The organism is Nocardia donostiensis, from assembly GCF_002081715.1.
In the GTDB taxonomy this organism is placed as follows: domain Bacteria; phylum Actinomycetota; class Actinomycetes; order Mycobacteriales; family Mycobacteriaceae; genus Nocardia; species Nocardia donostiensis.
Genome location: NZ_MUKP01000001.1, coordinates 57672 through 172765, shown reverse-complemented (window position 1 = coordinate 172765; position 115094 = coordinate 57672). Strand labels below are relative to the sequence as shown.

Annotated in this window: 111 protein-coding genes, 1 tRNA gene and 3 pseudogenes (2 of these 115 cut by a window edge); 43 read left to right on the top strand and 72 right to left on the bottom strand. The window is 66.4% G+C overall.

Annotation, left to right across the window (positions count from 1 at the left end; all coding sequences use genetic code 11):
- Positions 1 to 271 carry the 3' portion of a class I SAM-dependent methyltransferase gene (locus B0T44_RS00820; RefSeq protein WP_077118427.1) on the top strand. It extends 518 nt beyond the left edge of the window, so the window shows 271 of its 789 coding nt (coding positions 519-789); its start codon lies off the left edge, out of view; it ends in the stop codon at positions 269 to 271.
- Positions 272 to 370: 99 nt separating this feature from the next.
- On the opposite strand, the gene B0T44_RS00815 is transcribed toward B0T44_RS00820, so the two are convergent.
- From B0T44_RS00815 to B0T44_RS00800, 3 genes are all read right to left on the bottom strand, one after another.
- Positions 371 to 571: a hypothetical protein gene (locus tag B0T44_RS00815; RefSeq protein ID WP_077118431.1), complete on the bottom strand. Its 201-nt coding sequence runs from the start codon at positions 569 to 571 to the stop codon at positions 371 to 373.
- Positions 572 to 1420: 849 nt separating this feature from the next.
- On the bottom strand, positions 1421 to 2014 hold the full coding sequence (locus tag B0T44_RS00805) for a hypothetical protein (RefSeq protein WP_077118436.1): 594 nt from the start codon (positions 2012 to 2014) through the stop codon (positions 1421 to 1423).
- On the bottom strand, positions 2011 to 2424 hold the full coding sequence (locus B0T44_RS00800) for a DNA-directed RNA polymerase subunit beta (protein ID WP_245839229.1): 414 nt from the start codon (positions 2422 to 2424) through the stop codon (positions 2011 to 2013). The genes B0T44_RS00805 and B0T44_RS00800 overlap by 4 nt, the downstream gene beginning before the upstream one ends.
- A gap of 263 nt (positions 2425 to 2687) precedes the next feature.
- Here B0T44_RS00800 and B0T44_RS00795 point away from each other — a divergent pair, with 263 nt between their 5' ends.
- Both B0T44_RS00795 and B0T44_RS00790 read left to right on the top strand, forming a co-directional pair.
- Positions 2688 to 3545: a DUF5753 domain-containing protein gene (locus tag B0T44_RS00795; RefSeq protein WP_081511461.1), complete on the top strand. Its 858-nt coding sequence runs from the start codon at positions 2688 to 2690 to the stop codon at positions 3543 to 3545.
- Between the two features lie 4 nt (positions 3546 to 3549).
- Positions 3550 to 3888, top strand: a complete 339-nt coding sequence (locus B0T44_RS00790; protein ID WP_077118444.1) for a DUF397 domain-containing protein — start codon at positions 3550 to 3552, stop codon at positions 3886 to 3888.
- 41 nt (positions 3889 to 3929) lie between these two features.
- Here the strand turns inward: B0T44_RS00790 and B0T44_RS28440 are convergent, their stop codons facing one another.
- The 6 genes from B0T44_RS28440 to B0T44_RS00760 form a co-directional block, all read right to left on the bottom strand.
- Entirely contained in the window at positions 3930 to 4256 is a 327-nt protein-coding gene (locus B0T44_RS28440) for a DUF4143 domain-containing protein (protein ID WP_217808814.1), read from the bottom strand.
- 194 nt (positions 4257 to 4450) lie between these two features.
- On the bottom strand, positions 4451 to 4744 hold the full coding sequence (locus tag B0T44_RS00780; protein ID WP_077118448.1) for a hypothetical protein: 294 nt from the start codon (positions 4742 to 4744) through the stop codon (positions 4451 to 4453).
- A gap of 146 nt (positions 4745 to 4890) precedes the next feature.
- Entirely contained in the window at positions 4891 to 5076 is a 186-nt protein-coding gene (locus B0T44_RS28435) for a type II toxin-antitoxin system RelE family toxin (RefSeq protein WP_368025686.1), read from the bottom strand.
- Positions 5077 to 5137: 61 nt separating this feature from the next.
- Entirely contained in the window at positions 5138 to 5410 is a 273-nt protein-coding gene (locus B0T44_RS00770) for a type II toxin-antitoxin system Phd/YefM family antitoxin (RefSeq protein ID WP_077118450.1), read from the bottom strand.
- 160 nt (positions 5411 to 5570) lie between these two features.
- A complete protein-coding gene (locus tag B0T44_RS00765; protein ID WP_077118452.1) occupies positions 5571 to 6869 on the bottom strand; it encodes an SGNH/GDSL hydrolase family protein in 1299 nt (432 codons plus the stop codon).
- On the bottom strand, positions 6866 to 7897 hold the full coding sequence (locus tag B0T44_RS00760; RefSeq protein WP_077118454.1) for a saccharopine dehydrogenase NADP-binding domain-containing protein: 1032 nt from the start codon (positions 7895 to 7897) through the stop codon (positions 6866 to 6868). The genes B0T44_RS00765 and B0T44_RS00760 overlap by 4 nt, the downstream gene beginning before the upstream one ends.
- A gap of 126 nt (positions 7898 to 8023) precedes the next feature.
- Between B0T44_RS00760 and B0T44_RS00755 the strand changes: the two genes are divergently transcribed.
- Complete coding sequence (locus tag B0T44_RS00755; RefSeq protein ID WP_077118456.1) at positions 8024 to 8941, top strand: AraC family transcriptional regulator; 918 nt, start codon at positions 8024 to 8026, stop codon at positions 8939 to 8941.
- A 249-nt stretch (positions 8942 to 9190) separates the two neighbouring features.
- Here the strand turns inward: B0T44_RS00755 and B0T44_RS00750 are convergent, their stop codons facing one another.
- The 11 genes from B0T44_RS00750 to B0T44_RS00700 all read right to left on the bottom strand — a co-directional run bounded on the left by B0T44_RS00750 (position 9191) and on the right by B0T44_RS00700 (position 21077).
- Entirely contained in the window at positions 9191 to 9625 is a 435-nt protein-coding gene (locus B0T44_RS00750; RefSeq protein ID WP_077118458.1) for a hypothetical protein, read from the bottom strand.
- Positions 9622 to 10896, bottom strand: coding sequence for a DUF58 domain-containing protein (locus tag B0T44_RS00745; protein WP_077118460.1), 1275 nt, complete (start codon positions 10894 to 10896; stop codon positions 9622 to 9624). The genes B0T44_RS00750 and B0T44_RS00745 overlap by 4 nt, the downstream gene beginning before the upstream one ends.
- The gene (locus tag B0T44_RS00740) at positions 10893 to 11855 is read right to left on the bottom strand and encodes an AAA family ATPase (RefSeq protein WP_077118462.1); all 963 of its coding nucleotides are present in this window, start codon (positions 11853 to 11855) and stop codon (positions 10893 to 10895) included. The genes B0T44_RS00745 and B0T44_RS00740 overlap by 4 nt, the downstream gene beginning before the upstream one ends.
- A gap of 27 nt (positions 11856 to 11882) precedes the next feature.
- The gene (locus tag B0T44_RS00735; protein ID WP_077118464.1) at positions 11883 to 12380 is read right to left on the bottom strand and encodes a hypothetical protein; all 498 of its coding nucleotides are present in this window, start codon (positions 12378 to 12380) and stop codon (positions 11883 to 11885) included.
- Entirely contained in the window at positions 12377 to 13303 is a 927-nt protein-coding gene (locus B0T44_RS00730; protein WP_139347887.1) for a DUF4129 domain-containing protein, read from the bottom strand. Before B0T44_RS00730 ends, B0T44_RS00735 begins: the two co-directional genes overlap by 4 nt.
- A 694-nt stretch (positions 13304 to 13997) precedes the next feature.
- Positions 13998 to 15185 (bottom strand): 17-hydroxy-3-oxo-4-pregnene-20-carboxyl-CoA lyase, encoded by a 1188-nt coding sequence (ltp2, locus tag B0T44_RS00725; protein ID WP_077118466.1) that lies wholly within the window; start codon positions 15183 to 15185, stop codon positions 13998 to 14000.
- Positions 15186 to 15192: 7 nt separating this feature from the next.
- Entirely contained in the window at positions 15193 to 15609 is a 417-nt protein-coding gene (locus B0T44_RS00720; RefSeq protein ID WP_077118468.1) for a MaoC family dehydratase, read from the bottom strand.
- On the bottom strand, positions 15606 to 16559 hold the full coding sequence (locus tag B0T44_RS00715) for a bifunctional MaoC family dehydratase N-terminal/OB-fold nucleic acid binding domain-containing protein (protein ID WP_077118567.1): 954 nt from the start codon (positions 16557 to 16559) through the stop codon (positions 15606 to 15608). The genes B0T44_RS00720 and B0T44_RS00715 overlap by 4 nt, the downstream gene beginning before the upstream one ends.
- Before the next feature lie 47 nt (positions 16560 to 16606).
- Positions 16607 to 17776 carry an acyl-CoA dehydrogenase family protein gene (locus B0T44_RS00710; RefSeq protein WP_077118471.1) on the bottom strand — a complete coding sequence of 390 codons (1170 nt, stop codon included), beginning with the start codon at positions 17774 to 17776 and terminating at the stop codon, positions 16607 to 16609.
- The gene (locus tag B0T44_RS00705) at positions 17761 to 18825 is read right to left on the bottom strand and encodes an acyl-CoA dehydrogenase family protein (protein ID WP_077118473.1); all 1065 of its coding nucleotides are present in this window, start codon (positions 18823 to 18825) and stop codon (positions 17761 to 17763) included. Before B0T44_RS00705 ends, B0T44_RS00710 begins: the two co-directional genes overlap by 16 nt.
- A 26-nt stretch (positions 18826 to 18851) precedes the next feature.
- A complete protein-coding gene (locus B0T44_RS00700) occupies positions 18852 to 21077 on the bottom strand; it encodes an acyl-CoA dehydrogenase family protein (RefSeq protein ID WP_077118475.1) in 2226 nt (741 codons plus the stop codon).
- Between the two features lie 135 nt (positions 21078 to 21212).
- On the opposite strand from B0T44_RS00700, the gene kstR reads away from it, so the two are divergent.
- The 7 genes and pseudogenes from kstR (at position 21213) to B0T44_RS00665 (ending at position 29651) form a co-directional block, all read left to right on the top strand.
- Entirely contained in the window at positions 21213 to 21857 is a 645-nt protein-coding gene (gene kstR, locus B0T44_RS00695; protein WP_077118477.1) for a cholesterol catabolism transcriptional regulator KstR, read from the top strand.
- Positions 21858 to 21963: 106 nt separating this feature from the next.
- Positions 21964 to 24537, top strand: coding sequence for a trehalose-phosphatase (gene otsB / locus B0T44_RS00690; protein WP_077118480.1), 2574 nt, complete (start codon positions 21964 to 21966; stop codon positions 24535 to 24537).
- A 148-nt stretch (positions 24538 to 24685) separates the two neighbouring features.
- Positions 24686 to 25528 (top strand): metal ABC transporter solute-binding protein, Zn/Mn family, encoded by an 843-nt coding sequence (locus tag B0T44_RS00685; RefSeq protein ID WP_077118482.1) that lies wholly within the window; start codon positions 24686 to 24688, stop codon positions 25526 to 25528.
- Positions 25529 to 25571: 43 nt separating this feature from the next.
- A pseudogene (locus B0T44_RS00680) lies at positions 25572 to 26483 on the top strand (metal ABC transporter ATP-binding protein); the annotation flags it as partial.
- Between the two features lie 175 nt (positions 26484 to 26658).
- Positions 26659 to 27525, top strand: a complete 867-nt coding sequence (locus tag B0T44_RS00675) for a metal ABC transporter permease (protein WP_425436836.1) — start codon at positions 26659 to 26661, stop codon at positions 27523 to 27525.
- 85 nt (positions 27526 to 27610) lie between these two features.
- Positions 27611 to 28780, top strand: a complete 1170-nt coding sequence (locus B0T44_RS00670; RefSeq protein WP_077118487.1) for an acyl-CoA dehydrogenase family protein — start codon at positions 27611 to 27613, stop codon at positions 28778 to 28780.
- Between the two features lie 61 nt (positions 28781 to 28841).
- Positions 28842 to 29651 (top strand): enoyl-CoA hydratase/isomerase family protein, encoded by an 810-nt coding sequence (locus tag B0T44_RS00665; RefSeq protein WP_077118489.1) that lies wholly within the window; start codon positions 28842 to 28844, stop codon positions 29649 to 29651.
- Positions 29652 to 29684: 33 nt separating this feature from the next.
- Here B0T44_RS00665 and B0T44_RS00660 read toward each other — a convergent pair whose 3' ends face one another.
- The 6 genes from B0T44_RS00660 to carD form a co-directional block, all read right to left on the bottom strand.
- Complete coding sequence (locus B0T44_RS00660; protein ID WP_077118491.1) at positions 29685 to 29957, bottom strand: DUF4190 domain-containing protein; 273 nt, start codon at positions 29955 to 29957, stop codon at positions 29685 to 29687.
- 85 nt (positions 29958 to 30042) lie between these two features.
- Positions 30043 to 31017, bottom strand: a complete 975-nt coding sequence (gene rlmB, locus B0T44_RS00655; RefSeq protein ID WP_077118569.1) for a 23S rRNA (guanosine(2251)-2'-O)-methyltransferase RlmB — start codon at positions 31015 to 31017, stop codon at positions 30043 to 30045.
- Positions 31017 to 32420: a cysteine--tRNA ligase gene (gene cysS, locus B0T44_RS00650; RefSeq protein ID WP_077118493.1), complete on the bottom strand. Its 1404-nt coding sequence runs from the start codon at positions 32418 to 32420 to the stop codon at positions 31017 to 31019. The genes rlmB and cysS overlap by 1 nt, the downstream gene beginning before the upstream one ends.
- 77 nt (positions 32421 to 32497) lie before the next feature.
- Positions 32498 to 32968 (bottom strand): 2-C-methyl-D-erythritol 2,4-cyclodiphosphate synthase, encoded by a 471-nt coding sequence (gene ispF / locus B0T44_RS00645; protein ID WP_077118495.1) that lies wholly within the window; start codon positions 32966 to 32968, stop codon positions 32498 to 32500.
- Complete coding sequence (ispD, locus tag B0T44_RS00640; protein ID WP_077118497.1) at positions 32965 to 33687, bottom strand: 2-C-methyl-D-erythritol 4-phosphate cytidylyltransferase; 723 nt, start codon at positions 33685 to 33687, stop codon at positions 32965 to 32967. Before ispD ends, ispF begins: the two co-directional genes overlap by 4 nt.
- Positions 33688 to 33689: 2 nt before the next feature.
- The gene (gene carD / locus B0T44_RS00635) at positions 33690 to 34178 is read right to left on the bottom strand and encodes an RNA polymerase-binding transcription factor CarD (protein ID WP_011206964.1); all 489 of its coding nucleotides are present in this window, start codon (positions 34176 to 34178) and stop codon (positions 33690 to 33692) included.
- Between the two features lie 362 nt (positions 34179 to 34540).
- Between carD and B0T44_RS00630 the strand changes: the two genes are divergently transcribed.
- Entirely contained in the window at positions 34541 to 35227 is a 687-nt protein-coding gene (locus tag B0T44_RS00630; RefSeq protein WP_245839227.1) for a copper chaperone PCu(A)C domain-containing protein, read from the top strand.
- Positions 35228 to 35779: 552 nt separating this feature from the next.
- On the opposite strand, the gene radA is transcribed toward B0T44_RS00630, so the two are convergent.
- From radA to B0T44_RS00615, 3 genes are all read right to left on the bottom strand, one after another.
- Positions 35780 to 37153 carry a DNA repair protein RadA gene (gene radA, locus B0T44_RS00625; protein WP_077118576.1) on the bottom strand — a complete coding sequence of 458 codons (1374 nt, stop codon included), beginning with the start codon at positions 37151 to 37153 and terminating at the stop codon, positions 35780 to 35782.
- Between the two features lie 74 nt (positions 37154 to 37227).
- A complete protein-coding gene (locus B0T44_RS00620; RefSeq protein WP_077118499.1) occupies positions 37228 to 37902 on the bottom strand; it encodes a hypothetical protein in 675 nt (224 codons plus the stop codon).
- A 454-nt stretch (positions 37903 to 38356) separates the two neighbouring features.
- On the bottom strand, positions 38357 to 38980 hold the full coding sequence (locus B0T44_RS00615; RefSeq protein ID WP_077118581.1) for a carbonic anhydrase: 624 nt from the start codon (positions 38978 to 38980) through the stop codon (positions 38357 to 38359).
- 116 nt (positions 38981 to 39096) lie between these two features.
- On the opposite strand from B0T44_RS00615, the gene B0T44_RS00610 reads away from it, so the two are divergent.
- Complete coding sequence (locus B0T44_RS00610; protein ID WP_438269003.1) at positions 39097 to 40017, top strand: HhH-GPD family protein; 921 nt, start codon at positions 39097 to 39099, stop codon at positions 40015 to 40017.
- A gap of 168 nt (positions 40018 to 40185) precedes the next feature.
- On the opposite strand, the gene B0T44_RS00605 is transcribed toward B0T44_RS00610, so the two are convergent.
- Positions 40186 to 40953: an alpha/beta fold hydrolase gene (locus B0T44_RS00605; RefSeq protein ID WP_077118584.1), complete on the bottom strand. Its 768-nt coding sequence runs from the start codon at positions 40951 to 40953 to the stop codon at positions 40186 to 40188.
- Between the two features lie 62 nt (positions 40954 to 41015).
- Between B0T44_RS00605 and mhuD the strand changes: the two genes are divergently transcribed.
- Entirely contained in the window at positions 41016 to 41330 is a 315-nt protein-coding gene (mhuD, locus tag B0T44_RS00600; RefSeq protein WP_077118587.1) for a mycobilin-forming heme oxygenase MhuD, read from the top strand.
- A gap of 100 nt (positions 41331 to 41430) precedes the next feature.
- Here the strand turns inward: mhuD and B0T44_RS00595 are convergent, their stop codons facing one another.
- The 4 genes from B0T44_RS00595 to B0T44_RS26245 all read right to left on the bottom strand — a co-directional run bounded on the left by B0T44_RS00595 (position 41431) and on the right by B0T44_RS26245 (position 43399).
- Complete coding sequence (locus B0T44_RS00595) at positions 41431 to 41874, bottom strand: OsmC family peroxiredoxin (protein WP_077118590.1); 444 nt, start codon at positions 41872 to 41874, stop codon at positions 41431 to 41433.
- A gap of 57 nt (positions 41875 to 41931) precedes the next feature.
- Positions 41932 to 42387 carry an SRPBCC family protein gene (locus B0T44_RS00590; RefSeq protein ID WP_077118593.1) on the bottom strand — a complete coding sequence of 152 codons (456 nt, stop codon included), beginning with the start codon at positions 42385 to 42387 and terminating at the stop codon, positions 41932 to 41934.
- A 176-nt stretch (positions 42388 to 42563) separates the two neighbouring features.
- On the bottom strand, positions 42564 to 43106 hold the full coding sequence (locus B0T44_RS00585; protein WP_077118595.1) for a nucleoside deaminase: 543 nt from the start codon (positions 43104 to 43106) through the stop codon (positions 42564 to 42566).
- Positions 43103 to 43399, bottom strand: a complete 297-nt coding sequence (locus tag B0T44_RS26245; RefSeq protein WP_254854213.1) for an ankyrin repeat domain-containing protein — start codon at positions 43397 to 43399, stop codon at positions 43103 to 43105. The genes B0T44_RS00585 and B0T44_RS26245 overlap by 4 nt, the downstream gene beginning before the upstream one ends.
- Between B0T44_RS26245 and B0T44_RS27775 the strand changes: the two are divergent.
- The 5 genes and pseudogenes from B0T44_RS27775 to B0T44_RS00565 all read left to right on the top strand — a co-directional run.
- Positions 43281 to 43631 (top strand): annotated as a pseudogene (locus B0T44_RS27775) (carbonic anhydrase); the annotation flags it as partial. The gene B0T44_RS26245 and the pseudogene B0T44_RS27775 overlap by 119 nt on opposite strands.
- A 238-nt stretch (positions 43632 to 43869) precedes the next feature.
- A pseudogene (locus B0T44_RS00575) lies at positions 43870 to 44240 on the top strand (deaminase); the annotation flags it as partial.
- Positions 44237 to 44635, top strand: a complete 399-nt coding sequence (locus B0T44_RS00570; protein ID WP_217697521.1) for a DUF4822 domain-containing protein — start codon at positions 44237 to 44239, stop codon at positions 44633 to 44635. The pseudogene B0T44_RS00575 and the gene B0T44_RS00570, both read left to right, overlap by 4 nt.
- Positions 44636 to 44637: 2 nt before the next feature.
- Positions 44638 to 44754, top strand: a complete 117-nt coding sequence (locus B0T44_RS28430; protein WP_217697526.1) for a DUF4822 domain-containing protein — start codon at positions 44638 to 44640, stop codon at positions 44752 to 44754.
- Between the two features lie 209 nt (positions 44755 to 44963).
- On the top strand, positions 44964 to 46676 hold the full coding sequence (locus tag B0T44_RS00565) for a sensor histidine kinase (protein WP_245839383.1): 1713 nt from the start codon (positions 44964 to 44966) through the stop codon (positions 46674 to 46676).
- A gap of 124 nt (positions 46677 to 46800) precedes the next feature.
- Here B0T44_RS00565 and B0T44_RS00560 read toward each other — a convergent pair whose 3' ends face one another.
- From B0T44_RS00560 to ftsH, 18 genes are all read right to left on the bottom strand, one after another.
- Positions 46801 to 49344, bottom strand: coding sequence for an ATP-dependent Clp protease ATP-binding subunit (locus tag B0T44_RS00560; RefSeq protein ID WP_077118601.1), 2544 nt, complete (start codon positions 49342 to 49344; stop codon positions 46801 to 46803).
- Between the two features lie 647 nt (positions 49345 to 49991).
- Positions 49992 to 50567, bottom strand: a complete 576-nt coding sequence (locus B0T44_RS00555; RefSeq protein ID WP_081511435.1) for an anthrone oxygenase family protein — start codon at positions 50565 to 50567, stop codon at positions 49992 to 49994.
- Between the two features lie 159 nt (positions 50568 to 50726).
- Entirely contained in the window at positions 50727 to 51287 is a 561-nt protein-coding gene (locus B0T44_RS00550) for an FHA domain-containing protein (RefSeq protein WP_425436852.1), read from the bottom strand.
- A 349-nt stretch (positions 51288 to 51636) separates the two neighbouring features.
- The gene (locus B0T44_RS00545) at positions 51637 to 51996 is read right to left on the bottom strand and encodes a histone-like nucleoid-structuring protein Lsr2 (RefSeq protein ID WP_077118605.1); all 360 of its coding nucleotides are present in this window, start codon (positions 51994 to 51996) and stop codon (positions 51637 to 51639) included.
- Positions 51997 to 52110: 114 nt separating this feature from the next.
- A complete protein-coding gene (lysS, locus tag B0T44_RS00540) occupies positions 52111 to 53631 on the bottom strand; it encodes a lysine--tRNA ligase (protein WP_077118846.1) in 1521 nt (506 codons plus the stop codon).
- 242 nt (positions 53632 to 53873) lie between these two features.
- Complete coding sequence (locus B0T44_RS00535; RefSeq protein ID WP_077118848.1) at positions 53874 to 54296, bottom strand: rhodanese-like domain-containing protein; 423 nt, start codon at positions 54294 to 54296, stop codon at positions 53874 to 53876.
- Positions 54297 to 54304: 8 nt separating this feature from the next.
- The gene (locus B0T44_RS00530; RefSeq protein WP_077118607.1) at positions 54305 to 54913 is read right to left on the bottom strand and encodes a cysteine dioxygenase; all 609 of its coding nucleotides are present in this window, start codon (positions 54911 to 54913) and stop codon (positions 54305 to 54307) included.
- Between the two features lie 172 nt (positions 54914 to 55085).
- The gene (locus tag B0T44_RS00525) at positions 55086 to 55874 is read right to left on the bottom strand and encodes a type III pantothenate kinase (RefSeq protein ID WP_077118610.1); all 789 of its coding nucleotides are present in this window, start codon (positions 55872 to 55874) and stop codon (positions 55086 to 55088) included.
- Positions 55875 to 55900: 26 nt separating this feature from the next.
- Positions 55901 to 56320: an aspartate 1-decarboxylase gene (gene panD / locus B0T44_RS00520; RefSeq protein ID WP_077118612.1), complete on the bottom strand. Its 420-nt coding sequence runs from the start codon at positions 56318 to 56320 to the stop codon at positions 55901 to 55903.
- A gap of 13 nt (positions 56321 to 56333) precedes the next feature.
- Entirely contained in the window at positions 56334 to 57263 is a 930-nt protein-coding gene (gene panC, locus B0T44_RS00515; RefSeq protein ID WP_175648067.1) for a pantoate--beta-alanine ligase, read from the bottom strand.
- Positions 57260 to 58192 carry a Rossmann-like and DUF2520 domain-containing protein gene (locus B0T44_RS00510; protein WP_245839381.1) on the bottom strand — a complete coding sequence of 311 codons (933 nt, stop codon included), beginning with the start codon at positions 58190 to 58192 and terminating at the stop codon, positions 57260 to 57262. Before B0T44_RS00510 ends, panC begins: the two co-directional genes overlap by 4 nt.
- 131 nt (positions 58193 to 58323) lie before the next feature.
- Positions 58324 to 59433, bottom strand: coding sequence for a DUF6779 domain-containing protein (locus tag B0T44_RS00505; protein ID WP_217697522.1), 1110 nt, complete (start codon positions 59431 to 59433; stop codon positions 58324 to 58326).
- Between the two features lie 70 nt (positions 59434 to 59503).
- The gene (locus B0T44_RS00500; protein ID WP_077118619.1) at positions 59504 to 59980 is read right to left on the bottom strand and encodes a DUF3180 domain-containing protein; all 477 of its coding nucleotides are present in this window, start codon (positions 59978 to 59980) and stop codon (positions 59504 to 59506) included.
- A complete protein-coding gene (folK, locus tag B0T44_RS00495) occupies positions 59977 to 60537 on the bottom strand; it encodes a 2-amino-4-hydroxy-6-hydroxymethyldihydropteridine diphosphokinase (protein ID WP_077118621.1) in 561 nt (186 codons plus the stop codon). Before folK ends, B0T44_RS00500 begins: the two co-directional genes overlap by 4 nt.
- Complete coding sequence (gene folB, locus B0T44_RS00490; RefSeq protein ID WP_077118623.1) at positions 60534 to 60926, bottom strand: dihydroneopterin aldolase; 393 nt, start codon at positions 60924 to 60926, stop codon at positions 60534 to 60536. The genes folK and folB overlap by 4 nt, the downstream gene beginning before the upstream one ends.
- On the bottom strand, positions 60923 to 61744 hold the full coding sequence (gene folP, locus B0T44_RS00485; RefSeq protein WP_077118625.1) for a dihydropteroate synthase: 822 nt from the start codon (positions 61742 to 61744) through the stop codon (positions 60923 to 60925). The genes folB and folP overlap by 4 nt, the downstream gene beginning before the upstream one ends.
- A 95-nt stretch (positions 61745 to 61839) precedes the next feature.
- Positions 61840 to 62535 carry a GTP cyclohydrolase I FolE gene (folE, locus tag B0T44_RS00480; protein ID WP_425436847.1) on the bottom strand — a complete coding sequence of 232 codons (696 nt, stop codon included), beginning with the start codon at positions 62533 to 62535 and terminating at the stop codon, positions 61840 to 61842.
- 73 nt (positions 62536 to 62608) lie between these two features.
- Positions 62609 to 64984 (bottom strand): ATP-dependent zinc metalloprotease FtsH, encoded by a 2376-nt coding sequence (gene ftsH / locus B0T44_RS00475; RefSeq protein WP_077118627.1) that lies wholly within the window; start codon positions 64982 to 64984, stop codon positions 62609 to 62611.
- A gap of 305 nt (positions 64985 to 65289) precedes the next feature.
- On the opposite strand from ftsH, the gene B0T44_RS00470 reads away from it, so the two are divergent.
- Positions 65290 to 66309, top strand: a complete 1020-nt coding sequence (locus tag B0T44_RS00470) for a hypothetical protein (protein ID WP_245839377.1) — start codon at positions 65290 to 65292, stop codon at positions 66307 to 66309.
- A 39-nt stretch (positions 66310 to 66348) separates the two neighbouring features.
- Here the strand turns inward: B0T44_RS00470 and B0T44_RS00465 are convergent, their stop codons facing one another.
- The gene (locus tag B0T44_RS00465; protein WP_077118631.1) at positions 66349 to 67176 is read right to left on the bottom strand and encodes a DUF1266 domain-containing protein; all 828 of its coding nucleotides are present in this window, start codon (positions 67174 to 67176) and stop codon (positions 66349 to 66351) included.
- A gap of 127 nt (positions 67177 to 67303) precedes the next feature.
- Between B0T44_RS00465 and B0T44_RS00460 the strand changes: the two genes are divergently transcribed.
- Entirely contained in the window at positions 67304 to 67561 is a 258-nt protein-coding gene (locus tag B0T44_RS00460; protein WP_077118633.1) for a DUF2277 domain-containing protein, read from the top strand.
- A gap of 7 nt (positions 67562 to 67568) precedes the next feature.
- Here B0T44_RS00460 and B0T44_RS00455 read toward each other — a convergent pair whose 3' ends face one another.
- Entirely contained in the window at positions 67569 to 68885 is a 1317-nt protein-coding gene (locus B0T44_RS00455) for a PucR family transcriptional regulator (RefSeq protein WP_077118635.1), read from the bottom strand.
- A gap of 236 nt (positions 68886 to 69121) precedes the next feature.
- On the opposite strand from B0T44_RS00455, the gene B0T44_RS00450 reads away from it, so the two are divergent.
- The 3 genes from B0T44_RS00450 (at position 69122) to B0T44_RS00440 (ending at position 72811) form a co-directional block, all read left to right on the top strand.
- Positions 69122 to 70645, top strand: coding sequence for an aldehyde dehydrogenase family protein (locus B0T44_RS00450; RefSeq protein WP_077118855.1), 1524 nt, complete (start codon positions 69122 to 69124; stop codon positions 70643 to 70645).
- Positions 70642 to 71475, top strand: a complete 834-nt coding sequence (locus B0T44_RS00445; protein ID WP_077118637.1) for an SDR family oxidoreductase — start codon at positions 70642 to 70644, stop codon at positions 71473 to 71475. The genes B0T44_RS00450 and B0T44_RS00445 overlap by 4 nt, the downstream gene beginning before the upstream one ends.
- Before the next feature lie 445 nt (positions 71476 to 71920).
- Positions 71921 to 72811 carry a LysR family transcriptional regulator gene (locus tag B0T44_RS00440; RefSeq protein WP_077118639.1) on the top strand — a complete coding sequence of 297 codons (891 nt, stop codon included), beginning with the start codon at positions 71921 to 71923 and terminating at the stop codon, positions 72809 to 72811.
- A 3-nt stretch (positions 72812 to 72814) separates the two neighbouring features.
- Here B0T44_RS00440 and B0T44_RS00435 read toward each other — a convergent pair whose 3' ends face one another.
- Positions 72815 to 74248: an amidase gene (locus B0T44_RS00435; protein ID WP_077118857.1), complete on the bottom strand. Its 1434-nt coding sequence runs from the start codon at positions 74246 to 74248 to the stop codon at positions 72815 to 72817.
- Positions 74249 to 74416: 168 nt separating this feature from the next.
- On the opposite strand from B0T44_RS00435, the gene B0T44_RS00430 reads away from it, so the two are divergent.
- Positions 74417 to 76690: a protein kinase domain-containing protein gene (locus B0T44_RS00430; RefSeq protein ID WP_081511433.1), complete on the top strand. Its 2274-nt coding sequence runs from the start codon at positions 74417 to 74419 to the stop codon at positions 76688 to 76690.
- 13 nt (positions 76691 to 76703) lie between these two features.
- Here the strand turns inward: B0T44_RS00430 and hpt are convergent, their stop codons facing one another.
- The 4 genes from hpt to B0T44_RS00410 all read right to left on the bottom strand — a co-directional run bounded on the left by hpt (position 76704) and on the right by B0T44_RS00410 (position 81138).
- Positions 76704 to 77264: a hypoxanthine phosphoribosyltransferase gene (gene hpt, locus B0T44_RS00425; RefSeq protein WP_077118641.1), complete on the bottom strand. Its 561-nt coding sequence runs from the start codon at positions 77262 to 77264 to the stop codon at positions 76704 to 76706.
- Between the two features lies 1 nt (position 77265).
- Complete coding sequence (gene tilS, locus B0T44_RS00420) at positions 77266 to 78282, bottom strand: tRNA lysidine(34) synthetase TilS (protein WP_077118861.1); 1017 nt, start codon at positions 78280 to 78282, stop codon at positions 77266 to 77268.
- A gap of 89 nt (positions 78283 to 78371) precedes the next feature.
- Positions 78372 to 79505 (bottom strand): zinc-dependent metalloprotease, encoded by a 1134-nt coding sequence (locus B0T44_RS00415; RefSeq protein WP_081511431.1) that lies wholly within the window; start codon positions 79503 to 79505, stop codon positions 78372 to 78374.
- A 73-nt stretch (positions 79506 to 79578) separates the two neighbouring features.
- Positions 79579 to 81138: a D-alanyl-D-alanine carboxypeptidase/D-alanyl-D-alanine-endopeptidase gene (locus B0T44_RS00410; protein WP_081511430.1), complete on the bottom strand. Its 1560-nt coding sequence runs from the start codon at positions 81136 to 81138 to the stop codon at positions 79579 to 79581.
- A gap of 129 nt (positions 81139 to 81267) precedes the next feature.
- Here B0T44_RS00410 and B0T44_RS00405 point away from each other — a divergent pair, with 129 nt between their 5' ends.
- Positions 81268 to 81759 carry an inorganic diphosphatase gene (locus tag B0T44_RS00405; RefSeq protein ID WP_077118647.1) on the top strand — a complete coding sequence of 164 codons (492 nt, stop codon included), beginning with the start codon at positions 81268 to 81270 and terminating at the stop codon, positions 81757 to 81759.
- 66 nt (positions 81760 to 81825) lie between these two features.
- On the opposite strand, the gene B0T44_RS00400 is transcribed toward B0T44_RS00405, so the two are convergent.
- Positions 81826 to 82647: a crotonase/enoyl-CoA hydratase family protein gene (locus B0T44_RS00400; protein ID WP_077118649.1), complete on the bottom strand. Its 822-nt coding sequence runs from the start codon at positions 82645 to 82647 to the stop codon at positions 81826 to 81828.
- Between the two features lie 66 nt (positions 82648 to 82713).
- On the opposite strand from B0T44_RS00400, the gene B0T44_RS00395 reads away from it, so the two are divergent.
- The 4 genes from B0T44_RS00395 to B0T44_RS00380 all read left to right on the top strand — a co-directional run bounded on the left by B0T44_RS00395 (position 82714) and on the right by B0T44_RS00380 (position 89761).
- Positions 82714 to 83187: a YbaK/EbsC family protein gene (locus tag B0T44_RS00395; RefSeq protein ID WP_077118651.1), complete on the top strand. Its 474-nt coding sequence runs from the start codon at positions 82714 to 82716 to the stop codon at positions 83185 to 83187.
- Between the two features lie 134 nt (positions 83188 to 83321).
- Complete coding sequence (locus tag B0T44_RS00390) at positions 83322 to 83798, top strand: flavin reductase family protein (protein WP_081511458.1); 477 nt, start codon at positions 83322 to 83324, stop codon at positions 83796 to 83798.
- 447 nt (positions 83799 to 84245) lie between these two features.
- Positions 84246 to 88412, top strand: coding sequence for a Pls/PosA family non-ribosomal peptide synthetase (locus tag B0T44_RS00385; RefSeq protein WP_081511429.1), 4167 nt, complete (start codon positions 84246 to 84248; stop codon positions 88410 to 88412).
- Positions 88412 to 89761, top strand: coding sequence for a M1 family metallopeptidase (locus B0T44_RS00380; RefSeq protein ID WP_139347891.1), 1350 nt, complete (start codon positions 88412 to 88414; stop codon positions 89759 to 89761). Before B0T44_RS00385 ends, B0T44_RS00380 begins: the two co-directional genes overlap by 1 nt.
- Here B0T44_RS00380 and B0T44_RS00375 read toward each other — a convergent pair.
- Entirely contained in the window at positions 89746 to 89934 is a 189-nt protein-coding gene (locus B0T44_RS00375) for a hypothetical protein (protein ID WP_077118656.1), read from the bottom strand. The two genes, B0T44_RS00380 and B0T44_RS00375, sit on opposite strands and share 16 nt — an antisense overlap.
- A 20-nt stretch (positions 89935 to 89954) precedes the next feature.
- Positions 89955 to 90476 (bottom strand): DUF2752 domain-containing protein, encoded by a 522-nt coding sequence (locus B0T44_RS00370; RefSeq protein ID WP_245839371.1) that lies wholly within the window; start codon positions 90474 to 90476, stop codon positions 89955 to 89957.
- A gap of 329 nt (positions 90477 to 90805) precedes the next feature.
- On the opposite strand from B0T44_RS00370, the gene B0T44_RS00365 reads away from it, so the two are divergent.
- Both B0T44_RS00365 and B0T44_RS00360 read left to right on the top strand, forming a co-directional pair.
- The gene (locus B0T44_RS00365) at positions 90806 to 91858 is read left to right on the top strand and encodes an alpha/beta fold hydrolase (RefSeq protein WP_077118660.1); all 1053 of its coding nucleotides are present in this window, start codon (positions 90806 to 90808) and stop codon (positions 91856 to 91858) included.
- A gap of 416 nt (positions 91859 to 92274) precedes the next feature.
- Positions 92275 to 93195, top strand: coding sequence for an NADP-dependent oxidoreductase (locus B0T44_RS00360; protein WP_077118662.1), 921 nt, complete (start codon positions 92275 to 92277; stop codon positions 93193 to 93195).
- Between the two features lie 14 nt (positions 93196 to 93209).
- Here the strand turns inward: B0T44_RS00360 and B0T44_RS00355 are convergent, their stop codons facing one another.
- Complete coding sequence (locus B0T44_RS00355; protein WP_077118664.1) at positions 93210 to 94076, bottom strand: SMP-30/gluconolactonase/LRE family protein; 867 nt, start codon at positions 94074 to 94076, stop codon at positions 93210 to 93212.
- 118 nt (positions 94077 to 94194) lie between these two features.
- On the opposite strand from B0T44_RS00355, the gene B0T44_RS00350 reads away from it, so the two are divergent.
- The 8 genes from B0T44_RS00350 to B0T44_RS00315 all read left to right on the top strand — a co-directional run bounded on the left by B0T44_RS00350 (position 94195) and on the right by B0T44_RS00315 (position 101614).
- On the top strand, positions 94195 to 95391 hold the full coding sequence (locus tag B0T44_RS00350; RefSeq protein ID WP_077118666.1) for a lipid-transfer protein: 1197 nt from the start codon (positions 94195 to 94197) through the stop codon (positions 95389 to 95391).
- Positions 95391 to 95846, top strand: coding sequence for a MaoC family dehydratase N-terminal domain-containing protein (locus B0T44_RS00345; protein WP_175648068.1), 456 nt, complete (start codon positions 95391 to 95393; stop codon positions 95844 to 95846). The genes B0T44_RS00350 and B0T44_RS00345 overlap by 1 nt, the downstream gene beginning before the upstream one ends.
- Entirely contained in the window at positions 95843 to 96253 is a 411-nt protein-coding gene (locus tag B0T44_RS00340; protein ID WP_077118668.1) for a MaoC/PaaZ C-terminal domain-containing protein, read from the top strand. Before B0T44_RS00345 ends, B0T44_RS00340 begins: the two co-directional genes overlap by 4 nt.
- A 20-nt stretch (positions 96254 to 96273) precedes the next feature.
- A complete protein-coding gene (locus B0T44_RS00335; protein WP_077118670.1) occupies positions 96274 to 97101 on the top strand; it encodes an SDR family NAD(P)-dependent oxidoreductase in 828 nt (275 codons plus the stop codon).
- A gap of 1 nt (position 97102) precedes the next feature.
- A complete protein-coding gene (locus B0T44_RS00330) occupies positions 97103 to 98245 on the top strand; it encodes an acyl-CoA dehydrogenase family protein (protein WP_077118672.1) in 1143 nt (380 codons plus the stop codon).
- A 30-nt stretch (positions 98246 to 98275) separates the two neighbouring features.
- Positions 98276 to 99856, top strand: coding sequence for a class I adenylate-forming enzyme family protein (locus B0T44_RS00325; RefSeq protein ID WP_077118674.1), 1581 nt, complete (start codon positions 98276 to 98278; stop codon positions 99854 to 99856).
- Positions 99857 to 99902: 46 nt separating this feature from the next.
- The gene (locus tag B0T44_RS00320) at positions 99903 to 101111 is read left to right on the top strand and encodes a TetR/AcrR family transcriptional regulator (RefSeq protein ID WP_081511427.1); all 1209 of its coding nucleotides are present in this window, start codon (positions 99903 to 99905) and stop codon (positions 101109 to 101111) included.
- Positions 101112 to 101233: 122 nt separating this feature from the next.
- Positions 101234 to 101614 carry a cupin domain-containing protein gene (locus tag B0T44_RS00315; RefSeq protein WP_077118676.1) on the top strand — a complete coding sequence of 127 codons (381 nt, stop codon included), beginning with the start codon at positions 101234 to 101236 and terminating at the stop codon, positions 101612 to 101614.
- 102 nt (positions 101615 to 101716) lie between these two features.
- On the opposite strand, the gene B0T44_RS00310 is transcribed toward B0T44_RS00315, so the two are convergent.
- From B0T44_RS00310 to B0T44_RS26235, 3 genes are read right to left on the bottom strand one after another with little or no spacing between them, the layout of a single operon-like run.
- Positions 101717 to 102022 carry a hypothetical protein gene (locus B0T44_RS00310; RefSeq protein WP_077118678.1) on the bottom strand — a complete coding sequence of 102 codons (306 nt, stop codon included), beginning with the start codon at positions 102020 to 102022 and terminating at the stop codon, positions 101717 to 101719.
- A gap of 8 nt (positions 102023 to 102030) precedes the next feature.
- Complete coding sequence (locus B0T44_RS26240; protein ID WP_139347892.1) at positions 102031 to 102213, bottom strand: hypothetical protein; 183 nt, start codon at positions 102211 to 102213, stop codon at positions 102031 to 102033.
- Between the two features lie 47 nt (positions 102214 to 102260).
- Entirely contained in the window at positions 102261 to 102620 is a 360-nt protein-coding gene (locus B0T44_RS26235) for a hypothetical protein (RefSeq protein ID WP_139347893.1), read from the bottom strand.
- 489 nt (positions 102621 to 103109) lie between these two features.
- Between B0T44_RS26235 and B0T44_RS00300 the strand changes: the two genes are divergently transcribed.
- On the top strand, positions 103110 to 104243 hold the full coding sequence (locus tag B0T44_RS00300) for a helix-turn-helix domain-containing protein (RefSeq protein ID WP_217697523.1): 1134 nt from the start codon (positions 103110 to 103112) through the stop codon (positions 104241 to 104243).
- Positions 104244 to 104370: 127 nt separating this feature from the next.
- On the opposite strand, the gene B0T44_RS00295 is transcribed toward B0T44_RS00300, so the two are convergent.
- On the bottom strand, positions 104371 to 105207 hold the full coding sequence (locus tag B0T44_RS00295) for a hypothetical protein (protein ID WP_139347894.1): 837 nt from the start codon (positions 105205 to 105207) through the stop codon (positions 104371 to 104373).
- 515 nt (positions 105208 to 105722) lie between these two features.
- Between B0T44_RS00295 and B0T44_RS00290 the strand changes: the two genes are divergently transcribed.
- The gene (locus B0T44_RS00290; protein WP_081511425.1) at positions 105723 to 106922 is read left to right on the top strand and encodes an MFS transporter; all 1200 of its coding nucleotides are present in this window, start codon (positions 105723 to 105725) and stop codon (positions 106920 to 106922) included.
- Between the two features lie 80 nt (positions 106923 to 107002).
- Here the strand turns inward: B0T44_RS00290 and B0T44_RS00285 are convergent.
- The 5 genes from B0T44_RS00285 to B0T44_RS00265 form a co-directional block, all read right to left on the bottom strand.
- Positions 107003 to 107078, bottom strand: a tRNA-Thr gene (locus B0T44_RS00285).
- A 57-nt stretch (positions 107079 to 107135) separates the two neighbouring features.
- Positions 107136 to 108338: a DNA polymerase III subunit delta' gene (locus tag B0T44_RS00280; RefSeq protein ID WP_077118685.1), complete on the bottom strand. Its 1203-nt coding sequence runs from the start codon at positions 108336 to 108338 to the stop codon at positions 107136 to 107138.
- A gap of 106 nt (positions 108339 to 108444) precedes the next feature.
- Positions 108445 to 108951: a mycothiol transferase gene (locus B0T44_RS00275; RefSeq protein WP_077118687.1), complete on the bottom strand. Its 507-nt coding sequence runs from the start codon at positions 108949 to 108951 to the stop codon at positions 108445 to 108447.
- Between the two features lie 58 nt (positions 108952 to 109009).
- Positions 109010 to 111907 (bottom strand): type I DNA topoisomerase, encoded by a 2898-nt coding sequence (gene topA, locus B0T44_RS00270; protein ID WP_245839389.1) that lies wholly within the window; start codon positions 111905 to 111907, stop codon positions 109010 to 109012.
- A 372-nt stretch (positions 111908 to 112279) separates the two neighbouring features.
- Positions 112280 to 112486, bottom strand: a complete 207-nt coding sequence (locus tag B0T44_RS00265; RefSeq protein ID WP_011206895.1) for a cold-shock protein — start codon at positions 112484 to 112486, stop codon at positions 112280 to 112282.
- Between the two features lie 442 nt (positions 112487 to 112928).
- Here B0T44_RS00265 and B0T44_RS00260 point away from each other — a divergent pair, with 442 nt between their 5' ends.
- On the top strand, positions 112929 to 115094 hold the 5' portion of the coding sequence (locus B0T44_RS00260; RefSeq protein WP_077118690.1) for a DEAD/DEAH box helicase. 228 nt of this gene lie beyond the right edge of the window; only the first 2166 of its 2394 coding nucleotides appear in the window; it begins with the start codon at positions 112929 to 112931; the stop codon falls past the right edge of the window.

The window sequence follows — 115094 nt, the reverse complement described above, 5'->3', positions numbered from 1 at the left end:
CCGAGTCGCCAAGAAATTCCTCATCGTCGACGTACTCCGCCAGTCACCGATCGTGCAGCCTTTGCGCCTGCCGTTGATCTCCGCAGTCATCCTCCTCGGACAGGGCTACCCGACGGCGCACGACTGGCTCATCAGCGAGCTACGCGCCTACAGTCCGTCCGCATTACAGGCGCTGGCCGCACACACCGAAACGGATATCGCCACGCGGTTCAGCAATGACCGAATCCATCAGGTGGCCGTCATGTCCCGCGGCGACCTCGACAAGGTGTAGCAACCGAAGGCTCTCCGGCGAATGCCTCAGTTATTCACGCTGGGGCCAAAAGAAAATGCCCTGCCTCGAATGAGGCAGGGCATTTCCCGGCCACTGTTCTTAGTCGGCCGGGGTGGTATCGGCGCCCGACGAACCGGTGGCCAGCAGCTCGACCAGCGAGGTCACGATCTCAGCCGAGCCGGTGTCGACCGGGGTAGTGCCGCCGCCCGCATCCGGTTCAGCGGCGGCGACACCAGCGCCGGCCAGCATGAGCCCGGCAGCCGCGGCGAAGGCAAGACCGAACGTCCGAATTTTGTTCATGTGAATGAGTCCCCTCGAGAGACGTTGTTCCTCAACCGGTCACTTTTGTAACCGTCCAGAGAATGTCTAGCACGGCCATCCGAAATTTCTAACGAAACTGAAACACTACAATTCCAGTTTGTTTGCCGAGGGACAGCTGCAAAGCTCAGAAAAGTACTCGATCCCGAAACTCGCTACGTTGCGAAAATGTACGGCTTGGACCGAACCCCGGCCCTGCCACCGGGAAACCACCTGGTCAAAGTCAGATTCTCGTAGGACAGGGAATCAGGAGCATTCCGGGCCTCCGGTTTGCATTGCCCCCTATTGTGGGGTCGCGCCCCGGACACAAGCCCATGTTTTCGGTGTTGCCCAGCAAATTCGAAGCCAAACGGAGGGAAGAATCACACCATCTTCGAGTAACGTTTTGCGGTAAATTCCGATGCGGGCCGCGGCGGACGCTATCACCCCGTACCAGCCCGCCGCTGCCGGGCGTTCTTCTCGCTCCTTTCGCCCCGGCAAATAGGCTACGCGTGCGTCGAGAACCTCGCCGATCACGAACTGATCCGCCCCCAATGACTGGTCCGCGTAGACGGAGCGTCGGCTTCGGCCCACCGGCGCGTGGGCGGGGTGTCCCCCACGCGTCGACGTGATCGGAATGCATGTTGGTTGGTCAAGGCTCGAGGTACAGCCGTTCACAGGGCAGGCGCGATAACTCCTGTGCCCTTCCAGGCAGCACAGATATCTCCCCACTGTGGGCCCGCCATTCCTGCACAAACAGCAGCGCGGCGGTCAAACAGGCAGCGAAGTCGAATCGGATGCCGTGGAGGAACACGCTCAAGTGAACATCGGGTTCCTCCGGTCGCGGGCTGCTCATGCCTTTTTCCGCTCGAACGCGGTCAGTGGACGAGCAATTCGCCCGCATCTGAGCTCCGGCGCGGGGGCTCGCACATCGCCACCACGGAGAGCAGCTACGGCCACATCGAAACCGGCGGCGTGCCGTCCGACGTGAAACTCCTGTTGGAGGGCGCCTGTTGATGGGCGGGACGTGCTGGCGATGTACTGCGCGAAGCGCGCGACCAGCAGCGACACCATATCGCCGTAGGAATATGGCAGCTCCTCAGCCGAAGGTTTCGGTGGAGGTATGACGGCGGCTGCATACCGGTCGATATACCTGGCGTGAAGGTCCAGATGGGCGGCTCTGCCTGCGGTAATCGGCTTGCAGCGCTGGCGCTCTCGGTAGTGAGCCAGCCAGATCGGCATCATGACTCGGGCGTTCGCCAGTATTCGCGTGGTAGGGCCGATGAGCACGGCACCAGGCGTGCCCAATGTCTCGGGTAATTCGATCCCGCACAGGGCGTCGAACACATCCTCGGCATCAGGGAGGCTTCCTTCTTCGACGCGCCGGTACACCGGTTTGCCGACCCTACCGATATAGGTTGCTGAAGTCACTTCCTCGGCCGTCATGCGCCCCGCCATTCGGTGTCGATGAGGCGGAGGTCTATCCCGCGGCCCGGTAAGCAGCGGCTTATCGCGGCCAGCACCACCGAGCCCGACGGCCGAAACTTGTCTCGCGGCGCGACGACCCAGTGGCGGGCGGTGAACGGCCGGTCAGCAGGCGAAGGCAAAGCGATCTCCGCGCCGTCACGATGCACAGCGACATTCGCGCGGAACAGCGGACCGATCAGCGAAGGTGACAGCGGCACGTCTGGCTCCACCAGGAACGACCACGTCGCCGATCGAGGATGCGACACGATGGGCCCCTCGACGCGCCAACGGTTACGGAGATCCTGGCGGACCGAATGCCCGACCGAAGCCGACACCCGTATCGCCCAGACCACCCGGGCAGCGACACTGATCCGACCCGTGGATGTCACCACCGCAGGTAGACCGCACGTCTCTCGATAGAAGGTGCATCGGCTGGCAGGCGTATCCACACCGTTCCCAGCTGCTACATGGTTCATGCCGCCTACTCCCCTCGGGTGAAGACCGAACTCCACGCTGCCTTGTGATCTGAAGCACTCCGCAAGCTACTATGCTTAAATTAAGCAGTCAATACGCGAAGACATCGTGCTTTACTTTGCTGTGCTGTACCGTGAGTGCACCCCAGACCAGGAAGGATCGTCAGCGCATGGCCCCGATGTCCCCGACAGTCGCCGCTTGGGAACTGACTCTGCGCATCCGCGAGCAGGGCAAGTCCCGCGGGGTGAAGGCAAGCGCAATCCAGAAGGCGCTCGACGTTAGTGCCGCATACTGGTCGCAGGTCATGAACTATCGCGGCGTGCTCACCGAGGAGAAACTGCGCCAGCTGATGGATCTGCTCGAGTTCGAGCCCGACGAGCAAGCCGAACTCCTGGCCCTGCGGGCGGTAGCCAAGCAACGAGGCTGGTGGGCCGAGTACTCGGCACTGTTCAACGACGAGTTGATGCGCTTCTACGGTCTCGAGCACGGAGCGCAGCACATACGAAGTATCGAAGCTGGTGTTATCCAGGGGTTGCTGCAATCCGAGGACTACATCCGCGCCCTGATGTCCTCCATCGTTTCGACTGGCCGACCGACCGAAGCCGAACAGCGCGTGCGCGCACGGTTGCGCCGCCAGCAGCGGCTTTCAGGGGACGACCCTTTACACCTGTCAGTCGTCCTTGGCCAAGCGGCCTTGATGCAGCAGGTCGGCGGCCCTGATGTGCAGCGAGACCAGTTACGGCACCTTCTCGAACTGGTGGATCGCCACCCCGACACTCTCGATCTGCGGGTCGTGCCGTTCAATGCGCGTGGTTCGATCGCCAGCCTCAATGCAGCGACCTGCCACCTTTTGGAGTTCGAAAGCGCCCGCCTGCCCGGTATCGGCTGGCTGGAGACAGCGATCTACGGGCAGGTTGCCGATGACCCGAGACACGTAGAGGCGCTGAGTTATCTCTACAACCAGGTGACCAGCGTGGCACTGAGCCGTGAAGACTCGGTACAGATAATCAAGGAAACGATCAGCCAGATAGGATGATTTCGTGCGTTCCCCTTGGTTCAAGTCCACGTTCAGCGGCGGGGATCAGACCTGTGTCGAAATCTCACATCGCGCGAGCACTGTACTAATCCGCGACAGCAAGTACACCGGCCTCCCCGAACAACAGCCGATCATCACGGTGACAGACGCACTCTGGGCCGATTTTCTAGGCCTGGTCCTCAGCACCACCTCCGGCACTCTGGGCGACTCGCTCGCCATCACCGCCCATGCCGACGGTGCCGCCACGATCAGCGATAACACTGGCGTCCGACTCGACTACAACCGCGACGAATGGGAAGCGTTCACCAAGGGCGTCGCCAACGGCCAGTTCGATCGCCCCTGAGCCACAAGAAGCGGCCTACCCGGGCCATTGTTACCTGAGATTCAAGCCCCGATCGCCCACAAGGAGCGGGAGTAGGGCCATGGCCAGCACGCTGACCGGCATGGCCAGCATTTTCTGCTGTCCGGTGTGCAGCACGATGCCTGCGAGGAAGTCGTCGCCGAGTCGTTCCGCAAGGTGGCGGAGACCGCGAGAGTCGTTGGGCCGACTGCCGATGCCGCCTTGACTTCTATGCCGACCACTTCACCTCGTCGGTTCTTCAGCACTGCGTCGACTTCGACCTGGTCGCGCGTGCGGTAGTGGAAGAGTTCGGCTTCCTCATCGAACCACGTGACCTGGCGGGCCAGCTCCATCAAGACGAACCCCTCCACGGGCCGAACTGGCCTGTGGGGCGGAGCAGCCTCCGCATGTCAGCGCTGACCTAATGTGCGCGGTACCGGAATCGAATGGCTGTTGGTTGATCTGCCGCTAGGTCGGTGGTGGATCTGCCGCATGCTTGCTGGTGATTTTGCGGTTACCCAGCTGGTGGATCTGCCGCACAATCGCACGCAGTCCGGCCGTCAGATCATCGAACACCCCGCGTCAAGCGGAAACCGAATCGTGCCGCGGCGCCACCGAGCAGGGCACCGGTGATGGTCGGCGCCACGATGAGGCCGACCCACACCCAGCGAGTGGGCCACATCTTCGCGACCATATCGCCGAACTGCCTGAGATCATCTTCGCTGTAAGTGGCGTAGTAGCAGCTGACTGTGTTGGGACCTACCGCCCACCAGATCGCGAGCACCACCACGGCCGCGAGTCCGCACAGGAGGCCGACACAGGTAGCGGCGATGATGGTGGGCTTCACAGGTTCGGTCATGTTCTGAATCTATTGTTTCGCGCGTCCGTATCCATAGACGGCCGTGATCAGGTGGACTGGTGAACCTGGCCCCTCGGCGGGCGTCAAAGGCGCGACATCGAGGGTAACCACGCACATCACTCAGCAGGAGTTCGACCGTCGGAGATTCAGCGGTACACATCGGATCGCTTGGCAACGGTGTAGATCGTCACCAACTGTTCGCCGTCATCGATCTCGTACACGATACGGTACTGGCCGATCCGGATGCGCCAGTCGCTGTGGCTGCCGACGAGCTTTTTGCCCCGGCGGGGCGAGGCTCCTTGCTGAGCCCGATGATCGCTTGCAGCGCGGATTCGAATACGTCACGGGGCAGCTTCTGGAGTTGTTCGAGTGTGTCGGGGTGGAACTCGACCCTCACGAGGCGAGAACCGTTTCCGGGTCGACACCGAGCGCGGTAACCATCTCCGACATCGTCATTGTCTCGAACGGCACTTCCCGCATTCGGCGCAGACGAAGCGCGTCGGCGAGATCGGCGTGCTCATGCAGCCGTTCGTAGTCGGCCATGCTGATCAAGACGGCAACCTCGGTACCGCTGTCGATGATCACGACCTCTTCCCCGGTCGCCGCGACGTTGCGCACGATAGCGCCGAGCCTGGTCCGCAGATCCCTCAAATTGTAGGTACTCATGTCACACATGTCACACACAGCCTGCACCCGAATCGGCTTCTCCGGTCGGCCGCGCTCCCTTCATAACTACTCGGACCTGTTCGATGGCAACCTCTGGACAGTGGAGCGGCGGCGAGTACGCACGAACTGGGTGAGGGCACCCCATAGCGGCGCCCTCACTTCACTTTTTGTGCATGCTCTGTTCGTCTGTCCCGTTCAGGACGAGCGCGGCGGCCTCGGCCATCGCGGAATAGCCTGCGGGACCGGGGTGCAGGTGGTCTCCGCTGTCGAACTGCTCGGCGAGCGAGTCCGGATCCGAGGGGTCGGCGAGTGCGCGCTCGAAGTCGATGACGGCGTCGAATTCGCCGGAGCTGCGAATCCAGGAGTTGACCGCGTCCCGGACCCGTTCCCCGCGTTCGCTGTAGTACGGGGCGCCCCGGTAGGGCAGCAGAGTGCCGCCGATGACGCGCAAGCCGTCGTCGCGTGCCATCTGAATGAGGAGCTGGTATTCAGCGATCAGTTGGTCGGCCGTGACCTCAGGGTTCGGGCGTAGCCACGGCTCGGGCAGTTCACTGGCCCCGATGTCGTTGATGCCAGACAGCAGGATCACGGTGCCGATTCCGTCCTTGTCGAGCACATCGCGACGGAACCGGGTGGCCGCGCGTTGGCCCACATAATCGGAGTCCGACACGATCCGGTTTCCACCGATGCCGTTGTTGAGCACGGCACGGGGCCGGTCGGTGACGGCGAGGCGGTCGGCCAGAGCATCCGGGTAACGGTTGTCCGCGTCGATACCCGCACCTGCGCCATCGGTAAGGGAGTCGCCGAAGGTGACTACACCATCGCGGTTGGGGGCACCGAAGACTTCGATGCCGGCCAGGTAATACCACGACTTGTCGGACTCGGTGAACGCCGCGCCTTCGATGTCGGTGCTGTGATCACCGGCCGCACGGTAAGTAGTGGTGTTGCCGAGAAAGTGGAAGGTGGCCGGCCCGGTTGCCTCGTTCAGATAGAGGGTCACGGTGATCGGTTGTCGGGCGTTGACCGGGTAAACAGCGGCATCGCTGGTGAGTTCGGTGCCCGACGGGATCACCGCGGCCGGTGAGCCGCTGAAGGATAGCGGGCGCACGGTGCCCGAACGCACCGCTGCCCCTTCGGCAGTGTGCGCAATGGTGGCCGCCGCGATCGACAGCGGTCGATCGCCGAAGAGATTGGACAGCGTGATCCGTACGGATTCGCCGGCGAGGGTGGGGCGCACGGTCTGACGGATGGTGTGGTCGGCGAACCCTTCGGTCGACCAATTCGGCCCCAGCACATCAACGGCGGCCATCTGCGCGGTGGACCAGCTGTCGAGCCACATCCTGTTCTGCCCGCTTCGGTCGGAGGAGCCGACGTACAACGCCGTACCGGTGACGGCCAACAGCAGCGCCGCCACTGCCGACAGCACGGCGGTTCGTGTCTTTCGGAGGTTCGTCGTCACGCCTGCTCCTCGATGCGCCAGGTGATCCCGTGCGACGCCAGCCCGTCGAGAAAGGTCTGCGGTGTGAACGCCTCGGCCGCCGCCAGCACCCCGGGTTCCGCCGTCTCGCTCTCGGCGAGAGCCACGGCCGCAGCCACTGCCATGAGCGCGGAATCGCGGTAGGAGTCGACACCGCTCAGCACCGCGCGGACCGCCGTGCCGTCCGAGCCGCGCGCGTCCACCACCAGGTCGTACCGCATATCGGCGGTTGCCGATGGTGCCTGCGGCAGCGTTTGGGCGAGGTCGGGCGTTACCGTGCTCACCGCCGCGTGAATGCGCGCGTCGAGCACTCCTGCCACGAACCGAACCGGCGTGTGCCGGGGAATCGTCAGCACCGGTGGCTGGGGGAATTTCGTCACCGGGACCTCGGCGGTATCGCTGGGAAGCACCATCGAGGTGGGTCGGTCGAGTGTTCCCCGGCGCAGTTCACCGTCCTGGTAATGCCATCCGCCGGTGCGGAACCAGTCCAGGCTTGCCAACAGGGTTTGCGCGCTACCACGCGAACCTTCGCCGCCGCTTCTGGTGTGATGGCTGATCACGATCTCCGCTGGTGTACTGACCCGTCGGGCGGCCAAGTAGGCCAGTAGATCGCCGGGCAGGTTGCTGTCGGTGATCCCGGGGACGACCATCACCCCGGAAGCCTCAGCGGGAGCGGCGAACTCATGGAAAACCCGCTTCAGCCACAGTTGTTCACCCGACAGGTCCACATAGTGCGCCCCCGCGGCGATCGTGGCCGCGAGCACCGGCGCGCCGTGCTCCACGTAGGCCGGCAGGCTGCTGATCACCGCGTCCACCCCGGTGAACGCTGCGACGAGGGCCTGATGGTCGTCGAGCGTCGCGATCCGAATCTCGGAGTCGGTGGCTCGGGCGGTCGACATCAGGCGGTCGCTGTCCCGTCCGACGAGGACCGGTTGGATACCCCGGCGAACCAACTCCGCCACGAGGTGGCCCCCTGTGTAGCCGGTGGCGCCGTAAACAGCGATCTTCATCTCGAACTCCGTTCATCTCTTGGTGTTGCCGAGAATAAACTTACGGATCAGCCGTGAGCGATAGTATGGGCAAGAATCGCAATTTTATATCCAAAACACTCATCAACTCTGCATTATGATTCCACCGTGGACATCCTCTCCGACGCGATCTCCGCCATCCGCACCAACAGCCCGAGTTCCGGTCTGTTCATTCGTCACGCCCCCTGGGGACGGCACTATCCCGTGGTGCCCGGCGCCGGATTCCATGTGGTGTTACAAGGGTCCTGCTGGCTACGCCCACCCGATGGTGACGCGATCGCGCTCGGCGTCGGCGATGTGGTGTTCATGCCGCGGGGTGCGGACCATGTCCTCGTCGACGATCCCGCCACCCCCGTCACCGAGATCGCCCAGCCCGGCGAGCCTCGGGAAATCACCGGCCCCGGTCCGCGCAGCGTGCTGCTGTGCGGTGCCTACGCGCTCGACCGCCGGCACCCGCACCCGATGCTGAACAGCCTGCCGGAGTTCGTTCATCTGCCCGCCCAGCTGGGCAGACACCCATCTCTGCGTGGCGCGGTCGATCTACTCGCCGCCGAACTGGCCGAACCACGAGCGGGAACAGACGCCGTGGTGCCATCACTGCTGGACGCATTGCTGCTGTACATCCTGCGGGCATGGCTGGAGGAGAACGCCGATACGCGACCGTCCGGATGGGCCGCCGCGTTCGGCGACCCGGCAGTCGCGACAGCGCTACGCGCCATTCACGCCGATCCGTCACGTCCGTGGACGGTGGAGGATCTGGCCGCGGCGGCCGGGGTCTCCCGGGCAACACTGGCTCGCAGGTTCGCCGCCACGATAGGCGAAGCACCGCTGTCGTATGTGACCCATTGGCGAATGATCCTCGCAGCGAAATGGTTACGCGAGAGCGCAGACGCCTTGTCGACGGTGGCACGCAGGGCCGGTTACGGCTCGGAGTTCGCGTTCGCCAAAGCATTCAAACGCGAGTTCGGTGTCGCTCCGGGGCGATACCGAAAAGAAGCGGGACGAGCAGAGCCCGTAGCGGTCTGAGATCCGATGGATCGACGAGTGGCCGCCCTGGACCAGGCGCCGCGGTGGTCTTGCCTGTCGGTCGCACGGAGGCCGGTCCAGGTTCTCGGCTCACAGTGTTGCCGTTGCCGAACCGTCTGCGAATGGGTGTGGTGGTCGATCATCCGGTCAGCAGTTCGGTATCCACCGAAGCGGATATCATCACGCGGTTCAGGGGAAGCCGCCGAGTTCGACACCTAGCCATCAGGGCAGCTGGGAGGCGGCGGGTTATTACCGGACAGTAGTGCGTCGCGGTGCCAGAGCGTGGGTGAGCAGGGCGTAGAGCAGGATCACCAGGATCGGGGCGGCCAGTGGGGCCCAGGTCAGGTGTAGGGGAAGCAGGGCGGCGCCGGTGGTTGCGGCAGTGAAAGTGACCGCGCCCGCTACCGAGGGGATGGTGGTCGGGACGACGCCGTGTGGGGCGGTTGTGGTTGCGGTGTTCAGCAGATAGGTGGTAGCGACCAGGCCGGTTGCGGCGGCGGCGAGTACGCCGGTGTCGGCCCAGACCAGTACTCCGACGGCGAGCAGTACAGCGGCGACGGCGGCGGAACGGAACCACCAACCGGCCACGACCAGCGCGATCGCGGGTAGCGCGGCCCACGGGGTCATCAACGTTACCGCTGCGACCAGCAGGGTTCCGGACAAGACAGCGAGGAATCGGATCATCGGCGCACCCGGACGGTTCGGCGGTGTTCGGGCAGCAGGCGCATGGTTTGGTCGAGCCTGGTATCGGCGGCCCAGGACACGATATCGACGCCGACAGTGCCCATATCGCGGTACATCGACGCCCGCTCCAGCTGCCACATCTTGGCCAAGGTCGGGTCGAGGCCCTTGGCGAACGGGGTGCCGCGCAGCACGTCCACCACCACCACGACATGGCCGCGTTTACGCAGGTCGATCAGGGCCAGCGCGAACTGGGTGTCGAGGAGGGTGGAGAACGCGACGACGATCGCGCCCAACGGGACCGCCGCGTGCGGGGCCAGGGTGCCCGTGGTGGGGATGTGTTCGTCGCCGACGTCGAGCACGGTGTCGACGATGCGGTAGAACTGGCGACGGCCGATATCGGGCCGCAGCCAGCGCGGCGCCTGCCCCAAACACACCACCGCGGTGCGGTCGCCCGCCTGCAATGTCGACTGCACCACCTGCGCCGCGCCGCGCACCGACAGCTCCAGCGAATCGGTGGCCGGGCCAGGCGCCTGCTGGGAGGTGTCCACCAGCACCACCACATCGGCGGAACGGTTGGTGAGGCGTTCGGTGACATAAAGCCTGCCGCGGCGGGCGCTGACCGGCCAGTTCACGATCCGCAGCTGGTCGCCGGGCGCGTAGGCGCGGATATCGGCGTATTCGACACCTGGGCCGTGCCTGCGCGTCAGGTGCACGCCGATACGTTCGGGAAGATCAGTGCGCGGCAACCGCATCCGCTGCGGGTCGGTGATCGGGTAGACGTACAGCTGCCCGGCGGGCAGTACCGCGGTGGCCACGGCCAGACCGGACGGGCCCAACGCCGACACCCGCACCACCACCGGATACCGGCCCCACCGTTGCGCCGACAGCGCCAGTTGCAGCCCGGCGGGCGCGGCCCCGGAATCGCTGGTTTTCTCGACCGTGATCTCCAAGCCGGGCAAAGGTTCCGGGGTGCAGCGCAGCAGGGCGTGACCGTCCTCGACGAACGCCGCAACGGTGAGCACCACTTCCTCGGTTTCGAAACAACGCAGTGTTCCGCCGCCGTCCACCTGGATCCTGGTACGCGACTGCTGCCACGGCGCAGTGGCCAGCACCCCGAGCAGCGGCGCCGCGAACACCACCAGCTGCCAGCGGCCGAATACCACCGCAGTCAGCAACGCCACCGCCGCGCAGATCGCCAGCATGTACACCAGCGGCGCAGGCCGCCACCGTAATTCGGTGTCGACGATCGTGCTGGCGTCGCGGTGCTTCATGGTGTGGTGGCGCGCGGAACCGGGAGTCTGCGCAACAATTCGGCGATAACGTCCTCGCCCCTGATCCGGCGCACCCACATCTCCGGCCGCAACGTGATCCGATGCGACATCGCCGGAATCGCCAGCGCCTTCACATCTTCGGGAATCACGTAGTCGCGGCCCAGCAGCAGCGCACGCGCTCGCGCCATCTGCACCAGATCCAGCTCCGACCGTGGGCTCGCACCCACCTCCACCTGCGGATGCCCGCGAGTGGCCGCGGCCAGCGCCACCACATAGCCGACCACGTCCGGATGTACCGAGACGAACTCGACCGCGTGCCGCATCTCCATCAGCCCGTTCGCGTCCACCACCTGATTCACCTGCGGCGGGGTCGCCCCGCGCTCCAGCCTGCGCCGGATCATCTGGGTTTCGTCCTGTTCGGACAGATAGCCGAGACGCAGCTGGACCGCGAACCGGTCCAGCTGCGCTTCCGGCAGCGGGTAGGTGCCTTCGTATTCGATCGGGTTGTCGGTGGCGAGCACAATGAACGGCTGCGGCAGCGGGAACGTTTCGCCGTCGATGCTGACCTGGCCTTCGGCCATTGCCTCCAGCAGCGCCGCCTGGGTTTTGGGCGGGGTGCGATTGATTTCGTCGGCGAGCAGCATATTGGTGAACACCGGGCCGCGCCGGAAGGTGAACCGGCCGGTGTTCATGTCGTAGATGGTGGAGCCGAGCAGGTCGGCGGGCAGCAGGTCGGGGGTGAACTGCACGCGGGTGAAGTCCAGGCCGAGCGCTGCGGCGAACGATCGGGCGATCAGTGTTTTACCCAGGCCGGGCAGGTCTTCGATCAGCACATGCCCGCCGGACAGTATCGCGATCATGATCAGTTGCAGCTCGTCGCGTTTACCGACCACCGCTCGGGACAGTTCCCGGAGCACGGCCTCGCTGCGTTGGATCGTCGCATCCAAAGGCATCGTCATTTGTCTACTCGCACGTATCTCAACCCGTCACATTCTTTGCAGTCGGCGCAGGATCTCGTCGAGCGCGGCGCGGCCCGGCGCCGGGGTGTCTTGGTCGCGCAGCGCCGAATCCGCCGGATCGACCCAGCGCCACAGGTCGGCACCGAACTGATGGATGCCCGCGTTCTCCAAGGCGCGGCGGTTCTTGGTGACCCGCACACCGGCGGACAATTCGAATTCCTTGGCCAGCAGCGGCCGCAGATGCCGGTCCCAGTCGGCGCGGGTGCCGTCGGCCCGGTCGGCGAGCATCTGCGCTTTGGCATGCCAACGCCGCAGTATTTCCGCGGGGCCGTTGTCGATGGCGTCCATATCGTCGAGCTCGCCGCGTTCCGGGCGCCGGATCAACAACCACATCAGACAGGCCAACGCCACCGCCACCGGGACAGCGGCCACGGCCAGCACCGCCTCGCGCGCCCTGACGACGGCGACCGCTTCGATCAGCAGGACAGCGAGCACGGCGGTGACAACCACCGCTGATCTGCTCACGCCGGCACCTCCTGCCGTTGCAGGTCGGCCAGCACGATGCGCAGCAACTGCTCGGCCCGCATCCGCTGCCATTCGAGCATCGAATGCGGACTGAACCTGGCCTCCTCGAACAGCGCGACCAGTTCCCGCGCCGACGCGTCGTGCAGGGCGCCGTGCTCGAAGGCGCGAGCCAGTACCTCCATCGGGGTGTCGGAGACGAGCGGCGCGGCGGCGCGAGCGGTGGACAACCCGCGTTCCATCGCGATATAGCAGGCGATGATGGCCTCGCGCGGGTCCTGGCCGGGCGCGTTCATCGCGGCCAGACCCATTTCGGCGGCTTTGACCAGCGAATCGGCCTCGCTGGGCCCTGCGGGCTCGACCGGCTCGGGCGCCTGCGGGCGTGCTGCGCGGCGGGTGTGTATCGCGACCACCACCAGCCCGGCGACAGCCACCCCCACCAGCGTGATCGCCGCGGTGAAGGTCAATACCAGGGCGGTACCGGTGAGCTCGGCGGTCTCGTCGTCCGGAGCCGGGCGCGGTGTGCCCGGCGGTTCGGTTGTGGTCGTCGGCGCGGAGGTGTCGGGGGTGTCGGGGACTTCTGCGGCTTCTCGAGGTTGCAGCCCGGCGAAATACAGGGCGGAAGCGGCGGCGATCAGCACCGAGACGACCGCGATCCCGAACAACACCAGCAGCCCGGTCCGGCTCAGCCGCCACTGTTGACGCTCGGTATCGGGATCGGGTTCGGGCATGGCCAGCGGCAGACGATGCTGGCTCGCGATCACCCCCGCCAGCAGAATCACCACCGACACCGTCAGCAACACCGGCATCAACGCAACCATCAGCGCCGAAGGAGCCGAAGGACCGTCAGCGGGTCCGGATGCACCGGGAATCTCCCCACGCAACGCGACGACGGCACACACGAGCAGCGTGATCACTCCGGTCACGCGGAGAACCGGCGCTCGCGACCCTGCCAACGAGTTAACCCCAGACGTATGTGCTGCATTAAACAGCCACATAGTTACATGGCGGGCGCTCGTCCAGGACGAGAATCGAATACTTGGGACCAGGTACTTTCCTTTGCCACCGACCACGTAACGACAAATCTGCCAGCGATAGTCCGATCACCGGGAAACAGCGGCCGGACATTGTGATAGTTCACCAAACCCGGTATCCGGCACCCCGCATACCGCCGTCCCCAGCGGCCGCCAACAGGCGAGCTGGGCACCGATCTCGGCCGCCCCGCGCCGACTGCGAGCGCACCGGCCAGCATGGCCAGCGAGCTCCAAGAAGCCGGGCCACTGGTTCAAGAGTCGCTACAGCAGCCGGAGGGCGCGCCGAGCCGAGCAGCGCCGGGATCGCACGGCGCTGCTGTCGGCGTAGCTACGCGCCTGGCCGGTGCACTCGAGCCGGGTCGACGAGGATCAGCGTTCCGTGCGCAGTCGTCGACCGGCTGTCGACTCGGGCTACTGGCGTGAGATACAGGAAAACCCCAGGTCCCCCAAGCGCCACTTCAGCAACCACAGTGAAGTACACGCGATCCCCGCAAACGCCCCTAGCGTCTCCCAAACCGTATAGAGCGCGGTTCCCGCGGGCACATCGAGCAGCGCCGCAGGAATTACGGCGCTGCTGTCGCCGTGGCTATGCGGCCTGGTCGGCGCTGAGCACCAAACCTGATGTCGGTACGCCGGTGCCTGCGGTAACCAGCACGTTCTGGACCTCGGGCACCTGGTTTACCGAGGTGCCGCGCACCTGGCGTACGGCTTCGGCGATTCCGTTCATGCCATGGATATAGGCTTCGCCGAGTTGGCCGCCGTGGGTGTTGATCGGCAGTTTGCCGCCGAGTTCGATGGCGCCGTCGGCGATGAAGTCCCGTGCCTCGCCGCGCCCGCAGAAACCGAGTTCCTCTAGCTGCATCAGCACGAACGGGGTGAAGTGGTCGTAGAGGATCGCGGTCTGCACGTCCGCGGGGCGCAGGCCGCTCTGCGCCCACAGCTGGTCGCCGACCAGACCCATTTCGGGCAGGCCGGTCAGGGCGTCGCGATAGTAGCTGGTCATCACGTACTGGTCGGCGCTGCTGCCCTGGGCGGCGGCGGTGATCACCGCGGGGCGCTGCGGCAGGTCGCGGGCCCGTTCCACGCTGGTCACCACGATCGCTACGCCGCCGTCGGATTCCTGGCAGCAGTCCAGCAGGTGCAGGGGTTCGGCGATCCAGCGGGAATTCTGGTGATCTTCGAGGGTGATCGGTTTGCCGTAGAAGAACGCGTCCGGGTTCACCGCCGCGTGTTTGCGGTCGGTGACCGCGACCCGACCGAAGTCCTCGCTGGTCGCGCCGTAGACGTGCATGTACCGGCGGGCCACCATGGCGACTTGAGCGGCGGGGGTGCCCAGGCCGTGCGGATACGACCAGGATGCGTCGATACCAGACGAGGTCGGAGCCGACGCCAACGCGGTGGAGAACTGGCCGAACCGTGACACGGACCGCTCGTTGAACGCCCGATACGCCACCACCACATCGGCGACGCCGGTGGCTACGGCCATCGCCGCCTGCTGCACAGTGGCGCAGGCAGCGCCGCCGCCGTAGCCGATATGGCTGAAGAACTTCAACTGCGGGATACCCACCGACCGCGCGACCGCGGCCTGGGTGTTGTTATCCATGGTGAATGTGGTGAGGCCGTCGACATCGGCGGGGGTGAGCCCAGCGTCGGCGAGGGCCGCAGTGACCGCTTCGGCGGCCAGCCGCAGTTCGCTTCGGCCGGAATCCTTGGAGAAATCGGTGGCGCCGATACCGGCGATGGCGGCGCGCCCGGACAGTGCGTGATTAGTCACGAAAACCTCATTCCGCGGGCCGGATAGCGATAACGGCCTGCGCCGTGATGTGGTCACCGAGGCTGTCCCGGCCGGTGACGTCGATATGGATATCGTCGCCCTCGACCGCGGTCACCGTCCCGGTGAGGGTCAGGGTGTCGTTGGCGTACAAGGGGACCCCGAGCCGCAGCTTGATCGACTTCACCACCGCACGCGGGCCCGCCCAGTCGGTGACGAAACGCTGCACCAAGCCGGTGTCGGTGAGGATGTTGACGAAAATATCCTTGGAGCCGCGTTCGACCGCCTTGTCACGATCGTGGTGCACGTCCTGGAAATCCCTGGTCGCCAGCGCGGTGCTGATGATGAACGTGGGATCGGCGTGGATGACCAGTTCGGGCAGTTCGGTCCCGATCCGCACGGTGGCGGGTTCGATGGTGGCGGTCATGAGCTCACCTTCCAGAACGGCAGCGCCGTATCGTCGTCCAGCTTCTCGAATTCCACTTCGACTGCCATGCCGACCGCCACCGCATCGGGTTCGACCCCGCGCAGCTCGCCCAGCATCCTTACGCCTTCCTCCAGTTCGACCAACGCCACCACGAACGGCAGCTCGCGGCCCGGCACCTTCGGTGCGTGATGCACGACGTAGCTGAACACCGTGCCGTGGCCCGAGGCGACGACATAGTCCGTCGGCTCGGATTTGTCCTGCCAAATCGCCGGAATCGGCGGATGGCGCAGCGTGCCGTCGGGTAGCCGCTGAATGCGCAGCTCCCCGGTCTTGGTCCCTGACCAGAAGAATTCGGTATCGCGGGAGACCAGCGGCCGCACCCGGTTGGCGGGCGGTTCCTGCTTGGGCTCGTCCTTCTTGGACGCTGCGGTGCCGGGCGCGAATTTCAGGATGCGGAACAGCATTTCGGTGACCAGTTCGTCACCGACGTACCAGTTGGTGCGGTAGGTGAGGAAGAAGCCGTCGCCCAGCCCAGTCCGTTTGGGTCCGGTGATTTCGGCCAGCGCGCTGGTGACCTGCACCTGCTCACCGGGAACGAGGTACCGGTGGTAGGTCTGCTCGCAGTTGGTGCCGACCACCGAGGTGTAACCGGCGGCGTCGAGTAGTTCGTTGGTGGCCGCCATCGGATCGTCTGCCGGACGGGAACCGTGCAGGCCGAACATGGTCCACACTTGCGCCATCGCAGGCGGGGCGACGATACCGGGGAATCCGGCGGCGCGGGCGGCTTCGGCGTCGGTGTAGATCGGGTTGGTGTCGCCGATGGCCTCCACCCAGTTGTTGATCATCGGCTGGTTCACCGGGTCACGCCCGGCTCTGGGCGCGGATTCCCCCGCCGCCTTGATCTTTTCCGCGGCGGCGATGACCGCTTCCGGGGTATAGGTTTCCGGCACGCGCTGCTCCTTCGCGTCTAGCTCCTCGGATGTTCGGGCGGAACGGCTCATCGGGGCACGCGGGGCAGGCCGAGACCCGACGAGGCGATCAGTTCCCGCATCACCTCGTTGACGCCGCCGCCGAAGGTCACCACCAGGTTCTGTTTGGTGCGCCGGTCCAGCCAGCCCAGCAGTTCCCCGGTGGCCGGATCGGCGGGGTCGCCGTAGCGGCCGACGATTTCCTCGGCCAGCCTGCCCGCCTCCTGCAGCGATTCGGTGGAGTACACCTTGGTAGCCGACGCGTCCGCGATGATCTTGGCCTGATCGGAATGCGCATCCTCGGCGGTGGCGGCGACCTGCCAGTTCAGCAGTTCGTTCAACCGCACCATGGCCCGGATCCGGCCCAGGAGGCGCTGTGCGTCGGGTTCGTCGAGCACCCCGCGCGGGCGCGCCCAATTGCGCACCTTGTCGTAGAGCTGCTCGATCTTGCCGGATGGCCCGAGGCTGACCCGCTCATGGTTGAGCTGGGTGGTGATCAGCCGCCAGCCTTTGTTCTCCTCGCCGACCAGCATGCCCGCGGGAACGCGCACATTGTCGAAGTAGGTGGCGTTGGTGTGGTGGGCGCCGTCGCAGGTGATGATCGGCGTCCACGAATAGCCAGGATCGCTGGTGTCGGCGATCAGGATGGTGATACCGCGGTGCCGTGACTCCACCGATCCGGTGCGGCAGGCCAGCCAGACGAAATCGGATTCATGCGCCCCGGTGGTGAAGATTTTCTGGCCGTTGACGATCCAATCGCCGGATTCGTCGCGGACCGCGCTGGTGCGCAGTGACGCCAGATCGGTGCCCGCCTCCGGTTCGGAATAGCCGATGGCGAAATGGATATCGCCGGCCAGGATTCCGGGCAGGAAGCGCTGCTTCTGCTCTTCGGTGCCGAACTGTTGCAGGGTCGGCCCCACGGTCAGCAGGGTCACCAGCGGCAACGGTACGTCCGCGCGGGAGGCCTCGTTGAAGAAGATCTGCTGTTCCACCGGGCCGAAGCCCTGGCCGCCGTATTCCTTCGGCCAGCCGACACCGAGCCAGCCGTCGCGGCCCATCCGGCGCACCACCTCGCGGTAGGCGTCGCCGTGCCGGTTCACCGCCATAGCGGCGTCCTCTTCGGGGGTGACGAGGTCGGCGAAGTAGGCGCGCAGTTCGTCGCGCAGCTTGCGTTGTTCGGTGGTCAGGTCGATGAACATCCGGCCCCCAATCGGTCGAGGCGCAGCGACGCGCCGCCCAGCCAGCGGGCGAGGTCTTTGGCCTGGGAGTAGTAACGGTGCATCGGATGCGTTACGTCGACGCCGATACCACCGTGCAGGTGATGGCATTTCTGCATGGCCGGCGGCAGCTGCTCGGCCACCGTGTAGGCCAGGACAGCCAGGTCGTCGTCGATCCGATCCTGATGCTCCGGCGTCGAATCCTCTTGCCCGAGCGCCCAGTTCGCGGAAACGGCAGCGACGTGCAGGGTGCGTGAGACCACGTACAGGTCGGCGATCTGCTGGGCCACCGCTTGGAATTCGGCCAGCGGCCTGCCGAACTGGTGCCGGGTCCGCACATGTTCGGCGGTCAGGGCGAGCGCACCTTTGAGCAGCCCGTCGGCGACCGCACCGATCGACGCCAGCGCAGCCCGGTAGAGCTCGGGCTGCGCGTCGGCCAGCAACTGTTCGGCCGGGATCTCCACGGCGTCCAACCGCAGCGAGAACTCCGGCAGGCCTGCCGAAACCGGCGATTCGATGCGCGACAGACCGGGAGCCTCGGCATCCACCAGTGCCACACCCGCATCGGTGGGCACCAGGATCCAGCGAGCCTGATCAGCACACGGCACCGCCACCTTGTGGCCGGTGATGCGCACCGTATCGCCGTTGGGTACGGCGGTGGTCTGCGGATGCTGCGGGAACGGCGCGCCCGGTTCGTTGAGCGCCGCGGTGAGTACCCCGCCCTCGGCGACCGCCGAGAACACCTTGTCGGCCACCGCTTCCGGCGCGGTCCGCAACAGCGGCAGCACACCGAAACCCAAGGTCGGCAGGGCAGGTACGGCGACGGCGTCGGTGGCAAGTTCGGTCAGCAGCACCGACACCGCGTCCACCCCCATATCGTCGCCGCCGCACCGCTCCGGTATCGCCACCGACAGCAGTCCGCTCGACACCAGGGACGGCCACAGTCCCGCGTCGCGTTCCGATTCTCGTTCCAGCAATCCGACGACGACCTCGGCCACCGCATCCTGGGCTTCGTCTCTGGTGAAGTCCACGCTCTATCTCCCAGTCGTTGCACGAACTAGCTGCCGGCTTCGCGGGGCAGTCCCAGAATCCGCTCACCGGCCACGGTCAGCAGGATCTGTTCGGTACCGCCCGCGATCGACAGACAGCGGGTGAGCAGGAACTCCGAGGTGTCCTCGGTTTCCCGCGCACCGGCCGGGCCGGCCACCTCGACGGCGAATTCGGCGACCGCCTGACGGTGCCGTACCCCGACGAGTTTGCGCACACTGCTCTGCGCTCCCGGATCGCCGCCCGCCAGCATCCGAACCGCAGCGCGCTGCTCGAGCAGCAGGCCGGCGATGGCTTCGGCGACGAAACCGCCGAGCCGGTCGTTGACCAGCTCGGCACCGGCACCGGTGGCGGGCAGTTTCGCGATGAGTTCCTCCAGCACCGGCCCGATACCGTTGCCGCCCATGGCGACCCGCTCGGTGGACAGCGTGGAGCGGGCGATGCGCCAGCCGTTACCGAGAGCGCCGACCACGCAGTCGTCCGGGACGAATACCTCGTCGAGGAACACCTCGCTGAACCGGTCTTCGCCGGTGATCTGCACCAGCGGCCTGATCTCGATGCCCTTGCTCCGCATATCGACCAGGAAGTAGCTGATGCCCTTGTGTTTCGGCGCGTCCGGGTCGGTGCGGGCCAGGCAGATACCCCAGTCGGCCTGGTTGGCCAGCGAGGTCCACACCTTCTGCCCGCGCAGCGCCCAGCCGCCGTCGACCTTGGTGGCGGTGGTGCGCAGGGCCGCCAGGTCGGACCCGGCTTCCGGCTCGCTGAACAGCTGGCACCACACCACATCGCCGCGCAGGGTGGCCCAGGCGAACCGGTCGATCTGCTCTTGGGTGCCGTGTTGCAGCAGCGTCGGCACCGCCCAGCCACCGATGGCCAGGTCGGGGGTTTCCAGGCCTGCGCGGCGCAGTTCCTCGGAGATCACCAGGCCCGTCATCGGGTCCGCGCCGCGCCCGTACGGCTTCGGCCAGTGCGGCATCAGCAGCCCGGCTTCGGCGAGAGCTGTCCGCTGCTCGTCGGTGGGCAATGCCGCGATCCGCGCGACCTGTGCGCTCAGCTCTTCGTCGGCCGCACCGCCGCCGGTTTCCGTCCCCTTGGTCTCTTCGAATACCCGGTCGGCTCCGGTGCTCCGGCGCTGTCCGGCGCGGGTGAGTTCGGTCACCCGGGCACGCCAGTGCGGCGCCCCGCCGAGTAGTTGCCGCAGGGCGACTGCGCGGCGCAGGTAGAAGTGGGCGTCATGTTCCCAGGTGAAACCGATACCGCCGAGCACCTGAATACAGTCCTTGGCGGTGTCGACGGCGGCGTCCAGTGCGATCGCGGCGGCGATGGCCGCGGCGATCGGCAGTTCGGCGCCCCCGGAATCGACGGCGGCAGCAGCGTCGGCGGCGACCGCGCGGATCAGTTCGGTGCGGCACAGCATCCACGCGCAGATGTGCTTGACCGCCTGGAACGAACCGATCTTGCGGCCGAACTGCTCACGCACCTTGGCGTAATCGACCGCCGTGTCCAGGCACCAGCCCGCTATCCCGGCCAGTTCCGCGGCGGCCAGCGCGACGATCAGGTCTTCGACCGGGTACGGCGGCGCGAACACCGCATCGGCGGCCACGGGTACGTCGGTGCAGCGCACCCGGGCCAGTGGGGTGCTGTGGTCGAACGGTTCCAGCGGTTCGATCTGCAATCCGGAGGCGTCCGGCGGGATCAGGCACCAGCGGCGGCCGTCGGGGAAGCGCACCGGCAGCAGCACCGCGGTCTGCGGCGCGGCCCCGAGCACCGATTCCCATGTGCCAGTGAGCAGCAGCTCACCGTCGGTGGTCTCGATTCCTGGTTCGGATGTCGCTAGGCTGCTCGCCGACCCGACAGCGTTGTCGTGGTCAGCATCGCCGGTGCCACCTGATCGGGGGCCGGCGACGGTGTCCAGTGCGATACCGCACGGCTGCGTCTCGTCGAGGCTGCCGCCGGTCACCAACCCGGCGACCGCGGTCGCCAGCACGGGTCCGCCGACCAGATCATGCGCCGCTCGCTCGATCAGCACGGCCAGATCGGACACCGAGCCATCAGCGCCGCCCGCGTCCTCGGCTACCGCGACCCGGAAGATTCCGAGCTCGGCCAGCGTTGGCCAGTAGGTACGCCAGAAGCCGGTGGTGTCGGCCCGCATTGTTGCAATCGGTTGCACCGCTGCTGCCCATCCGCGCATCGACTCTTGGACGGCTTTATGCTCGTCAGTGGTGGCGATGGTCACAGTCCATACCGCCTTTCCGGCGTGACTCCCACACCTAGAACATGTTCTAATATCCTTGCCGGGCGGAAGTCAAGCGACCCCCGCCCCGACGGACGGAACGCGCACCAAACGTCTTTTCGGAAAGGACTCCTCTCCATGGCCAGCCCCTCACGTGCACAGTCGGACGACTCGAGCGGGCTCCCCGCGGCGACTGTCACCACGTTGCGTGAGGACGAACTGAGTTCGGCCGCGCAGCGGGAACGGCGTAAGCGCATCCTGGACGCCACCCTGGCACTGGCCTCCAAAGGCGGATACGACGCGGTGCAGATGCGCGCCGTCGCCGAACGCGCCGACGTCGCGGTGGGCACCCTCTACCGCTACTTCCCGTCCAAGGTGCATCTACTGGTCTCGGCACTGGCCCGGGAATTCGAGCAATTCGAGGGCAAACGCAAACCGCTGCCCGGGCAGACACCGGAAGAGCGGATGCACGCACTGCTCACCCAGATCACCCGGATGATGCAGCGCGACCCGTTGCTCACCGAGGCGATGACGCGCGCGTTCATGTTCGCCGACGCCTCCGCGGCCGCCGAGGTGGACCGGGTCGGCAAGGTGATGGACCGGGTCTTCGCCCGCGCCATGAACGACGGCGAACCCAGCGAACGCCAGCTCGCCATCGCCCGCGTCATCAGCGACGTGTGGCTGTCGAACCTGGTGGCCTGGCTCACTCGGCGGGCTTCTGCAACCGATGTCGCGCAGCGTCTCGAATTGACCGTCGACCTGCTGCTGGGCAGCCGTTCCTGACTTTGGGCGAGCGCATACACTTCAGCACGAATCGGTGTGGGCGACGTAACCCAGTATTGTCATGCGCGCCCCCCTGAAAACCCCCTCCGATCATTAGGTTGGATGTGTGAGCGCACAGGATCTGCCTCGAGAACTTCGCCGTGCATTGTCGACGGTCGCGCGCGTGCCACGGCTGCTGGTCGCATCGGACTACGACGGGACTATCGCACCCATCGTGCCCGATCCGACCAAGGCCTACCCGCACGGTGAGTCCGTGCGGGCATTACGCGCACTCGCCGGTCTTTCCGGCACCACAGCCGCGGTCATCTCCGGCCGCGCGCTGCGCGATCTGGCGGCGCTGTCGCGGCTACCGGTCGAGGTACAGCTGATCGGCAGCCATGGCTCGGAATTCGATGTCGGCTTCGTGCATGCCATCGATAGCGACGCCAAACAGTTGCTGCGCGAAGTGGCGACGGCGTTGAATCAGATCGCGGGCGAGAACCCGGGCGTCACCGTCGAAATCAAGCCGGCCAGCGTGGCGCTGCATGTACGCAACGCGGGCCCGGAGATCGGCCGCCGCGCGCTCAACCAGGTCCGGCAGGGACCTGCATGCTGGGTCGGCGTGCAGGTCACCGAAGGTAAGGCAGTGATCGAACTCGCCGTGGTGCCCACCGACAAAGGCACCGCCCTCGACACCATCCGGCATCAGGAGGGCGCGTCGGCAGCGGTCTTCTTCGGCGACGACGTCACCGACGAGAAGGCTTTCCGCGTGCTGTCCGGCCCCGACGTCGGCATCAAAGTCGGCGACGGGGACAGCCTGGCCAAGTACCGGGTGCCCCACACCGAGGCCGTCTCCTGCGCGCTCGCCTTCCTGCTGGAGGAGCGCCGCACCTGGCTGGCCGGTGCGAGCGCACCCCGCATCGAACGGCTGTCCATGCTGGCAAGCCCGCGTTCGGTGGCGCTACTGACCCCCGACGCCACGGTCACCTGGCTGTGCCACCCGGAACCCGATTCGGCGGCCGTGTTCGCGCATCTGCTCGGTGGACCCGATGCGGGCCATTTCAGTATCGCGCCGCTGCGGCCCGGCCTGCCGCTGTCGCAGCGCTATCTCGACGGCACCATGACCGTGGAAACGCGGTGGGCGAAACTGCAGGTTGTCGACTATTTACCGCATGACGTCGACGACAGCCGCACCGACCTGACGCGTGTCATCACCGGCGACGCCCGCGCGGTGGTGACGTTCGCGCCGCGCCCGGAGTTCGGCCAGGTTCCGGTATCGATGGAAATGGAAACCGACGGCCTGCGGGTGTGGGGCACCAACGACCCCACGGTGCTGCGCTCCCCCGGTGTGCAGTGGGAGATCCAGAGTGACGGTGTGCACGATGTCGCGACGGCCGTGATCGACCCATCCCAGGGGCCGATCGTGCTGGAATTGCGCTGCGGCACAACTGACCTGGCTCCGGCAGGCACCAGCGAACCGGAACGCCGCCAGGAAACCGAGGCCTACTGGTTGCAGTGGGCGTCGACGTTGGATCTGCCTGCACTGAAACCGGATCTGATGAAACGTTCCGCGCTCACCCTGCGCGGCCTGGTGCACGCGCCGTCCGGCTCCATCCTGGCCGCCGCGACCACTTCGCTGCCGGAGGATATCGGCGGGGTGCGTAACTGGGATTACCGCTACTGCTGGCTGCGCGATGCTGCGCTGACCGCGTCGGCGCTGGTGTCGCTGGGCTCGCTGCAGGAGGCCGAGGGGTTCCTCGACTGGGTGCACCGGGTGCTGGAGACGCTGCCCGGCCCGGAACGTCTGCACCCGCTGTACACGATCTACGGCGAAACCCTGCCGCCGGAGGCGGTGCTCGACCAGTTGCCCGGTTATGCGGGCTCCCGGCCGGTGCGTGTCGGTAACGCCGCGAATATGCAGGTTCAGCTGGACGTTTTCGGTCCCATTGTCGACCTCATCGCGTCGCTGGCCCATGCCCGCGAACGTAAGGGCATCACCGAGCCGCGGCAGGCGCTGCCGGACGCGGACTGGGAACTCGTGCACGCCATGGTCTCCGCGGTGCAGCGGCGCTGGCAGGAACCCGACCACGGTATCTGGGAGATCCGCGGCAATCCGCGTCACCATGTGTATTCGAAGGTGATGGGCTGGCTCACCGTGGACCGGGCGCTGGCCTTGGCGCAGAAGTTCGACCGGAAGTTCGACCCGGAATGGCCGGAACTGCGCGACACCATCGCCGACGAGGTGAAGACCAAGGGCTGGAATGACGAGGTCCAGTCGTTCACCGCCGCCTACGACGGCACAGACCTGGACGCAGCCACCCTGCATATCGGGTTGAGCGGGCTCATCGATCCCTCGGATCCGCGGTTCGCTGCCACCGTCGTCGCCACGGAGGCGGAGTTGCGCAGCGGTTCGACGGTCTACCGGTACCACCACGACGACGGGCTTCCCGGCGGCGAGGGCGGTTTCCACCTGTGCGCCGCCTGGCTGGTGGAGGCCTACCTGCTGATCGGCAAGCGTTCCGACGCCGAGGCACTGTTCGCGCAGCTGGTGGATGTCGCGGGTCCGACCGGTCTGCTCAGCGAGGAGTACGACCCGGTGGCCGAACGCTCGCTCGGTAACCATCCGCAGGCCTACAGCCATCTGGGCCTGCTGCGGTGCGCGCAACTGCTCGGCCAGCCGGTGGAAGCGCTGGTCGGCTAGCCGGAAATCGCCGAGAAGACCGCTCAGTTCGTACACTCCGACGAGCTCCTGCTAAAGTAAAACGGAAACGGTTTCCATTAAGCTTTAGCAGGAGCCCCGAGTGAGATTCAGATTCAGCCGTACCTGCACCGGGGTCGCAGTGGGGCTCATGGCCGCACTCTCCGTCACCGCTTGCGGCACCGCAGGCAGCGACTCCGGCAAACCCACGGTTATCGCCTCCACCACCGTATGGGCCGATATCGCCGCAACCGTCGCTGGACCCGACGCCACGGTGGAGGCCCTCATCACCGACCCCGCCGCCGATCCGCATTCCCATGAGACCTCGGCGCTCGAATCGGCCAAGATCAGCGACGCCGACCTGGTCGTCTACAACGGCGGCCACTACGACGAGTTCGTCGGCAAGGCGCTCGCGGGCAGCGCTGCCCGCACCGTCGAGGCGTTCGCCGCCCGCGCCGCCGATATCCACGACGAACAGAACGAACACGTCTGGTACGACGTGCAGACAGTCGCCGCGGTCGCCGGACAGATCGGCCGCGTGCTCGGCGAGCTCGATCCCGAACGTGCCGCGAGCTACGCCGACCGAGCCACCGCCCTGGGCGACCGCCTGGCCACCGTCACCGCCATCACCGACAGCATCGCGGCCGCGCACCCGCAGGCACCGGTGCTGCAGACCGAACCGCTGGCCTACTATCTGCTGCTGGACGCGGGCATCGACGACCGCACCCCGCGCGACTATCAGGAAGCCATCGAACAGGAAACCGACCCCGCGCCCGCTGCCGTCGCCGCGACCCGGGACCTGATCGGCGCCGAACAGGTCCGCGTCCTGATCTACAACGTGCAGACCGAAGACCCGGTGAGCAAGGATTTGCGCGCCGCTGCCGTGGCCGCGAACATCCCGGTGGTCGAGGTGACCGAGACACTGCCACCCGGCCTCGGCTACGTGGACTGGCAGATGAAGAACGCGCAGGCGCTCGCCGACGCCCTCGGCTGAGACCCACCCGCACAGCAACCGCCGAACGAACGGACATGATCGGATGAGCGACTCCACCGCGCTGCCCGCTGACAAAGGGGCAGGACGTGGATACCCGGCGCGCGCAACGGCCACACAGGGCAACGGCCCGAACGTACCGGTCGCAGACACGCCCGCGGTCCGGCTCGCCGACGCCCGCCTGTCCTTCGGTGACCGGACCCTGTGGAACGGGCTGGACCTGCAGGTCGAGCCCGGCGAGTTCATCGCGATCCTCGGCCCGAACGGCTCCGGCAAAACATCGCTGCTGCGCGTGCTGCTCGGCCAGCTCGCCCTCACCGCAGGCAGCGCCGAAATCGCCGGTATGCCTGCACGCACCGGGCACCCCGCCATCGGCTACATCCCACAGCAGAAGACGATCGACGCCGGAGTGCAGCTGCGCGGCACCGATCTGGTTGGCCTCGGTGTCGACGGTCACCGCTGGGGTCTCGGCCTGCTCGGGCGCGCCGAACGCAAACGCAAGGTCGCGGCCGCTATCGCCGATGTCGGCGCGCAGGCGTTCGCGAACGCGCCGCTGGAAAGCATGTCCGGTGGGGAACAACAGCGGCTGCGGGTGGCGCAAGCCCTGGTCGGCGACCCCGGTGTGCTGCTGTGCGACGAGCCGCTGCTCAGCCTCGATCTGGCGAATCAGCGCCTGGTCTCGGAACTGATCGACCGGCGCAGACGCGAACACGGCACCGCTGTGTTGTTCGTCACCCACGAGATCAACCCGGTTCTGCCGTTGGTCGATCGGGTGCTGTATCTGGTGGACGGCAAGTTCCGGATCGGTACCCCGGATGAGGTGATGACCTCTGCGGTGCTGTCGGAGCTGTATCAAACCGAGGTCGATGTGCTGCGGGTCCGGGGCAGGCTGGTCGTCGTCGGTACCGGCGACACCATGGACGCGCTCGGCGCGGCGGGCGCCCACTGCCACGGCGAACCCGGAACCCCGCACATCGCGCCCGTTATCGGCCATGACCGGCATCGGGCGAACGGTGACGGGCACGTGACAGATGCGGGCGAGCTGGACCTGCGCGAGAGCACGCATCCCGACGACGAGCGGGCGAGATTGTGATGGACGGTGGGGCTGCGATGGACGGACTGACGGGGTTGTGATGGACAAGCTGTCCGAAGTGGTGACGAAGATGTTCGACATCAGCACCACGGTGCATCTGCTCGGCTACAGCTTCGTGCAGCAGGCGGTACTGGCGGCGGCGCTGCTCGGGCTGCTCGCCGGGGTGATCGGGCCGTTGATCATCAGCAGGCAGATGTCGTTCGCGGTGCACGGAACCAGCGAGCTGTCGCTGACCGGCGCCGCGGCGGCGCTGCTGGCCGGGATCGGTGTGGGTGTGGGCGCGATCGTCGGGTCGGTGGTGGCCGCGGTGCTTTTCGGGGTGCTCGGTGCGAAGGCCAGGGAACGCGATTCGGTGATCGCGGTGGTGCTTTCCTTCGGGCTCGGTCTCTCGGTGCTGTTCCTGTGGTTGGGTCCGGAACGGGCGGGCTCGAAGTTCTCGCTGCTCACCGGCCAGGTGGTCAGCGTCGGCTACAGCGGGCTCACCCTGTTGGCCACCTGTACCGCAGCGGTGTTGATCGTGCTCGCAGCGGTGTATCGGCCGCTGCTGTTCGCCAGTACCGATCCCGAGGTTGCGGTGGCGCGCGGGGTGCCGGTGCGGGCGCTTTCGGTGCTGTTCGCGGTGATGCTCGGCGTCACCGCCGCATTCGGTGTGCAGATCGTCGGCGCGCTGCTTGTTCTGGCGATCCTGATCACCCCCGCGGCCGCCGCGGCTCAGCTCACCGCCGACCCGGTCAGGGCGACCGTGTTGACGGTGGTGTTCGCGGAGGTGTCGGCAGTGGGCGGAATCATGCTGTCGCTCGCGCCAGGTGCGCCGGTATCGACCTTCGTCACCAGCATCTCGTTCCTGATCTACCTGGTCTGCCGGGTCGTCGGGGCACGGCGCAGACAGCTGGCCCGGGTCCGCTGACCCTTCTGCAGGCGGCTGCCTTCAGTCAGTGGGGTGGGGTTTCGTATGCTCGTCCCAAGCGCCCACTGAACAAAGGTGACCACCGATGATCGACTTCTCGATTCCTGCCGAGCTCGCCGCCGAACGCGATCGGGTCCGTCAGTTCGTCGCCGACAAGATCGTGCCCTTCGAACGCGATCCACGGCTGACCGCGCACGGCCCCAGCGACGAGCTGCGCCAGGAGTTGGTCGAACTCGCCCGCACCGAAAACCTGCTGACCATCCAGGCTCCGGTCGCACTCGGCGGGCGCGGCCTCACTCACCTCGAACAGGCAGTGCTGTACGAGGCGGCAGGCTGGTCCACCCTCGGCCCCATCGCAATGAACTGCGCCGCCCCCGACGAGGGCAATATGTTCCTGCTGTCCAAGATCGCCGACCCGGACCAGACCGAGCGCTATCTCGTCCCGGTGATCAACGGCCACCAGCGGTCGGTATTCGCGATGACCGAACCCGACGGCGCAGGCTCCGACCCGGCCCAGCTGGCCACCACCGCCACCTTCGACGGCGAGAACTTCACCATCAACGGCCGCAAATGGCTGATCACCGGCGCCAACGGAGCCAAGACCTGGATCATCATGGCCCGGCTCGCCCCTAACCCGCATCTGCCCGAAGGCCCCACCCTGTTTCTCACCGACGGCGACCAGCCCGGCATCGTCATCGAACGCACCATGAACACAATGGACCGCAACTACGTCGCCGGGCACGGCGTTGTCCGGTTCGACAACCTCACCCTGCCCAAGAACGCGCTGCTCGGCGAAGCGGGCCAGGCGCTGCGCTACGCCCAGTTACGGCTGGCCCCCGCCCGGCTCACCCACTGCATGCGCTGGCTCGGCGCCGCCGAACGCGCCCAGCACATCGCCATAGGGCACGCACGCACCAGGACAGCGTTCGGGAAGCCGATCGGTGAACACCAGGGTGTGTCGTTCATGCTGGCCGATAACGAGATAGCGCTGCACCAGTGCAGGCTCACCATCTGGCACGCCTGCTGGCTGATGGACCAGGGCGAAAAAGCCCGCCATGAGAGCTCGATCGCCAAAGCGTACGTCTCCGAGGAGCTGTTCAAAGTGGCCGACCGCTGTGTGCAGGTGCTCGGCGGCATCGGCATCAGCGACGAGACAGTTGTCGAGATGATCTTCCGAGATATGCGGGCATTCCGCCTCTACGACGGCCCCACCGAAGTGCACAAGTACGCAATCGGCCGGAAAGTGCTTCGCTGAAACTGGACCTGTGCCCAATGTCGCGCCACGGGCGTCGGTGGGCCCGTCTACGATCCTTGGCATGAGTTCGGAACTGCTCGTCGATGTCTCCGCGGGCATCGCCGTCCTCACCCTCAACCGCCCCGCCCAGCAGAACGCCTTCACTCCGGCGATGACTTCCGCGCTCAACACCGCACTACGCCGCTGCGACGACGAGGACGCGATCCGCGCCGTCGTGATCACTGGAACACAGCCCGCCTTCTGCGCAGGCGCAGACCTGTCCCAGAGCGCAGGCGAAGTCACCGGACATCTGGACCCGCCGCCGTTCCGGATACGCAAACCGGTGATCGCGGCCGTCAACGGACACGCGGTCGGTATCGGCCTGGCCGTAGCGCTGCAATGCGATCTACGGTACTTCGCCGAAGACGCGGTGTACGGGCTGAGTCAGGTCCGACGCGGGGTACTCGCCGACGGCTATGTGCACTGGACGCTGCCCCGGCTGGCCGGCCTGGCCAATGCCGCCGACATCCTGCTCACCGGCCGCACCTTCGACGGCGCGGAAGCCGCAGCGATGGGGTTGGCCAATGCGTGCCTGCCCGGCCCCGAAGTGCTGCCGACCGCGCTGGCGGTCGCCCACGACATCGCCAACGGTTCGGCGCCGTTGAGCGCGGCGCTGTCGAAACGGCTGCTGTGGGAGGGAGTCGGGATGGAGTCGGCGATGGTGGGACAGTTGGAGACCGAACTCAATCACCATATCGCCAAGGGCATCGACAGCGGCGAGGCGATGGCGGCGTTCCGGGAGCGCCGCAACCCCAACTGGTCGGGTTCGGTCAGCGAAGAATGGCCCGCCTGGGACGGTGCGACCACAGCGGACCAACCCAGCCTGGACTGAACGGGCGTTCCAGCCATCCAGGCCGTACGCGATTCAGCGCAGCAGCATCAGCAGGTACAGCAACGCCATGATGATCATCAGGATAGTGCCGACCACGCCGCAGATGAAGCCGACGACAACCTGGACCCGCCCACCGTACGCGCCGCCTGAGGCTTCGATCTGATCCAGCGCCCGCTTCCCCAATGCCCACGCGATCGGCCCGGTCAAGCCGCAGCACGGCAGGAGGCTGACCAAGCCAAGGAACAGCACGGCTGTCGCGTTGGGATGCTCGACGGGCTGGCCGACGGGCTGGTTGGGTATCACCACACCACGAATTCTACGGTGCCGCGCCGGATTTGCGGTTCAACGCCATCCGATTCCGGCAAAAAGGCTGCGTGGCAGGCCGTGCGGTTCAGCTCCGGCGCTGCCTGGCGATCTCGGCCAGCACCACACCCGCCGCAACCGAGGCGTTCAGCGATTCCACCGGCCCCGACATCGGAATGCTCAGCACCGCATCGCAGTTCTCCCGGACCAGCCGCGACAACCCCTTACCTTCCGAACCGACCACAAGCACCGTCGGCGCGGTACCGTCGAATTCGTCGATCGTGGTGTCGCCACCCGCATCCAGACCGACCACCTGGATTCCCGTGGCAGCCCAATCCTTCAGTGTCCGAGTGAGGTTCGTCGCACGCGCCACCGGGATCCTGGCCGCGGCACCCGCGCTGGTCCGCCACGCCACCGCCGTGACACTGGCGCTGCGCCGCTGCGGAATCAGCACACCCTGCCCGCCGAAAGCAGCCGCCGAGCGGATCACTGCACCCAGATTGCGTGGATCGGAGATATTGTCCAGCGCGACCAGCAGCGCGGGCACAGCCGCCTGCCGGACCTGATCGAGCAGATCGTCCGGGTGGGCGTAGGTGTACGGCGGGACCTGTAATGCCAGCCCCTGATGTAAACCGTTGGAGCTCATCCGGTCCAGGTCGGTGCGCGGAACCTCGAGAATCGAGATGCCGGTTTCGGCGGCGATGCGCACGCTCTCGGTCAGCCGCTCGTCGTTCTCGGTGCCCACCGCGACATACAGAGCCGACGCGGGCACTCCTGCGCGCAAACACTCGACCACCGGGTTACGTCCGAGCACCAACTCCGGCCCGTCATCGGTCTTCCGGCCCGCGGAACGAGCACCACGACCGCCCGCCTGCCGGGCTTGCGCCGCTTTGGTTTTCGCGGCGGCACGTTTGGCCGCCGGATGGTTCTTACGCATCTCGGCGGGCGGGGTCGCGCCACGGCCCTCCAGACCGCGCCTGCGCTGACCGCCGGAACCGACCACCGCGCCTTTTTTGGTGCCACCCTTGCGGATAGCTCCTCGTCGCTGCGAATTCCCTGCCATCAGCCAGCCTTTCCGGAAGATGAGGCGAGCGACCATTCCGGGCCGTCCGGGGTATCGGTCACCTCGATGCCCGCAGCCTGCAACCGATCGCGCACCGCGTCGGCGGTGGCCCAGTCCTTGGCCACCCTCGCCTGCTGGCGGCGTTCGAGTTCGGCGCCGACGAGGACGTCCAGCGCCGCTGTCGCGGCCGAGTTGTCGCCCGCGGTGCGCCAGTGCGGGTCGAGCGGGTCGACGCCGAGAATCGCGAGCATTGCGCGCACCTGACCGGCGTGCTCGCGGGCAGTGTCGATAATGCCCGCATCCAGGGCGCGATTGCCCTCGTGTACGGCGTGATGGATTTCGGCGAGCGCCTTGGGCACCCCGAGATCGTCGTCGAGCGCTGCGGCGAAACCGTCGGTCCATTTGCCCATCGGCGCCTCGCCGCCGCGTTCGGCGACCCTATGCACGAACCCCTCGATCCGCTGATAGGACTGGGCGGCGTCATAAAGCGCCTTATCGGAATACTCCAGCATCGACCGGTAGTGCGCGCTGCCCAGATAAAACCGCAGTTCGACCGCCCGGACAGTTTTCAGCACATTCGGCACCGACAGCACATTGCCGAGCGATTTCGACATCTTCTCCCCGCCCATGGTGACCCAACCGTTGTGCAGCCAGTACCGGGCGAAACCGTTTCCGGCCGCTTTCGACTGAGCGATTTCGTTCTCATGGTGCGGAAACACCAGGTCCATACCGCCGCAGTGAATATCGAATTCGGAGCCGAGATAGAATTCGGCCATCGCCGAGCATTCCAGATGCCAACCGGGACGACCGGGCCCCCACGGCGACGGCCAGGACGGTTCGCCGGGTTTGGCCGCCTTCCACAACGTGAAATCACGCTGGTCGCGTTTACCGACACCCGCGCTTTCGCCCTGATGCACATCGTCGAGCCGGTGGCCCGACAGCTGCCCGTACTCGGGATAGCTGGCCACATCGAAGTAGACATTGCCCGCCGAAGCGTAGGCGTGGCCGCGGTCGATCAACCGCTGCGTCAATTCCACCATCTGGGTGATATGCCCGGTTGCGCGCGGTTCGGCCGACGGCGGCAGCACACCGAGTTGCCGGTAGGCGCGGTCGAAGGCGCGCTCATAAGTGGCCGCCCACTCCCACCACGGCCTCCCCGCAGCCTTGGCCTTGGTGAGGATTTTGTCCTCGATATCGGTGACATTACGGATGAACGCGACATCGAGACCACCCGCCGACAGCCAGCGGCGCAGCACATCGAACGCGACGCCGCTGCGCACATGACCGATATGCGGTTCGGCCTGAACGGTGGCGCCACACAGGTACACCGAGGCATGGCCCGGGACCAACGGCGTGAAATCACGCAAGGCCCGCGTCTCGGTGTCGAAAAGGCGCAGAGTCACGGCAGACGATCCTAGCTGGTATATAGGGGTGCACTCGTTGCGGTGCACCGATACGGCACTGACAGGTGATTCAGCTGTCAGCGACAGTGCAGCAACGCGGTCGCCACGGCGGCGACACCCTCACCGCGACCGGTCAGACCGAGCCCGTCACTGGTAGTGCCCGATACCGATACCGGCGCCCCCAGCAGTTCCCCGAGTACCTGCTGAGCTTCGGCCCGTCGCGGGCCGATCCGCGGGCGATTGCCGATCACCTGAACGGCCGCGTTCACTACATCGTATCCGGCGTCATCGAGCAGCCGCCGAACCTCGGTCAGCATGGCCGCCCCGGAAACACCGGCCCACTCCGGCCGCCCGGTACCGAAAACCGACCCGACATCGCCCAGCCCGGCCGCCGAGAGCAGCGCATCACACAGCGCATGCGCGGCGACGTCGCCGTCGGAGTGGCCCGCGCAGCCGTCGTCGCCGTCGAACAGCAAGCCCGCCATCCAGCAGGGGCGACCGGGTTCGATCGGGTGCACGTCGGTGCCGATACCGGTTCGAAGGTTCATCGAGTTCCCACCGCCGGCGTTTCGGTATGCGCGAGCACGGCATCGGCCAGGCGCAGATCCAGCGGATTGGTGATCTTGAAGGCGAGCGGGTCGCCGAGGATGGTGCGCACCGCGACACCGAGCCGTTCGACCAGGCCCGCGTCATCGGTGGCAGGAACATCAGAGGCGTAGGCGGCACGCAGCAGATCGGCAGCGAAACCCTGCGGAGTCTGGATAGCGCGTAACGCGGCGCGGTCCGGGGTGCCGGTGACAACCCCGTCGGGATTCACGGTCTTCACGGTGTCCACCACCGGCAGCGCGGGCACCACGGCCGGATACCCGGCATGAAGTTCCGCACTCACCCGGGCGATCAAATCGGGCGGGGCCAACGCGCGGGCGGCATCGTGCACCAGGAAGTAACCCGCATCAGGCGCTGCGGCAATGCCCGCACGCACCGAATCAGTGCGTTCGGCGCCGCCGACCACCACCCGCACCGAGCAGGAGAGCGGCAGCAGGGCCCCTGCACTCTCCACCAACTCGGCGGGAACCATGACAATTATCTCGTCGACCGCACCGGAATCGATCAGACCATCGACAGCGAGTCTGACCATAGGCGTGCCGCCGACCGCGACGAACGCCTTGGGCTTGTCTTCACCCAAGCGCACGCCACGACCGGCGGCAGGCACCAATGCGACGACCGGACCACCGGCACTACGGCCGGGGCCGTCCGTTTCGGACATGGTCAGGAAGCCGCGGCGAGGACCTCGTCGAGCAACGTCTCGGCCTTGCCGTCGTCGGTGCCCTCGGCGAGCGCCAACTCACCGACCAAGATCTGCCTGGCCTTGGCCAGCATCCGCTTCTCACCTGCGGACAACCCGCGGTCCTGCTCTCGGCGCCACAGATCGCGTACGACCTCGGCCACCTTGTTCACATCGCCGGAGGCGAGCTTCTCCAGGTTGGCCTTGTACCTGCGGGACCAGTTGGTCGGCTCTTCCGTATGCGGTGCCCGTAGCACCTGGAAGACCCGGTCGAGACCCTCCTGGCCGACGACGTCACGGACGCCGACGTACTCCGCATTCTCCGCGGGAACCCGAACAGTAAGGTCACCCTGTGCGACCTTCAGGACCAGATACTCTTTCTGCTCACCCTTGATGGTGCGAGTCTCGATTGCTTCGATCAGCGCCGCTCCATGGTGGGGGTAAACGACGGTGTCTCCGACCTTAAAAATCATGTGTCCCGTGCCCCTTTCGATGTTCACAGTTTAACATGCGAGTCGGTAACGGCGCGATCAACTGTGCAGGTCAGGGCCACAACGAGCAGACCATGGGGCTTGACAGATGCGGATCGATGTGCATTACGTTGTCCCCGAACGAGTTATCTACCGGCCGATTCCGGCAGTACACGGCGGGCAAGACCAGCACCCGCCCCGATCGGCGCGTCCTAGACCGAATCGTTACCCGTCCCCGCGCGTCGCGCCGCGTTGTGTTCGCCGCCACGAATCCGGCGCACAATACCGACCGGCGCGCCCGGCCCCCGGAACGAACTACTACAGTCCCTAGTGGAGTGAGCCCGCTCGGACATGGAGGACAACTCGTGACTGCCCTGAATGCTGCGACTGCCGCGAACCCGGCCAGACCGACACTGCGGCTCAGCCCACGTCGGACAACAGCGGTTGCCGCGCTCGCCGCCGGTGCGGCACTCATCCTGACCGGCTGCAGCGCCGGCCAGATCACCCAAACCTCCCACCAAGCCGCCGCCATCAACGGCAACAACGCCGACATCGGCCGGATCTCGCTGCGCAACGTGCACATCATCTACCCGGCGACCGACACCCACACCAACAGTGAAGGCGGCAAGGCGGTGCTCGCCCTGTCCATCGTCAACACCGGCGAAACCGTCACCGACGAGCTCACCAGCATCACCACCGACCTCGGCTCGGTCCGCATCACCCCCGCCGAAGGCTCCAAGATCGAACTCTCCCCCCAGGAGACCGTGGTAGCCGCCGACAGCGCCACCGAAGCTGCCGGCCAGAAGTCCCAGAAGAGCACCAACGGAACCAACCAGTCCGCAGGCGCCCGCACCGAAGATCCCGCAGCCGACTCCGCGCTCATCGAAATCACCGGGCTCACCAAAGACATCACCCCCGGCTTGACCTACACCGTGTCGTTCAACTTCAAGGAAAACGGCACCATCCAAATGCAGGTCCCAGTCGACGCAGGCACCGAAGCCGAACGTCAAGTAACCGAGCTGTCCAAGAGCACCGAAGGCAGCGCGCACTGAAACATGGCCGCGACTCCGGTGCGGCAGGTTTGCTGCTCCCTTGGGCTCGCGTTTCAGCCCTCGCGCTTGCGCCTTCGGCGCAAGCGCGAGGGTCGGACGTCCGTCCGCCCCGGCGCTCCGAGCTGCGAGGCTGAGACGCGAGCCGGTCCGCAAACCGGACAGGCTGAGTGAGAGCGGAAAGAGGCAGGATGCGGGCTCTGGTCCTTCTCCGAGAGGCTTCAGCTAGCGCTCCATTAGCAGGGTGCTACGAGGGCTGGGCACCGCTATAACAGCGATTTGCTCGAGATTGTCGAGCTGGGCTTGCGGCTCGAGCTTGCCGAAGTCGCCATCGGTGCGCTCGACCACAGGAAATCGGGGGCGGCCACGCCCATGAGGACTACCCGGCCGTGACAGCGGAGACTTCATGCGAGACATGAGGCCTACAAGGAAGGCGCGAACCCGGCTGTCCAATATCTGCCTGGACTTCGAGTGGGGAGCCGGGCCGCAGCCAAGCGGGGCCGAGTGAACAGGGAAGGGCGGCGGCGCTGGGTTGGTGCCGGGGTGGGTTCCGGGTCAGCGGGATCTCGAGAGGCCGGCCAGGCGGATGGCGGCTCGGAGGCTGGGGGCCTCGTGGAGTTCGAGCGGGATGGATTTGGCTTCGGTGCCCGGAGGGACGATCGCTGTGGTGAAGCCGAGGCGTTCGGCTTCGGCCAGGCGGCGGGATGCCGAGGTGATACGGCGGACTTCGCCGGCCAGGCCTACCTCGCCGAGGATCACCCAGCCCGCGGGTAGTGCGGTGTCGCGGGCGGCGCTGGCTATGGCCAGGGCGACCGCCAGGTCGGCGGCGGGTTCGGTCAGGCGCATACCGCCTACGGTGGCGGCGTACACGTCCTGTTTGCCGACGTAGAGGCCGCACCGGCTCTGCAGGACGGCCAGGATCATCGCGACACGGTTGTAGTCCAGCCCGCTCACCGCCCGCCGCGGGGCCGGGACCTGGGTGTCGACCGTGAGGCCCTGGACCTCGCCGACCAGCGGGCGTTTACCGTCCATCGCGACCGTGACAGCGGTCCCTGGCACTGCATCGGTGCGATGGTGCAGGAACAGGCCCGAGGGGTCGGTGACACAGGCGATGCCGTCGTCGTGCAACTCGAAACAACCCACCTCATCGGCGCTGCCGAAACGGTTCTTGATGCCGCGCACCATCCGTAACGTCGAATTCTTGTCACCCTCGAACTGCAAGACCACATCGACCAGATGCTCCAGCGTCCGCGGGCCTGCGACCGCGCCGTCCTTGGTGACGTGACCGACCAGCAGCACAGCGATACCGCTCGCCTTCGCCAGCGACGTCAACGCCGCGGTGACCGCACGCACCTGCGTCACTCCGCCGATCACGCCATCGGTATCCGCGGCCAACATGGTCTGCACCGAATCGACCACGAGCAGCGACGGACGCACCTGCTCCACATGTCCGAGCACCACCGACAGATCCGATTCCGCCGCCAGATACACCCGGTCGTGCACAGCACCCGTCCGGTCCGCCCGCAATCGGACCTGCCCCGCCGATTCCTCCGCCGTCACATACAGCGACCGCTCGTCACGCTGCTCAGCCCAGCGGTGCGCGACCTCGAGCAATAGTGTGGACTTGCCCACGCCGGGCTCCCCGGACAGCAAAACCACCGAACCGGCCACGATCCCGCCGCCGAGCACACGATCCAACTCCGCAACACCTGTCGGGCGCGCGGTAGTGCGCTGCGAATCCACCCGGGAGATGGGTGCCGCGGCCGTACTCGGAAGCATCGCGCGCCTGCCTGCGGGGGCAGCCGCCGCCTGAGCTACTTCCTCGACCGTCCCCCAGGCTGCGCAGTCGGGACATTTGCCGACCCACTTGGTGACCTCATGGGAGCACGCGGTGCAGCGGAAGACCGGCTTGTTCTTTGTCGCAGCCACACCGCGCACCTTAGCGAGGCAGGGTGACACGGATACGCCCCATCAGCGTGGGTCCGGTGGTACCGGGCGCACCGTCACGCGATATTGAACGGCTCCGGCGCACTCCGTATCGACCCCAATTGCGCAACAACGCTGTAGGCCCCCGACGGAACCTGTACCCGTTCACCCGCACAGTCCGGCTGCGAGGTAGCCCCGGACCAGGTCACGGTGAACGCGGCCTGCTCGCCCCGCTCCAGCGTTCGCACATCGGGTTCGCCCTCGGGGTAACAGTCGGTGCTGGACCACAGCTGACGTTGCCCGTCCAGCGTGTGCACCGACACTCGCTGCAACCCGGAACCCATGTCGCGCGTACACGGTTCGGCGGAGATGTTGGTGATGACGATCCCGAACACCGGCTGCTGCCCGAGCTGGTAGGTGGGGTGTTCCACCGTGACCTTCACGGCGAGCGACTGGTCGGAGCACTGCCCTGCACCCACGGGCGCGCCGGAGGGTTCCGAAACGTCCGAGGCTTCCGACGACGACACCGCCGCGCCGGAGCTCGACCGGGAGGTGGTCGCCCCCGCAGGTTTGTTCGTTTCAGCGGACGTGCTCACCGCCGCGCTCGCGGTTTCGCCCGGCGATCCTCCGCCGCGGGTCACTGCGATGGCCAGCCAGATCACCAGCGCGAGCGCGACAATGAGCGCGCCGATGGCAAAAACGCGTCGCCGCCAGTAGATCTCCGGCGGCAGCGGTCCAGTCGGTTCCAGCACGTCTCAACGGTAAGCGCAGCGCCCGGCACCACCGCTCAGGGGCTCGGCGTGTCGGCGCGCCACCGCTCCGACTCGAACCCGCCCGTAGGCCGTGGACATGCGAAAACAGACGGCAGCAATCTCGCGTTCGCGGCCCGGCTCGCGTTTCAGCCTCCGTAACGCACATACCGAAAGCACCAGCAGTTCCTGAACCACCTCAGGCCGACCCACCTCCCCAGCCCCGTCCGGTTTGCAGCCCCAGCACGCGTTTCAACCTCCGCAGCGCACGCGCCGAAGGCACCAGCAGTCCCCTGCCCCGACCGACCCGCTTACCCAGCCCCGTCCGGTTTGCGGCCCGGCTCGCGTTTCAGCCCTCGCAGCGCACGCGCCGAAGGCGCAAGTCGCGAGGGCTGAAACGCGAGCCACCAGGGGGCCGCAAACCCGCCGCACCGAAGGCGCGGCCAATAAACACAGCTCAAGCTTCTTCGCCGATGTTGCCGATGACGTGGTGTAGTTTTGCTTTGCCTTCGGCCAGTTTGTAGGTGACGCAGGCGATGGCGCAGGTGCCGGCGTCGACTCGCTCGGAGATGATCGTGGACCGTTCTTTCAGTAGTCGGGCGGTTTCGACTACGTGTTTGGCTTCGAGTTCGTCGACGCTGTTCTTGCCTTCGCGGCGGCCGATCAGCACCGAGGGGGTGACTCGTTCGACGATGTCGCGGATGAATCCGCCGGGTACTTCTCCGCCGTCGAGTGCGTCGAGGGTGGCTTTGACCGCTCCGCAGCTATCGTGGCCGAAGATCACGATCAGCGGTACGTCCAGTACTGCCACTCCGTATTCGATGGAGCCGAGGACGGAGGCGTCGATGACGTGTCCGGCGGTGCGGACCACGAACATATCGCCGAGTCCCTGGTCGAAGATGATCTCGGCTGCCACCCGGGAGTCGCCGCAGCCGAACAGGACCGCAGTCGGGTTTTGTCCGCCGACGAGTTTGGCGCGGTGGGCGGCGCCCTGACTAGGATGCAGCAGGGTGCCGTTGACGAAGCGGTCGTTTCCCTCGCGGAGGGACTTCCAAGCACTGACCGGGTTTGAATTAGGCATACGCTCATTTTGCACCCGCGAGCTGTCGCTTTTGACGTCGGCGCCGTTGCGGCGCGGCGGACACCGCCCATCGATCGCGGCATCGGTTCGGTGAGAACGGCGGATGGAGTGTTTCGGTGACAGGTGCCGAAGGCGGTATCGGAGGCGGCGCGATCGACGCCGACGCGCTGCTGGATTGGTATCGGGAAACCGCCCGCGACCTGCCGTGGCGGCGTGCGGGGGTGAGCGCTTGGCAGATCTTGATGAGCGAGATCATGCTGCAGCAGACGCCGGTGGCGCGGGTGGAGCCGGTGTGGCGGGAGTGGGTGGCGCGCTGGCCGGTTCCGTCGGCGATGGCGGCGTCCTCGCAGGGTGAGGTGTTGCGGGCGTGGGGCAAGCTCGGGTATCCGCGGCGCGCGTTGCGGTTGCATGAATGCGCGAAGGTGTTGGCCGCCGAGTACGGCGACGAGGTGCCCGACGATGTGCAGGTGCTGCTCGGGCTGCCGGGGATCGGCGCCTATACGGCGCGGGCGGTGGCTTGTTTCGCCTATGGGCAGCGGGTTCCGGTGGTGGATACCAATGTGCGGCGTGTTGTTGCCCGCGCGGTGCACGGCAAGGCGGAGGCGGGTAACCCGTCCAGCCGCGATCTGCCCGAAACCGAGGCGCTGCTGCCGCTGCGGGTGGACCGGGCGGCGATGTTTTCCGCCGCGTTGATGGAGTTGGGTGCGATGGTGTGCCGGGCGCGTACTCCGGGTTGCGGCGAGTGCCCGCTGCCGCGTTGCGCGTGGGTGAGTGCGGGCAGACCAGAGTCGACGGTGGTGCGGCGCACCCAGAAGTATGAAGGCACCGATCGGCAGGCCCGCGGCAGGCTGATGGACGTGCTGCGTGGTGCGTCGGGTCCGGTGGAGCGGGTGCGGCTGGATATGGCTTGGACTCGCGATCCGGGTCAGCGGGATCGGGCGCTGGACTCGCTGCTGGTGGACGGGCTGATCGAGCAGACCGAGGATGGTTTGTTCGCGCTGGCCGGTGAGGGCGGGGGGAGCGGCGCGAATACCTGAGCTTGCAGTTCGGTAAGCCGGTGGGTGAGAAGCCGTCGCCGTGCGGGCCGGGTCAGTACGGGCAGGCAGCCGTTTCTATCGGTCCGGGAGGTTCGCAGTCTCGCAGTGTGGCTTCGTTTCCCCAGAGCAGCCAGCCGAGGCGAGACCGCGGTTGGAACAGACCGAGATCTATGTGTGTGCCTCGAAAGGGGGCTCGGCGAGCACTCTGCGCAGGAATCGTTCGACTTCTTCCCGGTAGCGGTCGGGCTGGTCGTCGTGGACGAGATGACCGGCGTCGGGGATCAGCACATGTTCGGCGTAGGGGTTTTCCTCGCCCATGCGCCGCATCTGCCCGGGCGGGGTGATGGTGTGTTCGCCTTCGATCAGCAGGGTCGGTACGTGTACCGCCCGCCACTGCGTCCAGAAATCGCGCACCCCCCATTCTTCGGAGATATCGCGGAAGGTTGCCACGGAGCCGTGTAGGCGGTAGCCGTCGGGACCGAGGTCGAAGGCGTTGAGGAAGTACCGGCCCGCGACGGGACCGAAGTAGCCGAGGACGGCGTCGGCGTCGGGAAACGGCTGCGGCCAGGATTCGATCATCGCCGCCCATTCTGCGGCAGTGCGACCGGTGAAATCGGCGGCCATATCTTCGACCACCAGCGCGCGGACCCGTTCCGGGTGCTGTGCGGTGAAAACCCAGGCGTGCAGCCCACCCATCGAATGCCCGATCACGGTCATGGGCGCGCCGATATCGGCGGTGGCGGCGGCGATGTCGGCGACGAATGCTTCGGTGGTCGGTTCGGTGGGAGCGGGGCGCCCGTGCCCGGCGGCGTCGAAGGTGTAGACCCGCCCGTACTCGCGCAGCCAGTCCAGTTGGTCCTGCCAGGTCCGCGCGCTGCCCATCAGCCCGTGCAGCAGCAGGATCGGGGTACCGGTTCCGCCTTCGTCGTGCAGCATCGTGCTGATTCTGCCGCAGCCGCGGCCACACAGGGGCGCGAGGTTTCCCTATTGTCGGGGATATGGCTGTTGTGAAGATCAATGCGATCGAGGTTCCCGAGGGCGCGGGACCCGAACTAGAGAAGCGGTTCGCCCACCGTGCGCACGCGGTCGAGAACTCCCCCGGGTTCCTCGGCTTCCAACTGCTGCGGCCAGTGGCGGGCGAAAACCGGTACTTCGTCGTCACCCAGTGGGATTCGGAGGAGTCGTTCGCGGCGTGGCGCGACGGTCCCGCCCGCCAGGCGCATGCGGGTGAACAGAAGAAACCGGTCGCCACCGGTGCTTCGCTACTGGAATTCGAGGTGGTGCTCGACGTAGCGGGCAAACCCACCTCCTGAGCGGTAACGACCGCCCGCGGCAGGCGAGTGGCTCGCTCGTTCCGGCGCACAACCGGAACGAGCGAGCCACTCACTGTTACTCGCCGGATCCGGAGGACGTTCAGGACTCCAGGGCGGCGTCGAGGGTGATGTTCTGCACGCCCGACAGCGCCTTGCTGACCGGGCAGCCGGATTTCGCGGCGGCAGCCGCGGCGGCGAAACCGTCGGAGTCGAGACCGGTGACGCGGCCGCGGACAGTGAGGGCGACCGTGCTGATGCGGAAACCGCCCGCCGGATCGGCGCCGAGGGTGACTTCGGCGGTGACGTCGAGGCTCTGCGGGGTGCCGCCCGCATTGCCGATCTCCGCCGACAGCGCCATCGCGTAACAAGAGGAGTGCGCGGCGGCGATCAGCTCTTCCGGGCTGGTGGTGCCGTCGGCGTTGTCAGCCGAACGCTTCGGGAACGACACCTCGTACTTGCCGACCCCCGAGCTGGTCAACTCGACTTGGCCGGTGCCGTCCTGGAGGCCGCCGGTCCATGCGGTACGTGCGGTGCGTGTGGGCATCTGGAGTCCTTTCGCGGATGGTTCGTTGGCGTTCGAGGTCGAAACTACTCGCCCGGTTCAGCCGGCCGCAGCGGTTCGCTTGTCCAACTGCTCCAGTACCGCAGGCCAGGCCGCGCGGTGCCGGTCGCGAGCGGCTTCGTTGGGAAAGCCACTGTGCCGCAGGCGAAGCCGGATACCTCGCGGTTGACGTACGAACTCCACCCTGACCACTGTTTCCGCGCCTTCGGTGCCTTCGGCGCCGGTCACCCAGGTCAGCTCCACCGATCGGTTCGGCTCCAGCCGGAGGAAACGGCCGTAATGGGGATGGCGCATGCCCTCGTGCACGACTTCGAAGTAGAACGGTTCGTTGACCTCGGGACGCATCCGCACCGATTCGGGATCGGCGAACCAAATGTCGAAACCCTGGGTCCACGCCAGATATAACAGTGACGGCGATGCGGTCATGACGCGCTCGACCGTGAGCTCATACGGCCGTGCTGACAGGTCCGGTAAACGCACTTGCTGGTCGACCATCACTGGACCATACCTGTGTTCGGAGCCACGCTGCCGCTCGTACGCAACCTACCGGCGAGATCATATTCCGATCCGGATCGGTCGGTCCGGTTCAGAATGGCGGGCAGGCGATCAGATCAGGCCCCGCCGACAGCGGAACAGCCAGGCAGCGCCGCGAGCCACGGCGCGAACGTCGCTCACGGTCCCTCCTGCGACTTACCGGATACCCGCGCCCAATCGGTATCACGAGTCACGGCGCGATTATCGCCTCCTGGGAAGTTCTCGGCGAAGCGGTGGAACGGAGCGAGCGCCTCCTCGCCCAGGTGCGGGCCCGAGACATCGAGGTCGACATCGGCGGCGCCGACCACATCGGCACAGCGCAGGGTGAACCGTGGTCCCCCGTCGATGATTTCGCTGAAATCTGGTTCGGCCGCGGCGAAGACGATCCGGCCGATCCCGGCCCACACCATCGCCGCGCTGCACATCGGGCACGGTTCGCCGCTGGCGTAGACCGTGGCCCCGATCAGATCGACGGCGCGGCCCGCCTCGGTGGCGGCGGTGACGGCGGTGAGTTCGGCGTGGGCGGTGGCCATACCGGTTTCGGCGACCTCGTTGCGGCCGGTGGCGATCACGACACCGTCGGTGGTTGTGATCACCGCGCCGAACGGGCGGTTTCCACGCTCTCCGGCCGCTTCGGCGAGGGCAATCGCCTGGCGCAGCAGATCCATATCGCGGCTCATCGCCGACCTCCGTTCGGGTGGTTGCGCAGGATCGTGACGATATCGGTCTGACCACGCCGCTGGGCGTTGTCGAGTGCGATCCGGCCCGCGCCGTCGCGAATCGACGGATCGGCACCGGCGTTGAGCAGTGCGGTGACAACCTGACGATAACGCGGCGAACCGTCCCTGTAGACGATGGCCTCGTGCAGGGCCGTCCACCTCGGGGGTGGCAAAGCAATCGTCTGCCCGTTCGACAAGACCGCGAACGTCGTCAACCCGAGGTCGATGCCCACCTCGGAACCGGTGTCAGCCATTTCCGCGACACGGTGTTTCCAGTCAAGGCGGAGCTGTTCGCCCATCTCACCACCACGCACACGCCGCGCACCTGTTCATCGGCTCTCCGATGCCCGCGTCGTACCCGAGCTGATCACCAGCAGCGAACCCGGCGAATTGTTCGTCATCCGCACCGCGGGCGATCTCGTGCCCGCCTACGGGCCGGGTGCAGACGGCGTGGCCGCCAGCATCGAATACGCCGTCGTGGTGCTGGGGGTGGACCGCATCGTGGTGTGCGGGCATCCGGGCTGCGGGGCGATGACCGCCCTCGCCGCAGCCCTGGTCCGCGCGAAGGTGGTTTCACAACAAATAAACCTGGCCACACATCCAGCGGTGGCCCGGGCGCTGGCAGCAGGCACGGTGACCGTCGAAGGCTGGGTATTCGTCATCGGCACCGGCGCGATCAGGTGGTCGACGCCTCCGGTCCCGACCGGCCCGTCGCCGCCTGACCCAGATCCTCGCGATCCACGCGGCCTGTACCGCGCTCGGCACCGAACATCTCACCGGGACCACCATCTACATCCTGGCCCTGCCGTGCCCGATGTGCCTCGGCGCGCTGTACTACTGCTCCCCCGACGAGGTGGTCTTCCTGACCACCCGCGAGGCCTACGCCCCGCACTGTGTCGACGACCGAAAGTACTTCGAGCTCAACACTTTCTACGAAGAATTCGCCAACCGTGGGACCAGCGCCGCCTGCCGATGCGTCATTTGTCCCGCGACGACGCCGTCGACGTCTACCGCCGCTGGCAGGAACGCAACCACGGTGAGCGCCGCGTCGCAGGCGCCCCGACCACCGACAGCAAGAAAGGTGGGTCCCGATGAAAAAAGTTGCGCACGCAATCATGGCTCTTGCCGCGGTCGGCTTACTCGGCGCTTGCGGAAATGACGACCACAGCTCGAGCTCGAACACGACTCCCAGCCCGCCCACCGCGACATCCCCAGCGGTCGCCCAGGGTTCACCGTCGGCGGTTCTGTCCACTATGCCCTGGGAGACGACATCCGCGATGGACTCTCAGGGCGCATCGATGCCGTTGACCGGCCCCGAGGTCAGCAATTACGTCGGCTTCGCCTACTTCAAGCCGGATGGCACGTTCACCATGTTCAACCTGGACGATTCCCCCAAGATGCACGATGATCGGTCGGTCACGCCGGACGGTGCGACCCGGAACACCGTGGCGAAAACGATGCGGGAGTCGAACAGTTCCGTCGCGACGTAGACATCGATACGCTGACCGACCAGGAATTCATCTACCGCATCTATCCCGATCCCGCCGACAAGGCCGTGTTTTTCGGCATCGTTCACACACCGACACCGCATCGATTGCCAGCCGACTAGGCTCTGTCCGATACGGGAGCGACGCCGCGCCGAAGCGGCCCGTCTACCGTCGCGCTCCGCGTTATGCGTGCAGTCGTATCGCCGAACGCACATACTCGTGCCAACGCATGCGAAACCGGCCCGGTCGCGCCTGCACCGTGCAGCGCACCGGGAGGAAATACGTGTGCAGACCGATGGTGCGCGATATATGGGCGAATAGGGTGATGCGGGTGCGGGAGTTCGGTATAACGGGCCGCGGCCTGGTCGGATGGGACTGGGCAGTGGCGCTTGTCGTCGCCCTGGTACAGGTCGCCGGTGGGCGGGCAGCGAATCTGGAGCAGACCGACGTTCGCTCCCTGGACACCGTCGGTTACGCCCTGCTTGTGGCCGGGCCGTTGCTGCTGGTGCTGCGCCGCTATCAGCCGCTCGCGGTGCTCGGCGGCAGCATCGGGATATGCGCGGCCTACCTGTACCTGGGCTACGGTTACGGGCCGATCTTCCTTTCGCTGGTCATCGCGTTCCTGACCGCGGCGATCACCGGATCGAGATGGCTGACCTATCCGCTGGTCCCGGTCGGTTACCTGCTGCTGGTGTGGCCACTCCCCCCGCTGCTCGGCAAACCTACCGAGGTCTGGCAGGTGTTCGGACTATTGGCCTGGCTGACGGTACTCGTCGCCGCCGCCGAGGGAATCAGACAGCGCCGAACAGTACTGGCCGAACGCGCACAACGCACCGAGGCCGCGCGCCGGGACGAGCTCGCACAACAGCAACGCAGGGCCATGCAGGAGAGGCTGGCGACCGCGCGGGAACTGCACGATGGGCTGGCGCATCGCCTTTCGCTGATCACTGCGCAGGCATCGATGGCGCTGGAACTGTTCGACAACAAACCGGAACAGGCCGCCACCGCGCTGGGGACGATCAAGGACACCAGCAAGGAAGCGCTCGGCGAGGTACATACCCTGCTGCACACCATTCGTTCCGGCGGCACCGGTGACGAATCGGAAGACGCCGCTGCACCCGGTACGGCCGTACCCACCGGCAAGGCCGGTCGCAAGCGGGCGCGGCGGGGCATCCGAGCACGCCGAGGGCGGAACGCGTTTGATGCCGTTGGCCTTCGCACCGATGACGGGGCAACGCTCAGCCGTCTGCCCCAGGCCGCGGACGGCGCCGACGCCCACAACCGGGCCGGCACGGCCGATACCGCCGGCGAGCCTTCCATGGCGGCTTCCGACGAGCCTGCAGCCCATGGCGAGCGCGCCGCCGCGCCCCGGAATCCCGCCCCGAGCCTCGCCGACCTGGACGAACTGCTGCACCGAACCCGCGAGACCGGGCTGACCGTGCACACCAGGGTGCTCGGCAACACCGAACCGCTGCCCAGCGTCATCGATGTAGCTGCGGCGCGGATCATCCAGGAATCGCTCACCAACGTCATCCAGCACGCGCCCGGCGCGGATGCAACGGTCACCGTCCGCTACACCCCCGAGTCGGTGGATTTCACCATCGACAACAGCCGCCCCACCACCACTGCCGCGCGGAGCGGCACCCACCTCGGCAACGGCATCCTCGGAATGCGGGAACGCGCCCACGCCCTCGGTGGGGCACTCACCGCCGGACCACGCCCGAGCGGCGGCTTCCGAGTGGCCGCGCGCCTGCCCAACAAACCACCCGCCGCGCCAGTGGCAGATCAGGAAGAGCAGGCAGACCCTGGCCGGACAGCCACCGCGCCCGACCAGGGAAGCGTCCGGGCGCAGCACACGGGCAGCGCACCGACCGGCCGCGACAAGACAGCGACACCGGACAACTCCCGCTCCGCATCTGCACCGCGCGGCAGTACGCGAGGGCCGGGCGCAACCGATACCGGCAACGCCGTTGATTCCGATACCGATGGACGGACCGGCGGCTCTCCTGGCGGCAACACGCGGAGCGGGGCTGCGCTGCGGTAACCATTCGTGTTTCGTCGCCTACGCATCGGGGCTGGTGCGGCCGGGCTGGCAGTGAACGGGTGAGCACAAACGACAATGTGCCGGCCACCGACAATCGGTGACCGGCACATTCGCCGTTATGAGGTTATTCGGCTGCGGCCTCGCCCTCGCCCGCGCCTGCGAGCGCAGCGACCGGCTTGTCAGCGGAGTCCTTGGTCAGCTTCGCTTTGCTGGTGAAGGTGAACCTGGCGTCCTCGCCGGAGCCTTCGCCGTCCCAGCCCTCGACATCGACCTGGACGGTCTGGCCGGGGCCGATCTCGCCGAACAGGATCTTCTCCGACAGCTGGTCCTCGATCTCGCGCTGGATGGTGCGGCGCAGCGGCCGGGCACCGAGCACGGGGTCGAAACCACGCTTGGCCAGCAGCTTCTTGGCGGTATCGGTGAGTTCGATCGCCATGTCCTTGTTCTTCAGCTGCGTCTCGACGCGGCCGATCATCAGGTCCACCATCTCCACGATCTGGTCGGTGGTGAGCTGGTGGAAGACGATCACGTCGTCGATACGGTTGAGGAACTCGGGACGGAAGTGCTTCTTCAGCTCGTCGTTGACCTTGAGCTTCATCCGCTCGTAGTTCGAGCCCTCGTTGTTGGACTGGGAGAAGCCCAACCCGACGGCCTTCGAGATATCCGAGGTGCCGAGGTTCGAGGTGAAGATCAGCACCGTGTTCTTGAAGTCCACGGTCCGGCCCTGGCCGTCGGTGAGGCGGCCGTCCTCCAACACCTGCAACAGCGTGTTGTAGATCTCCTGGTGGGCCTTTTCGATCTCGTCGAACAGCACAACCGAGAACGGCTTGCGGCGCACCTTCTCGGTGAGCTGGCCGCCCTCCTCGTAGCCGACATAGCCCGGAGGGGCACCGAACAGCCGCGAGGCGGTGAAGCGGTCGTGGAACTCGCCCATATCAATCTGGATGAGCGCATCGTCCTCGCCGAACAGGAAGTTCGCCAGCGCCTTGGACAGCTCGGTCTTACCGACACCGGACGGGCCGGCGAAGATGAACGAACCGGACGGACGCTTCGGGTCCTTCAGGCCGGCACGAGTGCGTCGGATCGCCTTGGAGACAGCCTTGACGGCATCCTCCTGGCCGATGATCCGCTTGTGCAGCTCGTCCTCCATACGGAGCAGCCTGGTGGTCTCCTCCTCGGTGAGCTTGAACACCGGGATACCGGTCCAGTTGGCCAGTACCTCCGCGATCTGCTCGTCGTCGACCTCGGCGACGACGTCCAGGTCACCGGAACGCCACTGCTTCTCCCGCTCGGCCCGCTTGGCGACCAGCTGCTTTTCCTTGTCCCGCAGGCGCGCGGCCTTCTCGAAGTCCTGCGCGTCGATCGCGGACTCCTTCTCCCGGCGCGCGTCGGCGATCTTGTCGTCGAATTCGCGCAGGTCCGGCGGCGCGGTCATGCGACGGATACGCATCCGGGCGCCTGCCTCGTCGATCAGGTCGATCGCCTTGTCCGGCAGGAACCGGTCGTTGATGTAGCGGTCGGCCAGGGTCGCGGCGGCAACCAGCGCACCATCGGTGATGGAGACCCGGTGATGTGCCTCGTAGCGGTCGCGCAGGCCCTTGAGGATATTGATGGTGTGCTCGACTGTCGGCTCGCCCACCTGGACCGGCTGGAAGCGGCGCTCCAGGGCGGCGTCCTTCTCGATGTACTTGCGGTATTCGTCGAGGGTGGTGGCGCCGATGGTCTGCAGTTCACCGCGGGCCAGCTTCGGCTTGAGGATGGAAGCCGCGTCGATGGCGCCCTCGGCGGCACCCGCACCGACCAGCGTGTGCAGCTCGTCGATGAACAGGATGATGTCGCCGCGGGTGTTGATCTCCTTGAGCACCTTCTTCAGGCGCTCTTCGAAATCACCACGGTAGCGGCTGCCCGCGACCAGGGAACCCAGGTCGAGGGTGTAGAGCTGCTTGTCCTTCAGCGTTTCCGGCACCTCGCCGTTGACGATGGCCTGCGCCAGGCCCTCGACGACGGCGGTCTTACCGACGCCGGGCTCGCCGATCAGCACCGGGTTGTTCTTGGTGCGGCGGCTCAGCACCTGCATCACGCGCTCGATCTCCTTCGAGCGGCCGATGACCGGGTCGAGCTTGCCCTCCAGCGCGGCCTGGGTCAGGTTCCGGCCGAACTGGTCGAGCACCAGCGAGGTGGACGGGGTGCCCGTTTCGCCGCGGGCACCGGATTCCACCGGCTCCTTGCCCTGATAACCGGACAGCAGCTGGATGACCTGCTGGCGGACCCGGTTCAGGTCGGCGCCGAGCTTGACCAGCACCTGGGCGGCCACGCCCTCGCCCTCACGGATCAGCCCCAGCAGGATGTGCTCGGTGCCGATGTAGTTGTGGCCGAGCTGCAACGCTTCGCGCAGGCTCAGCTCCAGCACCTTCTTGGCACGCGGGGTGAACGGGATATGACCGGACGGAGCCTGCTGCCCCTGACCGATGATCTCCTCGACCTGGCTGCGCACACCTTCCAGCGAAATACCGAGCGACTCGAGCGACTTGGCTGCGACGCCCTCGCCTTCGTGGATCAGCCCCAGCAGGATGTGCTCGGTGCCGATGTAGTTGTGGTTGAGCATCCTGGCCTCTTCCTGGGCCAAGACGACGACGCGCCTCGCGCGGTCGGTGAACCTCTCGAACATCGCTCCCTCACTCTCCTGCTCCGACTCTCTGGCAACCGACGCAGCGTTCGCACTGGTACAAACCGGACGCCATCGGTGACGAACCTAGCCGTCAGCCTGCCACGAAGGCCGGGGGTTGCGGCCCCCGCCTCCACTCTAGTTGGCAGGGGATTCCGCCGCCGCCGGTCCACCCCGAAGGGAACCCGGCGACAGCATGGTTATTCATTCATAACGCCCGTGGACCCGGTTTCGTTTCCAAGCAAGTTTTGCCCAGAGCGAACACCGAGCCTCCCGCTGACGGGAAGACGGAAGCGGAACCGGCGGTGCTCGGTGTCTACCGACCCCTACCGACACCTACAGATACCTCTGGCCCACTCCCCGCCGCAGCCTATTCACGACTCGCGGCACCGAGACCGACCCGATTCGCTGTTCACGGCGGATCCGTCCATGGAACCGACTCGCGATGGGCCTACCCGGACATGACGTAGCCGAAACCGGCGGCGCTGCTGTCACGAGGGGTCAACGCGTGCGATCGCTGTCGCATTCCCGCGTCCGGAAATCGGACCGCAACACCTGGCCCAGCCTGGCCGAAGTCGCTGAACGCTGGTCCACTGAACTCCAGCCCACTGAACCCCGGCCCACTGGAACCATCGATCACCAGCCACCGATCACCGAAGCACCGTCTCGCCACCCGCGGCCACCTGCCCGAACAGCCGGGGCTCACCGACCTGATCAGCCCGGTCCTGCCCGGACTGCACTCCCGCGGTGAACAGTGCACCACACAGCACGGCGAATGCGAGGGTGTGCAATACCGCGCGGATGATATTCCAACGCACCCAAGGGTTTTCGAACTGCGCCCGTACCGCCGCCGGGTCGGTGAGCGCTTCCGGTGCGCCCGCGGCGGCAAGCTGATCATTCAGCGGGACATTGCAGGCCACGGTCACCACGAAAGCGACCACGTTGAGCGCCAAGGCCACTGCCACCCAGACGAGCGTCGCCCGGTGTTGCCCGCCCAGGTGCACCGCGGCAGCGGCGAGGCCGAATCCGACGGTGCCGAGGAATGCGATCATGAACAGCGGGTTGATGATCACCACGTTGATCCGCTGCATCGTCTCGACCACGGTCCGGTCGTCCATCCTGGCCAAGGCGGGCATCACCGATATCGCGTAAGCGTAGAAGAGGCCCGCGATCAATCCTGTTGCCAACGTCGCCGTCACCAGGGCGATGATTCGTACTGCGGTCATTTGTTCTCCTGCTGATCAGATCGGGCGCGGCGCGCTCCGATTCGTCAGTCCAGTCAAGAGCAGCGGCGGGCGGCAGAACATGGTCGAGACGCTCGCGTACCCAAGCGACCGTCTACGAGTCCCGTGATCAGGGCAAACGGCTCGAATACGGAAAACCTGTTACAAATCGCGGTCGGAAATGACCCCGCTTTGCATGGCCAGCGCGGCCAGCCGGACGCGTTTCTGGTTCTGCGGCAGATCTGCTACACCGAATTTGGCGAACAATGCGCGTAGATGAGTCTTGACGGCGTCGACACTGAGAAATAGTTCGCCAGCAATTTGCTGGTTGGATGCAGGGGTAGCGAATCCGGCACCGTGTTTGTACGGACGGCACAGCGCGATCAGCACCGCACGTTGTGTTTCGGTGAGGGACCGCACGGTCGGTATTGTTCCGCCGGACGCCCGGGTCGCATCATCGGCGACACTGCCGAAATCATGGAAAGACACCAGCGATGTACCCACCCGAATACGGTCACCCGCGATGAGCCTGCGCCTACCCGTGAGCCGCTCGCCGTTGACGAAGGTGCCGTTACGGGAGAGGCCGTCGTCCACGATGGTCCACTGCGCGCCCAGGTATTCGACGGCGGCGTGCAGCCGCGAAACCTCCGCATCCCAGCGCAATGACAGGTCGGCGTGAGCGGACCGCCCGATGGTGATGCGTTCCCGGTCCGGGGACAGCATCAGCTCATGCCTGCGACCCTGGTCATCGGTGAATCGCAGGAACGATCCGACGAAACCGGTCACCGTGCCGATACCTCATCTCTCCCTATCGGATACCGGCGTGAATGCGCCGTTCACGGAAGACCTCACCGGCATGATGAGCCCGCCCGCGATACTTCCATGGTGCCGGGCCGCGATACTGCGAGCAAGATCGATCACCGGTCCGCCGGGAGGCACCAACGCCGAGCACGCCGCAGCCGGGACGGCGGATGGCCATCCCGGCTACGCAGCGGTAATTCATAAATGCTATGGAGAAAGCGCGGCCTGCCGCCAGATCATACGTGCCAACCGGGCGGCGGCCGGAAAAAAACTAGCTCTTCGCCGCTTTGTTGTATGCGTCGGTGATGTCGGCCGAGATACGACCACGGGCCGAAACCTTGTGGCCATTCCGACGCGCCCACTCACGAATTGCAGCGCTTTGTTCGCGATCGATGGAGACCCGGCTCTTGGTCGAAGTCCCGGCGCCACCAGCCGTCTTCACCCGCCGCCGACCGCTCACCCGACGAGCACTGGAAACCCACTGCTCCATCTCTTCACGCAGCTTCGCCGCATTTGCCGACGACAGGTCGATCTCGTACGACACACCATCGATTCCGAACTCGATGGTCTCGTCCGCGATGGACTCACCGTCGACATCGTCGATCAGGCTAACGGTGACCTTCTTTGCCATGAGATGAACGTCCTCTCGAAATCGTGCGACCTAGCCCAGGCCGATTACCCGAGGTAAGAATACCTCGAATTCGGAAAATGCCAAGATGAGTCTTGGACTATGCAATGCGAGCGGTCAACGAGCCACCGGACGCACTATTGGAAACAGTATCGTTTCTCGGATTCCCAATCCGGTGAGAGCCATCAACAAGCGATCGATTCCCATACCCGTTCCGGTTGTGGGGGGCATCCCGTGTTCCATCGCGGCAAGGAAGTCTTCATCGAGCAACATCGCTTCGTCATCACCCGCGGCAGCAAGCCGCGCTTGATCCATGAACCGCTCGCGCTGGATCACCGGATCGACCAACTCCGAATAACCGGTGGCCAACTCGAAGCCGCGCACATACAGATCCCACTTCTCGGTGACGCCCGGCTTGTCCCGATGCTGCCGAGTCAACGGAGAGGTCTCGACCGGGAAGTCGCGAACGAAAGTCGGCGCATACAGCTTCTCGCCGTACTGGTGCTCCCATAGTTCTTCGACTAGTTTGCCGTGGCCGTAGCCCTTGTCGGCGGGAATTTCCAGACCAACCCGTTCGGCGAGCGTCAGCAATTCCGGAACAGAAGTTTCGGGGGTCACCTCGACACCGAGCGAGTCCGATAGCGACGGGTACATCTCGACGGTCGCCCACTCGCCGCTGAGATCGTATTCGGTGCCGTCCGCGAGCGTAACGACATGAGTTCCGAACACCGCCTCGGCCACTTCTTGCACCAATTCGCGAGTCATTCGCGCCGAATCATCGTAGGTGCCGTACGCCTGGTAGGTCTCCAGCATCGCGAACTCGGGCGAATGGGTGGAGTCGGCGCCTTCGTTGCGGAAGTTGCGGTTGATCTCGAACACCCGCTCCAGCCCGCCGACCACGCAGCGCTTCAGGAACAACTCCGGCGCGATGCGCAGGTAGAGGTCCATATCCAGCGCATTGGAATGGGTGACGAACGGACGTGCCGCCGCGCCGCCGTGCAGCGTCTGCAGCATGGGTGTTTCGACCTCGAGGAAACCGCGCCGCTCCAGCGCGTCGCGCAGCGCGCGCACCGTCGCGACCCTGGTGCGCGCCATCTGCCTGGCCTCCGGCCGCACGATCAGGTCCACATAACGCTGCCGGACCCGCGATTCCTCGTTCATCTCCTTGTGTGCCACCGGTAACGGCCGCAGCGATTTCGACGCCATCGACCAGGAATCGGCCATAACGCTCAATTCGCCGGTCCGGGAGGCAATGACCTCACCGTGCACGAAAACGATGTCACCGAGGTCCACATCGGCCTTCCAGGCCGCGAGCGCGTCGGCCCCGACACCGGCCAGGCTGATCATCGCCTGCAGTTTGGTGCCGTCGCCCTCCTGCAGGGTGGCGAAACACAACTTGCCGGTATTACGCATGAAAATGACGCGTCCGGCGACACCGACCACCTGTCCGGTCGCGGTATCGGCGGCCAGGTCGGGATAGGCGGCCCGGATTTCGGCCAGAGTATGCGTGCGCGGCACCGCAACCGGGTAAGCCTCGGCGCCCGCGGCGAGTAGCCGCTCCCGCTTCTCCTGGCGAATCCGCAGCTGCTCGGGGACGTCGTCGACTTCCACAGAGCGGCTGGATCGCCCCGCGGGAATCGCCGCGGAGCCGCCGGACGAAGGGGGGTTCGGGTTGCTCACATCGAACTACCCTAGCGTGCGCCGAAAAGTGTTTTGCGGGCCGCCCATCCTAGATGGAGCAGTAACAAATCGGTATCGATCAGCGCGTCGGCTTGCCTTCTATCATTCCCAATGCTGGCAGCACTGAATGCGAGCCGAACGGCCCTATATACGAAAAGTATTGCAAGCCGGTAACATTCGTTACTACCCTGCAGTGAGAATTACAGTGACGCGAGCGACTCGACTTCCCTGGCGAAGTGCGAGGTGCCGACCGCGACGTTACGCAACCCCGCAGCTTTCAATGCCTGATAGCCGCCGACCAGGTCGGTGGCGCGGTGCAGCCCGAGTTGCCGCAACGATGCCGCGGCCAGGCTAGAGGTATAACCCTGCGAGCACAGCACGATCCATTCCACATCGTGGTCGGCGGCCAGCGACAAACGCGCCGAACTCGCCGGGTCGAGCCGCCACTCCAGCACATTGCGTTCTATCACCAGCGCGCCCGGCAACGTGCCCTCCTGCCGCCGCTGTGCCTGCGGCCGGATATCGACCAGAATCGCGCCCCTGGCCAGTGCCGCGGGTAATTCGAAAGCGTAGATCCGCCGCAGTTGGGAGCGCGCGTTCTCTAGCATCTGCTCGATGGTCAGCGGGGCCATCACATATCACCTTCGGGCTGGTCGGTCAGAACGGTTCTGGTGCGTCGCAGGCTTCCGTGGCCGGTCACCTCGTAATAGGACATGGCGGTGAGCGGCGGCGAGTAGGCGTGCACGCTGAGGGTCGGTTCGAGCGGACCGACGGAAGGCTCCGCCGATCGCAGGGGCACAGCAGGGAGGGGGTCGGGAGCGCGCATCACGTCGTGCACCCATCCGATGGGGAACGCGGCCTGGTCGCCCGCGGTGAGGATGCGGTGACGTAACTCGGTCCCATTCCAGCGGTATTCGGCCAAACCGCCGCTGAGCACGGTGAGCGCACCGAGCGAACCCGCGTGGTCGTGCAATTCGGTGGATTTACCCGGTGTCCAGCTGATCAGCCAGATATCGACCTCGTCGTCGGACAGCAACCGGGTCGCCCAGCGTTCCATACTGGGCCAGACACCGCTGGAGGGGAGGAGATGGTCGAACCGGCCCGCGAGGACGTCTTCGGCACCTTCATCGGTCAGCCGCAGCAGATCAGCCGGCCGTAATCGAGTCGGCAGTGCGGGCGCGATCGGCCGGTCCGGAATGGGGTCGGCAGCCTGAGAAAGGGAAACAGCAGAGGAGCGCATGCGCGGGTCTCCAGAAATATGCAGCGTATGTCAGCGGTCGAGGGAAGAATTCAGCCTCGATCGGTCGAGGCAGTTCAGCCTCGACAACACTCCAGAGCGCGCATACGCAAAAGCACGTCGACGAGTGTAGCAAGTACCGCTACCGCAGCCAATGCAGCCCACGGCCCAGCTGTCAGACGCGCCGCTGATTCCGTTCGTAGACCAGACGCAGCCCGGTAAGGGTCAGATGCGGCTCGTAATGCTCGATGGTCTCCGATTCGCCGATGATCAGCGGGGCGGCCGCGCCGGTGGCCACCACCGCGATATCGTCGCCCGAAAACCCCGCCACATCGTCGCGGATCCGGTCGATCAGCCCGTCGACCAGGCCCGCGAACCCGAAGATCGCACCGGACTGGATGCACTCCACGCTGTTCTTGCCGACAACCGAACGCGGGCGCACCAGTTCCACCCGGCGCAGCGCGGCGCGTTCGATAAGCGCCTCGGTGGCGATCTCCACACCGGGCGCGATCACGCCCCCGAGGAACTCCCCCTTGGCCGACACCAGGTCGACACAGGTCGACACACCGAAATCCACCACAACCGCCGCCGACTGGAAGCGGTGATACGCGGCAAGGCTGTTCACGATCCGGTCGGCGCCGACTTCCTTCGGATTGTCCACCAGCAGGGGAATACCGGTGCGCACCCCTGGTTCCACCAGCACCTGCGGCACATGCTGCCAATAGCGGTCACACATCGCCCGCATCTGGTGCAGCACCGGCGGCACCGTCGACAGCGCGCACACCCCCATCACCTCGTCGAGCTGCCCGCCGACCAGGCCGCGCAACTGCATCGCGAATTCGTCGGCGGTCAGCAGCGGGTTGGTGTGCATCCGCCAGTGCCGCGCCAGCTTGGCGTGCGCGCCGCGTCCGGAGAACAGACCGACCTCGGTGCTGGTGGTGCGGACGTCGATGGTCAGCAGCATGTTCGAACCCGTTCCTGCCCCGACGCTCAGACGTAGGACAGGTCGCGGGGGCTGAGCAGTCCGGACCCTTCTGGAGCGTGCGCCGGGTCGGAGCCCAGTTCGACCTGGCGGTTACGCTCGTCGACGAAGACGACCCTGGGGTCGTAATCGCGGAGCTCCTGCTCGTCCATCATGCCGTAGGCGATGAGGATGACCAGATCACCAGGGTGCACCAGATGGGCTGCGGCGCCGTTGATCCCGATGACACCGGAGCCGCGTTCCCCGGCGATGACGTAGGTTTCGAGGCGGGCGCCGTTGTCGATGTCGACGATGCAGACCTGCTCGCCCTCGAGCAGATCGGCAGCGTCGAGCAAATCCTGGTCGACGGTGACCGAACCGACATAGTGCAGATCGGCATGGGTCACCGTGGCGCGGTGAATCTTCGACTTCATCATGGTGCGCAACATCGTCGTCGCCTTCCTATACCGATACCTGGGCGGGCGGGGAACTCGGATCCGGGTGGCCGTCCAGGGCAACGCCCAAGGTGACGGCCGTGTTGTCGATCAGCCGGGTGGTGCCCACCTTCGCGGCAACAAGCAGCCGGGCATTACCGGAGGTGGGAGCCGGGCCGAGGGCCGAGGAGCGCAGTTCCAGATAGTCCAGTTCCACGCCGGGGGCCGCAGCGAGCACCGAGCGCGCCGCGGCAAGCACGGCGTCCGGCCCTGCCGTGCCAGCACGGGCGCCTGCGACCAGCGCGGCCGACAGCGCGGCCGCGGTCTCCCGCTGCCGCGGCTCCAGGTAGCGGTTGCGCGAGGACAGCGCCAGGCCATCGGATTCGCGGACCGTCGGCACCGGCACGATCTCGACATCGAAGTTCAGATCGCGAACCAGCTGCCGGATGAGGGTGAGCTGCTGATAGTCCTTCTCACCGAAGAACGCCTGGTGCGGACGGGTGATCTGCAGCAGCTTGGCGACCACGGTGAGCATGCCCGCGAAATGAGTCGGGCGGGAGGCGCCCTCCAGTTCCGCGCCGAGGGGACCGGGGTGCACGGTGGTGCGCGGGCCGTCGGGATACATATCCGACACGCTGGGCGCGAACACCAGCTCCACACCTTCGGCGCGCAACAGGTCGACATCCGCATCGAGGGTGCGCGGGTAGCTGTCGAGGTCTTCGTTCGCACCGAACTGCAGGGGGTTGACGAAGATCGAGACGATCACCACCGAGTTGGTCCGCTTGGCGCGGCGAACGATCTCCAGATGGCCTTCGTGCAGGGCGCCCATAGTGGGGACCAGCCCAACGGTGCGGCCGACACCGCGCAGCGCATGCGACGCTGCCGCGATCACGACCGGGTCATGGTGCACGGTGAGTTCGCCGCGGCGGTAGGCGCCGCGCAGCGTCGGATCCATCATCGGCGTTCCTCCAGCAGCTCGATCAGGGCGGGATCTGGATTCGCCCGCTCGGCGGTGCGCAGCGCCAACGCCCGGTAGCCCGCAGACAGCCGGGGGTCGACCGCCTCTAGCGCGTCGAGGTGGGCGGCGACAGCAGCGCTGTCCCCGCGGGCGACCGGGCCGGTCAACGCGGACTGTCCGCGGCGCAGGGCATTGTCCAGCGCGGCCGACGCCAACGGCGCGAGCAGGCGTTCGGCCAGGCCGTTCGGCTGGTCGTCGACGATCTGCTGGCCGAGCAGGCCCGGACCGGCCAACGCCACCCGGAGTGCGGCGACGGCGTCGACGATCATGGTGACCAGATGGTTACTGCCGTGGGCCAGCGCGGCGTGATAGAGGGTCCGGTTCTGTTCGGCGACCCGCACCGGTTCCCCACCCATCTCGATAACGAGGGACTGGGCGATGGCGTAGCCGATCTCGTCGGCGGCAGTGATCCCGAAACAGGCGTTGGCCAGGCGGGACAGGTCCTCGTCGTGCCCGGTGAAGGTCATCGCGGGATGGATGGCCAGCGGCAGCGCGCCGAGTTCGGTGAGTGGGGCGAGTACTCCGATCCCGTTCACGCCCGAGGTGTGCGCGACGATCGTGCCCGGTCGCACCACCTCGGCCGAAGCCAGACCGCCGACCAGGCCTGCCAGCTCGGTATCGGGCACGGCGAGGATCAGCAACTCGCTGCTGGCGGCCACTTCTTCGACCGGCAGGATGCGCGACTCGGGCAGCCGGGTGCGCGCCCGGCGCACCGAGGCGTCGGAAATCGCGGCGACGCCGAACACCACGTGTCCGGCTCGCTCTAGCGCGGCGCCGAGGGCCGAACCGACGCGTCCCGCCGAGACGATTCCCACCGTCAGTCGTGCGGGCGCGGGGTCGGACCAGGAAGCCGCGTCCCCAGAACTCACGCTTGGCGAGGTCAACAGTGTCCTCTCGATGTCGTTCCAGTCCCGGCGTGCGGGTACCGGACGGTACGACCACGAGAATATGGCCCCGGTGCCTGCGGCGCTATGGTCGCCCCCAGTGATCTACACCGCAGTTACCGCGTGCGCTGCTGTTGTTCGGATTGCAGATTCGCCATGATCTCGGCGACCGACAGTCGTTTGGTCCCGGGATCGGCTGTGGCCCGCCGACGTCTGCGCGAGGCTGCCGAACCGACCGCCGACGCGGTCGTCTCAGCTCGGCGGCCTGTGGGCTGCGTGGGCGAATCCGCCTGCGCTGCCGAGGCAGGCTGCGGGGTTTGCTGCACGGATGCCGACTCCGGGGCCGGAAGAGGAGACGGCGCGGCGGATGCGGGATCGCTCGCAGCGGAGTCGGTAGCCGCAGGGGTGGCGTCGGCTTCCGGTTCGTCGGCAACGGCTCGTGCTTGCTTCTGCTGCTTCGGCGAAGAGGAGGCCCTGGTTGCCTCTAGCTCGAGTTCTTCGTCGGTGATGATCGCGGTTTCTGCGGTGACCGGGTCATCATCCGGGCCGGCGAACTGGGGGCGGTCGGGATGGTCGGTGTCGTAGACCGGGGTGACGGCGTTCGGTTGCGGCGGTCCGGCCCAGCCGTCGGCGGCGCGGGACAGGCGGGCGGCACTATCGGCCCAGGCATCGACGGCTGCGTTCCACCCGGTGGCATTCGCGATGGCGCCGCCGGCATCCGGCGAGCCAACAGTTGCCGGGGTCGGCTGACCGCTAGGCAATTGCTGCACTCGGGTGGATTCTGCACGCAACGCGGGGCGGTCGATGGGCAGTTCACCGTCGAAGAGGCGTTGCAGGTTCTGCCGCAGCACGGCCAGCTCGGCGCGCAGCGCGGCCATTTCCGCGGCATCGGCGCCGACTTCCCGGCGCACCCGCTCCTCGACGCCGAGTTCGTATTCCCGGCGAGCGCTGATCTCGCGATCCAGCTGCAGCCGGTAAACCGTCTGCAAGTCGCCGACTTTGGCTTTGTCGATCGCGGCTTCCTTGCGGTACTTCGTCGCGGTCAGCGCTCCGATTACGGCCGCCCACAGCGCAACAACCAATCCGATGCGAATGAATTGCACGCTATCGCTGAAAATCAGGAAAATGCTGGCAACCAAGCCGAGGAAAATCAGCGTACTGATGAACAGCTTTCCCGTTTCTTCCCGTCGACGAAGGGAAGTGCTGCTACGGGAGGGTGGAACCATGCCCGCCAGGGTAGCCGGGATGACATGGGCCGCCCAGGGCGAGAAATCGTGATCGATCCGACAGGAGTAGCTAGGTAGTTGCCGGATCGTCGGTCGGGTCGTCCGGCGCCCGGCAGCAATATTCCAGCCACACAGCTGCCGCCGCCAACGCCACTCCCGCGCCCAGCCCGATCAACGCGCCCGGCGAATCCGCTGCCGCCGCACGCAACGTGCCACGCTGCGGGAAAACCCAGACCAGAAAACCCAGCCACACCCCAGCGGCGAGCGAGCCGACCTGGGCCGATGCCTTCGCCAGCGCCACTGCGCGGGCCGCGGTAATCGGGTGCAGCTGATGCCGCCCATCGCCGATCTGCCGATCGTTGATCCGGGAGCGGATAATGAAACCGAGCACGACCTCGATCGCCGCCACCGGGTACAGCGAGGCCCCGGCGAAATTGGAGATGGGCGGGAAACTGCCGTAGGCGAGGCGGGTAGCGACCCAGGCGATCACCGCCGCTATCAGCACATTCGCAAACAGCTCGCGCACCCTGGTCGGTTTGAGTTTCACGGCGTGACTCCCCTGTGCCCGCTACTCGGCAGCACGCCCAACGACAGCGAGGTGCACCGCACCCCGGCGCGTTCGCTCTCGTCCAGTCCGCCGAGCAGTTCACGCACCGGGCGCTCGGCACCCTCGACGTCCAGCGTCGCGTCCGGCATCACGTCCAGCCACGGAATCAGCACGAACGCCCGGCGATGCGCCTGCGGATGCGGCAAGGTCAGCACCGGGTCGTCGCTGCGGCACGCCACCATCCGCGCCCCGGACCGTTCGGCGCACCACACCACGTCGACGTCGAGGGTGCGCGCGCCCCAGCGGATCAGGCGTTCCCGGTTCGCGGCCTGTTCGAGTTCCTGGCCGTGGCACAGCCAGTCGTGACAGGAATAGCCCGGATCGTCGGCGACGACAATCGCGTTGAGGAAATCGTCCTGCTCCACCCCACCCCATGGGGCGGTCGTATACACCGGCGACACCGCGACCACCCGGGACCCCAGACCGTCGACCACACTGCGCAGAAACGCCAGCCGGTCGCCCATATTCGAGCCGATGGACAGCACTGCGCGACTCATTCGGCGGCTCGCTCACGGTGCCTGCTGGTGACCACCCTGACGTCGGCAAAACTGTGTGGGATCGGCGCAGACGGTTTGTGCAGCACCACCTCGACAGCGTCGACCCGGGGGTCGGCCATCACCGCGTCGGCGATCTCGACGGCCACCGTTTCGATCAGATCGCGCGGCGGCCCCTGCACGATCCGCACCGCGAGATCGGCGAGCTGCCCGTAGTCCACGGTCGCGGCCAGGTCGTCGGTGGCGGCCGCTTCGCTGAAATCCAGGCTCAGCGTCATATCGACGACGAACTGCTGGCCATCGCGACGTTCGTGCTCGAAAACACCGTGATGCCCGAATGCGCGCAGTCCGCGCAATTCGATCCGGTCCACACCGCGCCGCACCGTACTCACCGTGTCGCTCCTGTCCGTCGGGCCGCGCCCATCCAGGCATCGGTGACCGCGATGGCGTCGAGCGAGCCGCGCACATCGTGCACACGTACCCCCCAGGCGCCGTGCAGTGCGGCGAGTGCCGAAATAGTCGCCGTGGCGGTTTCTCGGCCGTCCGGGGGACGGGGACCGCTGTCGTCGGCGAGCAGGGTACCGAGGAAACGTTTACGGGACGCGCCGATCAGGATCGGCAGACCGTCTGTGACGAATTCGGGTAGCGCGGCCAGTAGCGCCCAGTTGTGCCCGGCGTTCTTGGCGAAACCCAGACCGGGATCGAGGATCAGGCGTGCCGGGTCGATACCGGCCGCGACCGCGTGCTGCACCTGGGTACCGAGTTCGCCACGCACCTCGGCGACCACATCGTCATAGTGGTCGGCGGGCCCGGTGTGGCGGTAGCCGGTGCTCGCCCGCCAGTGCATCAGGATCCACGGAATATCGCTGTCGGCGACGACCCGCACCATATCGGTGTCGGCGCGCCCGCCGGAAACATCGTTGATCACCGAAACTCCGGCCGCTACCGCAGCCTCGGCGACTCGGGCGCGCATGGTGTCGACGCTGGTCGGCACGCCGGCGGCCACCAGCCCGCGGATGACAGGGACCACGCGGGCGATCTCGGTGTCCGGGTCGATCCGGACCGCACCGGGCCGGGTCGATTCCCCACCGACGTCGATGATGTCGGCCCCCTCCTGATACAGCTGGATACCGTGCCCGATCGCCAGGTCCGGGTCCAGGTAGCGCCCGCCATCGGAAAACGAATCACCGGTGACGTTCACCACCCCCATCACCACGCAGGAACGCCCGCCGCGGGCAACGAGACCCGGCCGTTGAGTAGCAGCCCCCGCGCCATCGGGGCGTGTAGCGCGTGCGTCCTGCGCGCTCACTTGCGCAAGATCAGTTCGAGGGCCTCCGAACGGGAAGCCGCGCTGGTCTGCAGTAGTCCGCGCACCGCGGAAGTGGTGGTGCTCGCACCGGGTTTGCGGATACCGCGCATGGCCATGCACAGGTGTTCGGCCTCGACGACGACGATCGCGCCGCGCGGCTCCAGTTTGCGCATCACCGCATCGGCGATCTGGCTGGTCAGCCGCTCCTGCACCTGGGGACGTTTGGCGTACAGGTCGACCAGCCTGGCCAGCTTGGACAGGCCGGTGACGCGGCCGCTCTGGCCCGGGATGTAGCCGACGTGCGCGACGCCGTGGAACGACACCAGATGGTGTTCGCAGGTCGAGTACAGCGGGATATCGCGGACCAGCACCAGTTCCTGATGCCCTTCGTCGAAGGTGGTGTCGAGCACCCTGTCCGGTTCCACGTAGAGTCCGGCGAACATCTCCTGGTAGGCCCTGGCGACCCGGGCCGGGGTATCGATCAGGCCCGGCCGGTCGGGGTCCTCACCGACGGCGATCAGCAGTTCCCGTACCGCGGCTTCGGCGCGTACCCGATCGAACGGTTTCCCGGTGTGCTGCGCCACCAGGCCTTCGGAGGTTTCGCCCTCCCCCAGCTCGGCTGCGATATCGGGGATGGCGGGCGTTATAGCCGCTTGCGCCGTCCGTCCGTTGCTCTGGTTATTTGCCGACAATCGAGGACACCTCCACATCTCGGGCCAGGCAACCCGCCTGGCACCGACCCGGATCGAGCGTAATCGGCGCTGGTCAGCGCCTACCGGTCGGTCCGTCCCATTCGCGGTTGTCGCCCTCGCCCGCGCCGTCGTCCCCGTAGCCGCCATAGCCGCGGTCGCCATAACCACGATCGTCGTAGCCGCGGTCGTAACCAGGGTCGGGCTGCTGGTAGCCGGGTCGGGGCTCGCCGGGGGCAGGACGGCCGTAGCCACGCTCGACGCCTGCCTGCTGCGGCTCTTCGCGGGGCGGCCAGCCGGGCGCCGACCAGCCGGCCGGAGCACCGTAATCAGGCCGGGAACCCTGGGTGGTCCCCTGCCGGGGATACGCGGGTGGCATCGGGTAACCGGCAGGCGGCTGCCCGTGACCAGGCTGGGGTCGCCCACTCTGATGGCCGACCGGCTGCGGGTAACCGTTGGCCGGTGCCGGTTCCCGCGGCGCGGGCACCGGCTGTTCGACCGGTTCCGGCGGCCAGGGTTCGCCACGTTCAGCGGCCAGTTCGCCCGGGGTCTTCACCGGCGGCTTGTCCGAGGGGACTCGATCGCCGAAATCGTTGAAGGCGGTGATCCGGGGCCGCTTCTGCACCGACGTCAGGATCGTTTCCAGTTCCTTGCGGTGCAGCGTCTCGCGCTCCAGCAGCGCGGTCGCCAGATCGTCGAGCACATCGCGGTAGTCGTTCAGGATCGCCCACGCCTCGGTGTGCGCAGCCTCGATCAGGTTGCGCACCTCCTCGTCGATGGCCCCCGCGACCTCGTGCGAGTAGTCCGCGCCCGAACCCATCGAACGACCGAGGAACGGATCGCCGTGCTCCTGGCCGTATCGGACCGCGCCGAGCCGCGAGCTCATACCGTATTCGGTCACCATCGCCCTGGCGATCTTGGTGGCCTGGTCGATATCGGAGGACGCGCCGGTGGTCGGCTCGTGGAACACCAGTTCCTCGGCGGCGCGGCCACCCATCGCCATGACCAGTCGCGCGATCATCTCCGACCGGGTCATCAGGCCCTTGTCGTCCTCGGGCACGGTCATGGCGTGACCGCCGGTGCGGCCGCGGGCCAGGATGGTGACCTTGTACACGGGCTCGATATCGGGCATCGCCCAGGCTGCGAGGGTATGGCCGCCCTCGTGGTAGGCGGTGATCTTCTTCTCGTGCTCGCTGATGATGCGGCTCTTGCGACGCGGGCCGCCGATAACGCGGTCGACCGATTCCTCCAGCGCCTCGCCGGTGATCATCGTGCCGTTCTCGCGTGCGGTGAGCAGCGCGGCCTCGTTGATCACATTGGCCAGATCGGCGCCGGACATACCGACGGTGCGTTTGGCCAGACCGTCCAGATCGGCTTCGGGCGAGATCGGCTTGCCCTGCGAATGCACCCGCAGGATGGCGCGGCGGCCGGCCAGGTCGGGGTTGCTGACCGGGATTTGGCGGTCGAACCGGCCGGGGCGCAGCAGCGCCGGGTCCAGGATGTCGGGCCGGTTGGTCGCGGCGATCAGGATGATGCCGGTGCGATCGCCGAACCCGTCCATTTCGACCAGCAGCTGGTTCAGCGTCTGCTCGCGTTCGTCGTGGCCGCCGCCGAGACCTGCGCCGCGCTGGCGGCCGACCGCGTCGATCTCGTCGACGAAAATAATGCAGGGGCTGTTCTGCTTGGCCTGTTCGAACAGGTCGCGCACCCGGGAGGCGCCGACACCGACGAACATCTCCACGAAGTCCGAACCGGAGATGGTGAAGAACGGTACGCCCGCCTCACCCGCGACGGCGCGCGCCAGCAGGGTTTTACCGGTACCGGGCGGGCCGTAGAGCAGCACACCCTTGGGGATCTTGGCGCCGAGGGCCTGGTAGCGGACCGGGCTCTGCAGGAAGTCCTTGATCTCGTACAGCTCTTCCACGGCCTCATCGGCGCCCGCCACATCGGAGAACGTGGTTTTGGGCATATCCTTGGTCAGCTGTTTGGCCTTGGATTTACCGAAGCCCATCATGCCGCCGCGGCCCCCGCCCTGCATCCGCGACATCACGAAGATGAACAGGCCGAGCAGGATGATCATCGGCAACACGAACAGCAGGATCTGGGTGAGCCAGCTCTCCTGTTTGACCACCGTGTTGTACGGCGCGCCGGAGTCCTGGACCGCCTGGAAGATCTGCGCGGAGGTGTCGCTGCCGCCCGGGTACTTGGCGATGATCTTGGACTGACCCTCGGTGGCCTCGTTGCCGTTCTTCAGCTCGATGCGCAGCTGCTGCTCGCGATCATCGATCTGAACGTTCTCGACGTTGGCCTTGTCCTCGAGCTGACTCAGGGCCACCGAGGTGTCGACGCTCTTCCAGCCCCGCGTGTCGTTGCCGAAGTAGCTGAACAGATAGATCACGAGCAAGATGCCCGCGATTATCGCCAGGGTGCGAAACACTGTCTTGCGGTTCATAGAGCGTCGGCCGGGCGGCCAGTCCTTTCGGTATCTCCGCGTTGTATCTAGCGGTGTTCTACCTAGCGATGTGTCGGGTCGGTCGTGTCTGGCTGTGTCTGCCGCACCGCTGGCGGTTCCCGCCCTATGAGCGGATTCGGATGCGGACATGCCACGTTACCGCGTACGGTCTACTCGTTACATCGCGCTTCTCGTTTACATCGAACAAGGAGTTCGGCAGGTGATGGCAGTTCAATAGGTAAACGGCCGGAGAACGACAGCGGTTCCCGAAGTCGTCCACCGACTCGCTTCCAGTGATGACAATCATGGCACGTAAGACACAACGTGATCGAGGGCACAACACGAGCGCAGGGGGTAAGGACATAGTCGAGCTACGGACACCCACAGCCATAGTGCGTCACGGTCAGGGGCGACTGATCGTCCTACGACCGGGCCCCGACGGTGAACCCGACAACGACAGCGACGGCGAGCGCGTACTCGACGTCGCGGTGACCGATGTGCTCGAGGTGCGGCTGAGCAGGCGCGCCGACGACGCCGTTGTCATCGAGATCTATCTGCGCTACCCCACCCCGGTCCTCACCGGGGTGCCCGCAGACCGCACCCCGCTGCCGGTGCTGATCGCCGAACACGACGTGCCCGCCGCGGCCGAGATCGTATCCCGGATCAACGATCAGATCCTGGCCTCCCAGCGCATCGACGTCGCCGCCCCTGACCTGACCCCGCCGCCACCGCAGGAAACCGAGGACGGCCCGGTCCGCGCCGATGTACAGCGTGCAGCGCGCCGGATGACCCCGCATCCAGAGGCCGAATCGGCCGTCGCCGACCTGCACCGCTATGTCACCGGCGAGGAGTACGTGCTGGAAACGGCGGTCGTCGTCGCGCATCCACCTGCCGGTCACGGCACCGGCCTGCTCGCCGTGACCACCCAGCGGTTGCTGTTCGTGTCGATCGGTGACGGCGCACGCTACGCCCATGAACTGCCGATCCCCGCGGTGATGTGGGCGCGCGCCACCGACGACACCGGTCCCGGCCCTGGTCAGATCGCCGCGTCGCCTGGCGAAAGCGCGATCGAAGTACACGACGGCAATGCCGCCCTGCGCTTCACCAGTCCGGAACGCACCGATGCTGATCGCATCGCCTATGCGGTGAACTTCGTGGTGCGGCTGGTTTCGGCCGACGGCTCGGCAGGTCCGGCCGATCCGAGCGTCGCCCAGCTGTACGCGGAATGGGAGCTGCTGGTGGAACGGCATTCACTCGGGATGGTGGACGATTCGCAGTTCCAGCGGTACGGCCGCGGTATTCTGCGTTCACTGCCCCGGGTGTGAACGCAGGCCAGGACGACTTGCGCGGGCACTGCGGGCGTTTCAGTCGGTGTCGGCGTTCAAACCGATCCGGCGCCACGGGCTGGTCGGGCGCGTCCACAGGCGCAGCAGTTCCATCCGCCGGTCGACACCGCCGTTCTTCAGTTCGGCCAGATCTTCGCCTGCCTGCCAGTATGTCCAGCCGGTGAGGTAGGCGTCGCCGAACTGCCGCCAGTTCCGGTACTTGCGCTGGGCCAGCGGTAGCGCGCGAGCCAGATAGCCCCAGGCGGTGTCGGCATCCACATAGCCCGCGGTGTAGGCCATCCTGGCTACTGCGACGACCCGGGCCAGATCCCACGCGTGGATATCGCTGGGCAGCGGCCGGGACAGATGATCGGTGAAGCCGATCTTGATCGCCTGGGACCAGATATCGTAGTCGCGCACCAGCGCCTCGGAGTTGTCCAGGCCACGGAAAGTGGCCACCTGCCGCAGGAACGCCCGGTGTCGATCGGCGCGCTCACCGAACCGATCACGTTCGGTGGCGTTGAGCGAGGCGGTCACCAGGGGATGCACCAGTGCGTAGAGCGGGGCGTGCATACCTTCCAGCAGCTGTTCCATTGAGGCACGCGCCTCCGTGCCGTCGGTGATACCCCAGGCGCCGGTGAGGGTGTCGATGGCAAGTTCCTTGCGATCGCCCAGCGGGTGTTCGCGTTCCGGTCCGAGTAGCAGGTCGTCGTGGTAGGCGTCCCAGCGCGCCGAATAGAACCCGCCGAGCGCGAGCGCGCGCAACTGGTCGTCGGTGATCTGGGTTCCCGCCCAGTGATCTTCCTCGCGCTTGTCGAGATCCGGGTAGGGAAACGGTGTCAACGTGGGCAAACCGCGCGCAGCCATATCGCGAGTCTAGGTGTGTGCGCGTCCCGCGATGCACGTTTGCCGGTCACCAGAATTGTGGGTATCGGATTTTCACATTGTCCGATTCCGCCTGCCATGCAGGCTGATCTGGAGCTAGTGTGCATCCATGTGTAGAAACATCACCGTTTTGCGTGGGCTGGAACCTGCCGCGACCGAGCAGGAAATCTATGCCGCCGCCTTGCAGTACGTGCGCAAAGTCGGTGGCTTGACCGGTTTGAGCTCCACCACCAAACCAGCAGTCGACAAGGCTGTTGCCGCTATCGCCGCGGCCACCACCACGCTGCTGGCCGAACTGCCGGATCGCCGGGTGCCGCCGGCCACCGAACCGCCGCTACGCCGGATCGCCGCACGCGAAGCGCAGTGATCGTAGTTCAGGGCAGGGCCGTCGCACCGTAGGCGGCGACGCAGGCCAGGGCGATCTCCAGCGGTAAAGCACGCTGCCCCACCGGGTGGCCGAGCAGTTCCTCGATGCGCTGGATCCGGTAGCGCACGGTGTTCTTATGGACGCCGAGCAGTCGCGCGGTGGCTTCCGGGCTGCGTTGACAGCGCAGGTAGGCGTGCAATGTTTCGCGTAACCGGGCGCTACCTGCGTCCGTCCCTGCCAGTGCGCCCAGTTCCCGTTCGATCAGCCCGCGCATCGCCGATTCGTCGGCGCCTGCCAGATAGGCGATTTCCACATCGCCGTACACCGTCACCCGCGCCCGCTCCCCTGCGCCGCGCTCGGCGACCTGACGCGCCGCCATTGCCTCGCGGTGACTGCGCCGGAAACCGTCGACCCGCTCACCCGGCATACCGAACGCCACCCGCACCGGCGCCTCGACCAGGGCCGTTGCCTTCTGGACATCCGGTCCGATCGGCCGGCCCGTGCCTGATTCGATCCAAGCCCACATACCGCTGGCCCCGGAAGCGACGGTCAGCGCAGCGCCGCTGCCGAACTCGGCGGCCAGCCGGGACGCCACCCGATCCAGCAGCCCGATGGTTCCCCCGTCGGCGCTGTCGGCGCGGATGGTGGCGCCGTCGCCGGATTCATCGGTCCACAGCACCATCGCCAGATGTGTTTGCGCTAGCCGGTAGCCCAGCCGCAGCGAGGCCTGCTCGATATCCACCTCGTCCCCGGCCAGCAGGGCGCGCACCGTTTCGGTGCGCCGGTTCAGCGCGGCGCGCAGTACTCGTTCGCGTTCCTCCATATAGGTGTCGGTGAGTGTTTCCACGGAGTTGCCGATCCATTTGGTGGACCGGTCGAACAACCGGAGCAGCACTGCCCGCTCGATCTCGGAGGGCGGCTGCCGGGCGTCCACGGCCTCGGCCATATAGTCGAGAACTGCCTCCAACCCCACGTGGTAGGTGCGTAGCAACAAACGTAGTTCGAATCCGCGCCTGGCCACGGTGCGGGCGAAGGCGTGCGCTTCTGCGGGGACGGTCGGGTCGATGGTGTCGCTGGTGATTCCGGCCAGCATCGTGCGCGCATGTGCTCGGGTGCTGGCGGCGAGGTCGCGGCGGATATCCCGGTCGCCGAGTTCGGGCAGCTTCGCGATGATGGCGTTGTCCAGCCGCTGCACCACCGATTCCAGCGCCTCGGTGCGCATCGTCTCGTAGACATATTCGGCCAGCCAGTCGCGCACGACCTCATTGCTCGGCTGCTGCTTCGGCCACGGGCCGAGCGGTTGCCCGACGCTCGGTTCCGCCATCGGCCACCTCCTACCGGATTGTTTCCAGAGAACAAAGAACATGACCTGCATTGAGCAATCGGGCCAAGAAACTCGGCCGTAATTGTGTCACGATCATAGGCCAGTGAGCTGTTTCACAGCCTCATCCGCGGTGCACAGCACGACACAGTGGGAGAACAGCAGTGACCAATACCGAACCGGCCCGCGCGAAGAAGCGGGGGCGAGCCACTCAGCAGGCAGGCGAGCAACCACCCCAGCTGTCGGTACACAACCCGGCCACCGGCGCCGTTGTCGGCACGGTAGCGGACGAATCCGCCGAGACCGTCGCTGCCAAGGTGCGGGAACTGCGGCTGTATCAGCCGGAATGGGAAGCCATAGGCCCGGACGGCCGTAAGGAATGGCTGCTGAAGCTGCAGGACTGGATTATCGACAACACCGAGCATCTCGCCGATGTGCTGCAGTCGGAGACCGGTAAACCGCGCGTCGACGCCCTGATCGATCCGACCTTTTCCACCGATCTGATCGGTTACTACGCCCGGCGTGCCGGGAAATTCCTCGCCGACGACCATCCTGCGCCGCATAGCCCGCTGGCCCGGGTCAAGAAGCTCACCACCGTGTACCGGCCCTACCCCGTGGTCGGCGTGATCACCCCGTGGAACTTCCCGCTGGCCATGCCGGTCCTCGACGTGATCCCGGCGCTGGCCGCAGGCGCGGCGGTGATCCTGAAACCGTCGGAGGTGACTCCGCTGTCGGCGCTGGAACTGGCGCGCGGCTGGGCCGAGATCGGTGCGCCGCCGGTGTTCACGGTGGCCACCGGCGCGGGTGCGACCGGTGCGGCAGTGGTGGACAACGCCGACTACATCCAGTTCACCGGCTCCACCGCCACCGGCCGCAGGATCGCCGCGGCCTGCGTGGAGCGGATGGTCCCCTACAGCCTGGAGCTGGGCGGTAAAGACCCGGCGATCGTGCTGGCCGACGCTGATATCGAGCGTGCGGCGCACGGCATCACCTTCGGCGGCATGTTCAACTCCGGTCAGCTCTGCATCTCGGTAGAGCGGGTTTACGTGGAGGCGCCGGTATACGACGAATTCGTGGCCGCACTGACCGAGAACGTCAAGGCGCTGCGCCAGGGTATCGACGACCGCACCCCGAAACACGATATCGGCGCGATGGCCACCGAAGCCCAGGTGAATATCGTGCAGCGGCATATCGACGAGGCGGTCGCGGCGGGCGCGCGGGTGTTAACCGGCGGTAAACGCACCGGAGTCGGCACTTTGTTCGAGCCGACGGTACTGGTCGACGTCGACCACAGCATGTCCTGCGTGACGGAGGAGACCTTCGGCCCGACCCTGCCGGTGATCAAGGTCGCCGACGAGGCGGAGGCGATCCGGCTGGCCAACGATTCCAGTTACGGACTTTCGGCGTCGGTGTGGACCGGCGACAAAGAGCGCGGCGAGCGGATCGCGCGCAGGCTCGATGCGGGCGCGGTGAACATCAACGATGTTTTCGCGAACCTGTTCAGCTTCGCGCTGCCGATGGGCGGCTGGGGCAACTCCGGGGTCGGCGCCCGCTGGGGCGGTGCGGACGGGGTGCGCAAATACTGCCGGGTGCAGGCGATCACGAAGCCGATACTGCCCACACAGACCAAGGAATTGACCTGGTACCCGTACCAGATGCCGAAGCTGCTCGTCGCGCTCGGTGCGATGCGCGCCGCGGCGGCACGCGGTATGCGCCGCATCGACATTCCCGCCCTGATGCGGCTTCGTGGAGGTGACAAGTGAGCGCGGTGACGAAGATTCGCGGCAAGGTCGTGGTGATCACCGGTGGCGCCCGCGGCATCGGGCTGGCCACCGCGACGGCCCTGAAATCGCTCGGGGCCAAGGTCGCTATCGGCGATATCGACAAGAAAGCAGTCGAAGAGTCCGGCAGCGCCCGGGATCTCGACCATTACGGGGTACTCGACGTTACCGACCCGGTGTCGTTCACCGGCTTTTTGGACGAGGTGGAACGCACCCTCGGGCCGATCGACGTGCTGATCAACAATGCGGGCATCATGCCGACCGGCAAGTTCGTCGACGAACCCGATCAGATCACCCACCGCATCCTGGATATCAACGTCTACGGGGTGATCCTCGGATCCAAGCTGGCGTTGACGCGGATGCTGCTGCGCCGCAGCGGCCACATCATCAATATCGCCTCGCTGGCCGGAGAATCCCATATCCCCGGCCTTGCCACGTACAACGCCAGCAAGCACGCGGTGCTCGGGTTCACCGATACCCTGCGCGAGGAGTACCGCGGTTCGGGAGTCAGCTTCTCGTCGGTACTGCCTACGCTGACCAACACCGAATTGGGTTCGGGGGTCACCACACCCAAGATCATGCGGCCTGCCGAACCGGAAGAGATCGCCGAAGCCATCGTCGGGTTGATCTGCGCGCCGAAGCCGAAGGTGCGGGTGACAATGGTGGCCGGCATCATCGCGCAGGTCGTGAACGCGCTGCCGGAGGCGGTTGGCGATGCGCTCGCCCGGTCGCTGGGGTCGGGGCGGGCGTTCCTCGATGATGTGGATGTCGAGAAGCGCAAGGCGTACGAGGAACGAGTCAGGAAAGACTGAGCAAGCTCCGGTTGCGGGGTCAAAGCGCCGCGGTTCGTCCGATGGGGAGCGAACCGCGGCGTTTTCGTGTCCATTCCGATTCCGCTGCTTCGCCACGCTTGAACCCTTCCTGTGGCGAAGATCACGAAATTCTTTATTCGGCATCGATCTCCACTACGAGCCGTCGGTCGGCAGTGCCGTATCCCGAGGCCCTCCCCCGCGTACCTGCGAGGTCGGGGGCGATCCGGGCCTGATGGCGTCTTCGCTGGTGAAGACCTGCCTCGCGGTCCGGCATCAGTTGCAGGGCAGGCGCGCCCAGGCCGCAACAAGGGCTCTATGGTGCACGCCACCACGACAGGGAATATGCTGTCTCTAACAAACCAACCGACTGTTTCGGTTCCCATATCCAAACTTTCCGGCCAGATAACGGCTGGAAAATCAGGAACGATTCTGATAGCAAGGGGCTATGGACCCGCATTTGCGCGACCTGCGGTATTTCGTCGCCGTCGCTGAGGAACTGCATTTCACCAACGCCGCCCAGCGGCTGCACATCGCCCAACCCACGCTGTCGCGCCAGATCCGGCAACTGGAACGCCAGCTCGACGTGGTCCTGTTCGATCGCAACCAGCGCAGCGTCGCCCTCACCGTCGCGGGCAAGGAACTACTCGAAGGCGCCCGCAAGATCCTCGAGCTCTGGGAAACCACGAACGTCACGCTCCAGGAGGCGGGCGAGGTGCTCCGCGTCGGTATCGAATCGACGCTCGGACGCGGCCTGCTCAACGATCTGGAAAGCGCGAGCGGCTACCGGCTCGCACTGCACGCGGCCTCCTGGTCCGACCCGTCCAGCGGATTGGCCAGCAGACAGGCCGATCTGGCGCTGGTCTGGCTACCGCTCACCGACCCGAACCGCTACCGATGGCAGGTGCTGCGTACCGAACCGCGCTGGGTGCTGCTACCCGAAACCCATCCCCGCGCCGGCCAGGACACCATCGACTTCGCCGACCTGACCGACGAACCGTTCATCGCGCTGCCCGCCGAAGCGGGCGCCATGCGCGATTTCTGGCTCGGTAACGACGCCAGGCGCGGGCGATCCGCCAAGATCGGCGCCGAAGCCGCCACCCCGGAGGACCGGCTGGAAGCCGTCGGCCTCGGGCTCGGAGTGTGCTTGCTCGCCGAGAGCAACGTGCCGATGTACCGGTGGCCCGGTTTGACTGCGCGCCCGGTAACCGGGCTCGCGCCATGCGAACTGGCCGTCGCCTGGCGGGCCGACGACAACCGCCCGATGATCCTGGAATTCGCAGGGCGGGCCGCCGCAGGCGGATTCGGGAAACCGCCCGCAATGCCCGCAGCCAGCTGACCCTTACCCGCTGGTCGGCCGATCCGGTGCGGCGGCCGACCAGGCATCATCCGGGACGGCCGTTCGTTGCCAGGGATGCCTGCTCTCCAGCTGAGCGGCCAACCGCAGCAACGTCGACTCGCTACCGGGCGGCCCCGCCAGCTGCGCGGCAACCGGGGTACGCGACCGCGGATGCATACCCATTGGCACCGACACCGCGGGCCAGCCGACCAGATTCCACAGCGCGGTGAACGGCGCATAGCTGCTACTGGCCACCACATTGGCCAGCCAGCCCCTGGTATGCCAGTTCACCGCTTTCGGTGGCGGGGCAGCCAGCGTCGGAGTGATGACCACGTCGTAGCCGGTGAAGAACTCGAGCAGCCGGGCTTCCACCCGGTCCACCTGCCCAGGCCGGACCAGTCCCAGGCGTCGCAATACCCGGCCGAGCGCCAGGTGACGGCGGGTACGCGGTTGCAGCCGTTGCGGATTCGGCAGATGATCGGCTTCCGGAATGCCCAGCGCCGGCCAGCGCAGCAATATCGCGGCGGCCGCGTCGCGGTAGGGCAGCTCGGCCGGCGCCACCCGATGCCCGGCCGCGGTGGCCAACGATCCCGCCGACCGGGCCGCGCCCGACCAATGCCGATCTGTCCGCAACAACCTGATCGGCGGTGCGACCGAGAGCGCGATCCGCAGCGACGGCGGCGGCGAGATATCGGCCAGCTCGGGGCGGTCCGCCAGCACCGACAACGTCAGCGCGGCATCGCCGACGGTCGTGGCGAGCACACCGTTGTCCACCATCCCCTGCCACGAATCGAACCCGATCTCGGCGGGCACAGTGCCGCGGCCGGGTTTTATCCCGAACAATCCACAGCAGGCCGCGGGGATCCGCACCGAGCCCAAACCGTCGTTGCCGTGCGCCACCGGCACCAGCCCGGCCGCGACCGCCGCCGCCGAGCCGCCGGAGGAACCGCCCGCGGACAACGCACGGTTCCACGGGTTGCGGGTGATACCGCCTGGGTTGTCGGTCGTCCCCCACAACCCCAGTTCCGGTAAAGGGGTGAGCCCGACGATTACCGCGCCCGCATCCCGCAGCCGCCGCACCACCGGGTGGTCGTGGTCGGCGGGCACTGGATCGGCTGCCAGCGAACCGTCCCGATCGGTTTCGCCGGTGACCGGAATATTGTGTTTGACCGCGATCGGAACTCCGGCCAGCGGCAGCGAACCCAGGTCGGGACGCTGCTCGAGTTCAGCGGCCTCGGCGCGCGCCCGCTCGGCACGCACCACATCGAAGGCATACAGTTCCGCATTACCGGCTTCGATGCGGGCCAGCGCCGCATCCACCTCCCGCACCGGGCCCGACGATCCGTCACGCACCCGCGCCGCAATGGCCGCGACCGGCCCGCTGCGCGCATTCGGCTCGGCGCCGGAACCCGGCTCCAGCACACCGTTCGGTCCCATCGGCACCTCCTGCGGCCGTCGCGCAGATACCGCGTGAACAGCCGATTCGTCCAGCAAATATTCCACATACCCTGCGCCGATCCCGACGACAGGTGTGGCGGATTTTAGCTGCTGCGCCTACGGTCGACCAGACGGACCATATGCATCCGCCGAGCCACCAGGACCGGTATGAACGCCGACCCCAGCACCAACCAGGGTTCCGACCACGGCACGGACTCCACAGTGAGCGCTGGCCTACTCGGCGATACCACGGCACCCGCCGACGCCCCGACAACCGCACCCGGCTACACCACCGCAGCCGACGACGTCTCAGCTGCCCCCAACCAAGCAGCAGCCGACGACCTCACGATGGCGGCCACCCCTGCAACACCCCACAACCCCACAATGGCAGCTGACCCACTCAGCGACACCACGGTATTCGCCGACACCCCCACAACCGCACCTGACGACACCATCGCAGCCGACGACGTCACGGCCGCCTCCGACGCCACGGCAACGGCCGCGGCCTTCACCGCACACACCATGTCGGTGCAGACCACCAGTCCGAACGCGACGGACGCCATGTCGACCGACGCCGACGACAGTTCCGGCGAACACGCCGCACTGGACCGGATCACGGTGGGCCAGCGCATCGGGGATTTCGACCTGCTCACCGGGCTCGGCAGTGGCGCGTTCGCCCGGGTGTTCCTGGCTCGGCAGCGTTCACTGCAGCGGCTGGTTGCGGTGAAGATTTCCGCGGATCACGGTACCGAACCGCAGACGCTGGCTCAGCTCGACCACGACTACATCGTCCGGGTCTTCGATCAGCGGCTGCTGCAAGCAGAGGCCACGCCTCGCGCGCGCAGGCTGCGGCTGCTGTACATGCAGTTCCTGCCCGGCGGCACCTTGCTCAGCGTGTTGCGTTGGGTGCGTGCCACCCCACCCGACCAGCGAGACGGGCGGCTGCTACTCGACGCCGTGGACAGCGCCATGGAGGAAAAGGGGGAGATCCGGCCGACCGATTCCAGTGTGCGCGACGAGATCGCCGAGCTCACCTGGCCGGAAACCGTCGCGTGGCTGGGCCGTAGGCTCGCCGAAGCGCTCGACTACGCGGCCTGCCACGGGGTGCTGCACCGCGATGTCAAACCGGCGAATGTGCTGCTCACGGCGGAAGGTGTGCCGAAGCTGGCCGATTTCAATATCAGTTTCAGCCGCGCGGTGGAAGGCACCAGCCCGGTCGCGTATTTCGGCGGTTCGCTGACGTATATGTCGCCCGAACAGCTGGAGGCCTGCCATCCCTGGCGCGCCCGTGGCGCTGCCGACCTGGACACCCGCGCCGATATCTATTCGCTCGGGGTGCTGCTGTGGGAGCTGCTCACCGGGGCGAAACCGTTCGACGACTCCACCGCGGGCAGCCAGGGCGATGAAACCACCATCGATGCCATGCTCCAGCGCCGCTGCGCCGGGGTGGATCCGGACGCGCTGGAACGGATACCGCCGGACTGCCCGGATTCGCTGCGGCGGGTCCTGCTCACCTGCCTGGAACCCGACCGCGAGAAACGCTGGACCGACGGGGCGGTACTGGCCAGGCAGTTCGAGATGTGCTTGGACCCACGCGCCCGCGAGCTGGTCGACCCGGCTCCGCACAGCTGGCGGCGGCGGCTGTGGGCATGGCGGATTCCGGTGGTCGTGCTGGCCATCATGCTGCCGAATGCGCTGGCCTCGCTGTACAACATCCAGCACAACCAGCAGTTGATCGTAAGCAGATTGCCGGAGGAAGCTCAGCGCAATTTCATCATCCTCACCGCGGTGCTGAACGCGGTATCGTTCCCGCTCGGTGTCGTGATCATCGGCTACATGTCGCGGTACGTGCTGTCGGTGACTCGGGACCTGCGCCGCGACACACACATCGCTCCGGCGGCGCTGCGCCGCGCCAGACGCGACACGCTGCTGTTCGGCGACCGCGCAGTGCTCGTCGGTTTTTCCCTGTGGGTATTCTCCGGGATCACGTTCCCGATCGTGCTGCGACTGACCACCGACGATCTACCGGTCAGCGGGATATTCCATTTCCTCGCCTCACTGGTGGTGTGCGGCGCGATCGCACTCGCCTACCCGTTCTTCCTGGTGAACTTCTACATCGTGCGCTGCGTATACCCCGTGTTCCTGCATCACGGCGATATCAGCGCCGAAGACGCGGTGTGGTTACGCGGGCTGGACCGCCGCTGCAACTGGTATCTCGCCGTCGCCGCGTCGGTGCCGTTGATTGCGGTGGCGGCGGTGACGCTCCTGCCACCCGCCGATATCGCGGCGGTGATCGTCGCAGTGCGGGTGCTGTGCGTCGGCGCGATCGTCGCGTTCGTCGGTTCCTATGGGCTGTTCCGGGCGCTGGAAGCCGATCTGCGCGCGCTGGAGCGGGTGGTTTCGCCGATCGGTCCGGCACGCAGGCACGAACCCGACCGGTGAACCGGGAAGCCGCTCAGGCGGCTCCGCCGTACACCTTCGGATGCAGGGTGCCGATATAGGGCAGGTCGCGGTAGCGCTCGGCGTAGTCGAGTCCGTAGCCGACGACGAATTCGTTGGGAATATCGAAACCCACGTGCGCGACCTCGACCTGGGTGCGCAGCGCATCGGGTTTGCGCAGCAGGGTCACCACTTCGAGGGAGGCCGGGTTGCGGGTGGACAGGTTGCGCATCAGCCAGGACAGAGTCAGGCCGGAGTCGATGATGTCCTCGACGATCAGCACGTTACGGCCCGCGATGTCTTTGTCCAGGTCCTTCATGATGCGCACCACACCCGACGACGAGGTGGACGAACCATAGGAAGAGACGGCCATGAACTCCATCTGAGTGGGGATACTCAACTGTTTGGCCAGATCGGTCATGAAGAAGATCGCGCCTTTGAGCACACCGACCAGCAGCAGATCACCTTCGGGGGCGTCGGCGGGGTAACGTTCGGCGATCAGCCCGGCCAGTTCCTTGGTCTTGGCGGCGATCTCTTCCTCGGTGATCAGCACCGACGCGATGTCGTCCCCGTACACGTCAGCTGGTTTCCCTTCGGTCGCGGTCCTGCCGCTCGGCTAGAGCAAGTGTCAGCCTGCCATGTTCGCGCCTGACGACCAACCTGGTACCGGGGTCGCCGCCACCCACCGCGACCGGTCCCTGGCCGCGCCACGCGACCACCAGTTCGTCGACCGCCTGTAAATGTTTGGCGGTCACGGCCTTCGCTCCGCCTGCCAGCAGCCAGGTGCGCACGGTACGGCGGCGCACGGCTGCGGGGGCCGTGACGAGCGTCTCGCAGGACAGCGCCACGTAATCGACAGGGTGGCAACCGGGTGCGCTTTCCGCCCGGACGGCTTCTCGGCTCGCGCTGCCCAGCAGGTCTTCGGCTACGGCGTCGAGCGCGGCGTTGTCCTCCCGCAACAATTGCGCCGTCCGCGCCAACGCGACAGCCGCGCTGCCACCCAGAATGTCTTCGAGCAGCGGCAATGCCTCGGTGCGCAACCTGACTCGAGTGAAATCGGGCGACCAGTTGTGCGGGTCCTCATGCGGGATGAGACCGAGATCCGTACAGCACTGCCGGGTCGTCGCGCGCCGCACCTCGAGCAGCGGCCTGCCCCACGGCGGAGAGTATGGCGCCATGCCCTGGATAGACCGCGCCCCGGAACCGCGCCCCAACCCGAGCAGCACCGTTTCCGCCTGGTCGTCGAGGGTGTGGCCGAGCAGTACCGGTAGCCCGCCGCGCGCGGAATCCAATGCCGCGTAGCGGGCCCGCCGCGCCGCCGCCTCCATACCGCCCACGCCGTCGACCACGACCGGAAGCACCCGCGCCGAACGGCACCCGAGCTCCAGCGCGGTTTCGGCCGCTGTCGCGGCGACCTCCGCCGAACCCGGTTGCAGCCGGTGGTCCACTACAAGGGCGTCCACCGCCCCGGCTTCAGCGACCGTCGCCGCCGTCAAAGCGAGCGAATCCGCGCCCCCGGAAAGCCCAATGGCCACCGCGCCCGCACCCTGGCGGTGGCGCGCCAGCCAGCCACGCACCGCGTGTCTGATGGTCAGAACCGCTGCCGTTTCGGGAGGTAGCTGGGCTGGCGCGCCGGAACCTGACGCGTCGCCAGGACGGGCAGTTCGTTCCTCGCGCTGCACGATCAGGCCAGTACCCGTGCGATCCAGCGTTGCGGGGTGTCGATTTCGTCGGTTCGGGGCAGGGTGTCGGCATCGGTCCAGACCGCGTTGAACCGCTCCATACCGACGGTGGCCACCACCTCGTCGACGAATGCCTTGCCGCGCACGTACTGCGCGACCTTCGCGTCCACGCCGAGCAGGGCGCGCAGCAGCCGCTGGATCGGGTTGGTGGGGCGTTTGCGGCGCTGATCGAACGCCGCCCGGATTTGTTCGACCGTCGGGATGATGCTGGGGCCCACCGCGTCCATGACATGGTCGGCGTGGCCTTCCAGCAAGGTGCCGAGCATCAGCAGCCGGTCCAGCGCCTCGCGTTGCGGTGGGGGCTGGGTGGCGCGCAGCAGACCGAGTACGCCGCGCGCGGCCGGGTCGTCGGCGGCGGTGCCGCGCCTGCGTTCCTTGACCTCGCCGAGCAGCCGGGACAGCATCTCGGTTATCGGCTCGTCACCGATTTCACCGAGTACATCGACATTGCTGCGCATATATTCCGACAGCCATGGCGCCGAGGAGAACTGCACCCGGTGGGTGACCTCGTGCAAACAGACCCAGAACCGGAAATCGGCGGGCGAAACACCGAGCGCTCGCTCCACCCCCATAATGTTCGGCGCCACCAGCAGCAGCGTCCCGTCGGGACCGGTGAACGGGTCGTATTGGCCCAGAATCGCGGTGGATAAGAAAGCGAGCATCGCCCCGGCCTGCACACCGGCCGGTTTACCGGTCAGCCGTCCGCGCTCTTCGCCTTCGATGCCGGTACCGGTGAGCTGAGACATCGAGCCTGCGGCCGCGTCGATCCAGCCGGGACGGTCCACGATCCGAGCCGCGGGCACCGGCTGGTCGTCGAGCAGCCCGGTCACGGCGCGAACGGGTTCCTCCGCGCGCCTCGATGCGGTGGCGAGTTCGGTGACGATTTGCTCTGCGGCGGCTCTGCCTGCGCGGGGACCGGAAGGGACCAGCGTTGCACCGGTGCGCGCCGCTAGCTTCCAGTCCACCGCAGCCGAAAGCGGGCGGTGTTTCGTCTCGGCACCCTCGGTGGCTGGTTTGCCTCTGTCGAGGTCGCTCGAGTCCTGGCTTCGTCGAGTCTCCTTGGTTCGTCGAGTCATAAGCCTTCCACCCTTGACCTTCTCCCCTCCCTGACGGGAGGGGGCTCCAACCCTCGCGGGTACCGGATGCCCATCAGGAGCATCCGCAGTTGCGTAGCGTGGCCGCGATCGTGTCCAGGGCGGGCCTGCTGACCTCCGGTGGCCGATCGCTCGACATCAACGCGAAGGTGAGCACCCGCCCATCGCTGTCCAGTACATAACCGGCCAACGTGCTGGCTACCGACAAAGTTCCGGTCTTGGCCCGCACCCATCCCGCACCGGCCCGGTGCTCGGTGACGAAACGGCTGGTCAGCGAGCCGGTCCCGCCCGCGACGGGCAGGTAATCCAGAATCGGGGCGAGCGTGGCGGACAGGTCGTCGCCGTTGTCGCCGTTATTGCCGCTGTCGGCGGGCAGCGAGGGCAGCCCGGCTCCCGGGTGGAGCCGCGGCTGCCTCGGCAGCGGTGGCTTTTCCTCGTCGTCATCGCCGCCGGCGGCGGCCGCCGCCAGGATTTCGTCCAGTACCCGGGCCGGGACCCGGTCGTCGGTGGACAGACCGCTGGTGTCGTGCATGGTCACACCGCGGATATCGAATCCGGCCCCCGCCAGCGTCGCGGTTATCGCGGCCGCCGCGCCGTCGAACGATGCGGGCTTTCCGGTGGCTTCGGCGATCTCGCGGCCGATGGTTTCGGCGAGCACATTGTCGGAGTGGATCATCAAGTCGCGAAGCAGGTCGCGCAGCGGCGCGGACTGTACGCTCGCCAACTCTTCGGCTCCCGGCCTGGCCGTGCCCGCCCGGACCTTGGCCGGGTCCATACCCAGTTCGACGGCCAGCCGCCTGCCCACATCCAGGGCGGGTGTGCTGGAACGCGGCGAATACTCGACGAGCGGGTCCAACCGGCCGCCGTCGAGCATCACCGGTTCGATCGGGGCGATCGAACCGCCGGGGATATCGATCGGCTCCCAACCTTTCGCCATGGTCGGCCCGGTGTAGGCGGAGGTGTCCACCACAATGGTGTCCGCCCGCACGCCCGAGGCCCGGACCTGGTCGGCCAGATCCGACAGCCGGGGCCCGTTCGGGTAGTAGCCCTTGCCGTCCGGCTGCGCGGTCAGTGTCGGGTCGCCCTCGCCGACCAGCACGATCTCGTTCGGCGCCGCCCCCGCCACCACTCGGGTCCGTACCCGATGGTCGGGCGCCAGCACGAGCAGTGCGGCCGCCGAGGTCAGGATCTTTACCGTGGACGACGGTGTGGCCGGTTTGTCCGCGTCCGCGCTCCACAGCACCGTCCCGGTTGCGGCGTCGGTGACCGAACCGCTGAATCCGCCCAGATCCGGATTCGCCACCACCGGCGCCAATGCGGCGGCCAGACCCGATGAGCTCGGCGCGGGCGCGTCCTCCGGTGCGGGCTCGACTTGCGGGAACGGCCGCACCGGCGCGGGCGGGTCGGCGATCGTCAGACCGCCGTGACGGAACTCCGCCGTCCACGGTTGCACTGTCACCGCGAGCACGGTCGCCGCGGCGACCAGCACCACAAGACCGGTGATCAGCCCGATCCACGTTCTGCGGCGTCGTCGCGCGGCTAAACCACCGATGTTCCTACCGCCCTGACCAACCACGTTGCCCGTCGTCTCCCTAACGCCGCTTGCCGCACCCATGAGCCAACCGGAAAACCCATCCGGCCGCCGACAACACTATCCTCGTTCCGCTACCGTTCCCCCGAACAACCTGGTGAGTCGGCCACCGCCCGCTCGCCGACCGTTTGATGCATCGGAAAAGGAGATGGCGTGGAGTTCGACGTCACCATCGAGATCCCCAAAGGTTCCCGCAACAAGTACGAGGTCGATCACGAGACCGGCCGGGTCCGGCTCGATCGGTTCCTGTTCACCTCCATGGGCTACCCGGCCGACTACGGCTTCATCGAAAACACCCTGGGCGAGGATGGTGACCCGCTGGACGCGCTGGTCCTGCTGCCCGAGTCGGTGTTCCCCGGTGTGATCGTGGAGGCCAGGCCGGTCGCCATGTACAAGATGACCGACGAGGCAGGCGGCGACGACAAGATCCTGTGCGTCCCGGCGGACGATCCGCGCTGGGATCACATCCAGGACCTCAAAGACGTCCCGGAGTTCGAGCTGGCCGCGATCAAACATTTCTTCGAGCGCTACAAGGACCTCGAGCCCGGCAAATACGTCAAGGGCTCGGAGTGGGTCGACCGCGCCGCGGCCGAGGCCGAGGTCCAGGCCTCGTTCCAGCGGCTGAAGGACAAGGGCGCGCACTGACGCGCATCCGGCGAGCGGCGGTGCGCGCGCCGCTCGCCGGATCAGGCTCAGCGGCCTATGAACAGCTCAGCGGCCCTTGAACTCAGGGGCGCGCTTCTCGAACACCGCCTGGATGGCCTCGGTCAGGTCCTCCGACGGCAGGAACGCCGCGTTCCACGCCGAGACGTAGCGCAAGCCGTCGGCGACGGCGGCCGCGTTCCTGTGGTCGAGCACGTCCTTGACGCCCTGCACCACCAGCGGCGGGTTGGCCGCGATCTCGCGGGCGGTGGCGTGCGCGGCGTCCAGTGCGGCCTGCTGATCGGGGAACACGTCGTTGACCAGGCCGATCTTCTCGGCGCGCCCGGCATCGATGTCCTTGCCGGTGTAGGCCAGTTCGCGCAGGTGGCCCTCGCCGATGATGCCGGGCAGCCGGTGCAGCGAACCGATATCGGCGACAATGGCCACCTTCGCCTCACGCAGGCTGAACTTCGCGTCCTGGCTCGCGTAGCGAATATCGACCGCGGCGATCAGGTCGAGCCCTCCGCCGATGCACCAGCCCGATACGGCCGCGATCACCGGTTTGCGGCAGTCGGCGACCGCGGTCACCGAATCCTGCATCCGGCGGATCTCGTGCAGGAAGTCGGTGCGCGGCGCGGCCAGCGCCCGATCCGCCATCAGCGGCCCGAATGTCCCGCTCATGGCGGGCAGGTCGAGGCCGTAGGAGAAATGCTTCCCGGAACCGGTCAGCACGATGGCACGCACCTGCGGGTCGGCGTCGAGCTCACCGAAGATCTGCGGAAGTTCCCGCCAGAAATCCGGGCCCATCGCATTGCCCTTGCCGGGGCCGGTCAACGTCACCTGCGCGACGTGGTCCGCGGTGTGGACGGTGAAAGCCTGCCAATCAGTCATCCGGCCAGGGTATCGAGGTGGTTTCTTCGCCGGACACAGCGGCGGTACCGGCTTTACCCTGAGAATATGCGCAGGTCGCTTCCCCCAGCCTCCTGCCGGGTCTCCGACACGTTGATCGCCCGGGGCCACCACGGCGTCATCCTCACCCAGCCGGAACCGGCAGCCACCACCGACGACGCCGCCCGAGTGCTCGGCGTCGATATCGGCGCGATCACGAAATCGCTGGTCTTCCTGCTCGACGACGATCCGGTGCTGCTGCTGGTCTCCGCCGCACACCAGGTCGATCTGCGACGCACCGGGCAACGCCTGGACGGTGTGCTCGTTCCGGCCTCCGCCGAACTGGCGGTACAGATGACCGGTCAGGAGATCGACGGCATCGCACCGGTCGGGCATCCGGCGAATCTGCCCACCTGGGTGGACACGGCGCTGTCGCGGCACCGGGAGCTGTGGGCCACCGCCGGGCACCCGGACACCATGTTCCGCACCTCGTACCGGGAGCTGCTGCGGATCACCGCGGGTCTGGCGGTCGACGTCGATTGAAGCCGATTGAAGCCGAGCACTGCGCTTGCCGCGGACGGTAGCGTCGTGATGTGACCGACGCTCCACTGCCCGACTCCGAACTCCGCATCCCCGACGATCTCAGCGGTATCACCGCCGATCAGTACCGCGCGTCGATGCGGCACTATCCGTCCGGTGTCACCGTGGTGACGCTGGGTTCGGCGAACGGTCCGGTCGGTTTCACGGCGACCTCGTTCGCCTCGCTGTCGTTGGAGCCGCCGCTTGTGTCGTTCAATATCGCGCACACCTCGTCGAGCCTGACTGCGATGACCGCCGCGAACTCGGCCGTCATCCATTTCCTCGGCGAACATCAACGCCATATCGCACAGCGTTTCGCCCGCACCGCCGAGGAACGCTTCACCGACCGCTCGCTGTGGACGACGCTGGACACCGGCGAACCGGTCCTGCACGGCACCCCCATCTGGTTGCGCACCACCGTGGAACAGCTGATCCCGATCGGCGACCACACCTTCGTCGTCGGTCGCGTCACCCGCGTCCACGACAACACCGACGAATCCCCCGCCGCCGCCCCGCTGCTGTACTACAACGGCCGCTACCACCGTCCGACGCCGCTGTCGGAGAACCCCGGTTGATCCGTTCGCGATCGTGAGTTGCGAAGGCAACCCGTGTAGTCCGGGGCTACGCACAACCGCTCCGGTTCGCCCTGTCAGGCCGTGGTGGGACGAGGGGTCGACCGGCTCTGCGGTATCCCGGCCGTGAAACCCGCGCAACTTGGTGTTCGACCACATCTTCCACATCCGTACAGCGCACTACCGTCTGCAGGGGCCACGGTGTGGCCAGCCGCCTACATCAGTTGCGGGTGCTGGTCGGGTTCGCCCGGTAACTCTTGGTTCTCAGCTTGTGGATAAACGGGACAATGGTCGACATTTCCCCAGGTCGAAGACTGTTAGCACGCTCACGAAATCCCTTGGCGCAGGCAGGCGTCGTTCTCCGGCGCGGGTAGCGTTGACGACCGATCAGGTGGGTGTTTGCCCACTGGTAACCCTGCCGTGAAACAACCGAGCCCGTACTGCTGAGGGATGGAAGGTGGGCCGGACGTGATACTCCAGCCGCAGATCGACGCGCCGGAGCCCGGCGTGGCCGAGGAACGGTTACCGGATCCGTTACGGCGCGCAGCATCGGCTCCACCGGCCCGCACCCTGGTCGATATTTTCGCCGAAACGGCCCGCACCCACTCCGAGGCACCCGCGATCGACGACGGCGAGGTTGCGCTCACCTACGCCGAACTGCTGGAAGAGATCGATTCTGTCGTGGGTCGACTGGTCGCGGCGGGCGTGCGCCGCGGCGACCGGGTAGGTATCCGGATGCCGTCCGGCTCGCGGGAGCTCTACATCGCGATCCTTGCTGTCCTGCACGCCGGCGCAGCCTACGTCCCGGTCGATGCCGACGATCCCGAGGAACGTGCCCGTCTGGTTTTCGGTGAGGCACGGGTCAGCGCGGTCGTCACCGCCGCCGGTATCGAGACAACGGTCGTTCCGGTCGGCTCCGTGCCGCCGACGGGCACAACGCCGAAAGATGCCGGGGCCGAAAAGCCTTCAGAGGATACCGGTATCGCCGACTCCGCCACGGCGCCGCCGGATGCGTCGGTGGCATCGGCACCAGACACGACATCGGGCGAGGCCAGGGTTACGCCTTGCGCGGAGGCTGGTTCGACGGAGGTCGGCGAATTCGCGGCCGATTCCACCAGGAAGCAGCAGCGGGTAACCGATGAGCGAGCGGCGCTGCCTGGTCCCGCCGACGATGCCTGGATCATCTTCACCTCCGGCTCCACCGGCACCCCGAAGGGGGTTGCGGTCACCCACCGCAACGCCGCCGCCTGGGTGGACGCCGAGGCGCGGCTGTTCCTGCGCGACGCACCGATCGGCCCGGGCGACCGGGTACTGGCCGGGCTGTCGGTCGCGTTCGACGCCTCCTGCGAAGAGATGTGGCTGGCCTGGCGCAACGGCGCCTGCCTGGTCCCGGCTCCCCGCGCCTTGGTGCGCACCGGGGCGGATCTGGGGCCGTGGCTGGTGCGGCACGAGATCACCGTGGTGTCCACGGTGCCGACACTGGCCGCGACCTGGCCCGCCGAAGCGCTGGAACCGGTGCGGTTGCTCATCTTCGGCGGCGAGGCCGTCCCGCCGGAGCTGGCCGAACGGCTCGCTGGTGACGAGGACGGCGACCGCGAACTATGGAACACCTACGGACCCACCGAAACTACCGTCGTCGCCTGCGCGGCGCTGCTGGACGGTTCCGCTCCGGTGCGTATCGGGCTACCGCTGGACGGCTGGGATCTGGCGGTGATCGACCCGGCCGGAAACCCGGTGGGCGAGGGCGAAACCGGGGAACTCGTCATCGGCGGCGTCGGCTTGGCCCGCTATCTGGACCCCGCCAAGGATGCCGAAAAGTATGCGCCGCTGGCGTCGCTCGGCTGGGAACGCGCCTACCGCAGCGGTGATCTGGTCCGCAACGACAGCGCCGGGCTGGTGTTCCTCGGCCGGGCCGACGACCAGGTGAAGATCGGCGGCCGCCGTATCGAACTCGGCGAACTCGACAACGCGCTGCAGCATCTGCCCGGGGTGAGCGGAGCCGCCGCCGCGGTGCGGACGACCGCGGCGGGCAACCCGGTGCTCATCGGCTACCTGACCGGAACCGCACCCGATTACGATCTCGCCGCCGCCCGCGCCCTGCTGGCAGGACAACTCCCGGCCCCGCTGGTCCCGCGCCTGGTCACGGTGCCGGAACTACCGACCCGCACCTCCGGCAAGGTCGACCGTAATGCGCTGCCCTGGCCGCTGCCGGGCGCCGACACCGAACCCGAGCACGGTCTCACCGGCACCGCCGCCTGGGTGGCGCATTTGTGGACCGAGGTGCTCGGTGCCCAGGTCAGCGGCGCAGACGCGGATTTCTTCGCACTGGGCGGCGGGTCGCTGTCGGCGGCACAGCTTGTCGCCGCACTGCGGTCGCGGTATCCGCAGACCACCGTTGCCGACCTGTACGACCATCCACGCCTCGGCGCGCTGGTGGAACTGCTGGAGCAGAGCGCCCCGGCTGCCGCGGCCCGCACCCGCGAGGTCCGTCCGACACCGCGCTCCGCGCAGTGGGCGCAAGTGCTGGCCACTGTCCCGCTCACCACCCTGACCGGCATGCAGTGGGTGACCTGGCTGGCCGTGGCGAGCAATATCGCGGGCTGGTTCGGTGCACTCCCCTGGCTGCCTCGGCTCTCGTGGTGGTGGACGCTGCTGTTGTTCGGGGTGTTCATCACCCCGCTCGGCCGGATGGCCATCTGTGTGGTGGGCGCGCGGCTGCTGCTGCGCGGCGTCACGCCCGGCATCTACCCGCGCGGCGGTTCGGTGCATCTGCGGCTGTGGGCGGCGGTGCGGTTGTCCGAGGCGAGCGGGGCCGAAAACCTTTCGGGTGCGCCGTGGATGGTTCCGTTCGCGCGGGCGTTGGGCGCGAAGGTCGGCAGGGGCGTCGACCTGCACACCCTGCCCCCGGTCACCGGCATGCTCGAACTCGGCGACGGATGCAGTATCGAACCCGAGGTCGATCTGTCCGCGTACTGGATCGACGGCGACACCGTCCATATCGGGCCGGTAGCGATCGGTGACGGCGCAGTGATCGGCGCCCGCTCGATCCTGCTGCCCGGTACCAAGGTCGGGCGCAACGCTGAGGTCGCGGCGGGTTCGGCGGTTTCGGGGAAGGTCAAGGCGGGGCAGGCGTGGGCGGGTTCCCCCGCGGTGAAGGTCGGTAAGGCCAGGCACCGCTGGCCCGATCACGCGCCGCGCCGCGCCCGGCACTGGGTGGCGGTGTTCGGGATCAGCTCGCTGGTGCTGGCCGCCATGCCGATCGCCGGGTTGGCTGCCGGTGGGGTGCTGCTGGCGTGGGCCGCGCGGGATGCCGCAACGCTCGCGGCCGCGATCGCGCCCACGATCGGCTGGCTTCCGGTCGCGACCCTGTTGAGCCTGGTCGTGTACGCGGCAGCGACGGTGCTCGCGGTGCGGCTGCTGAGTATCGGCCTGACCGAGGGCTACCACCCGGTGCGCAGTCGGGTCGGCTGGCAGGTGTGGGCAACCGAACGGCTGCTGGATTCGGCGCGAACATTCCTGTTCCCCCTGTATGCCGCCCTGATCACGCCGGTGTGGTTGCGGCTGCTCGGCGCGAAGGTCGGTAAACGGGTTGAGGTGTCCACGGTGCTGCTGCTGCCGAAGTTCACCACTGTCGCCGACGGCGCTTTTCTCGCCGACGACACAATGATCGCCGGCTATGAGCTCGGCGGCGGCTGGCTGCGCATCGGCGCCGCCAAGGTCGGTAAACGTGCCTTCCTCGGTAATTCCGGGATGACCGCGCCCGGACGCCGGGTGCCGAAGAACGGGCTGGTCGCGGTGCTGTCGGCGGCGCCGACGAAGGCGAAGGCAGGTTCGTCGTGGCTGGGCAGCCCGCCGGTGCGGCTGCGTCGCGCCGCCGGGAACGCCGACACCGAACGCACCTTCGATCCGCCGCTGCGGCTGCGGGTGTTCCGCGGCGCGTTCGAAACCTGCCGGTTGTTCCCGGTGCTGGTGACCTTCGCTATCGGGCTCGGTGTGCTGTTCGGCCTGGCTTGGCTGGCGGCGACGGCGGGCTATGTTGCCGCGGCGCTGCTGTCCGGGGTGGTGCTGATCGCGGCGGGTGCGCTGGCCTGCGCGAGCGCGGTAGCGGCGAAATGGCTGTTGGTCGGTCGGATCCGGGCCGAGGAGCATCCGCTGTGGAGTTCGTTCGTGTGGCGTAACGAAGTCTCCGATACCTTCGTCGAAAGCGTCGCCGCACCGTGGTTCGCGCGTGCCGCGACCGGAACTCCGGTGCTGAATCTGTGGTTGCGAGCCCTCGGTGCGAAGATCGGGCGCGGGGTATGGTGCGAGTCCTACTGGCTACCGGAGGCGGATTTGGTGACTCTGGGTGATGGCGCGACCGTGGAGCGCGGCTGCGTGGTGCAGACCCACCTGTTCCACGATCGGATCATGGCCATGGACACTGTCACCCTGGAGCCGGGCGCCACCCTCGGACCGCATTGCGTGGCACTGCCCGCCGCTACTGTCGGCGCGGGCGCCACCGTCGGCCCGGCTTCGCTGGTGATGCGCGGTGACAGCGTGCCGCCGTCGACCCACTGGTGGGGGAACCCCATCGCACCATGGTCCGAACCGCCCGGCGGCCCGGGAGCAGGCGGCTGATGGGCGGCAAGTTCCACGACGCCCCCATCGACGAATATCTGCCGCAGAACGGGAACCGGGGCTACCGGGTCTCGCGGTACGAACTCGAACTCGGCTACCGGGTGTCGAGCAACCGGCTCACCGGCCGCGCCTCGATAACCGCCGTCACCACCGCCGAACAGCCACGTTTCGCATTCGATATCGCCCAGTCGATGTCGGTGTCGAAAGTGCTGGTGAACGGAGCGAAACCGGCCAAGTACACGCATCAGCACGGGAAATTGGTGATCACCGCCCGCCAGCGGATACCGGCGGGCGGGGCGCTCGCGGTCGTGGTGCAGTACGCGGGCAGGCCGGAACCAGTGCGTGGTCAGTGGGGTGAGGTCGGCTGGGAAGAACTCACCGAGGGTTCGCTGGTGGCCGGCCAACCCAACGGGGCAGCCTCCTGGTTCCCCTGCGACGACCACCCGAGTTCCAAAGCCAGCTACCGGATCGCGATCACCACCGACACCCCCTACTATGCGCTGGCCAACGGCACCCTGGTCGCCAAGCGAACCAAAGCCAGCCAGACCACCTGGGTGTATGAGCAGCCCGAGCCGATGGCGAGTTATCTGGCAACGATCCAGATCGGCCCGTATCGCCGCTACGATCTCGTCGGCGCAGATAGCTCGGTGCCGATGCGGGCGGTACTGCCGCCGCGGCTGCGCGCCGCCTTCGACCACGATTTCGGCAGGCAGCCGCAGATGATGCGGGTGTTCAGCGACCTGTTCGGCCCGTACCCGTTCCCCAGCTACACCGTTGTCGTCACCGACGACGAGCTGGAGATTCCGATCGAAGCGCAGGGCATGTCGATTTTCGGCGCCAACCACTGCGATGGCCGCCGCGGCGCGGAACGGCTGGTCGCGCATGAGCTCGCGCATCAGTGGTTCGGCAACAGCTTGACCATCCGGCAATGGCGCGATATCTGGCTGCATGAGGGTTTCGCCTGCTACGCGGAATGGATCTGGTCGGAGGCGGGCGGCGGGCCGACCGCCGATCAACTGGCCCGCACGGCCCTGCAGAATCTGTCCAGGGAACCGCAGGACATCATCGTCGGTGATCCGGGCCCGCAGCGCATGTTCGACGACCGGGTGTACAAACGCGGCGCGCTCACCTTGCACGCCTTGCGGCTGGAACTGGGCGACACGGCGTTCTTCGAACTGCTGCGGGAGTGGACGCACCGCTACCGGCATGCGTCGGTGAGCACCGAGGAGTTCACCGATCTGGCCGGGCACTACAGTTCGTCCCCGCTGCGCACCCTGTGGGACCGCTGGCTGCTCGCCGAACCGCTGCCCCCGCTGCCACCTGCTCGAGCCGGTCAGAAGACCAGGTAGCGGGCGGCGAGTTGTTCGACCAGGGGGTCGTCGTCGGTGACTCGGTCGAGTAGTTCCAGGTCGGCTTCCACCGAGATCAACCGCGGATCATCGGTTTCGGCCTCGACCGGGCCGTCTTCAGCGAGTTGCCGCAGCAGCTTCGCCCGGATCCGCGCCTTCAGTCCATCGCTCATCCTGCGACCTTGCTCCGTTCTCAGACCGGTGTCAGCCAGGTGCCCCACGGCGTGTTGCGCAGCACCGTGTATCCGGCGAGCGCGACCAGCAGCGTCCACATGGTGAACCAGCTGATCGATAGCTGCCGCATCGGCTGTCCCCGCCAGGAACGCACCGCCCAATCGACCACCCACAGTGCGAATGCGATGAGCAGCGGCAAGGCGATCAGATTGCTGTGCAGTGAGTCCAGAATCCGGCCGTCGGTGAGGTTGTGCACCGCGCGCATACCGCCGCAGCCGGGGCAGTACACGCCCAGCAGGGCATACGACGGGCACACGCCATACGACCCCTCGATATGCGGGTCACGCACATGCAGCAGGGCCACTGCGGCGATCCCGACGCATCCGGCTGTCACCGGCAGCGCCATGGCGCGCCAGCGGCCACGTCGAGAACCGGACGGCGTATCGCCCTCGGCGGCCCCCTGTTGCTCCAGCAGGCCTGCCGCTGCGCTCGGCGGGACCGTTCGCGTCGATTGTTCCGACGGCATGTCCGTGCTTCCCACAATTGTCAACGGTAGCCGCGCCTCACTTTCGCACGCCACCGCCGACCGTTTCGCTCGCAGCGCGGCGCGGTCCCGCAGCTGCTACGGCACCCCGCAGAGGGGTGCGGCGTGCCGATTCGGCACGGTCTCGTCCAATACACAACTGGTCGCATGATCAGTGACATAAATTCGACGCAGATGGGAAATTTACAGTTAACAGCACCACTCACCGGAGCGACATTCGGTGTAACACACGGGAGCGCTTGATCTTTTCCGGAGCGTGAGCGCTTGCACTTGCAAGCACTCGAGCTTGCGGGCTACCGTGACGTCAGACACAAAGGAGTGCCCTGATGCTGGTGAATTCGATGCGGGCGCTGGCCGGGTTGTACGACGGAACCCTGACCGCTTCCTACCGCGCAGGGCTGCGTTCCCGCACTTACGCGACAGCTACCTTGAACGCACCGAACGCTCGGCACGACGTGCTGCGGGTGACCACGGTCGACGGTGCGCGGCTGCGCGTCCACGCTTACGGCCCCACCGACGGCGACGTCATCGTGCTGATCCACGGCTGGAGCTGCAGTATCGAGTACTGGCACCCGCAGATCCACGCGTTCGCCGACAAATACCGCGTGGTCTGTTACGACCAGCGTGGCCACGGTGAGAGCACCCTCGGCCGTATCCCTCCGAGTGCGCAGACCCTGGCCGACGACCTGTCCGCCGTCCTCGACGCCACCCTGCGCCCCGGTCGGCGTGCAGTACTGGTCGGACACAGCATGGGCGGTATCACCCTGCAGGCATGGGCGGCCCGCCACCCGCAGCAGGTCACCCGCCGCGCCCTGGCAACGATGCTGGTCAACACCACCTCGGGCAATATCAGGTACGACACCGACCTGCTCCCCCTGTTCAACAAACCGCTCACCGTCGGAAACCGCCCGATCACCTTCCTCGGCAGCGACCTGCGCATGCCGATATTCGTCGCCGAATCGCTGCTGACCTCCCCACTGCCGATTCCCGGCGGCTGGGCGCTGCGAACCCTGATCAAGACCAGGATCATGAGCCCCGACGTCACCGACGATCAGGTCGACTTCGCGCTCGGCATCGTGCGCTCCTGCCGCCCCCTGTCGCGTGGCAGGCACGCTGCCGTCCTCGCCGATCTGGAACTCGGCGACGCCGCCCGGCATCTGACCGTCCCCACTACAGTCATCGCTGGACACTACGACAAACTGCTGCCCGAACGGATGTCGCGCATCGTCGCCGACACACTCGACAGCACCGGACATCTGGCCGACTATCAGGTCTGGCCGACCGGTCACCTGTCGAATATCGAAGCCGCGGACCGGTTCAACAACGAACTGTCCCGCATCATCGACCGCACCGGCCTGCGCGCAACCGCCGCAGGCTGAGCGGAAGAGCTCATCGAGCCCGGTCAACGAAGCCCGGCCTCGGTGGGCCCCTACCCGCTCCCCGCACCCAGGTCAGAACCCACCCGGCCTGGGATTGTTACTGCACGCTGCCCGGCTCCTTCGCTCGGTACAATCGGGCTCCGGCACTGTCACGGGATAAGGCTGGGTTGCGAAGGCACTCGCACGGTTAGGTCGCGCATAGCCTCCGGCAAGCGCCGCATACCCTCCGGCAAGAACGCATGCCGCGACGAAGCCACACCAGGCGACGGCAGCCGCCACGAGCGCAGCCAAGTGAGGCAGGTGCCCGCTGAATGCCTGGCCTCTCGGTACTACCAACGCGGCCCGTCTGACGGAATACCTGCTGGGTATGCCTGTTGCATCCGACAACGACGGCAACCGAGAGGACAAGACCAGCGATGCGCGCAGCCACCTACGATCGGTACACGACCGACCTCGCCGACGTGCAGGTCCGCAACCTGCCGACCCCCAAGGTCTTCCCCGGTTCGGTGCTGATCGAAGTGCGCGCCGCAGGGGTGAACCCGGTGGACTGGAAGGTGATGTCGGGCGGTCTGGACAGCTTGCTCGACGCGGTGTTCCCGGTGATCCCCGGCTGGGATGTCGCCGGAGCGGTGGTCGACACCGGTGTCGACACGCCAGAGTTCGTGGTGGGCGACGAGGTGCTCGCGTATGCCCGCAAAGACGTGCTGCACGAGGGCACCTTCGCCGAACTGGTCGCCGTCTCCGCCGCACATGTGGCCCGCAAACCTGCCGACCTGCCCTGGGAGCAGGCAGGCGCGCTCCCGCTGGCGGGCGGGACCGCCTTGCGCACCCTCGACGCTCTCGAGGTGTCCTCCGGCGATACCGTCCTCATCCATGCCGCAGCGGGTGGCGTCGGCAGCCTCGGCGTGCAGATCGCCAAGGCCAGTGGCGCTCGGGTATTGGGTACCGCCTCACCACGAAACCACGATTTCCTCCGCGAACTCGGAGCCGAACCCGTCGAGTACGGCGACGGACTCGCCGACCGTGTCCGCGAGCTCGCCCCGAACGGGGTTGACGCGGTCGCCGATTTCGTCGGCGGCCAGCTCGACACCACCCTGCGGGTGCTCGCCGAAGGCGGCAGGCACGCCTCAACTGTCGACAACACTGTCGCCGAACACGGCGGCCACATCATCTGGGTCCGCCCCGACGGCACTCAAACCCAACGCCTCGCCGACCTCGCAGCCAAAGGCGACCTCACCGTCCCCATCTCCGCCACCTTCGGCCTCGACGAAGTCCCCGACGCCTTCGCCGCCAGCCAGAAAGGCCACACCCGCGGCAAGAGCGTCATCGTGCTGTAGGCCCGAACGCCGGCTCAGCCCATTCCGGGCACTTCGACGGTCGCAGCCTCGATCCTCGCTGTGCCCTCGAAGTTGTTGGACATCCGTTCCAGATCGGTCTCCGCAGTGCACATGTACAGTGTCCGCAGATCAGCGCCACCGAGGGCAACGGAAACCACGAAATGTCCGGGTGTCGCGGTACGGACCGTATCGGTGACCGTCCCGTCCGGGGTGAGCCGGCGTACCTCGCTACTGAAGGGGCAGGTCACCCAGATGCCGCCGGCGGAATCCACGCAGAGGCCGTCGACGGCGTCGTTTTCCAGGCTGTCGAACTGTTTGAGCACACGCTGGCCGGACAGCGCGCCCGTATCGTCCACATCGAAGGCGGTCAGCCGGAAATTGAAGGTCTCGGCCACGTACAGCGTCTTGCCGTCCGGACTGAGGCCGACACCATTGGGGCACACCAGCCCCGTACCGTAGGTCGCCACCTCCCCCGCCGGGCTGACCACGATCATCGGCCGTCCCTGCGCCTCACCGCCGTTGAACAGGTCGTAGCCGATCTGGGTGATGTAGGCGCGCCCGTCGGCGTCCACCCACATATCGTTGGCGCCCATCGCGACATCGCCGAGTGCCGCCACGATCTCCGTACCACCGTCGGCTGTGATGCGGCGCAGCGCGGAGTCCTCCTGGGTCACCACGAGCACCGTGCCGTCGGGTGCGAAACCCAGCCCGGAAGGCTTGGCCTGCACTTCGGCGGCCACCTGCACCTCGCCCGCATCCGGCCGAATCCGGTGCACCTTGCCTTTCGGAATATCGGAACACCACAGCTCGCCACGGTGCCAGCGCGCCCCCTCCAGGTACTGAAAGCCGTCCAGGATCACGGTTGCCGACTGCGCTGTCATTTCGACCTTCTTTCCATCCAACTCTTGGCACTAGCATCTCGTCCAGCTACATTAAGTGAATCTCAAATAGGCGCGTGAGACAAGTCTCAAATTTTAGGCCAGAGTATGGAGGATGTGCATGGCTAGCGGAAACACCGGAGCAAGAGTGCTGGGCGTAGGGATGTGCCCCTTCGAAACACCACGTAGAGCTCGAACTTACGATGCGATGGCCGAAGAAGCCATCCGCGCCGCTTTGGCCGACGCCGGCGTGGAACTCGGCGACGTCCAGCAGATCTTCGCGGGCTATGTGTATGGAGACTCGACATCAGGACAAAACGCGGTGTACCGGGTCGGACTGCCCGGTGTCCCGGTGGTGAACGTGAACAACAACTGCTCGACCGGATCGTCCGCGCTGTGGGCCGCCCGTCAGGCCGTCGAGTACGGCGCCGCGGAGTGCGTACTGGCGGTCGGTTTCGAGCAGATGCGCCCCGGCGCACTGGTCGCGCACTGGGACGACCGGCCCACCCCGTTTCAGCGGTTCGACGACACCGCGCTACAGATCGGCGGCATCCCCGAGGACGTGCCGATGGCCGCGCGGTTCTTCGGGGGCGCAGGCATGGCCTACGCCGAGCGATACGGCACCGAGCCGGAAACCTTCGCGAGCATCACTGTCAAGGCGCGAGCGCATGCTGCACACAACCCCAACGCCGTGTTCCGAGACCCGCTGACCGTGCGCGAAGTACTCGACTCGCCCACCGTGTTCGGCACGCTCACCCGGCTGCAATGCTGCCCGCCCACCTGCGGGGCCGCCGCCGCGATCATCTGTAGCCCGGAGTTCGCCGATCGACACGGACTGAACGCTCCGGTGGAGATCGCCGCGCAGTCGATGACCACCGACCAGCCGATCAGCTTCGACCCGCCGGACCCGATCAATCTGGTCGGCTACGACATGACCGCACGCGCTGCGGCCGAGGTCTACGCCGCCTCGGGGGTCGAACCGACCGATATCCCGGTGGTCGAATTACACGACTGCTTCACCCCGAACGAGCTGATCAGTTATGAGGCACTCGGACTCACACCGACCGGCACCGCGGAAAAGTTCGTCCGCGACGGCGACAACACCTTCGGCGGTCAGACGGTGGTGAACCCATCGGGCGGATTGCTGGCCAAAGGCCATCCGCTGGGAGCGACCGGATTGGCCCAATGCGCCGAACTGGTGTGGCAGCTGCGCGGCCAGGCCGGTGCGCGTCAGGTCGAGCGAGCGAACCTCGCACTACAGCACAACATCGGGCTCGGCGGCGCCTGTGTGGTGACGCTGTACCGGACGGTGCGCTGATGATGATCGATCCCGCCGCCATCGGCACCGAGCTGCCACCGAGCACCATGCTGGTGGAACGGGGCAGGTTACGGCTCTTCGCCGAAGCAACCGGTCAGCGCGATCCGATCTACTTCGACATCGCCGCGGCGGCGGCGGCCGGGCATCCGGATCTGCCGGCGCCGCCGACGTTCCTGTGCGCGCTGCACCACGAACGAGCGGAACCCTTCGACTGGCTGAACGAACTGGGGGTTGCACTCGACCGCGTCCTACACGGCGAGCAGGAGTTCACCTATCACCAGCTTGTCTATGCCGACGACTATCTGACCGCCCGGAGCCGCATCAGCGATATCTACGCCAAGAAGAACGGCACACTGCAGTTCATTGTGCGGCACACCGCGGTCACCCGTAACGATGAACCCGTCGCCGATCTGCGCGATGTAGTCGTGGTGCGAAACGAGGAGACGCCCCGATGAAACCTCTGGTACTCGAACTCGGCGACGAACTACCGCCGCTGCACGTCGATCCGATCTCCAGGACGACTCTCGCACTGTTCGCCGGCGCTTCCGGCGACCACAATCCGATCCATATCGACACCGATGCGGCCAGAGCCGCCGGATACGACGATGTCTTCACCCACGGAATGCTCAGCATGGCCTACCTGGGCCGACTGCTGACCGAACGGGTGCCGCAGGAGCGTATCCGCACGATGCAGGTGCGCTTTGCCGCAATCACTCCGGTACACGCCGCGCCGACCTGCACCGCGCGGGTGACCGCCATCGAGGAACACGACGGCGAGCGCGTGGCCGTACTGGAACTGACCGCAACACTCGCGGACGGCACCGAAACGCTGCGCGGCAACGCGACCGTCACCATCGATTGAACAGCGAAAGGCATTGCCCCATGGCAAAATTGAACGGAAAGACAGCGCTGGTCACCGGCTCTGGTCGCGGCATCGGCAAGGCCATCGCCCAGAAGCTCGCCGCCGACGGCGCCCGCGTCGTGGTCAACGATCTCGACTCGGCACCCGCGCAGGAAACCGTCGCGTCGATCACCCAGGCGGGCGGGCAGGCGACGGCCTGCGTCGGCAGTGTGGTCGACACAGACTTCCCGGAACGCTTCGTCGGCACCGCCGTGGACACCTACGGCGGTATCGACATCATCGTGAACAACGCCGGCTACACCTGGGATTCGGTAGTCCAGAAGATGACCGACGAACAGTGGGACGCGATCCTCGACGTGCACCTGAAAGCACCCTTCCGAATCCTTCGCGCAGCGCAGCCGGTACTCGCGAGCGCCGCGAAACGCGAACGTGAGACCGGTTCGGTTCGGTGCCGCAAAGTGGTGAATATTTCCTCGATGGCGGGGACCGGCGGAAACCCGGGCCAGGCCAACTACTCGGCGGCCAAAGCCGGAATGATCGGGTTGACCAAGACGCTGGCCAAAGAATGGGGACGCTACAACGTCACCGTCAACACCGTAGCCTTCGGCCTCATTCGCACCCGGCTCACCGAGGCCACCGCCGATACCGGCGGCTCGATCGAACTCGAAGGCCGGACGATCAAGGTCGGGGTCAACCCGGAACTGATGGCAACGATGGAACGCAGCATTCCCCTGGGTCGCGGCGGCACACCGGAAGAAGCCGCCGGCGCCGTATACCTGTTCTGCATTCCCGAATCGGACTACATCAGTGGGCAGACTCTGCTCTGCGGCGGCGGATTCGTGGTGTGATATGACGCGAGCAGCTCTATGGCCGACCGAGGATCTGGCCGAATTCCGTGACCTCGCACGCAAGTTCTGTGACCAAGAATTGTTACCGCACCAGCAGCGCTGGCGGGAGCAACACCATATCGACCGCGACGTCTGGCACAAGGCAGGCAAGCTCGGCCTGCTGTGCCTGTCCATCCCCGAAGAGTACGGCGGAGGCGGGGGGACCTACGCGCACGAGGCGGTGCTGTTGGAGGAGCAGGCGCGCGTGGGTGACAACGCGTGGGGCATCGGAGTGCACTGCGTAGTAGCCGCGCATTATCTACTGGCCTACGGCACCGCACAGCAGAAACGGGACTGGCTACCGAAAATGGCCAGCGGTGAAACAGTGGCCGCTATCGCGATGACCGAGCCGGACGCCGGTTCCGATCTGCAAGGTATCCGCACCCGAGCACGAATAGACGGCGACGAATACGTGCTCGACGGCGCCAAAACCTTCATCACCAACGGCTCGTTCGCAGATCTGGTGATCGTTGTAGCCAAAACCGATCCGGACGCCGGCTCGCGCGGTATTTCCCTGCTCCTGGTCGAAACGGACCGTCCAGGTTTCCGCCGGGGCCGCATCCTGGACAAGATCGGGCAGCGGGGCCAAGACGCGTCGGAGCTGTTCTTCGACGGTGTCCGGGTACCGCGTACCGCAGTCCTCGGCGGCGAACCAGGACACGGCTTCCGCCAGTTGATGCAGCAACTGCCCCAGGAACGGCTCACCATTGGTGTTGTCGCCGTCGCCACCATGGAAACGGCTGTCGAGCAGACGATCCGCTACACCAAGTCGCGTCCCGCATTCGGACAGCACGTTTTCGACTTCCAGCACACCAAGTTCGCCCTCGCCGAAGCCGCCACTGAAACCGCGGTTGCTCGCGCTTTCGTCGACGACTGCATCGACCGGCACCTGCACGGCGAGCTGGATACCGCGACCGCGGCGATGGTCAAATGGTGGACCACCGAAACCGCGATGCGCGTACTCGATTCCTGCCTGCAACTGCACGGTGGTTACGGCTATCTGTCCGAATTCCCGATCTCACATCTGTGGGTCGATCACCGGGTCGCCCGCGTCTACGGCGGCACAAACGAAATCATGAAAGAAGTCATTGCCCGGTCGCTCTAGCATCCGGGCGGTTCACGAGGGAGAAACGCTATGGACCCGGCAACCCTGCTGCGCAAGAGCGCACGTCTATTCGGCGGCAACACCGCCTACGTCTGCGATGGGCGCAGGCAGACCTACACCGAGTTGCTCGAACGATCGGCCCGGTTGGCCAACGCCCTGATCGACGCGGGCATCGAACAGGGCGACCGGGTCGCGCTGTTGGCCGACAATTCATTCGAGACACTCGAACACATCGGCGGCACCGCACTCGGTGGTTTCGTGCGCTGCCCGTTATACGCGCACGACACCCCGGACAAACACGAATATCTGCTCGATCTGGTCGGCGCGACAGCATTGATCGTCCAGCGCAAACACTATGCCGCGCTGGTGCCGGTGCTGCCACGATTGTCCGCGTTGCGCGTGGTTCTCGTCATCGGCGACGATACCGGCGCAGCGCCCGATACCGCGATCGACTACGAACGCACGCTCACTGCCGCCTCGCCCGAGCCGCCCGACGTCATGCTGTACGAGGACGATCCGCACATCATCCGTTTCTCCGCGGGCACCACCGGCAAATCCAAGGGCATCCTGCACACGGTCCGGGGCTGGATGGATATGGGCAACGAGATCGCGTTGATCATCCCCCGCCTCACCGAGCGGGACCGTTATCTGGCGCCCGCGCCGTTGACACATGCGGCGGGCATGTTCGTCTGGCCGATGGTCGCCGCGGGTGCGGCCATCGTGGCGATGTCATCCTTCGAGCCCGGCCGGTTCCTCGACCTGGTGGAACAAGAACGAGTGACCGTGGCCATGGGGGTGCCGACGATGATCCAGATGATCACCGATCATCCGGCAGCCGCCGACCGCGACCTGTCCAGCCTGCGTACCGTGTTCTACGGGACAGCGCCGGCCACCCCGGCCACCCTGACCGCAGCGATCAAGCTGTGGGGCAACATCATGTATCAGATCTACGGGCAGAGCGAAGCCTTACCGCTGACAGTCCTGACACCGCAGCATCACGTCGTCGACGGCACCGAGGAACAGCGGCGGTGGATTCGGTCGGCGGGTCGCCCGACCCCCAACTCGGACGTGGTCATCGTCGACGACGACGGCAACGAACTTCCCGTCGGCGAGATCGGGGAGGTGGTCGGTCGTACACCCGGCCGGATGCGGGAAATCTGGGGCAACCCGGAGGCGACCGCGGAACGGCTCACTCCGGGTGGCGGCCTGCGCACCAGAGATATGGGCTGGATATCGGAGGACGGCTTCCTCTACCTGTCCGACCGTAAAGAGGACACCATAATCTCCGGCGGCTACAACATCTGGCCGATCGAACTCGAGCAGGCCCTCGCCGAACATCCCGCGGTGCTGGAGGCCGCGGTGGTCGGCACTGCGCACCCCAAATGGGGCGAGACACCGCACGCGGCTGTCGTACTGCGCGACGGCGCCGAGGTCGAGGCGGATGAGCTGATCGAGTGGACTCGTCAGCGGGTCGGTTCGGTGCGGAAAGTGACGGCGGTGACGTTCGTGCCTGCCCTTCCGCGTTCACCGATCGGAAAGGTGCTGCGCCGCGTACTACGCGAACAGTTCGCTGTCGAAGCGGCGCGGCCGGCCGAGCGGATCCGGGAGTGAAAAGTAGGCTGCCGCGGCGAGGCTATCGGAAGGGGACCAGGAGACCGTGACCGGCACGACCGCAGACGAGACGAGTCGTTCGGGCATACCCGCCCGGGGCACACGTCCACGTAACCGCCGCCAGCTGATCGTCGCAGAAGTCACCGAGCTGTTCTATCGGCACGGTTACGAGCAGGTGGCGATGAGCGATGTCGCCGTAGCCTTGAACGTCAGCCCCTCGGCGCTGTACCGGCATTTCCCGAACAAACCGGAACTACTCGTCGCCGCGATCATGGCGGAGATCGGCCCGGTACAGGACACTCTGCGGGACTGCGACAGCGAAGACCTACCCGGTATCGCGGAGCGACTGGCAGTGGTGGCGTTGCGCAGGAACCGGCTGGGGGCCCTGTGGCAACGAGAGTCGCGCAGCCTGCCGGGCCCTGAGCATCAGCGGTTACGCGAGGAGGTCCGGTACACGGCCGAGCTGCTCACCGCGCTGATCCGCGCCCGCCGCCCCGACCTTTCGGCAGCCGACGCCGATATGTTTTCCCTCTGCACCTTCTTCGCTCTGTGCAGTACCTCGTATCGTCCCGACGAGCTGCCGAGACCGGCTTACGAACGGCTGCTGGCCGAGATCGTCCGCACGATCCTGACCGCCGAGCCCACCGGCGCCCACGAGCCCACCACCGGTTCCGATGCACCCGGTTTGGCGCCGGTCGCCCGCCGGGAACGGATACTCGCGGCGGCGATAGCACTGTTCGCCGAACGTGGGTACACCAGAGTCAGCATGGAGCAGATCGGTGCCCGAGCCGGTATCGCGGGCCCGAGCATCTACCACCATTTCGCTTCCAAACAGCAACTACTCGCAGCGACCCTGCACCGCGGCCACGAATGGGTGCGCCACGATATGTACTGGGCGCTGCGCCGGGCGAGCACACCGGCCGACGGACTACGGCGGCTGTTGACCTCCTATATCGATTTCACGGTGCACCACTGCGACAACATGACCATCATGCTCACCGAGGCCAGGCATCTGGATGACACCGAGCTGGCCGTCATCAAACAAACCCAGCGCGATTACATCAGCGAATGGCTGCACCTGATGTTCGCCGCCGCTCCCGCACTGAGCGAACCGGAAGCGAAGATCAGGCTGCACGCGGTGCTCGGCGTCGCCAACGATATCGCCCGCACCCCGCACCTGCGCACCAGACCGCGAACCCTGAAAACCGCCGCTGACTTCTGTGCCGCCATCTTGCTCCGGCAAGGGCATTCGTGAACCATGCAAGGCTGTTCGCATTCGATTTCCCTATCAGGAGAGCGTCGAAGCAGTGGCCGCGGTACTCGACTGACCTTCCTCGATGCGCAACGGCCATGGACCGGTGTTATTAAGCTCGATCCATGGCCGTTGTCGACCTCAATCACAAACTGTCCCAGTTCACCGACACTTGGTCCCCGAAAATCGTTGCCACCCTCAACGACTACGAGATCAAACTCGTCAAACTCGAGGGCGAGTTCGTCTGGCACACCCACCCCGACACCGATGAACTCTTCCTCGTCATCGACGGCTCCCTCACCATCCAACTCCGCGACGGCGACGTAACCCTCGGCCCCGGCCAGCTCTATGTAGTCCCCCGCGGCGTAGAACACTGCCCCATCGCCGAAGGCACCGTCAGCGCCATGCTCATCGAACCCGCAGGCGTCGTGAACACCGGCGACGCCGCCCCAGAGGCAGCGGGCTCGCTTACCGCCGAGCGCGACGTATCCCTGCTCGACAGCTGACCCAGCAGCACGACGTCTCTCGCGGCCCTAGGAAACCTGGTCGCTTGAACTGCCAAACCCATGGGTCTCGCCTGCTGTGCGTGATACGTCGAATTCCATGTCTCAGTTGGCGGGAGCGGTGTACTCGGCGATGGTGGCGTCGATGAGGTGGTCGAGTGCAGTGACCTCCTCGCGAGCTGGGGCGTTGTTCAGCGGCTCGAGCAGCGGGGTTGCGAGCAGGCCCGCACCAAATGCCCCGCTGGTTTCGCGTGCGCTGCTGATCACCGCGAACAGCACGCGGGCGTAGATGTGGGCGCGGGGCCGCAACGCTTGGCGGCCGTCGGCCAGCGCTCGGTCCAGCCGGTCATCAATGCTGGTGATGATGTCGCTGATGAGCCCGATTTCGTCGTCACTGACGTCGTGGTTCATGCTTCGCCTCACGGGTGGAGGTAGAGACGCTCGTTCGGCAACCGAGTCAGACCATCCGTGCCGCCGGAAACAATCGCCACGGGCCGGTGCCGTTTGTGCGCTTGCCAGTCCTGAACGAACCGCAGCGCAGCCGTCAGGCAAGCAACGAAATCCATGCGCACACCCGGCGCGAACAGCACCACCAGACGCACATCCGGCTCGTGCGGGCATGGAGAGATATCCCCAACCATCCCCACACCTACCGATCCGAGTTGCTGCGCAGCGACACGGCGGCACTGACACGCCCATCGTCGATGATCCTGCGCAAGCACGACACCACCACCGACGCCGACGGCCGAAACACTCCTACCGGCGGATGCACCCACACCCGCCTCGCCGGATGCGCCGGAGACGGCAACCCGATCACCGTTCCCATTGCCGCCACCGAGGTGTGGTAGTAGAACAACCCATCTGCCTCCGGTGAACCCGGCCGCAGATGCGGCAACGCCAGGAACGACCACAACCGAGAACGCGGATACGACACCACCGGCCCAATTTTGAGCCCGCTCGTCCGCATATACGCCAACACCGCCTGTCCGTAGTGCGCTGGCGTAGTCACCGCCGTCACCGTCCCAGCACGCACCAGGATGCAACCCGTCCCCGGCTGCACACTCGCAGGAATCGCGCACACCCGCCGATAAAACGAGCACCGCGACGCGGGCGTATCCGCTTCTGAAACGACATCGTTAGGCAGTGGCGCCGACGCCACCAGGCCGTTTTCCTGTACTGACTGTCTGATCTGATCGAACAACACCATCTCCCCTTGATCCCTCCCTGCTACGTGAGTTTTATGACGCCCGATGCCGAGGGCTTACGCCACCAGCCAGTGGCACTACCGGCCGATGTGCCGAAAGGAAACGACAACGGCCCGACATCGGGGTCGGTGAGCAGCATCACAAAATGTGAACATCACTCGGAGTAGCAAGCGCAGTGGCATCGAACGAACTTCAGCCGTGCGCGGCGTTGTAAGGGCCGCTGATAGTGGCATCGGTAGTGGCACATCACTTTCGCGGGATCCATAGCCTTTCCTGAGACCCCGGTGTAGGCGATGATCGAGTACATGGCGGTGGGCGAACTCATCCGCGAACTGCGGAAAGCGCGGGGGTGGTCACAAGGCAAGCTCGCCGATGAGTTGTGCGCACATTCCGGTGCGAACATCTCGCGCGAGTACATTTCGCGGCGTTGGGAAAACGGGGAGACCTCGCCGAGCGCGTTTTGGCTTCGGCACCTGTCCGCCGTTCTTGATGTTCCTCTAGCGGTCTTGGAGGACGACGACGTGAACCGACGAAAATTCCTGGCCCAGGTTGCGGCGACCAGCATCGCTCCCGTGGTCGCCTCGGATCTGCTGGCGGTAGGTTTTTCTGCCCGGCTCGACCACCTCGGGCCGGACGATGAGACGTGGGATTTCAAGCTGGCTTCCTATGGCACCGACTACATGTCGATGGGCGCTGCAGATATTCAACGCCGTCTCGCTGTCGACCTGGCGGTGCTCCAGCAACAGCTCGACACGCCTCGGATGTGGGCAGCAGCAGCACGTTTGATGACCTTGTATGCCAAAACTTTTCCTGGAACCGATGGCGCCAAGGCGGTCTCCTGGTATCGGCTTGCAGCCGAAGCCGCCGACCGATCCGACGACGAGCAAACGCGGGTGTGGGTCCGCGGACGAGCTGCCATCGCGCTGGGCTATGAAGGTGCGGCGCTTCCTATAGCTGATCTGTTCGCCGAGCAGGCCATGGCCATATCGGACAAGCCAAGCCTCGGTCGGCTGAACGCAATCATGGGGAAGGCGCACGTCGCCGTACTGCGCACCGATGAGCGGACCGCGCGCACGCTCATCGAGGACGGTCGCCGGGTATTCGACAGCACAGGCTCCGGCGAGCAGACATCGGACTACGCCGTGCCGTGGTGGCGGATGAACGTCTTCTTATCATTGCTGGCAGCACGCCTCGGCGACGAGAAACTCGCGATCGAAGCCCAAGACCAAGCACGACGTGAGCTACCCCCAGAACTACCCAGATTCGCAACTCATCTCGAAATGCACCGTGGGTTGATGCTGGCTCGCAGCGGCGATCACCAGGAAGGCCGACGGGTCGCGCAAAGCGCACTGGACGCCCTTCCACCGCACAAGCATTCACTGACTCTGCGCATGCTGATGGACGAGATAACCCGTTCATCGTCATAGGACTCGCCCGCGTCGCTGTATAGGCAGGACTGACCTCATCACTGCGCGGGAGCGACGCGCGACTGATCTTGCCAGTTCGGACGCAGGACCGAACTCTGCGAGGCAGCCCGCTACCGGACTATGGGCCTCACGTGGCCAGGAATGTTCTGATCGCTTCCTCACTGGAGAGACGGTTGACGCCGACGCGGATATCGATCGTTGGATAGCTTCTGCTCACGGCAGCAGCGATATTCGAGAGCCGATCAGCGACTACCGTGGGATCGCGCAGGGACTCCTGCCCTAACCCCTCGAACCCGGGAAATCCGTCGGCCACCAACGTCACCTCCGGATCGCCAATGATGTTTTCGTAGGTTTGGAATTCCACGCTGACGATCGTGGATGTATCCACACGTCCCTGGGTCGTATACACCCGGTCGCTGACCCCTTCGACGAAGTTCTTCGCCGAATGACCATCTACAGCCATAGGTTTCGCGTGGATACGGTCGGCGGCGATACCCAGCACCATGCCCGCCGGGTGGAACCGCATGGTGCCGTCACGGACATCGGTCCAGCTCGTGATCGTTCCGTACACACCGGCGATCTCATCGCTGTCCGTCAGGTAAACAACGTCCCCGGCGGTACTGTGCGAAGCCGTCCGAATATAGCCCGGTTCGGCTGCGGCTTCCTTCCCGCGGAAGGCCTTCGGAAATACTTGCTCGCACTGCCACAGCCGCGCTCCATTGTAGAAACGGCCCAGCGGGACAGGCCCGGACTCCAGCAACGGGGGCGCCGACGGCGGGTTAGCGTCAGCGAGGACATGATTGATCCCCCTGTCCGCTTTCTTCAGCTCTGCGGCTGCCGCCTCAGCTCCACGCCCGATAGAGCTGACCCCGTCGGCCGAAGCCCCTGCCGCCTTCGTCAGTTCACCACTCAAACGCTGGGTGTACTGGACCATTTTCCGGGCCCATTCATCGATCCAACTCACCAAAGCAACACCGTTGGCCTGTCCACGACGGCTTGATCTTCTGGTCGCGCCCGCGTCGAAGGCCGCTGGGCGGTGAGGTCCTCGACCGTCAGCCGTGCCAGGGATGCGGTTGGATCAAGATGAGACCGAACTCGCGGAGCCGATGATCGGGCAGTGAGATCTTACTCACCGCGCAGCAGCGGGGCACCCCAGCCACCGGAAGGCCGGGCGGCGGATATGTTCCCGGAACATCCGCCGCTCGGCCGTCAGCTCGCCACCTTGCGGTCACCTCATAACAATCGGCACACCCCCGCCGGCAACCCTGCGACATCTTGCGTATGGACTCGGTTCGGTGCCCGGAGTGGAAACAGGCTGGATTGGTTTGCCTGCACTCTGGCTGGCTGCGCGCCAGGACGGTCACGTCGCATTACCGCCAGTAACACGATTCGTGCGTCCTTACGGTCGGTCGAGTGCGAACTGATACCAGCGCCGAGGCTCCTCCTACTACTCGGCTCCGCGGTCCCATCATCCTGTTCATGTCAGTTGCGGCTGCCCTCGGCACGTCGACCATCTACCCGATGCAGCCCGCAATCGCGGATGTGGCGGATTCGTTTGGTACGCAGATCACTGCCGTCGGCATTGCGCTCGCTTGCGGGCCCATCGGCTACATGGTTGGCCTCGGTCTTCTTGTGCCGCTGGTCGACCGCTTTGCCCCTGGGCGCGTCCTCGCCGCTCAGTTCGGGGTCCTTGCGTGTGCGCTCGCAGCCAGCGCCGCCGTTGGAACCGTCACGTTGCTGGGTCCAGTAGTCGGCCTGATCGGAGCATGTTCGGCGGTCGGAGCCGGTCTGAGCTCGGTCGCGGGCCGGTTGGCTTTTCCGCAGCGGCGGGCAACGGTCTTGGGGATGGTGACCGCCGGCATCTCGGTCGGCATCCTGGCAGGTCGGATTGTGGGCGGGTGGCTCGCAGACGAGCTCGGCTGGCGCGGGATGCTGCTCGTGTTCGCTGCTGCCTGCGGCCTCGTTGCCGTGTGTTGCCTTGTGGCGCTCCCCTCAGCACCCGGCAACGCCGAGCGCGGCTACCTCTCCACGTTGCGTTCCCTCCCTGGCTTGTTCGTCCACCACGCGACCTTGCGCGTTGCCGCTCTCCGTGGCTCCATGTGGTTCTTCGCGTTCTGCGCGGTATGGGCCGGCATAGCCGTAGCACTCTCCGAGCCCCCGTACTCCTACTCGGCCGAACGGATCGGCCTGTACGCACTGGCGGGCCTCTCAGGCATCGTGGCCACGCAGATCGCGGGCGCGCGGACCGACCGCGATGGTGCCCGCCGAGTGATCCTCGCCGGCCTTGTCCTGGCCGGGATAGCCGCGGCCGTCGTGAGCTTCAGCCTCGCGAACACGTTCGTGACACTGGTCTGCCTGGCGGTCTTCGACGCAGGGCTGTTCGCTGCCCAGGTGGCCAACCAGAGCACCGTCCTGGCGATCGATCCCGCCGCACCGGCACGCTTCAACAGTGCGTACATGCTGGTCTACTTCGTCGGTGGCAGCCTCGGGACCGCCTTCGGTGCGGCGGCAGTCGAGTGGTTCGGGTGGCTGGCCACCGCCCTGATCACCGCAGCAGCCATCGGAGTCGCCGCAATGATCACCGTCTTCGCACGCGTGACACCCGTGAGTGCAGCGCCAGCCGGTCAGGTCGCGCGAGCACACCCTGACAGAGCAGTCGTGACCAGGCAAGCTCGGTGAATTTGTTGCGACTCAGTTGTGAGTCCGGGCCGGTGAAGCCCGGCACTCACGGTGCAAAAACCTGGATCTACCAGGAGGTATGGAGCCGCCTGGGGGAATCGAACCCCCGACCTTTTCATTACGAGTGAAGCGCTCTACCGACTGAGCTAAGGCGGCGTGCCTTTCGGCGTGGCGAGTCTATCGTCTTGGGGCGGGGAACGCGAAAACGGGTGGTCAGCGGGATTGGGCGGCGGTGAGGGCGGCGGCCATGGCGGCTAGGGCGAAGCGGGGTTTGACATTGGTGTCGAGGGCTTCGCGGCAGGCCAGGACGGCGTCTACGGAGCGGAGTAGGCCTTCGGGGGGGATCTTTCTGGCCAGGTCGTTTATCTCGTCGGTCATGTCCGGGTGGGTGAGGGTGGGTGTGGTGGATGTTCCGGTGGTGAAGGAGACAGCGAGGGCGTCGCGGTAGAGGCCGGCGAGGTCGATGAGGGCGCGGTCGAGGGCGTCGCGGCCGGTGCGGGTGGCGCGGGATTTCTGGCGGCGTTCCAGGTCTTTGAGGACGCCGGCGGAGCCTCGGGTGGCGCTCGCGGAACCTTTGCCGGTGCCGCCGGCGCCCAGGGCGGTGGCGAGTTCTTCGCGTTCGCGTTCGTCGCGGGCGGCGCTCATCTGTTTCGCCTCGTCGTCGGCGGTCTTCACCAGCTGGTCGGCGGCCTCGTAGGCGCCGCCGGGGCGGCCCACAGCTGTCACCAGCGATAACGCACGTTTGCGGCGGTTACGCGCCTCTTCGTCGGTGGCGAGCCTGCGGGCCCGGCCGATATGTCCACCGCTCACGGCGGCCGCCCACGCGGCGGTGTCGTCGTCGAGACCATCGTGTTCCCGCAGTACCCGGGCGATAGCGGCCGCCGATGGCGTCACCAGATGCACGTGCCTGCACCGCGAGCGCAGGGTGACCGATATATCTTCCGGATCGACCGACGGCGCGCACAGCAGAAACACCGTCCGGTCCGGCGGCTCCTCGACCACCTTGAGCAGCACATTGCCTGCGGCTTCGGTCAACCGGTCGGCGTCTTCGATCAACACCACCTGCCAGCGGCCGGTGCTCGGCCTGCGGGCGGCGATCTGCACGATGTCGCGCATCTCCTTGGTGGAAATGCTCAACCCTTCGGGGATCACCCGCCGGACGTCACCGTGGGTGCCGGCCATGGTCGTAGTGCAGGCATGGCACCGGCCACAGCCGGGGGTTTCCGGGTCGGTGCATTGCAGGGCGGCGGCGAAACACAGCGCCGCAACCGAACGGCCCGAACCGGGGGGCCCGGTGAACAACCACGAATGCGTCATCGCCCCTTCGATAACACCGGCGCGGGCGGCAACAGCGGCAGCGGTCAGCTCGGACTCCACCGTATCCTGGCCGACCAGTCGATCGAAGACATCCGCCACGAGCTACACCCTAACGATCGTCCCGGACATCTGCGGCGCCCCGGGCACCGCTTCACCAATTACTAGCGGCGAACGTCCCGCAATCCTGCCTACCAGCTCAGACCGCTTACCCAGCCCGCTGGTAGGTGGTGTTCGCCCCGTCCAGCGACTCCCTGATGATGTCCGCGTGCCCACTGTGGTGCGAGATCTCCCGGAAAATATGCAGGATGATGTACCGCGCGGACCACCAGATCCGGTCCGGTGTCCACGGAGTGGTCGGGGTTGGGATCGAAGCGCTCAGATCGTCGATGGTGCGGATCAACTCTGCCGTCGATGCGGCGACCTCATCCCAGGTCGCGAGCAATCCGGCCACAGTCTCCCCGGATGCCATCACATACTCGCCCTCGAACTCGGAAGCGTCCTGATGGGCCGTCTCGTCACGCTCGACGATCACCTTGGTCCAGTGCCGTTCACAGTTGATCAGGTGATGCAGCAGGCCACCGAGGGTCAGCTCGCTCGCTGTGGTGCGTTGCCTGGCCTGCACGTCATCGATCCCACGCAGCGTGATCTTGAAGAGATCGCGCTGCTCGGCGAGCATCGCGATCAGATCTTCGCGTTCCCGATCACTGGCCATTCGTTGTCCTTTCGCAGAAGAGAGCCGCCAGACTACGGGGTGGCACCGACAGACCAGCTCAGTCGCCCGCGGAGTCCGCCGACGATTTCGGCGCGGCCTTCTTCGCCGTCGCTTTCTTGGCAGGTGCCTTCTTGGCGGGCGCCTTCTTCGCAGTGGACTTCTTGGCTGTCGTCTTCTTCGCGGTGGACTTCGCCGCCGTCGACTTCGCTGCGGCCTTGGCCGGTGTCTTCTTCGCTGCGGCCTTCTTGGCCGGGGCCTTCTTCGCCGCCTTCTTCACCGGCCCCCGTGCCCGCCGGTCCGCGAGCAACTCCGAGGCGCGTTCATCGGTGATCGACTCGACCTCGTCGCCTTTGCGCAGGCTGGCGTTGGTTTCGCCGTCGGTGACGTACGGGCCGAACCTTCCGTCTTTGATCACCATCGGCTTACCAGTGGCCGAATCATTACCGAGTTCCCGCAGCGGGGCGGTGCTGGCAGCCTGACGACCACGACGTTTGGGCTCGGCGTACAACTTGAGCGCCTCGTCGAGGGTGACGGTGAAGATCTGATCCTCGGAAGCCAGCGAACGCGAGTCGGTGCCCTTCTTCAGATAGGGACCGTAACGCCCGTTCTGCGCGGTGATCTCCTCACCCGAGGCCGGGTCGGTGCCCACCACCCGCGGCAGCGACAGCAGCTTCAACGCTTCCTCGAGCGTGACCGTCGCCGGATCCATGGACTTGAACAGCGAGCCGGTACGCGGTTTGGGTCCCGCCTTCTTGGCGGTCTTCTTCGCGGCGGCCGTATCCTCGGTGTCTTTCGCGGGCTCGGGCAAGATCTCGGTGACGTAGGGACCGAAACGCCCCTCCTTGGCGACGATTTCGTGACCGGTCTCCGGGTCGACACCGAGCGCACGCCCCTCCTGCGGGGTCGCGAACAGCTTCTCTGCGACCTCGGGAGTCAGCTCGTCCGGCGGCAGATCGTCGGGAAGATTGGCGCGCTGGGATTCCGGTTCGCGTTCCGGATGTTCCGGGTCGGCGACCATACGCTCCAGGTAGGGGCCGTAACGGCCGACCCGCACCACGACGTCACGGCCGGCGGCGTCGCTGAACAGCTTGATGGAATTGATCTCGCGGGCATCGATATCGTCGAGCCGCTCGCCGACCATCTTCTTCAGCCCACCGGACTGCGCGACCGAGCCCTCCACGCCGTTGCCGCCGAAGTAGAAACTGGACAGCCAGTCGCCGCGACGTTCCCGGCCGCCCGCGATGGCGTCGAGATCGTCTTCCATCGCGGCGGTGAAATCGAAGTCCACCAGCCTGCCGAAATGCTCCTCCAGCAGCCCGACCACCGCGAACGCCACCCACGACGGCACCAGCGCGCTACCACGCTTGTACACGTAACCGCGGTCGAGGATGGTCTTGATGATCGAGGAATAGGTGGACGGACGGCCGATTCCCAGCTCTTCCAGGGATTTGATCAGCGACGCCTCGGTGTAGCGCGCGGGCGGGTTGGTGCTGTGCCCATCCGGGTTCAGCTCGACTGCGGTGACGCCCTCGCCTTCGGAGAGATCGGGCAGACGCGATTCCGCGTCGTCGGACTGGCCGCCCGCCTCCTCGTCCACACTTTCCACATACGCCTTCAGGAAGCCAGGGAAGGTGATGGTACGGCCGGATGCGGAGAACACGCATTCCTCGCCGGTACCGGCCACCCCGTTGATCCGCAAGGTGAGCGTGGTGCCCTTGGCGTCGGCCATCTGGGAGGCGACGGTGCGCTGCCAGATCAGTTCGTAGAGCCGAAACTCGTCGTTGTCGAGCCGGGAATGCAGCTCACCAGGAGTGGCGAAGCTGTCACCCGCGGGCCGGATCGCCTCGTGTGCCTCCTGGGCGTTTTTGACCTTGCGGTTGTACTGGCGCGCCGTCGGGTGCACGTATTCCGCACCGTAAAGGTGCGTGGCCTGAGCGCGGGCAGCGTTGATCGCCGCGTCCGACAGGGTGGTGGAGTCGGTACGCATATAGGTGATGTAGCCGTTCTCATACAGGCGCTGCGCCACCCGCATGGTGCGTTCGGAAGTGAACCGCAGCTTGCGGCCCGCTTCCTGCTGCAACGTCGAGGTCATGAACGGTGCATACGGCTTCCGCGAATACGGCTTGGCCTCGGCTGAGGAGACGACCAGGTCGGCGCCGTCGAGCGCTTCGGCGAGCCGCCGCGCGTACGCCTCGTCCAGCACGACCACACGCGAATCGGCCTTCAACTGCCCGTCCGGCCCGAAATCGCGGCCGGTGGCGACGCGCGCGCCGTCTATATTGACCAACCGGGCCGCGAAGGTACGCGGGTTGGTGGCGTCGCCTTCTCCCCCGCCCGCATCGAGTTTGGCGGCGATATCCCAGTACTCGGCCGAACGGAAAGCCATCCGTTCGCGTTCCCGGCGGACGATCACCCGGGTCGCGACCGACTGCACCCGGCCCGCCGATAACCGCGGCATGACCTTTTTCCACAGAACCGGGCTGACTTCGTAACCGTAGAGGCGGTCCAGGATGCGGCGGGTTTCCTGGGCGTCGACCAGATCGTTGTCCAGTTCCCTGGTGTCGGCGGCGGCCGCGCGGATAGCGGGCTCGGTGATCTCGTGGAACACCATCCTGCGGACCGGGATCTTCGGCTTCAGCGTTTCCAGCAGATGCCAGGCGATGGCCTCGCCCTCGCGGTCGGGGTCGGTGGCCAGATAGAGCTCGTCGGCGTCGGCGAGCAGCCCCTTGAGTTCGGTGACCTTGCTCTTCTTATCGGGGCTCACCACATAGATGGGTTCGAAATCATTGTCGACGTCCACGCCCAGACGCGCCCACGCTTGGCCTTTGTATTTCGCCGGGACGTCGGCGGCGCCGCGCGGCAGATCCCGAATATGGCCGACCGAAGCCTCGACCGTGTAGTTACGGCCGAGATAGGGCGCGATCTTACGCGCCTTGGTAGGGGACTCGACGATCACGAGACGTCGCAGGGGACGGCCCTGGTCGGCTGCACCGCGGTCTCGTGTTGCCACCGGCGAACACACCTTTCCTTCTAGGCCCGCGCGGCGCTGCTCGGCGCGATGCGCGGCTGGGGTAAACGGTGACGACAGTTTTTGCCGCCACCAGACACGTTTATACCTTGACGCTGCGCATGGTCGAGCGGATGTGAAAAACCACCGAGCGGTACGTCAACCTCGACTCAGTATGCAGTGTCGTCGGTCGGCCGTGCCGCCGGTGCCCCGGCCGACCGTAACTCGCGGCGGTTGACGAACGGTGCAACCTACCCCGGATACAGCTCGTCCCTCACCGCCGTTACGGAGGTGAGGGACGAGCTGGGGATTATCGCGAGCTCAGCTGAGCGCGCGGACTCCGGTGGCCTGCGGCCCCTTGGTGCCCTGGCCAACCTCGAACTCGACCTTCTGGTTCTCCTCGAGGGTGCGGAAGCCCGAACCCTGAATCTCGGAGTAGTGGACGAAGACGTCAGCGGAGCCGTCCTCGGGCGCGATGAAGCCGAACCCCTTCTCCGCGTTGAACCACTTCACAGTTCCCTGTGCCATTCTGTTCCTTCTCTTTTCTTACTCGGAACGGCGGACAACTGGGTTCGTCCACCGGGCCCGTTCCGACCGTTGTACTGTTGGTTCCTCCCCCTGCAAGGAAAGCACCGAGTACACCGTTCGCAACGTCGATCCTGCCGACGGTTTGGACTCTTTGATCCGTCCCTCGAACACAGAAGCTTGCGACCAGGACCCAGTGAACCATGTCTTCGGGCAATTCGACAGCAGAGTTACCGACAATTTGCAAAAAACTTGATCTTGCGAATGCGCAGGTGAGGGACACAATGCCAAAATCTGTACTTTCGGTTCGTTTGCCCTCGAGTAACCGAGTCCCGATCCGGCAACTCAGCTGTGACCCAGATCGCTATTTGGTATCGAAAACGCTGGTGAAGCTTCCTGGAAGCGCACGTTTCACTTTTCTTGTGTCCACGGAAGGCCGAAAGTGATGAATCCGGCCGAACAGCGGCCATCCGGAACGACCACAAACGGTCTCAGCTACGGGCGATCGTTGCTGAATCGTGTCCTTTCCGGCGCGCCTGCCGACGACAGCCGACTGACCCACGTGGCGGAAATACCGGCCCGCGCGGCAGCCGTAACCCCCTGGCCCGAGTGGGTGGCGCCCGAGGTCGTCGCGGCCCTGCACGCGACCGGGATAACCGCACCGTGGGCGCACCAGGCCGAAACCGCCGAACTGGCGGCCAAGGGCAACCATGTGGTAGTGGCGACCGGCACGGCGTCGGGCAAATCGCTCGGCTACCAGCTACCCGTACTCACCGCATTACTGGACGACCCGAAAGCAACCGCGCTCTATTTGGCGCCGACCAAAGCCCTCGGCGCCGACCAGCTGCGTGCCGTCGGCGAACTCACCCACGAAGGCCCGCTACGGGAAGTCCGTGCCGCCGGATACGACGGCGACACTCCGGGCGAAATACGCCAGTGGGTGCGGGCGAATTCACGCTGGATATTCACCAATCCCGACATGCTGCACGTCGGACTGCTGCGCTCCCATCAGCGCTGGGCGCGGGTACTGCGCAGGCTGCGCTATGTGGTGGTCGACGAATGCCACGCCTATCGAGGTGTCTTCGGTTCCCATGTCGCGCTGGTACTGCGCAGACTGCGCCGGCTGGCCGCCCATTACGGGGCAGACCCGGTGTTCGTGCTCTGCTCGGCGACCACGGCGGAACCGGCGACCGCAGCGTCCCGGCTGATCGGCGCCGACTGCGTGACAGTCACCGAGGACGGCTCACCGCACGGACCGCGCACAGTCGCACTGTGGGAGCCGCCGCTGTTGTATGAGGTGACCGGGGAGAACGGTGCCCCGGTACGCAGGCAGGCCACCTCGGAAGCAGCGCGGATCATGGCGGACCTGGTCACCGAGGGCGCGCGGACGCTGACCTTCGTCCGTTCCCGACGCGCCGCCGAACTCGCCGCTATGGATGCCAGGCGGCTGTTACAGCAGGTCGCACCCGAGCTGGCCGAGCGCATTGCCGCCTACCGCGGCGGATACCTCCCGGAGGACCGCCGCGAGCTGGAGGCCGGGCTGTCGGAAGGTGCGTTGCTCGGTGCCGCCACCACCAACGCCCTGGAGCTGGGGGTGGATATTGCAGGCCTGGATGCGGTGGTGATGTCGGGTTTCCCCGGCACTGTCGCCTCCTTCTGGCAGCAGGCAGGCCGGGCCGGACGGCGCACCCAGGGGTCACTGGTGCTGCTGGTCGCCCGGGACGACCCGCTCGACACCTACCTGGTCCACCATCCGGAGGCGCTGCTCGGCAAACCGGTCGAAGCCACCATCACCGACCCCGACAACCCGTATGTGCTCGGGCCGCAGCTGCTGTGTGCCGCGGTAGAACTGCCGCTGACCGATGACGAAGTCGACGAGCTCGGCGCCCGCCAGGTCCTCACCGACCTCGCCGAACAGGGCCTCATCCGGCGCAGGGTGAACGGGACCGGCGGTAGCGCGCGCTGGTTCGTGACCACGGAAACACAACCGCACGACACGGTCGACGTGCGCGGCGGAATCGGTGCGCCGGTGGTGATCGTGGACGGTGAAACCGGCAGGCTGCTCGGTACCGCTGACGCCGGTCGTGCCCCCGCCACCCTGCACGAAGGTGCTGTTCACCTGCATCAGGGCGAGGCGTATATCGTCGACGAACTGGATCTGGACGCGGGCGTCGCGTTCGTCCGCGCGGAAAACCCCGGTTGGACCACCAGCGCTCGTCAGGTCACCTCCATCACCGTCGACGAGGTGACGGTGCACCGTAGCCACGGGCCGGTGACGGCGGCCTTGGCCTCGGTGCTGGTGACCAGCCAGGTGGTGGGATATCTGCGCACCCTGCTCTCAGGGGAGGTGCTCGACCTGGTCGAACTGGACCTGCCCGCGCAGATCCTGCCGACCACCGCCGTGTTCTACACCGTGACCCCGGAGCTGCTCCTGCGCGCCGGTATCGATCGAACCGAGCTGCCCGGTGCGCTACATGCCGCCGAACATGCGGCGATCGGGCTGTTGCCTCTGGTCGCAACGTGCGACCGCTGGGATATCGGCGGCGTCTCGACCGCCGAACACCCGGATACCGGCCTGCCCACCGTGTTCGTCTACGACGGCCAGCCCGGC

Bases quoted from the DNA above. Each gene is read 5' to 3' on its own strand.
- B0T44_RS00330 (WP_077118672.1), top strand. From the start codon at position 97,103: ATGACGCGAGCAGCTCTATGGCCGACCGAGGATCTGGCCGAATTCCGT.
- B0T44_RS00595 (WP_077118590.1), bottom strand. From the start codon at position 41,874: ATGCCCACACGCACCGCACGTACCGCATGGACCGGCGGCCTCCAGGAC.
- B0T44_RS00325 (WP_077118674.1), top strand. From the start codon at position 98,276: ATGGACCCGGCAACCCTGCTGCGCAAGAGCGCACGTCTATTCGGCGGC.
- panC (WP_175648067.1), bottom strand. From the start codon at position 57,263: ATGATGGATCCGACGCTGCGCGGCGCCTACCGCCGCGGCGAACTCACC.
- B0T44_RS00345 (WP_175648068.1), top strand. From the start codon at position 95,391: ATGATGATCGATCCCGCCGCCATCGGCACCGAGCTGCCACCGAGCACC.
- B0T44_RS00440 (WP_077118639.1), top strand. From the start codon at position 71,921: ATGGACCCGCATTTGCGCGACCTGCGGTATTTCGTCGCCGTCGCTGAG.
- B0T44_RS00360 (WP_077118662.1), top strand. From the start codon at position 92,275: ATGCGCGCAGCCACCTACGATCGGTACACGACCGACCTCGCCGACGTG.
- B0T44_RS00460 (WP_077118633.1), top strand. From the start codon at position 67,304: ATGTGTAGAAACATCACCGTTTTGCGTGGGCTGGAACCTGCCGCGACC.
- B0T44_RS00470 (WP_245839377.1), top strand. From the start codon at position 65,290: ATGGCACGTAAGACACAACGTGATCGAGGGCACAACACGAGCGCAGGG.
- B0T44_RS00410 (WP_081511430.1), bottom strand. From the start codon at position 81,138: ATGGGTGCGGCAAGCGGCGTTAGGGAGACGACGGGCAACGTGGTTGGT.
- B0T44_RS00570 (WP_217697521.1), top strand. From the start codon at position 44,237: ATGAAAAAAGTTGCGCACGCAATCATGGCTCTTGCCGCGGTCGGCTTA.
- B0T44_RS00805 (WP_077118436.1), bottom strand. From the start codon at position 2,014: ATGACGGCCGAGGAAGTGACTTCAGCAACCTATATCGGTAGGGTCGGC.
- B0T44_RS00415 (WP_081511431.1), bottom strand. From the start codon at position 79,505: ATGACTCGACGAACCAAGGAGACTCGACGAAGCCAGGACTCGAGCGAC.
- B0T44_RS00710 (WP_077118471.1), bottom strand. From the start codon at position 17,776: ATGTTCATCGACCTGACCACCGAACAACGCAAGCTGCGCGACGAACTG.
- B0T44_RS00390 (WP_081511458.1), top strand. From the start codon at position 83,322: ATGCGGCACTATCCGTCCGGTGTCACCGTGGTGACGCTGGGTTCGGCG.
- B0T44_RS00555 (WP_081511435.1), bottom strand. From the start codon at position 50,567: ATGACCGCAGTACGAATCATCGCCCTGGTGACGGCGACGTTGGCAACA.
- B0T44_RS00365 (WP_077118660.1), top strand. From the start codon at position 90,806: ATGCTGGTGAATTCGATGCGGGCGCTGGCCGGGTTGTACGACGGAACC.
- folP (WP_077118625.1), bottom strand. From the start codon at position 61,744: ATGGGGGTGGTGAACGTCACCGGTGATTCGTTTTCCGATGGCGGGCGC.
- B0T44_RS00590 (WP_077118593.1), bottom strand. From the start codon at position 42,387: ATGGTCGACCAGCAAGTGCGTTTACCGGACCTGTCAGCACGGCCGTAT.
- folK (WP_077118621.1), bottom strand. From the start codon at position 60,537: ATGAGTCGCGCAGTGCTGTCCATCGGCTCGAATATGGGCGACCGGCTG.
- B0T44_RS00815 (WP_077118431.1), bottom strand. From the start codon at position 571: ATGAACAAAATTCGGACGTTCGGTCTTGCCTTCGCCGCGGCTGCCGGG.
- B0T44_RS00375 (WP_077118656.1), bottom strand. From the start codon at position 89,934: ATGAGCGATGGACTGAAGGCGCGGATCCGGGCGAAGCTGCTGCGGCAA.
- B0T44_RS00615 (WP_077118581.1), bottom strand. From the start codon at position 38,980: ATGCCTAATTCAAACCCGGTCAGTGCTTGGAAGTCCCTCCGCGAGGGA.
- B0T44_RS00745 (WP_077118460.1), bottom strand. From the start codon at position 10,896: ATGAAGCACCGCGACGCCAGCACGATCGTCGACACCGAATTACGGTGG.
- B0T44_RS00560 (WP_077118601.1), bottom strand. From the start codon at position 49,344: ATGTTCGAGAGGTTCACCGACCGCGCGAGGCGCGTCGTCGTCTTGGCC.
- ftsH (WP_077118627.1), bottom strand. From the start codon at position 64,984: ATGAACCGCAAGACAGTGTTTCGCACCCTGGCGATAATCGCGGGCATC.
- panD (WP_077118612.1), bottom strand. From the start codon at position 56,320: ATGTTGCGCACCATGATGAAGTCGAAGATTCACCGCGCCACGGTGACC.
- mhuD (WP_077118587.1), top strand. From the start codon at position 41,016: ATGGCTGTTGTGAAGATCAATGCGATCGAGGTTCCCGAGGGCGCGGGA.
- B0T44_RS00670 (WP_077118487.1), top strand. From the start codon at position 27,611: ATGATCGACTTCTCGATTCCTGCCGAGCTCGCCGCCGAACGCGATCGG.
- B0T44_RS00310 (WP_077118678.1), bottom strand. From the start codon at position 102,022: ATGAACCACGACGTCAGTGACGACGAAATCGGGCTCATCAGCGACATC.
- B0T44_RS00265 (WP_011206895.1), bottom strand. From the start codon at position 112,486: ATGGCACAGGGAACTGTGAAGTGGTTCAACGCGGAGAAGGGGTTCGGC.
- B0T44_RS00550 (WP_425436852.1), bottom strand. From the start codon at position 51,287: ATGCTGTCCCCGGACCGGGAACGCATCACCATCGGGCGGTCCGCTCAC.
- B0T44_RS00315 (WP_077118676.1), top strand. From the start codon at position 101,234: ATGGCCGTTGTCGACCTCAATCACAAACTGTCCCAGTTCACCGACACT.
- rlmB (WP_077118569.1), bottom strand. From the start codon at position 31,017: ATGGCAGGGAATTCGCAGCGACGAGGAGCTATCCGCAAGGGTGGCACC.
- B0T44_RS00290 (WP_081511425.1), top strand. From the start codon at position 105,723: ATGTCAGTTGCGGCTGCCCTCGGCACGTCGACCATCTACCCGATGCAG.
- B0T44_RS00685 (WP_077118482.1), top strand. From the start codon at position 24,686: ATGGCCGCACTCTCCGTCACCGCTTGCGGCACCGCAGGCAGCGACTCC.
- B0T44_RS00720 (WP_077118468.1), bottom strand. From the start codon at position 15,609: ATGACCGCCACCATCGAACCCGCCACCGTGCGGATCGGGACCGAACTG.
- B0T44_RS00385 (WP_081511429.1), top strand. From the start codon at position 84,246: ATGGAAGGTGGGCCGGACGTGATACTCCAGCCGCAGATCGACGCGCCG.
- B0T44_RS00465 (WP_077118631.1), bottom strand. From the start codon at position 67,176: ATGGCTGCGCGCGGTTTGCCCACGTTGACACCGTTTCCCTACCCGGAT.
- ispD (WP_077118497.1), bottom strand. From the start codon at position 33,687: ATGTCCGAAACGGACGGCCCCGGCCGTAGTGCCGGTGGTCCGGTCGTC.
- B0T44_RS00525 (WP_077118610.1), bottom strand. From the start codon at position 55,874: ATGCTGCTGACCATCGACGTCCGCACCACCAGCACCGAGGTCGGTCTG.
- B0T44_RS00380 (WP_139347891.1), top strand. From the start codon at position 88,412: ATGGGCGGCAAGTTCCACGACGCCCCCATCGACGAATATCTGCCGCAG.
- B0T44_RS00395 (WP_077118651.1), top strand. From the start codon at position 82,714: ATGCGCAGGTCGCTTCCCCCAGCCTCCTGCCGGGTCTCCGACACGTTG.
- B0T44_RS00300 (WP_217697523.1), top strand. From the start codon at position 103,110: ATGATCGAGTACATGGCGGTGGGCGAACTCATCCGCGAACTGCGGAAA.
- B0T44_RS00780 (WP_077118448.1), bottom strand. From the start codon at position 4,744: ATGACCGAACCTGTGAAGCCCACCATCATCGCCGCTACCTGTGTCGGC.
- B0T44_RS00335 (WP_077118670.1), top strand. From the start codon at position 96,274: ATGGCAAAATTGAACGGAAAGACAGCGCTGGTCACCGGCTCTGGTCGC.
- B0T44_RS00455 (WP_077118635.1), bottom strand. From the start codon at position 68,885: ATGGCGGAACCGAGCGTCGGGCAACCGCTCGGCCCGTGGCCGAAGCAG.
- B0T44_RS00430 (WP_081511433.1), top strand. From the start codon at position 74,417: ATGAACGCCGACCCCAGCACCAACCAGGGTTCCGACCACGGCACGGAC.
- B0T44_RS00665 (WP_077118489.1), top strand. From the start codon at position 28,842: ATGAGTTCGGAACTGCTCGTCGATGTCTCCGCGGGCATCGCCGTCCTC.
- B0T44_RS00760 (WP_077118454.1), bottom strand. From the start codon at position 7,897: ATGAAGATCGCTGTTTACGGCGCCACCGGCTACACAGGGGGCCACCTC.
- carD (WP_011206964.1), bottom strand. From the start codon at position 34,178: ATGATTTTTAAGGTCGGAGACACCGTCGTTTACCCCCACCATGGAGCG.
- B0T44_RS00355 (WP_077118664.1), bottom strand. From the start codon at position 94,076: ATGACAGCGCAGTCGGCAACCGTGATCCTGGACGGCTTTCAGTACCTG.
- B0T44_RS00275 (WP_077118687.1), bottom strand. From the start codon at position 108,951: ATGGCCAGTGATCGGGAACGCGAAGATCTGATCGCGATGCTCGCCGAG.
- B0T44_RS00605 (WP_077118584.1), bottom strand. From the start codon at position 40,953: ATGCTGCACGACGAAGGCGGAACCGGTACCCCGATCCTGCTGCTGCAC.
- B0T44_RS00530 (WP_077118607.1), bottom strand. From the start codon at position 54,913: ATGCGCTCCTCTGCTGTTTCCCTTTCTCAGGCTGCCGACCCCATTCCG.
- B0T44_RS00740 (WP_077118462.1), bottom strand. From the start codon at position 11,855: ATGACGATGCCTTTGGATGCGACGATCCAACGCAGCGAGGCCGTGCTC.
- B0T44_RS00770 (WP_077118450.1), bottom strand. From the start codon at position 5,410: ATGAGTACCTACAATTTGAGGGATCTGCGGACCAGGCTCGGCGCTATC.
- B0T44_RS00505 (WP_217697522.1), bottom strand. From the start codon at position 59,433: ATGGTTCCACCCTCCCGTAGCAGCACTTCCCTTCGTCGACGGGAAGAA.
- B0T44_RS00435 (WP_077118857.1), bottom strand. From the start codon at position 74,248: ATGGGACCGAACGGTGTGCTGGAGCCGGGTTCCGGCGCCGAGCCGAAT.
- B0T44_RS00545 (WP_077118605.1), bottom strand. From the start codon at position 51,996: ATGGCAAAGAAGGTCACCGTTAGCCTGATCGACGATGTCGACGGTGAG.
- B0T44_RS00585 (WP_077118595.1), bottom strand. From the start codon at position 43,106: ATGAGCCGCGATATGGATCTGCTGCGCCAGGCGATTGCCCTCGCCGAA.
- B0T44_RS00400 (WP_077118649.1), bottom strand. From the start codon at position 82,647: ATGACTGATTGGCAGGCTTTCACCGTCCACACCGCGGACCACGTCGCG.
- B0T44_RS26245 (WP_254854213.1), bottom strand. From the start codon at position 43,399: ATGGCTGACACCGGTTCCGAGGTGGGCATCGACCTCGGGTTGACGACG.
- B0T44_RS00675 (WP_425436836.1), top strand. From the start codon at position 26,659: ATGGACAAGCTGTCCGAAGTGGTGACGAAGATGTTCGACATCAGCACC.
- B0T44_RS00795 (WP_081511461.1), top strand. From the start codon at position 2,688: ATGTCCCCGACAGTCGCCGCTTGGGAACTGACTCTGCGCATCCGCGAG.
- B0T44_RS00340 (WP_077118668.1), top strand. From the start codon at position 95,843: ATGAAACCTCTGGTACTCGAACTCGGCGACGAACTACCGCCGCTGCAC.
- ispF (WP_077118495.1), bottom strand. From the start codon at position 32,968: ATGAACCTTCGAACCGGTATCGGCACCGACGTGCACCCGATCGAACCC.
- B0T44_RS00750 (WP_077118458.1), bottom strand. From the start codon at position 9,625: ATGATCCGATTCCTCGCTGTCTTGTCCGGAACCCTGCTGGTCGCAGCG.
- kstR (WP_077118477.1), top strand. From the start codon at position 21,213: ATGGCCAGCCCCTCACGTGCACAGTCGGACGACTCGAGCGGGCTCCCC.
- B0T44_RS00350 (WP_077118666.1), top strand. From the start codon at position 94,195: ATGGCTAGCGGAAACACCGGAGCAAGAGTGCTGGGCGTAGGGATGTGC.